A 98,084-nucleotide genomic window follows, 5' to 3' on the forward strand; every position below is an offset into this window, starting at 1 on the left:
TGAGCCGGGGTATCAACATATCTGGCGTTGACTTTTGGCACGCTGTTGAGTTCTCAAGGAACGGACGCTTCCTTTGTACTCACCCACAGAACATTTTCTGGGGCTTTCCTCCGGGCGCTTCCCTTCGGTATTTCGTGTTTCCAACCCTACCAGATCCGTTTTCCGTTCCGTTTCCGGTTCGGATTTCATTTCCGGTGGCCGTTGGAGGGCCTTTGCCTTTCGGCGTGTTCACTACTTTAGCGGATTCCCCCGGCGACTCATAATCGAGTCCGTGAGTTCCAAATTCGGCATGCGGACACGCCGAATAGGCCCTCGCTGAGAGGAAGTCGTAGGTAGTGGTTGGCCGCTTCCGGCTGTCGGCAGAAAGCCGTGACCGGTTCAAGCGGCTCGGACTACATTACGGAGGCCCCCAGGCCGCGTCAAGTTCGGCGGCGGCGTGGCGCGTGGGCGCGATACGGGCTGACCGTGGGGTCGTCGGTCGTCCAGAAGCGATAGGGGTGGACGGCTCCCTCCCCCCCTACGCCAGTCCGCGGACCCTCGCTGACCTGGATGGCTTCCACCGGAGTGCCGGTGAGGATCGAGAAGGGGCTGTCCGGGTCACCGCAGAGGTCCGCGCCGTCGAGGCTCCGGTCCACGTCGAGTGCCGTGGCCAGGCGGGCCGGGCCTTTGGCCAGTTCCTTGTCGTTTCGGGCCGAGAGTCGACGTTTGCGAGCCAGTTCCGCGCCCTCGGTGATCTCGCCGCCGCGCAGGAGGACGGCGCTCGCCATGCCTTCCGGGCCGCACACCAGGTTCATGCAGTGCCACATGCCGTACGTGAAGTAGACGTATACATGGCCGGGCGGGCCGAACATCACGCCGTTGCGTGCGGTCTTGCCGCGATACGCGTGGGAGCCGGGGTCGGCCTCTCCCGCGTACGCCTCGACCTCTGTCAGGCGGAGCTCGATCCGTCCGTGCTCCGAGTCGCGTACGAGGACGCGCCCCAGCAGGTCGGGGGCGACCTCCAGGACAGGGCGGTCGAAGAAGTCTCGGGTCAAGGGCGTACGGTCAGGCTCCGCGATCATGCCATCCGAGCGTAACGCACTCGGTGTGCGCACGCGGATGGCCTTCGGGCCGCTCGGTTGCCAGGGTGAGTGCGCGGAACCGCGCGCGGGTTCCCGGCGTATGTACCGATCAAGGATTCAAGTCGATACGAACCACAGGCGGCGGCCTGGGGGAGGAGAGTCATGGGGTTCAAGAAGCTGCTCGCGAGTATGGGAGCCGGCGGCGCCTCGGTCGAGACCGTGCTGACCGAGGCCAATGTGGTCCCGGGCGGTGTGGTCCAGGGTGAGGTGCGGATCCAGGGTGGTTCCGTCGACCAGCAGATCGAGGGGCTGTCCGTGGGGCTCCAGGCGCGGGTCGAGGTCGAGGGCCAGGACCAGGAGACGAAGCAGGACATCGAGTTCACCAAGGTGCGGCTCGGTGGCGCCTTCACGCTTCAGGCCGGCCAGGTGCACGCCGTGCCGTTCGGTCTGGAGATCCCCTGGGAGACGCCCGTCACGAGCATCGACGGCCAGGAACTGCGCGGCATGAACATCGGTGTCACCACCGAGCTGGAGATCGCGCGGGCCGTGGACTCCACGGATCTGGACCCGATCAGCGTGCACCCGCTGCCGGCGCAGCAGGCCATTCTCGACGCCTTCATCCAGCTCGGCTTCCGCTTCAAGAGCGCCGACATGGAGCGCGGCCACATCCGCGGTACGCGGCAGAAGCTGCCGTTCTACCAGGAGATCGAGTTCTTCCCGCCTCAGCAGTACCGCGGGCTGAACCAGGTGGAGCTGAGCTTCGTCGCCGACGACCGCGAGATGGACGTCGTCCTGGAGATGGACAAGAAGCCGGGTCTGTTCAGCGAGAGCAGCGACTCCTTCCGTTCCTTCAAGGTGGGTCTGAACGACTTCCAGGGCACCGACTGGAGCGCCTACCTGAACGAGTGGCTGTCGCAGGTCGGCTCCAAGCGCAACTGGTTCTAGGCTCGGGGGCACAGCAATCGACCAGGAGGTGCTCACGTGACCGAGCCGAAGAGGCCGCCGCTCCCCCATGACTTCCACCCGCCCGTGCCGTCGTTCACGGTCACGAGTGAGGACGTCCGGCCGGGGGCGGTCCTGAAGGACGCTCAGGTCCACGCGGCGGGGAACACCTCGCCGCACCTGCGGTGGGAGGGTTTTCCGCCGGAGACCAAGAGCTTCGCCGTGACGTGCTTCGACCCGGACGCCCCTACGGGCAGCGGGTTCTGGCACTGGACCGTCTTCGACATCCCGGCCTCGGTCACCGAGCTGCCGGCCGGTGCGGGCAGCGGCAAGTTCGAGGGGCTGCCCGAGGGTGCGGTGCAGGCACGCAACGACTACGGGTCGAAGGAGTTCGGGGGTGCGGCGCCGCCGCCCGGCGACCCGGCGCACCGCTATGTGTTCACCGTGTACGCGGTGGACGAGGAGAAGCTGGGCCCGGACGCGGACACGCCGCCCGCGGCGGTCGGCTTCAACCTGCGGTTCCACACCCTCGCGCGTGCGCAGCTCGTCGCCGAGTACGGGGCGCCCGCCGAGGGCTGAGCCGCCCGAAGTGAACTGAGCGTTCATCTCTTGTTCGCCCGTCTCCGGTCATGGAAGTGATCGGGGACGGGCATTTTTTATTGCGTTGTCCATCTCGGCGTGCCCGGCCAGAGTTGATCCAAGCCCGCCAGGGGGTGGGCCGGTGCATACGGGAGGTGGGCAGGTTGATGCGGGACACGCTGGTGCTGAACGCGAGCTTCGAGCCGCTCTCGACGGTGACGCTCAACCGTGCCGTCGTTCTGGTGCTCCAGGACAAGGCCGTGGTCGAACAGGCCCACCCCGGACTGCGCGTGCGTGCGGCGGCGGTCGACATACCGGTGCCACGGGTGATCAGGCTCTGCAGATACGTGCGGGTGCCGTTCCGGAGAAAGGCTCCGTGGTCGAGGCGGGGGGTCCTCGTCAGGGACCAGCACCGGTGCGCGTACTGCGGCAGGCGCGCGACGACGGTCGACCACGTGGTGCCGCGGTCGCAGGGCGGCGCGGACTCGTGGCTGAACACGGTGGCCTCGTGCGCGATGGACAATCACCGCAAGGCCAACAGGACGCCCGAGGAGGCCGGGATGCCCTTGCTGCGGATGCCGTTCGAGCCCACTCCCGCGGACGCGATGCTCCTGGCGCTCGGGCGGGACGAGCTGGCCTCGCTGCCCCACTGGCTGGCGCAGCCCGTCCCCGCGGCTTAGGCCCCTGCGGGGCGGTCAGTCGATCGGCGGCTGTTCGCGGCGCTCCGTGCCGGACCGGGAGTTCGAATCGCCGCCGCCCATCGCGTTGAAGTTGCCGAACGCGCCGCCGAGGCCCTTGAGTGCGTCGCCGATCTCGCTGGGGACGATCCAGAGCTTGTTCGCGTCGCCCTCGGCGATCTTCGGGAGCATCTGGAGGTACTGGTAGGCGAGGAGCTTCTGGTCCGCGTCACCGGCGTGGATGGACTCGAAGACCGTACGGATCGCCTGGGCCTCGCCCTCGGCGCGCAGGGCCGCGGCCTTGGCCTCACCTTCGGCGCGCAGGATCGCGGACTGCTTCTCGCCCTCGGCGCGCAGGATCTCCGACTGCCGGACACCTTCGGCCTGGAGGATCGCGGCGCGCTTGTCGCGGTCGGCGCGCATCTGCTTCTCCATCGAGTCCTGGATGGAGGTCGGCGGCTCGATCGCCTTCAGCTCGACGCGGTTGACGCGGATGCCCCACTTGCCGGTGGCCTCGTCGAGGACGCCGCGCAGGGCCGCGTTGATCTCCTCGCGGGAGGTGAGGGTCCGCTCCAGGTCCATGCCACCGATGATGTTGCGCAGGGTGGTGACGGTGAGCTGCTCGATCGCCTGGATGTAGCTGGCGACCTCGTAGGTCGCGGCCCGGGCGTCGGTCACCTGGTAGTAGATGACCGTGTCGATGTTGACCACCAGGTTGTCCTGGGTGATCACCGGCTGGGGCGGGAAGGGGACGACCTGTTCACGGAGGTCGATGCGGTTGCGGATCGAGTCGATGAACGGGACGACGATGTTGAGGCCGGCGTTCAGGGTGCGTGTGTAGCGGCCGAAGCGCTCGACGATGGCCGCGCTCGCCTGCGGGATGACCTGGATGGTCTTGATCAGGGCGATGAAGACCAGCACCACCAGAATGATCAGGACGATGATGATGGGTTGCATCGTGGCTCCCCGTACCCTTCATGCCTCGGCGTTCCGGAAAAAAGATCTTGTGGGACGAGTCTGTCAGACCTCCGCACGGCCCGTGCGGGATTCACATGACGATGGCCGTCGCCCCGTCGATCTCGACGACGTCCACCTCTTGGCCCGTCTCGTAGGCGAGGTCCGAGTCGAGCGAGCGGGCCGACCAGATCTCGCCGGCGAGCTTGATGCGGCCGCCGGTGGCGTCGACCCGTTCCAGCACGAGGGCCGATCTGCCCTTCAACGCCTCGACCCCGGTGGCCAGTTCGGGCCGCTGGGCCCGGTGCCGGGCCGCGACGGGGCGTACGACGGCGATGAGGGCGACCGAGACCGCGGCGAAGACCAGGACCTGGACGACCGTGTCGCCGCCGAGGCCCGCGGTCACGGCGGCCGCGACGGCGCCCACGGCGAGCATGCCGAGCTCCGGCATCGCGGTCAGTACGAGCGGGATTCCGAGCGCGGCGGCTCCGATCAGCCACCACACCCATGCGTCGATGTCCACGTGGTCATCGTAGGACCGCGGGTCCCTTCGCCGACAGGGCGCCGCCGGCCGGAGGCGCCGGGCGGCGCGCGCCTCAGCCGAGGGGCAGGCCGGTGGCGGTCCAGCGGTCGTTGCGCTGCTCGACGACGAGGGGGAGGCCGAAGCAGCGGGAGAGGTTGCGGGAGGTGAGCTCCAGCTCCAGCGGTCCTGCGGCGAGCACCTTGCCCTGGCGGATCATCAGGACGTGGGTGAAGCCGGGGGCGATCTCCTCGACGTGGTGCGTGACCATGATCATCGAGGGGGCGATCGGGTCGCGCGCGAGGCGGCCGAGGCGGCGTACGAGGTCTTCGCGGCCGCCGAGGTCGAGGCCGGCGGCGGGCTCGTCGAGGAGCAGCAGCTCGGGGTCGGTCATCAGGGCGCGGGCGATCAGGGTGCGCTTGCGCTCGCCCTCGGAGAGGGTGCCGAACTTGCGGTCGAGGTAGTCGCTCATGCCGAGGCGGTCGAGGAAGGCGCGGGCGCGCAGCTCGTCCATTTCCTCGTAGTCCTCGTGCCAGCCGGCGGTCATGCCGTAGGCCGCGGTGAGCACCGTCTGGAGGACGGTCTGGCGCTTGGGGAGCTTCTCGGCCATCGCGATGCCCGCGACGCCGATGCGCGGGCGCAGTTCGAAGACGTCGGTGCCCGGCTTGCCGAGGGTCTCGCCGAGGACGGTGGCGCTGCCGGTGCTCGGGAAGACGTAGCTCGACGCGACGTTGAGGAGGGTGGTCTTGCCCGCGCCGTTCGGCCCGAGGATGACCCAGCGCTCCCCCTCCTTGACCGACCAGGAGACCTGGTCCACCAGAGCCCGGCCCTCGCGGACCACAGATACGTCCTCAAGCTCCAGTACATCGCTCATGAGCGCGCTGTCTCCCATTGCAGTCTCGGTCTTCGCTCGCGCCGGTTAACGCGGCCCCCGGATAAAACCTACGCCACCGGCCGGGCGTTCCTGTCGTGAGGCCGGTCCTTAGGCTGTGCGCATGCTCTCGGAACCACGCTCAGGACGCCTGGCCGCTTGGGGAAACGCCCTTTTGGCCGGACTTGTTTCTCCGGATGACGCGGTGCTCGCCATGGTCGGCGAGGACGCGGTGCACCGGGTCGAAGGCCTGCCCGGTGAGCCGGGCCGGGTCGGCCTGTCGCTCGCCATGGGCCGTCTGCGCTCGCTCGGTGTGACGGGCCTGCGGGTGGCGCTGCCGGCCCCCGGCCATCCACTGGGCCTCAGTGGGCCGCCCGAGTTCAACGCGCGGGCGCTGGCCGCGGAGGAGGCCGTGGTCGGGTTCGGCGCTCCGTACGGTCTTGTGCCCGAGGTGTACGAGGCGGGGCCCGAGGGCGATGTGCACGTGGACGTCGTCTGGCACTGCCTGCCGGTGCGGGAGGCGCCGCCCGCCGACGTGCCGTCGCTCGGCGAGGCGGAGCGTGAGCTCGCGGAGGCGTTGCGGGAGGCCACGGAGGTGCTCTCGCGGCTGGATGTGGCGGGGTCGGGGCCGGTGGCCGAGGCGGCGCTCGACGCGTACCGGGCGCGGGCGGAGCGGGGCCGCGAGGTGCTGGCGCCGGGGTATCCGCCGCGTGCGGTACGGGTGCTCGAACTGGCGCAGCGGGTGGGACTGCTGGTGTCGCTCGCGCACGAGAACGGGCACGGCGGTGCCGTGAGCGCCTCGGAGATGGCCGCGCGGGGGCAGGCGCTGCGGCCGGTGGAACGGACGGCCCGGCGGGCCCAGGTGGCCGCGTACAACGCGTACGTCGAGGACCGGGAGCGGAAGCGGGACGGGGGCTGAGGTCCGGGGCGGGGCGGGCATGCCGCGGGCCCCGCGGTCCTGTGTGGTCCGCGGGGCCCGCATCGGGTGTCGCGTCAGTGGTTCACGGAGGCGTTGCCGAACGCCGGGTTGAGCACACCGATGACGTTGACGCTGTTGCCGGTGACGTTGACCGGCACGTGGACCGGGGCCTGGACCAGGTTGCCCGAGCCGACGCCCGGGGAGTTCGCGGCCACGCCGTCGGCGTCGGCGCCCGAGGTGGCGGAGGCGGCTCCGGCGGAGGCACCCGCGGCGAGTCCGGCGGCGACGACGGCCAGGGCGGCCTTCTTGGCGATGCTGTTCATGGGTGGTGCTCCTCCTGCTGGCATGGGGCGACCCCGGCTGCGGGGCCGAAGGGGTGACCGCGCGGGTGCGGTCAGACGTTGGCGCAGGCGTTTCCGAACGCGGGGTTCAGGCCGCCGATGACCGTGACGGTGTTGCCGCAGAGGTTCACCGGGACGTGGACCGGGACCTGGAGTACGTTGCCGCTGCCCACACCCGGGCTGTTCTTGGCCACGCCGTCGGCCTGGGCGTCGCCGTGCGCGGAGGCCATGCCGGCTCCGGCCGCGATGAGGCCGCCCGCCATCATCGTGACGACGGCGGCCTTCTTCAGGTTCTTCACTTCGGGGTCCTCCTGGACGAAGGCTGCGGCCGGCCGCCGCAGCACGCCCTGGAGAACGCCCGGACGGCGCTCGGGTTGCGCCATATGGGGGACATCCACACGACGGTATGAATCTCATCCCGGAGTGCAACTGTTCGGGATCGCCGGGCGTCGGCGGCGCTGGCCTGCGGGTTCAGCCGGCGACGCCGTGCCGCACGGCCCACAGGGCGGCCTGGGTCCGGTCGGCGAGGTCCAGTTTCATCAGGATGTTCGACACGTGCGTCTTGACGGTCTTCTCGGAGAGGACCAGGGCGCGCGCGATCTCGCGGTTGGAGCGGCCGTCGGCGATGAGGCCGAGGACCTCCCGCTCGCGTTCGGTCAGTGAGCCGCCTCTGCCCTGGCCGCCGTGCGCCTCCTCCTGGGAGAGCAGCGCGCCCGCCACCTCCGGCTGGAGCAGGACGTGTCCCGCGTGCACCGAGCGGATGGCGCCGGCGAGTGCGTCCGGGTCCACGTCCTTGTAGACGTACCCCGCGGCGCCCGCGCGCAGGGCAGGGACCACCGTGCGCTGCTCGGTGAAGCTGGTGACGATGAGCACGCGCGCGGGGTTGGCGAGCTCGCGGAGCTTGCGCAGCGCCTCGACGCCGTCCATGCCGGGCATCTTCACGTCCATCAGGACGACGTCCGGCTGGAGCTCCTCGGCGAGCGCGACTCCCTCGGCGCCGTCCGAGGCCTCCCCCACGACCTGGATGTCGTCCTGGACCTCCAGGAACGTCCGCAGGCCCCGGCGGACCACCTGGTGGTCGTCGACCAGGAGCACCCGGATCCCTGTCCTCGTATCGCGCACCGCGTCAGCCACCGGGGACCTCCATCTCGATCGTCGTGCCCTTGCCGGGCGCCGATTCCACGGTCAGCCGTCCGCCGACCCCGCTCGCGCGGTCGCGCATGGACACGAGGCCCAGGTGCCGTCCCGCGCGCCGTATGACCTGTGGGTCGAAGCCCGTGCCGTCGTCGGTGACGCGCAGGACGGCTCCGGAGCCCCGCTTGTCCAGGGTCACCGTGACGCTCTCCGCCTGCGAGTGGCGCAGGGCGTTGTGCAGGGCCTCCTGGGCGACCCGCAGCATGGCTTCCTCCTGCGCGGCCGGCAGGGCCCGTACGCCATTGCTGTCGAAGGTGACCCGCGCGGAGTGCGCGCGGTGCAGCACCTGGCTGTGCGTGCGCAAGGTGGCCACCAGGCCGTCCTCGTCGAGGGCGGCGGGGCGCAGCTCGACGACGGCGGCCCGCAGTTCGTCCGCGGCCTCGGCGGCGAGCGCCGCGACCTGCTGGAGCTCGCCCTTGGCGCGGGACGGGTCGCGGTCCACCAGGGCGGCCGCGGCCTGGGCCGTCAGGCGCAGCGAGAAGAGCTTCTGGCTGACGGCGTCGTGCAGCTCGTGGGCCAGGCGCGTGCGCTCCTCGGCGATGGTCAGCTCGCGGCTTCGCTCGTACAGGCGGGCGTTGGTCAGGGCGATCGCGGCGTGCTGCGCGAGGATGGTCAGCAGTTCCTCGTCGTCCGCGGTGAAGCCGCAGGTGCCCTCGATCCTGGGGCAGCGCTTGTTGGCGAGGAAGAGCGCGCCGAGCGTCTCGTCGTCGTAGCGGATCGGGAGGCCGAGGAAGTCGGACATGTCCGGGTGGGCGTCGGGCCAGCCCTCGAAGCGCGGGTCCTCGCGCACGTCGGCGAGGCGCTCGGGCTCGGCCTTCTGGAGCATGGCGGCGAGGATGCCGTGCTGCCGGGGCAGTGGGCCGATGGCCTTCCACTGCTCCTCGCTGACGCCGTCCACGACGAACTGGGCGAAGCCGCCGTGGTCGTCGGGGACTCCCAGCGCGGCGTACTCGGCGTCGAGCAGCTCGCGGGCGGAGGCGACGATCGTCTTGAGGACGTCGCGCACCTCCAGATGCCTGCTCATGGCGAGCAGCGCGGAACTCACCGCGTCCAGCCCCGATCGGGGTCCTTGACTCATGGTCACACCGTACCGGCGGGGTGTGACAGTCCGTATCGGCCCTGTGGACGCCGCCGACTAGGGCTCTCGGCCTAGGTCGCAGGTCCGGGACCAGGACGAAGGGCCCTGCCCGGTTGCGTCCCGCGCACGAGGTGCGGGTGCGGTCGGCGTTCCTACGGTGAGGGCATCTGCTGGGCGCCGGGGATGTGGGCGCGGACTGTGAGGGGACGGATGTCATGCCGGTAGCGATCATCACGGGGGCCTCGAAGGGGCTGGGGCACGCGCTGGGCGCGGCGCTCGCGGAGAGCGGCTGGGACCTCGTGCTCGACGCGAGAACCGCCTCCGTGCTCGGGGAGTCGGCCAGGGAGCTGCGCGAGTACGGCACGCGCGTGGAGGCGCTGCCGGGGGACGTCACCGACGCGGGGCACCGCGCGGAGCTGGTGGCGGCGGCGCGGCGGCTCGGCGGTCTCGATCTCCTGGTGAACAACGCCAGCGCCCTGGGCGCTGAGCCCCTCGTACGGCTCGACGGGCTCGCGCTCGACGGGCTGCGGGCGGCGTTCGAGACGAACGTGGTGGCGGCGCTCGGCCTGGTCCACGAGGCGCTGCCGCTGCTGCGGGAGTCGGCGGGCGCGGTGCTGAACGTCAGCTCGGACGCGGCCGTCGAGGCGTACGAGACGTGGGGCGGGTACGGGGCCTCCAAGGCCGCCCTGGACCAGCTCTCCGCGGTCCTCGCGGTGGAGGAGCCCGGTATCAGGGTGTGGGCCGTGGACCCCGGTGACATGCGCACGGACCTGTACCGGGCGGCGGTGCCCCTCGACGACGTCTCGGGCCGGCCGTCGCCGGGGAGCGTGGTGCCCGCGTTCCTGCGGCTGGTCACGGAGCGTCCCGCCAGTGGTCGCCATGCGGCGCACGCACTGCTCGTGGACGCCCGATGAGCGTGCTCGGGGCGTGGCCGCGCGTGCCGGAGGACCTGCACGCGCGGGTGCCCGCCGAGCAGCGGGGGCCCGGCCTCGGCAGGGACGACGTGCGGCTGCTCCTGTCGCGCGGTACGGAGGTCTCGCACCACGCGTTCAGGGAGCTGCCCGTACTGCTGCGGGCCGGGGATCTCCTCGTCGTCAACACCTCGCGGACGCTGGCCGCTGCCGTGGACGGGCGGCTCGGGCACGCACGCGTGGTGGTGCATTTCTCGACGCGGGGCGCGGACGGCCGGTGGGCGGTGGAGCTGCGGGACCCGGACGGGAGGGGCACCACACGCGCCCGCGTGGGTGGTCCGGCGGGTGTGACCGTGCGGCTCCCCGGCGACGTGCCCCTTGTCTGTGAGGAGCCGCTCGCGGCGGAGAGCCGGCGGCTGTGGTGGGCGCGGGTGGGGGCCGATGTGCCCGCGCTGCTGCGGCGGCACGGGCGGCCGATCCGTTACCCCTACACGGACAGGGACCAGCCGCTCGCCGCCCATCAGACCGTGTTCGCGCTGCCTTCGGCGGACGGGACGGGGAGCGCGGAGATGCCGAGCGCCGGGCGGCCGTTCACGGCGGCGATGGTGGCGGAGCTGGTGAGCAGGGGCGTGCAGTTCGCGCCCGTCACGCTGCACACCGGGGTGGCCTCGCAGGAGGCGCACGAGCCGCCGTACCCGGAGCCCTTCGAGGTGCCGGGGACGTCGGCGAGGCTGATCAACGCCGCGCGGGCGGGCGGCGGCCGGGTGATCGCGGTCGGCACGACGGCCGTGCGGGCCGTGGAGTCCGCCACGGGGGCCGACGGTGTCGTGCGGGCGGCGGGCGGGCGGACCGAGCTCGTGGTGACCCCGGAGCGTGGTGTGCGGGTGGTGGACGGCCTGCTGACCGGGCTGCACGAGCCGGAGGCCTCGCATCTGCTGATGCTGGAGGCGGTCGCGGGGCGGGCGGCGATCGAGCGCGGATATACGGAGGCGGTACGCCGTCTCTACCTCTGGCACGAGTTCGGCGACGTCCACCTCATACTGCGGGAGGAGAACGCTCACTGAGAGCATCGCAAGAGCAACTCACAGCGAGACCACCGTGGGGCCGGTGTGAGCCCGCGCATAGGGTGCACGTCACGTACGAACGTCCCTAGTTGTGAGTGAAGCGCACCAAATATCCGTTTATGTACGGCAACAAGCCCCTAATGCGTGGGGTTGCGGGCCCGTACGGAGGCGTCGACGGCCCCCCTGATCCACTACCTGGGGTCGTACGTCACACCTTTGCCACCCGATTTTGCGGCCGCTAACAATTGCTCACGTCGCTCGGCGCCGCGGTCATCACACCGCGGCGTTTGTGCCGGAGAAGCAATGTCCCCCCGCCGGACCAGAGCGACCTCCGCTATTCGAAGAGGTCCAACTCGCATGTCCCAGCATCACCTCCCCGGCCCCGGTCGTGGCGCCGTGACCAAGAACCAGAAGTTCTCGATCGCCGGTGTCGCCGCGCTCGGCGCCGCCGCCCTCGCGTTCTCCCTCGTGCCCGGCAACTCCGACGCCGCTGACACCCAGGCGGCCGGCGCCGCGCCCGCCTCCTTCGCCGTCTCCACCGACGCGCAGCAGGCGGTCCACGCCAACGTGGCCAAGCAGCTGTCGCACGCCGACAAGCAGGCCAAGGACGCCGCCGCGAAGGCCGCCGCCGACAAGAAGGCGGCCGACGAGGCCGCCGCGAAGAAGAAGGCCGAGGACGAGCGCAACGCCGCTGCCGCCGCCAGCCGCGCCGCCGCCCGCAAGCCCACCTACACCAACAACCTGGACGGCTGGATCCGCCAGTCCCTGGACATCATGAAGAGCAAGGGCATCCCCGGCTCCTACGAGGGTCTGCACCGCAACATCATCCGTGAGTCCGCGGGCAACCCGCAGGCCGTGAACGGCTGGGACATCAACGCCATCAACGGCACCCCGTCGATCGGCCTGCTCCAGGTCATCAAGCCGACGTTCGACGCTTACCACGTCGAGGGCACCTCCACGAACATCTACGACCCGGTCGCCAACATCACGGCCGCGGCCAACTACGCCGCCGACCGCTACGGCTCGATGGACAACGTGAACGGCGCCTACTGACCTTGATCGCCTGATCACTGGACCTCTTCAGCCGAAGATGAGGTTCGCAGACGCCGAAGGGCGGCACCCCGCACGGGGTGCCGCCCTTCTCGTACGTCATGGCGCACTTACTTGCGCATGACCTCCGGCTCGTGGCGGCGCAGCAGGCGCGCGACCGCGAAGCCGCAGATGACGCCGAGCGCCAGCAGGATGGTGAGGTTCATGCCCCACTGTCCGGCCGAGTGCTCCCACAGGGGGTCCAGGTCGGTGGGGTTCTTCTGGTCCCACGGCGGCATCAGGTGCGCCAGGTCCAGCGTGGCGCCCGCGCCCGCGATGGCCCAGCGGGACGGCATCAGCCAGGCGAACTGCTCCAGGCCCGGCGAGCCGTAGACCTGGAAGAGGACGCCGGTGAAGACGACCTGGACGATCGCGAACATCACCAGGAGCGGCATGGTCTTCTCGGAGGTCTTCACCAGCGAGGAGATGACCAGGCCGAACATCATCGACGTGAAGCCGAGCGCGATGATCGTCAAGCAGATCTCCGCGGCGGGGGGCATGATCAGGCCCTCCTCCGGCAGCTCGCGCGGGGCGAAGCCGATGCCGCAGATGATGACGCCCTGGATGGCCGTGATCACGCCGAGGACGATGACCTTGGACATCAGGTACGCGGAGCGGGAGAGACCGGTCGCCCGTTCCCGTTCGTAGATGACCCGTTCCTTGATCAGCTCACGTACGGAGTTGGCGGCACCCGAGAAGCACATGCCGACCGCGAGGATCAGCATGATCGTGCCCGCGTCGCCGTTGAACTTGGCCGGCGGCTTCGGCGGTCCGAGCCCGAAGTCGGCCGGGATGACGACGCTGACGATGCCGAGGACCGCGGGCAGGATCACCATCAGGCCCATGAAGCCCTTGTCGGAGGCGATCACCGACACATAGCGGCGGATCAGGGTCCACAGCTGCGAACCCCAGCCCTGCGGCTTCGGCGGCTTCACCGCCTGCGGCGACGGCATCGGTACGGACTGCGCGGCGACGGCGTCGATGTCCGCGGCGTACATCTGGTAGTGCTGCGAGCCCTTCCAGCGGCCCGCCCAGTCGTAGTCGCGGTACTCCTCGAAGGCGGAGAAGACGTCGGCCCAGGTCTTGTAGCCGAAGAAGTTGAGCGCTTCCTCCGGCGGGCCGAAGTACGCCACCGAGCCGCCCGGCGCCATGACGAGCAGCTTGTCGCAGATCGCCAGCTCGGCGACCGAGTGCGTGACGACGAGGACCGTACGGCCGTCGTCGGCGAGGCCGCGCAGGAGCTGCATGACGTCGCGGTCCATGCCCGGGTCGAGGCCGGAGGTCGGCTCGTCCAGGAAGATCAGCGAGGGCTTGGTGAGCAGCTCCAGGGCGACCGAGACGCGCTTGCGCTGGCCACCGGAGAGGGAGGTGACCCTCTTCTCCTTGTGGATGTCCAGCTTGAGCTCGCGCAGCACCTCGTCTATACGGGAATCGCGCTCGGCATCCGTCGTGTCCGCGGGGAAGCGCAGCTTGGCCGCGTACTTGAGGGCCTTCTTGACGGTCAGTTCCTTGTGCAGGATGTCGTCCTGCGGGACCAGACCGATGCGCTGGCGCAGCTCGGCGAACTGCTTGTAGAGGTTCCGGTTGTCGTAGAGGACGTCGCCCTGGTTGGCGGGCCGGTAGCCGGTGAGCGCCTTGAGCAGGGTGGACTTGCCGGAACCCGAGGGTCCGATGACCGCGATGAGCGACTTCTCCGGGACGCCGAAGGAGACGTCCTTGAGGATCTGCTTGCCGCCGTCGACCGTGACCGTGAGGTGGCGGGCCGAGAAGGAGACGTCACCGGTGTCGACGAACTCCTCTAGCTGCCCGCCGACGAGACGGAAGGTCGAGTGGCCGACGCCGACGATGTCGTTGGGGCCGATGAGGACCGTCGAGGACTTCGCGATCGGCTGGCCGTTGACGTACGTGCCGTTGTGCGACCCGAGGTCGTGGATCTCGAAGCGGCCGTCCGGCGTCGCCGTGAACTCGGCGTGGTGACGCGAGACCTGGAGGTCGGAGACGACCAGTTCGTTCTCCAGGGCACGGCCGATGCGCATCTTGTGGCCGAGCGCGAGCTGGTGGAACGTCGTCGGGCTGCGGTCGCCGTAGACCGGCGGGGCCCCCGCGGCGCCGCCGGAACCCGGGGTCTTCTGCGCGTACTGCTCGGCCGGACCGCCCTGCTGCTGCGGCACGTGCGGCTGCTGGTGCTGCTGCGGTGGCTGGTGCTGCTGAGGCGGCTGCTGGTGCTGAGGCGGCTGCTGCCAGCCGTGCTGCTGCGGTTGCTGCGGGGCCTGCTGCTGGTGCGGGGCCTGCTGCTGTGCGGCCCAGCCCGGAGCCTCCTGCTGCGCGTGCTGCTGCGGCGCCGCGTGCTGCTGGGGGTGCTGCTGCTGTGCGTTCTGTTGCTGGGCGTGCTGCTGCGGCGCGGACACCGCGGCGGCTGCGCCGCCACCGGCCAGATTCAGCCGCGGCCCGTCGTTCGCGTTCCCGAGGTTCACGGCCGAGCCCGGGCCGATTTCCATCTGGTGGATCCGCTGGCCCTGCACATAGGTGCCGTTGGTACTGCCGTGGTCCTCAATGACCCAACTGCGCCCGCTCCAGCTGATCGTGGCGTGGCGCCAGGACACCCTGGCGTCGTCGAGCGAGATGTCTCCCTGCGGATCACGTCCGAGCGAGTACGACCTGGACGGATCGAGCGTCCAGGTCCTTCCATTCAATTCCAGTACGAGTTCCGGCACTCCATGCCCCACTGAGTTGTCCCCCGAGCTAGCCCCCATGTGGGGAGTCTAGGGATGTCGAACATCGGGAGGAACTATTTCAGGCGGAGGGCTCTGACCGAAAGTCGGGCCTTGTGAAGACTGCGTAGGCGCCCTTCGGCACACCCCGTTGACGGGGAAGAAACCGCCCCGGAGAGTAGTAAGAACCCATCAACGCCCATCAGTCGCAATCAGCGCATAGGGATCATGCGCGGGGAATGTGTTCCACCCACGTCCTCAACGCGGCCGGCGGGCGACGCACTGCGGTTTTCGGGGGGTCCTGATGCAGGCCGGTGAAGACAGGGGCGTTGACCGGGGTGTGCGGTGGGGCGACGTACTGCTGTCCGCGATCGCCGCGGTGAGCTGGGCGCTGGTCGGCATGGCGGGTACCGCCGCGCTCGCGCTGCGTCTGCTCGGCGCCGACGAGGTGGGTTCCCTCGGCCCGATGACGGCGGCGACGGTGGCCCTGGGAGCGGGAGGTTCGGTCACGCCGTCCGGGGACGTGTCGGCGTTCGGCCTGGAGGGGGCGGAGGCGGCCACGGCGGTCGAGATCGCGCCACTCGGCGTCGGCCTCGCCGGGGCGCTGCTCCTCGCCCACTTCTTCCTGCGCTCGCTGCGTGGGGCCGGGGCGTTCGTCCGGCCCGCCGAACTCGCCGCCCGCGCGGGCGCGGTGATCGCCCTCTTCGTGGCGATGCTCGGCGGCCTCGCCTACGTCGGTCACGACATCGTCACGATCGACGGGAAGCAGCTCGGCATCGACGAGGGACTCGGCAAGGGCATGGAAAAGGGACTCGACGAGTTGCCGGGCGGCATCGGGGACAAGCTGCCCGACGGGGTCGGCGGGCTGCTGCCCGACCGGCTCGGGGACCTGGCGGAGGCGGAGGCGTCGGTCGGGTTCACCGTCGACACGGCGGCGACGCTGCTCGGCGGGGCGGGCTGGGTGGCCGTGGTCCTGCTCATCGCGCTGCTCGCCGCACGCCGCACGCCACTGCCGCGCGGCCTCGACGTGCTGCACCGGGTGGTGCGGCCGGCGGTGTCCGCGCTGGTCACGGTGGCTCTGACGGCGGTCCTCGCGGGGCTCGCCGCGGCGGCGTACGCCATGGCCGGCGACGACCACCCGAAGCGGATCGCCGGCGCCGCGCTGCTGGGGGCGCCGAACGGGGTGTGGCTCGGGGTTCCCGTGGGGCTCTTCGTACCGTTCGACGGCCACGCCACGGGTGCGCTCACCCAGTTCCTGCCGGATCCGGTGGACGACCTGCTCGGCGGTGACTCGGACAAGGCGCTCACGCTGGGGCGGCTCGCCGAACTCGACGGGCGGATCTGGCTGCTGGGTGCCGCCGCGGGGCTGATGATGCTGTTCGCGGGGGTGCTCACCGCTGCGCGGACTCCGTTACGTGGCCTGCGCGTCCTGGGGTTCGCGGGGCGCTGCGGGGCGCGGCTCGGGGCCGCCACGGCGGTGGGGCTTCCGCTGATGGTGTGGGTGACGGGGGTGTCCGCCGACGCGTCGCTCTCCGTGTTCGGCTTCGACGCGTTCGGGGCCGGGTTGGAGCTGCACGGTCGGCTCGGGATGGCCGCGTTGCTCGGGCTGGCCTGGGGTTTCGGGGCGGGGGTACTGGGGGCGATGCTGGCGTGTGCTACGGGGGCCGCGGGGGGCCGGAGCTCACCGTTGGCGTCTTCGGGCGAGGGCGCGTATACGACAACCGCTCCGGAGACTGGGGCGGAGGCTGTGGCTGGGACCCGGACCGGGACCGGGGCCGGGGCCGGGGCTGAGGCCGGGGCCGGGACCGCGGCTGAGGCCGGCCCTTACCGCCCCAGGGCCCCGCACCGCCCGCCGAACCCCGACACGAATCCCTACCTACGTCCGCGAGGGCAGCCGTCGCGACCGCCGAGCGGAGGGCCCCCGCCGGAGGACGTCTACGGCGCGCCCACGGTGGCGGGCCCGATCGTCCCCCCACCACGCCCCCGCCCCCGCTCAGGAGACTGGCCCCCACCTCCCCCACCCCCACCGCCACCCCCGTCAACCGGCCCCCCACCGCCGGGAAAACCACGGAACCCCCACTGACCGCCCCCTCCCTGGCCCCCGGGCCGCACGAACACCGCCGGGCCCCCAGGGGCGCGAGGAACCGCGCGACCGTCCCAAGCCGACCCGCACCCGCCGGCCCTCACCCCCGGCCACGCCCCGCCGAGCAGCACGAACACACCGCCGGGCCCCCCAGGGGCGCGGGGAACTGCGCGACCAGCCCAAGCAGACCCGCAGAGAACACGCAACGGAACCCACCCCCCCTCGGCGGCGCCCGTTCGGACGACATCGGCCGAGCGGAGCCGGTCACCGCACAGCGGCACGGACCCCGCCCGCCGAGGGGGGCGTTCACGTGTCCGAGGGTCGGACCGACGGGCGGAAGAAAGGAAGCGGCCGCTACCGTAAGCGGCACCATGAGTGGATCGCAGCCCCCCCAGCCCGCAGACGTCCCGACGCTCCTCGTCAAGATCTTCGGCAAGGACCGCCCCGGCCTCACCGCCGGCCTCTTCGACACCCTCGCCGCCTACTCCGTCGACGTGGTCGACATCGAGCAGGTCGTCACCCGTGGCCGCATAGTGCTGTGCGCGCTCGTGACCGAGCCGCCCTCCGGTCTGGAGGGAGACCTGCGCGCCACCGTCCACAGCTGGGCGGAGTCCATGAAGATGCAGGCCGAGATCATCTCGGGCATCGGCGACAACCTGCCGCGCGGCCTGGGGCGTTCGCACGTCACCGTCCTCGGGCACCCCCTGACCTCGGAGTCGACGGCGGCCATCGCCGCCAGCATCACGTCGACCGGCGGCAACATCGACCGTATCTTCCGGCTCGCCAAGTACCCGGTCACCGCCGTGGAGTTCGCGGTGTCCGGCACGGAGACCGAGCCCCTGCGCACCGCTCTGGCCATAGAGGCCGCGAAGCTCGGCGTGGACGTCGCGGTCGTGGCCGCGGGCCTGCACCGCCGTGCGCAGCGCCTGGTCGTGATGGACGTCGACTCGACGCTCATCCAGGACGAGGTCATCGAACTCTTCGCCGCCCACGCCGGGTGTGAGAACGAGGTCGCCGAGGTGACCGCGGCGGCGATGCGCGGCGAGCTGGACTTCGAGCAGTCCCTGCACGCGCGCGTGCGGCTGCTCGCGGGCCTCGACGCGTCGGTCGTCGACAAGGTCCGCTCCGAGGTCAGGCTCACCCCGGGCGCCCGCACCCTCATCCGCACCCTCAAGCGCCTCGGCTACCAAGTGGGAGTCGTCTCCGGCGGCTTCACCCAGGTCACCGACGACCTTCAGGAACGCCTCGGCCTCGACTTCGCCCAGGCCAACACCCTGGAGATCGTCGACGGCAAGCTCACCGGCAGGGTGACCGGGGAGATCGTGGACCGCGCGGGCAAGGCGCGGCTGCTGCGCCGCTTCGCCGCGGAGGCCGGGGTCCCGCTGGAGCAGACCGTCGCGATCGGGGACGGCGCGAACGACCTCGACATGCTGAACGCGGCCGGTCTCGGCGTCGCCTTCAACGCCAAGCCCCTGGTCCGCGAGGCCGCGCACACCGCGGTGAACGTGCCGTTCCTCGACACCGTCCTCTATCTCCTCGGCATCACCCGCGAAGAGGTCGAGGCGGCGGAGACCCACACGGACTGACTGACCCCGGCCGAGCCATGACCACGGGCCCCGCGCCACCGGCGCGGGGCCCTGCGCGTAAAAGACGTGGACGTACGGGCGTACGGATGCGCCGACGAGGCCGAGCGACCCGGGCGAATTACCCGGGCGAGTTACTCGGACGAGTTACTCGGACGGCGCCCAGTAGTCGACCAGGGTGGCCACGCCCGGCTCCAGTGCCTTCCAGGAACCGGAGTACGTCAGGACGGCGAAGGTCGCGGTCGGGAAGCCCCGGCGGTCGAGCCGCTGCCGCGCGTCGCCCTCGGCGTCTCCGGCGAGGACGTCGGCCAGCCCCTGTACTCCGGGGTTGTGCCCGATCAGGAGGACGTTCTGCACGTCGTCCGGGGTTTCGTTGAGCACGGCGATCAGCTCGCCGGGAGAGGCTTCGTACAGCCGCTCCTCGTAGACGGTCTTGGGGCGCTGCGGCAGCTCGTGGACGGCGAGCTTCCAGGTCTCGCGGGTCCGGAGCGCGGTCGAACAGAGGGCCAGATCGAAGGCGATGCCGCTGTCGGCCAGCTTGCGTCCGGCGACGGGGGCGTCCCTGCGGCCTCGATCAGCGAGCGGCCGCTCGTGGTCGGCCACCTCGGGCCAGTCGGCCTTCGCATGCCGGAAGAGGACAATCCTGCGGGGTTCTGCGACGCTCATGCATCCCAGCTTCGCATGAAACGAGCCATGGGGCGCGGGTAGTTGGCGCGGTGTCCCGAGGTGGTGGAACGGGGCCTGCCGGGCAGGGGTCACGGGGCCATGCGCTGCACCATCGCCTGGACGCGCTCCAGGAGGTTGGCGACGACGGGCTCGCTGCCCGCGGCGTGCGCGTCCACGGGGTTCAATATCAACAGGAGCAGGGCCGCGAAGGCCACGGCGGGCAGGGCGATCGCCCACCAGGGGAGCTGGATCTCGACGCCGGACGACCCCGCGGGGTCGCGCCGGGTGTGCGAACGGGCCGACATGCCGCCTCCGTGGTTCGAGTGTCCGTGCCGCGTCGTCGCGGGCACAACTCGAAACTAGGCGATCGGCGGCCGTCAACCCATCAGGTGACCCACCCACTTGACCCTGACACTGGCCCCCTAGGGGATGGGGGTGCCAGCCCCACCAGACCTCACCCCAAACCGGGCATCACGCCCGGTTCACGGTGAGGCTATCGAGGCGACGATGCCGATGATCACGGTGATGGCCAGCATCGCGCCGAGCACGACGAGCAGCTTCTTCTGGCCGTTCTGGGGGTTCGGGTCAAGGACGGGCATACGGCCAGTCTCGCACCCTTTGCCCCGGCGCCGCCGCCGGGGTCAGGCCTTGGCCGGGGCCAAGCCGCCGCTGAGGTCAGACCGCCGCCGGAGTCAGGCCTTCGCCGCCCTGGCGGCCACCTCGTCCTCGACCGTGCGGTCGCGGCCCGCGAGCGTACCGATGATGATCTGCGGCACCATCAGGCCCGCCATGAGCCCGATGGGCAGGCCCCAGCCGCCGCTGTGCTGGTAGAGGACGCCGACCAGGAGCGGGCCCGGGATCGAGATCAGATAGCCGGTGCTCTGCGCGAAGGCCGACAGCTTGCCCACGCCGACGCTGCTCTTGGCCCGCATGCCGACCATGGTGAGGGCGAGCGGGAAGGCGCAGTTGGAGATGCCGAGCAGTATCGCCCAGGCCCACGCGCCGCCCGCGGGGGCGAGGTACAGGCCCGCGTAGCCCGAGAGGCCGCAGGCGCCGAGGAAGATCACCACGGGGCCCTGGTTGGTCAGCCGGGTGGCCACGCGCGGGATGACGAACGCCAGCGGCACGCCCATGGCCATCGTGACGGCGAGCAGGACGCCCGCCTCGCCCGCGGGGACGCCCGCGTCACGGAAGATCTGCGGCATCCAGCCCATCGTGATGTACGCGGCCGTGGCCTGGAGGCCGAAGAAGACGGCGAGCGCCCAGGCGGTGCGGCTGTGGGTGATGCGCAGCCCGGCGTCCTCCTGGCGGACGCCGGCGCTGATGTGCTCGGGGGCGGCGGAGGCCGTGCCCCGGTCGCGGACGAGCGGTATCCACGGCACGACGGCGACGACGGCGAGCCCCGCCCAGACGGCGAGCCCGGTCTGCCAGCGCCCGCCGAGGGCGTCGGTCATGGGGACGGTGAGGGCCGCGGCGAGGGAGGTCCCGAGCGCCAGCGCCATCGAGTACAGGCCGGTCATCGAGCCGACCCGGTCGGGGAACCAGCGCTTGACGATCACCGGCATCAGGACGTTGCTGACCGCGATGCCCATGAGGGCGAGCGCGGTGGCGGCCAGGAAGCCGGCCGTACCGCCGATGAAGGGGCGTATGACCAGGCCGGCGGCGATGGCGACCATGCCCACGCAGACGACCGCGGCGGCCCCGAAGCGCCGGGCGAGCCGGGGCGCCATGACGCCGAAGACCGCGAAGCAGAGCGGCGGCACGGAGGTGAGCAGTCCGGCGAGGCTGCCGCTCATGCCGAGGCCGTCGCGCACCTCTTCGAGGAGTGCGCCGAGGCTGGTGATGGCCGGGCGGAGGTTGAGGGCGGCGAGAACAATGCCGACGGTGATCAGTCGCGTCGCCCACGCGCGCGTGGGGGTCCCTTTCGCCTGCTCCACGTCCGCCGTTTCGGTGCGCTCCACTGCCGCTGCGGGTGTCATCGTCCCGGTGTCCTCACTAGCCATGGGGCCATCATAGAATCATGGGATGATTGGCTGTCCAATCCGAACGCGTCACACTTCGATCCCGGCCCCGGCACCCCGCCCCGTACGAAGGACCGTCATGCCGCTGACCACCCCTCGCCGCTCGGCGCTCTCCGAACAGGTCATCTCCGAGCTGCGCAACCAGATCACCTCGGGCGAGTGGCCGGTCGGCTCCCGCATCCCCACCGAGCCCGAGCTGGTCGAGCAGCTCGGCGTGGCGCGCAACACGGTCAGGGAGGCGGTGCGCGCCCTCGCGCACAACGGCCTGCTCGACATCCGCCAGGGCTCCGGCACCTTCGTCGTGGCGACCAGCGAGCTGGCGGGCGTGATGCACCGCAGGTTCGCCGACGCGGACCCGCGGCACATCGCGGAGCTGCGGAGCACGCTGGAGTCGAGCGCCGCCGAGCTCGCCGCCCGGCGTCGCACCGAGCGCGACCTGAAGCAGCTGGACGCCCTCCTCGTACGGCGCGAGGAGGCCTGGGCCTCGGGGAACGCGGAGGAGTTCGTGACGGCCGACGCAACGTTCCACATGGCCGTGGTGGCCGCCTCGCACAACGACGTCATGACGGCCCTGTACGCGGACCTGGGCGAGGTTCTGCGGGACTGGCTGCGCGACGACATCGGCAAGGACCTCACCCCCGAGTCGCACATGGACCACGCCCGTCTGGTCGACGCGATCCGGGAGCAGGACACGCAGGCCGCGGGGAGCGAGGCGGGGAGCTATCCGTTCATGTGCCGCCCCGAGCGGTTCACCGAGGCGCGCGAGCCGCGCTGACCGCCGCCGGCGGCACCCTCACCTCTCGTGGCTGACCCAGGCCGAGCGGACCTCTTTCCAGCACCGCCCGGTCAGCCGCACGGTCTCGGCGGGTCCCGCTGCGGTCGGGGCGCTGTCGACGTCGATGTCCCACCACCGGTCGCACTCGACGTGGAGGCGGACGTGGTCGGTCTCTGGGTACGGGTTGTGGCAGTACGCGACGACGTTGGAGCCACTGATCCCGGTGCGGCACTCCGAGCCGAAGGGGCGTGGCCTCTCCTTCTCCCCACGGCCGTCCGCGGCCAGGGACGCTGCGCCGGGCACAGCGACCAGGAGGGCGAGAGCGGCGAGCACCGCACCGGGGAGACGCACACTCCACCATGCGCGGCACTCGCCCGCCGCCGCCCGGCCGGTGAGCCGAACGGGTGAGGCCCCGCCCCCCGCGCACTGCGGGGGACGGGGCCTCAGCCACGTACGAAGAGCCTGGTCAGGCACCCATCATGTGGACGCCGCCGTCGACGTGGATGATCTCGCCGGTGGTCTTCGGGAAGAAGTCCGAGAGCAGGGCGACGACGCCGCGGCCCGCGGGCTCCGGGTCGGCCATGTCCCAGCTCAGCGGGGAGCGGCTGTTCCAGACGTCCGCGAGCTCGCCGAAGCCCGGGATGGACTTGGCCGCCATGGAGCCGAGCGGCCCCGCGGAGATCAGGTTGCAGCGGACGTTCTCCTTGCCCAGGTCACGGGCGAGGTAGCGGCTGGTGGCCTCCAGGGCGGCCTTGGCCGGGCCCATCCAGTCGTACTTGGGCCAGGCGTACTGCGCGTCGAAGGTGAGGCCGACGACCGAGGCGCCGTCCTCGAAGAGCGGGCGGCACGCCATGGTGAGCGACTTCAGGGAGAACGCGGAGACGTGCATGGCCGTCGCGACGTCCTCGAAGGTGGCCTCGAGGAAGTTGAAGGCGCCCTGCGGCGCGAAGCCGATGGAGTGCACGATGCCGTCGAGGCCGCCCAGCTCGTCCTTCACGACGCCCGCGAGGCGGTCCAGGTGCTCCTGGTCGGTCACGTCGAGCTCGATGACCTTGGCGGGCTTGGGGAGCTTCTTGGCGATGCGCTCGGTGAGCGTGGGCCGCGGGAAGGCGGTCAGGATGACCTCGGCACCCTGCTCCTGGGCGACCTTGGCCGTGTGGAAGGCGATGGACGCCTCTGTCAGCACGCCGGTGACAAGGATGCGCTTGCCGTCGAGAATTCCGCTCATGTGATCAGTGACCCATGCCCAATCCGCCGTCAACGGGGATGACGGCTCCAGTGATGTACGAGGCGTCGTCGGACGCGAGGAACTTCACCGCGGCGGCGATCTCCTCGGGCTGCGCGTAACGGCCGAGCGGCACCTGGGCGACGATGCCCTTGCGCTGCTCCTCCGTGAGCACCTTGGTCATGTCGGTGTCGACAAAACCGGGCGCGACGACGTTGAAGGTGAGGTTGCGCGAGCCGAGCTCCCGGGCGAGCGAACGCGCGAAACCGACCAGACCGGCCTTGGAGGCGGCGTAGTTGGCCTGCCCGGGGCCGCCCATGAGGCCCACCACGGAGGAGATCAGGACGACACGGCCCTTCCTGGCCCGCAGCATGCCGCGGTTGGCGCGCTTGACCACGCGGAAGGTGCCGGTGAGGTTGGTGTCGAGGACGGACGTGAAGTCCTCCTCGGACATGCGCATCAGGAGCTGGTCCTTGGTGATGCCCGCGTTGGCGACCAGGACCTCGACGTTCCCGTGCTTGTCCTCGATCTCCTTGTAAGCCTGCTCCACCTGTTCGGCGTCGGTGATGTCACACCTGACGGCGAGGACGCCGGCGTCGGTGAGGGCCTCCGGCGGCTCACCCGAGCGGAAGGTGATCGCGACCTTGTCGCCGGCGTCGGCGAAAGCGCGGGCGATGGCGAGGCCGATGCCCCGGTTTCCTCCGGTGACGAGAACCGAGCGGCTCAACGGATCACCCTTTCGATAGCGGTCTGGTACCTCGAAAACCTATCGGTACCTTCCGCGATACGGAGAATCGGCGACCGACAGTGGCTCAGAGGACTCCCTGTCGGGTCCCTACAGAAAGGCCTGGCCGTGAGGCCGTCCCGCACGTCATCATCAGATCCGACCGGAGCCGACAGCAGGGAGACCTCCGTGCCTCATTCCATCGATGAAGCCTTCACGGCGCTGCCGCTGCGGGCTCTCGCCGACGCCGCGCTCGCCCGCGCGCGTGCGCTCGGCGCGGACCACGCGGACTTCCGCCTCGAACGGGTCCGCGACGCCTCGTGGCGGCTGCGCGACGCCAAGCCGTCCGGTACCTCGGACACCACCGACCTCGGGTACGCGGTACGGGTGGTGCACGGCGGGACCTGGGGGTTCGCCTCCGGCGTCGACCTGACGATGGACGCGGCGGCCAGAGTCGCCTCGCAGGCCGTGGCCATGGCCAAGCTCAGCGCCCAGGTGATCGCGGCCGCCGGTTCGGACGAGAGGGTGGAGCTCGCCGACGAGCCCGTGCACGCCGACAGGACGTGGGTGTCCTCGTACGAGATCGACCCCTTCTCCGTGCCGGACGAGGAGAAGGCGGCGCTGCTCGCCGACTGGAGCGCGCGGCTGCTCGCCGCCGACGGGGTCTCGCACGTCGACGCCTCGCTGCACACCGTGCACGAGAACAAGTTCTACGCGGACACGGCGGGCACGGTGACCACGCAGCAGCGGGTCAGGCTGCACCCGCAGCTCACCGCGGTCGCCGTCGACGGGACGAGCGGTGAGTTCGACTCCATGCGCACACTGGCGCCGCCGGCCGGGCGCGGCTGGGAGTACCTCACCGGGACCGGCTGGGACTGGCAGGGCGAGCTGGAGCGCATCCCCGAGCAATTGGCGGAAAAGATGCGCGCGCCCAGCGTCAGGGCGGGCACGTACGACCTGGTCGTCGACCCGTCGAACCTCTGGCTGACGATCCACGAGTCCATCGGCCACGCCACCGAGCTCGACCGCGCGCTCGGCTACGAGGCGGCGTACGCGGGCACCTCGTTCGCCACCTTCGACCAGCTCGGCAAGCTCGCCTACGGCTCGTCGCTGATGAACGTGACCGGCGACCGGACCGCCGAGCACGGGCTCGCGACCATCGGGTACGACGACGAGGGCGTGGCCGGACAGTCCTGGGACCTGGTCAAGGACGGCACCCTGGTCGGCTACCAGCTCGACCGGCGCATCGCGCGGCTCACCGGGTTCGAGCGGTCCAACGGCTGCGCGTACGCCGACTCCCCCGGCCACGTACCGGTGCAGCGGATGGCGAACGTGTCGCTCCAGCCGGACCCCGGCGGGCTCTCCACCGAGGATCTGATCGCGGGCGTCGACCGGGGCATCTACGTGGTCGGAGACCGCTCGTGGTCCATCGACATGCAGAGGTACAACTTCCAGTTCACCGGGCAGCGCTTCTACAGGATCGAGAACGGGCGGCTCGCCGGGCAGCTCCGTGACGTCGCCTACCAGGCGACGACCACCGACTTCTGGGGCTCCATGGCCGCGGTCGGCGGCCCGCGGACGTACGTCCTGGGTGGCGCCTTCAACTGCGGGAAGGCCCAGCCGGGGCAGGTCGCCGCGGTCTCGCACGGCTGCCCGTCCGCCCTGTTCCGGGGCGTCAACATCCTCAACACCACGCAGGAGGCCGGTCGATGAGCCGCAGCGCCACCAAGCCGCACGAGATCGTCGAGCGCGCCCTGGAGCTGTCCGACGCCGACGGCTGCGTCGTGATCGCCGACGAGGAGTCGACGGCGAACCTGCGCTGGGCGGGCAACGCCCTCACCACCAACGGCGTCACCCGCGGCCGCACCCTGACCGTCATCGCCACGGTCGACGGCAAGGAGGGCACCGCCTCCGGGGTCGTGTCGCGCTCGGCGGTCACCGCCCACGACCTGGAGCCGCTGGTACGCGCCGCCGAGGCGGCCGCCCGCGGGGCCGCTCCCGCCGAGGACGCGCAGCCGCTGGTGAGCGGCACCGCGCCCTCCGCCGGCTTCACGGACGCCCCCGCCGAGACCTCCTCCGCGGTCTTCGCCGACTTCGCCCCCGCGCTCGGCGAGGCCTTCGCGAGGGCGCGCGCGGGCGGCCGCGAGCTGTACGGCTTCGCGAACCACGAGTACGTGTCGAGCTACCTCGGCACATCGACGGGGCTGCGCCTGCGGCACGACCAGCCCAACGGCACCCTCGAAGTCAACGCCAAGTCGCCGGACCGCACGAAGTCGGCGTGGGCGGGACGGTCCACCCGTGACTTCACGGACGTCGATCCGGCGGCGCTCGACGCGGAGCTGGCGCAACGCCTGGCGTGGGCCCGGCGGCGCGTCGAGCTGCCCGCGGGGCGGTACGAGACGCTGCTGCCGCCGACCGCGGTGGCCGACCTGCTGATCTACCAGTTCTGGTCGTCGTCGGCGCGGGACGCCGCGGAGGGCCGCACGGTCTTCTCCAAGCCCGGGGGCGCCACGCGCCTGGGCGAGCGCGTCGCCGAGCTGCCGCTGACGCTGCGCAGCGACCCGCACGAGCCGGGCCTGGAGTCGGCGCCGTTCGTGCTCGCGCACTCCTCGGGCGGCGACTCCTCCGTGTTCGACAACGGGCTGCCGCTGGCCCCCACCGAGTGGGTCCGCGGCGGTGACCTCGCTCACCTGGTCACCAGCAGGCACAGCGCGGGCCTGACCGGCCTGCCGGTGACGCCCGCGGTCGACAACCTCATCCTGGACGGCGGCGGCGAGCGCTCCCTGGACGAGATGGTCGCGGCCACGGGGCGCGGACTCCTGCTCACCTGCCTCTGGTACATCCGCGAGGTCGACCCCGCGACGCTGCTCCTGACGGGGCTGACCCGGGACGGCGTCTACCTCGTCGAGAACGGCGAGGTCGTGGGCGAGGTGAACAACTTCCGCTTCAACGAGTCGCCGGTCGACCTCCTCGGCCGCGCCTCGGAGGCGGGCCGTACGGAGAGGACGCTGCCGCGCGAGTGGGGCGACTACTTCACGCGGGCCGCGATGCCCGCGCTCCGCGTCCCCGATTTCAACATGAGTTCGGTCAGCCAGGGCGTATAACCTCGGACCCTGCACGTCCGTGCAGCCCATCAGTACATGGACCAGTACATCCAAGGAGACGCGAGACCCGTGACGGACATCGTCGACGAGCTGAAGTGGCGGGGGCTTTTCTCCCTGTCCACCGATGAAGACGCACTGCGCAAGGCGCTCGCGGACGGTCCCGTCACGTTCTATTGCGGCTTCGACCCGACCGCGGCGAGCCTGCACGTCGGACACCTCGTGCAGGTCCTCACCGTCCGCAGGCTCCAGCAGGCGGGGCACCGCCCGCTGGCCCTGGTGGGCGGTGCCACGGGGCAGATCGGCGACCCGCGGCCGACCGCCGAGCGCACCCTGAACGACCCGGAGACGGTGGCGAACTGGGTGGCCCGGCTGCGTACGCAGATCGAGCCGTTCCTGTCCTTCGAGGGCGAGAACGCCGCGGTCATGGTCAACAACCTGGACTGGACCGCGGGCATGTCCGCGATCGAGTTCCTGCGGGACATCGGCAAGCACTTCCGCGTGAACAAGATGCTCACCAAGGACTCCGTCGCCAGGCGCCTGGAGTCGCAGGAGGGCATCTCGTACACCGAGTTCAGCTACCAGCTCCTTCAGGGCATGGACTTCCTGGAGCTCTACCGGCGCTACGGCTGCACCCTCCAGCAGGGCGGCAGCGACCAGTGGGGCAACCTCACGGCGGGCATCGACCTGATCCACCGCCTGGAGCCGGACGCCGCCGTGCACGCGATCGCCACGCCGCTGATGGTGAAGGCGGACGGCACCAAGTTCGGCAAGAGCGAGAGCGGCGCGATCTGGCTCGACCCGGCGATGACGACGCCGTACGCGTTCTACCAGTTCTGGCTGAACGTGGACGACCGGGACATCTCCACCTACATGCGGATTCTCTCCTTCAGGAGCCGCGAGGAGCTGGAGGAGATCGAGAAGCAGACCGAGGAGCGTCCGCAGGCGCGCGCCGCCCAGCGCGCGCTCGCCGAGGAGCTGACGACGCTGGTGCACGGCGCCGACCAGTGCGCCGCGGTCATCGCCGCGTCCAAGGCGCTCTTCGGCCAGGGCGAGCTCACCGGTCTCGACGAGGCGACGCTGGCCGCGGCCCTCTCCGAGCTGCCGCGCGCCGAGGTCGCCGAGCTCGGCCCGGTCGTGGACCTGCTCGCCGAGGTCGGCCTGGTGGCGAGCAAGTCCGCCGCCCGGCGCACGGTCAAGGAGGGCGGTGCCTACGTGAACAACGTCAAGGTCGCCGCCGAGGACGCCGTGCCGGCCGCCGATGACCTGCTCCACGGGCGCTGGCTCGTGCTGCGCCGCGGCAAGAAGAACCTGGCCGCGGTCGAGGTCACGGGGAACGCCGCGAGCTGAACCGTGCGCGTGCGAAGGCCCGGCCCCACGGATGAGTTCCGGGGGCCGGGCCTTCGCCGTGGGACCGTGGCCTTCGCCTTGGGACCGTGGGGCGCGTGGCTAAGCCGTACGTCTGTTGCCCCGGACCGCCTTGTAGATCGCGTCGCCGATGCCGACGACCACGAGCGCCGCGACCAGTTGCAGCGCGTGACGGCCCCAGTCGATGCCCTTGGTCGCGTTGATGCCGAACTGGGTCGCGAGCCAGTTGCCCAGGACGGCTCCGATGATGCCGAACACCGTGGTGAGCCAGATCGGACTGTGCTGCTTACCGGGCAGGATCGCCTTGGCAATCAGCCCCAGCACGAATCCCACGATGATCGCCCACAACCAGCCCATAGCTGCCTCCTTGTACGGCTCTACGTGAGCATTACGGCCAGTGTCGGCCCGTACCCCGTACGGCGCATGTCGGGCGGTTCCATACGTGGCACGGCGCAGCGTTCGCACCGAGGAGAGGCCGCCCCCGCTCTCGTGGGTTGCGCAGCCCAGGCGTAACGTGGAGCGTGCCGGACCGGGGCAGAGACCGGGGAGAGTCCGGCACATCGGACTGGGTGGTGGAACGTGATGCGGAAGCGGAGCGACGGCCAGGTCTTCCGGATCACGGGAGCCCGTCAGGGGCTCGCGGAGGACGTGCGGAGCCGGCAGCGCCGGTATGTGATCTCGATGTCGGTGCGGACACTGGCCGTCATCGCCGCGGCCGTGCTGTGGAACGTCGAGCGCCATGTGGCCATCGTCGCGCTGGTCCTCGGCGTGCTGCTGCCCTACGTCTCCGTGGTCATCGCCAACGCGGGGCGTGAGGGCAATCCCTCGCTTCCCTCGACGTTCGTACCCACCCCTTCTCGGCCAATGCTGGCTCCGCCCGATTCGGCCGGGGCCGCGGAATCCGTCCCGGAAGATTCCTCGGGGCCCGCGTACGACCAGCGGCGGGACGCCGAGCACGAAAAGGCCTGACCGTCGACGATGCGCCAAGCTCAGGAAAAGCTCAGATCAATCATGTAGTTCCGGTCCCAGCTACGGGATCCCGCGTGACATACTTCGTACGCGCTCCGCATCCCCCGTCGGAGCGACAGACCGACGCCGGGCAGCTCCCCCCGTGGCTGCTCGGCGTCGCCTTGTTCTGGATGCTTGGACGCGACTGTGAGTGACGAAAAGCCGATCTGTTCCGCCAAGGGCTGCCGCTCCGACGCGGTCTGGGTGCTCGCGTGGAACAACCCCAAGATCCACACCCCGGACCGGCGCAAGACGTGGCTCGCCTGCGACGAACACCGCGAGCACCTCTCCCAGTTCCTCGGCGTCCGCGGCATGCTCAAGGACGTCGTACTCCTGACGGAGTGGGAAGCCCGGCAGGCCTGACGTCCTAGCCGCCGATCGCCGACATCGGGCGGTCCGGCTGGAGGAACGAGGGGTCGTCCAGGCCCGAGCCCGCCTTCTTGCCCCACATCGCGAGCTTCCAGATGCGGGCGATCGCCTCGTCCGAGCCGTCCTCGCTGTCCTCGGGCGCTGCGCGCAGCGCCCCGCGCAGGTCGGTCTCCTCGGTGGCGAAGAGGCAGGTGCGCACCTGTCCGTCGGCCGTGAGGCGGGTGCGGTCGCAGGCCGAGCAGAAGGGGCGGGTCACCGAGGCGATGACGCCGACGCGGTGCGGGCCGCCGTCCACGATCCAGCGCTCGGCGGGCGCGGAGCCGCGCTCCCCCGAGCCCTCTTCCGTGAGCTCGAAGCGGGTGCGCAGGGACGTCAGGATGTCGCCCGCGGTGATCATGCCGTCGCGCTTCCAGCCGTGCTGGGCGTCGAGGGGCATCTGCTCGATGAAGCGGAGTTCGTAGTCGTTCTCCACGGCCCAGGCGAGGAGGTCGGGGGCCTCGTCGTCGTTCAGCCCCGGCATCAGGACGGTGTTGACCTTGACCGGGGTGAGGCCCGCGTCGCGCGCCGCCTGGAGTCCTTCGAGGACGTCCTTGTGGCGGTCACGGCGGGTGAGGGTCTTGAAGACGTCGGGGCGCAGCGTGTCGAGCGAGACGTTGACCCGGTCGAGGCCCGCGGCCTTGAGGGCCTCGGCGGTGCGCTTGAGGCCGATGCCGTTCGTCGTCAGGGACATCCGGGGGCGCGGCTCGAGGCGGGCGCAGCGCTCGACGATGCCGACGAGGCCGGGGCGCAGGAGCGGCTCACCGCCGGTGAAGCGGACCTCGGTGACGCCGAGCTCGGTGACGGCGATGCGCACGAGCCGGACGATCTCGTCGTCCGTGAGCAGGTCGGGCTTGGCCAGCCACTGCAGACCCTCTTCCGGCATGCAGTACGTGCAGCGCAGATTGCAGCGGTCTGTCAGCGATACACGCAGGTCAGTGGCTACACGGCCATAGGTGTCGATGAGCATTTCGGCCCCCTCCCCGACGGTTGGATGCTGTTGGTCCACTGGTTCCGACCTTACGCGACACCTCTGACAACGCCATGGGCCATTTGCCACGAGGAACGGTACGGCCGCGTCGTAGGACTCTACGACGCGGCCGCTACGCGCGTGTGAACACGGTCCGTTCAGTGGGCTCCGACGCCGGTGAGGGACTTGACCTCCAGCTCGGCGTACTTGCCCTTGTCCGGCTTCTCCTTGGAGAGGACCGAGCCGAGCCAGCCGAGCAGGAAGCCGAGCGGGATGGAGATCAGGCCCGGGTTCTCCAGCGGGAAGAAGTCGAAGTTTGCGTCGGGGAACATCGACGTCGGCTTGCCGGAGACGACCGGCGAGAACAGCACCAGGCCGACGGCGACGACCAGACCGCCGTAGATGGACCAGAGCGCCCCCTGGGTGGTGAACCGCTTCCAGAAGAGGCTGTACAGGATCGTCGGCAGGTTGGCGGAGGCCGCGACGGCGAAGGCGAGGGCGACCAGGCCCGCCACGTTCAGGTCGCGGGCCAGGGCGCCGAGGGCGATGGAGACGATGCCGATGAAGACGGTCGCCCAGCGGGCGGCCTTCATCTCCTCCTTCTCGGTGGCCTTGCCCCTGCGGATGACGTTCGCGTAGATGTCGTGCGCGAAGGACGAGGAGGAGGCCAGCGTCAGGCCGGCGACGACCGCGAGGATCGTGGCGAAGGCGACCGCGGAGATCACCGCGAGCAGGATCGCGCCGCCGGTGGAGTCGCCACCGCCGCCGATCTCCAGGGCGGCCAGGGGCGCCGCCGTGTTGCCCGCCTTGTTGGAGGCGATGATGTCGCCGGGCTTGAGCAGGGCCGCGGCGCCGAAGCCGAGCACGATGGTCATCAGGTAGAAGGCGCCGATGATGCCGATCGCCCAGTTCACGGACTTACGGGCGGCCTTGGCCGTGGGCACGGTGTAGAAGCGGATCAGGATGTGCGGGAGTCCCGCGGTGCCGAGGACCAGGGCGATGCCGAGCGAGATGAAGTCGAGCTTGGAGGTGGCGCTCACGCCGTACTTGAGGCCGGGCTCCAGGAACGCCGAGCCCTGGCCGCTGTTGGAGGCGGCGGTGCCGAGCAGGTCGGAGACGTTGAAGTTGAACTTCAGGAGGATCAGGAAGGTGATCAGGATCGTGCCCGCGATGAGCAGGACGGCCTTGACCATCTGCACCCAGGTGGTGCCCTTCATGCCGCCGATGGTGACGTAGACGATCATCAGGACGCCGACGAGGGCGACGATGAGGATCTTGCCCGCGTCGGACGTGATGCCGAGCAGCAGCGAGACCAGGACGCCGGCGCCCGCCATCTGCGCGAGCAGGTAGAAGATCGAGACGACGATGGTGGAGGTGCCCGCGGCCGTGCGGACCGGGCGCTGGCGCATGCGGTACGCGAGGACGTCGCCCATCGTGTAGCGGCCCGAGTTGCGCAGCGGCTCGGCGACCAGGAGCAGCGCGACCAGCCAGGCGACCAGGAAGCCGATGGAGTACAGGAAGCCGTCGTAGCCGAAGAGGGCGATGGCGCCCGCGATGCCGAGGAAGGACGCGGCGGACATGTAGTCGCCGGAGATCGCCAGGCCGTTCTGGAAGCCGGTGAACTGGCGGCCGCCGGCGTAGAAGTCGGCGGCGCTCTTGGTCTGCCGGCCCGCCCAGACGGTGATGATCAGGGTCGCGACGACGAAGACCGAGAAGAGGCTGATGATCAGCGTCCGGTGCTCGGAGGCGTCGGAAGCCGCCGCGAGTTCGATGGCGGCGTTGTGCGCGGGGCTCATGCGTCGCCCTCCGTGCGGGTGTCCATGCGGGTCTCCATGCGGGACTTGATCGCCTCGGCCTTGGGGTCGAGCTTCGCCGCGGCGTGCCGGGAGTAGAACCAGGCGATGAGGAAGGTGGTCAGGAACTGCCCGAGGCCGAGCACCAGGGCGACGTTGATGTTGCCGAAGAGCTTGGTGCCCATGAAGTCGCCCGCGTAGTTGGAGAGCAGGACGTACACGAGATACCAGGCGATGAAGGCGACGGTGAGCGGGAAGGCGAACGAGCGGTGCGAGCGGCGCAGTTCACCGAACTCCGCGCTCTCCTGCACCTGGGCGAACTCCTCCGTGGAGGGCGCGTGGGGAGCGGGATCGTTTCCTGCGCCACCCTTCGAAGGGGGCGGTGCGTCGGTGGCCACGGAGTCTCCTCGTGGTGCGGGTGCGGTGGGGACGGTCAGTTCTTCCATGAGTCGTGGTGTCTCACATTCCGGCGTGACGCGGATCACGTGAGCCACGGTTGGCGATGCTAAGGCCATAGGACGTGATCCGACAGGGGGTTGATGTTGCTTCTGTTGTCTGCTCAACGTCTTCACACCGTGCACGACGTGGTCGAACTCGTCGGTTTCTTCAACAGGTCATTGCTGGCCTGGAAGTTTCCGGGTTAGCTTCACCCTGAACGACCCGTCATGTACCTGCCCGAGCGCCGTCTGTGTTCGGGCAGTTTCCGTATGCGATTTCGCGTGCGGTTCCTCTCCGGATGATGTGGAGATCCCATGGCTCATCTGCGTTCCAGACGTCGGGCGGCGCTGATCGTGCCCCTCGGTGTCGCACTCGCCGCCTCGGTCGGTTTCGTGCCCGGCGCCGCGTCCGCGGTCCCGAACGACGCCCCCGCCGCCGTGTCGGCGAAGCCCGCGAAGGATGCCCCCGTCTTCGCGTACGTCGTCAACACGCGGACGGACCGCAAGACCATCGCCCAGGTGAAGCGGGCGATAGCCAAGGCCGGCGGCTCCGTCGTCGTCACGCACGAGAAGATAGGCGTCATCGTCGCCCACTCCTCGGACCCCGCCTTCGGCGAGCGAATACGCCAGGCGCGCGGCGTCCGGTCGGCGGGCGCCACGCACACCGCGCCGCTGCGGGCGGCGGGCACCACCGACGACGGCAAGGCCGAGCCGCTCTCCAAGGCCGACGCCAAGTCCCTGAAGCAGAGCGCCGCTCCGGGCGCCGAGCCGATGGAGGCCGACCAGTGGGACCTGCGGGCGATCGGCGCCGACAAGGCGGCGAAGATCAACCCGGGCAGCAAGAAGGTGACCGTCGCCGTGATCGACACCGGCGTCGACGACACCCACCCCGACCTGGCCCCGAACTTCTCGGCGTCGCAGTCCGCGAGCTGTGTCGGCGGCAAGGCGGACACCTCCGCCGGAGCCTGGCGCCCGGAGAACAAGGACCACTACCACGGCACCCACGTGGCCGGTGAGATCGGCGCCGCGCGCAACGGCGTCGGCGTGGCGGGCGTGGCACCCGGCGTGAAGATCGCCGGCATCAAGGTGGCCGACCCGGTCGACGAGCTGTTCTACCCCGAGAACGTGGTCTGCGCCTTCGTGTTCGCCGCCGAGCACGGCGTCGAGATCACCAACAACAGCTACTACGTGGACCCGTGGCTGTACAACTGCAAGGACGACCCGGACCAGAAGGCGATCCTCGACGCGGTCAACCGCGCCCAGCTCTACGCCCAGAGGAAGGGCACCCTCAACGTCGCCTCCGCGGGCAACTCCAACCACGACCTGGCCTCCGACGCGATCGTGGACGACTCCAGCCCGGACGACTCCACGCCGGTGACCCGCACGATCGACCCGAGCGAGTGCCTGGACGTACCCACCCAGCTCCCGGGTGTCGTCACCACCAGCGCGACGGGCGTGCGGAACCTCAAGTCGTCGTACTCCAGCTACGGCAAGGGCGTCGTCGACGTGACGGCTCCGGGCGGCGACAAGTACCAGCTGCCGACCGACACCCCGTCGAAGAACGGCAACATCCTCTCCACCCTGCCGGGCGGCGAGTACGGCTGGCTCCGCGGTACGTCGATGGCCGCGCCGCACGCCTCGGGCGTCGCCGCGCTGCTGAAGTCCACGCACCCCAAGGCGGGCCCCGCCGAGCTTCAGCGGCTCCTCAAGTCCCAGGCCGACCGCCTGGACTGCCCGGCCACGCCGTACGACCCGGACGGTGACGGCGACGCCGACGCGGTCTGCGAGAGCGGCGGCAAGGACAAGAACGGCTTCTACGGCAGCGGTCTGGTCGACGCGCTCGACGCCGTGAAGAAGAAGTGACGGGGGAAGAGAACGTGACGAAGTTCCACAACAGGACCGCCGCCCTGCCGCGCTCGCGCAAGGCGCTCGCCCTGCCCCTCGGCCTGGCGGTGGTCTCGGCCGTCGCCTTCCTGCCGGGTTCGGCGTCGGCGCGGCCCGCCACGCTGCCGGACGCCCCGGCCTCGGCGGCCTCGGCTTCCGCGGAGGCGGAGTCGCTGAGCTACGTGGTGAACGTCCGCCCGGGCAAGGCGTCCGCCAGGTTCGCCGAGCGCGCCATCACCAAGGCGGGCGGCAAGGTCGTCATCGCGTACGACAAGATCGGCGTCATCGTCGTCCACTCGGCGAACGCGGACTTCGCGAAGACGATCCGCAAGGCGCGCGGCGTCCAGTCGGCGGGCTCGACCCGCACCGCCCCGCTCCTCGCGCAGGCCGACAACGCCCTGGAGTCGGAGCGGCCGCTGACGGCCGCCGAGGCCGCGGCCGCCGCGGGCAAGGCGTCGGCGGGCCAGGACGAGCTGGAGCCGCTCCAGTGGGACCTGCCCGCCATGAAGGCGGACAAGGCGCACGAGATCTCGCTCGGCAGCCGCCGCGTCACGGTCGGCGTGCTCGACTCCGGGGTCGACGACACGCACCCCGACATCGCGCCCAACTTCGACCGCAGGGCGTCGGCGAGCTGCCTGGGCGGCGTGCCCGTCCAGAAGGGCGACGCCTGGCGTCCGGTGGCCGGGGAGAGCGACCACGGCATGCACGTGGCGGGCACGATCGCCGCCGCGAAGAACGGCACCGGCGTCACGGGCGTGGCGCCCGGCGTGAAGGTGGCGAGCCTGAAGGTGGCGGAGCCCGCGACCGGCATGTACTACACGGAGGCCGTCGTCTGCGGCTTCATGTGGGCGGCCGACCACGGCGTCGACGTCACCAACAGCAGCTACTACACCGACCCGTGGCTGTTCAACTGCACCACGGACGCCGACCAGAGGGCACTGGTCGACGCGGTGGGCAGGGCCACCAAGTACGCGGAGCGCAAGGGCGCGGTGAACGTCGCGGCCGCGGGCAACGCCAGGACCGACCTCGCCCAGGACGAGATACTCGACGACTCCAGCCCGGACGACACCACTCCGGTGCCGCGCACCATCAAGACCAAGGACTGCTTCGACCTGCCGTCGCAGCTTCCGGGCGTCGTGACGGTCTCGGCCACCGGTGCCAAGGGCATCAAGGCGTCGTACTCCAACTACGGCAAGGGCGTCATCGACGTCACGGCACCCGGCGGCGACTCCACGAAGTACCAGGCGCCGAACCCGCCGGCCGTGGACGGCAGGATCCTCTCGACGCTGCCGGGCGGGAAGTTCGGCTACAAGGGCGGTACGTCGATGGCGTCGCCGCACGCGGCGGGCGTCGTCGCCCTGCTGAAGTCGACGCACCCGTACGCCTCACCGGCCCGCATCAAGGCGCTGCTCGGCCGCCAGGCGGACGCGATCGCCTGCACCGACCCGTACGACATCGACGGTGACGGCAAGGTCGACGCGGTCTGCGAGGGCGGCAAGAACAAGAACGGCTTCTACGGCGTCGGGATGACCGACGCGCTGGACGCCGTGCGCAAGTAGTCCCGCGTGCGTGACGAGGGGCCGGGCGGTGCGACCGCCCGGCCCCTCCGCTGTCACCAGGCCCGCGAGCCGGTTCCGCTGGGCTGAGCGGGTGCGTCCGATCGGAACCGTATTGCACCGCTTGTCCCCCAGGACTTGCCCGCCGGTGGCCGCCTGGTGAAGATCTTGTGGTGAGCCCGACAGAACCGACCGCCGAGCCCGGGGGCGAAGCGACCGCCGGTATACCGGCCGCCCCCCTCTCGCACCGCGCACCGCGCCGCCGCCCGCCCGTGGGGCGCACCGTGGCCGTGCTCGTCCTGGTGGCCGTGGCCGCCCTGATCCCGCTGTTCGGCCCCTCGGCCGCGCTGCGCGGCACCGGCGAGGCGCAGGCGCCGGGTACCGGCGGGATCACGTTCCTGCGCGCGGTCCTCTTCGCCGCCCTGTGCGTGCAGGCGGGCGAGGTGTTCGCGGCGCGGCTCGCCCGGCGCGTCCCCGGGGCGCCGCTGGACAGGGTGCCGCGCGCGTGGGGCGCGTACGCGGCGTGGGCGGGGTGCGCCGCCGCGCTCGGGCTCGCCGCGATCGTGGCGAACGGCAATCTCGTACCGCAGGACCTCGCCGACCTGGACCTCGGGCGCCTCTACGACACCCGGGACGGCAGGCTCGCCCTGGTGGAGGTCAACGCCTTCATCGCGGCGGCCCTGTGCGCCCGCGCGCGGCGTCCGGGGACGGCCGCGCTCCCGCTGGCCGCGATCGTCGTCGCGGAGGCGCTGCGGGCCCACCCACCGGTGGAGGACTCCCCGTTGACCGGCAGCGGCCTCACGCTGGTGCACCTGACGTGCGGGGCACTGTGGGCGGGCGGACTGCTCGGTGTCCTGCGGATACTGCGGCGCTGGCGGGCGACCCATCCGGAGGCGGGCGTCGCCGTACTCGGCCGCTACGCGCGCGTGGCCGCCGTCCTGTTCGCCGCGATGACGGTGACCGGGACGTTCAGCACGCTGCGCAGGATGCCGCCGGGCACGGTCGCCGACCAGCTCACCGGGACGGCCTACGGCCGGGTGCTGCTCGCCAAGGTGCTCGTGGTGGCCGTCGTCACCGTGCTCGCGGTCCTCGCCCGCCGCCGGATGCGCCGCTCGGCGGGCCGTGCGTCGGCCTATGCGCCCGCGCGGGGCGAGGTGATCGCGCTCGGCGTCGTCGTGGCGCTGTCCGCGCTGCTCACCGCGGTGCCGGTGCCGATCCGCTGGTGAGCCGCGAGCACGCCCCTGGCCAGCAGGGACTGCGCCAGGATGTACGTGAGCATGATCGCGAAGTCCGGGCGCGGCAACTGCGGCCACTCGGCGACGCCGGTCGCGATGAGCGTGTCCGAGAGCAGGAACAGGGCTCCGCCGGCCGCCGCCGCGGGGCCCAGCACGGTGGCGCCGAGAGCCATGGCGGTGAGCAGCAGGCTGTAGCCCGCGACGGGGCCCCGCATGTCGGCGGGCAGGTCCGGCCAGAGCAGCGCCACGGTGCCGGCGAGCGCGAGGGCGTACGCGGCCACGAGCGCGGCACCGGCCGGGCCCCGGTGGCGTCCCCTGTCGCCGTACCTCTTGAAGAGCACGAGGTAGCAGACGTGCCCGGCCGCGAAGGAGCCCATGCCTGCGAGGAAGGCGAGGTCGGCGTCGAAGAGCAGCAGGGTGTCGCCGCCCCAGCCGAGGAGGAGGGCGGCGAGCAGGAGCCGGGGGCCGCGCCGCGCCAGCACGTACGCGGCGAGGAGCGGCATGAGCAGCGGCTTGAACACGGCGTGGGCGGCGTCGGAACCCGCGAGGAGCGCGCCGAGGTCGCCCAGCGCGGCGAGGCCGAAGGCGCCGAGGAGCAGCCGGGGCGACGGCCGTCGGCGTCCGCTCACGCCGCCCGCTCCGCCGCCGGCGCCTCGGCGGACGGCACGGCCGCGGCGGGGGCCCGCGACGCTTCCGTTGTCTCCGTTGCCTCTGGTGCATCTGGTGCCTCTGGTGCCTCTGGTGCCTTGGGCTGCCAGCCGGGGCCGCGGAAGATCCGCCCGGCCCGCTCGCGCCAGTCGGCGGCCGCTCTGAGGTCCTTGGCGATGGCGGCGTACTCGTGGGTGGCGACGCGCAGCGGGTTGTACGTCGCGATGTTCTTGGTCAGGCCGTAGACGGGCCGGTCGGTCTCGGCGACCCAGGAGCCGAACAGGCGGTCCCAGATGATCAGGATGCCGCCGAAGTTGCGGTCCAGGTAGCCGCCCTGGGACGCGTGGTGCACGCGGTGGTGCGAGGGCGTGTTGAAGACGTACTCGAAGGGGCGCGGCAGCTTGCCGATGCGCTCGGTGTGGATCCAGAACTGGTAGACCAGGTTGGCCGACGAGCAGAAGGCCAGTGCCGCCGGGTGGACGCCGCAGGCGATGACCGGCAGGTAGAACGGCCACACCGTGAGGCTGGTCCAGGGCTGGCGCAGCGCGGTGGTGAGGTTGAACTTCCGGCTGGAGTGGTGCACCACGTGACAGGCCCACAGGATGCGGATCACGTGGTGGCCCCGGTGCGACCAGTAGTAGAAGAAGTCCTGTGCGAGCAGCATCAGCGGGATCGTCCACCACAGGACGGGCACGCGCAGCGGCGTGAGCGCGTACACCCCGGAGTAGACGGCGACGATCGGGATCTTCCACAGGAAGTCGAAGGCGAGGCTGCCGAGGCCCATGGTGACGCTGGTGGCGGCGTCCTTGGCCTCGTACCCCGCGTCGTCCTCGTCGGGATGGACGCGGTGGCTCACGATCTCGACGACGGTGAGCAGCACGAAGGCCGGGATGGACCACAGCACGACATCGGGCAGGTTCGGGGACATGCGTGCACCGTAGAACGGCCGGTGGCCCGCGACTAGGGGTTGTTACCGACAAGTATTACCGCCGGTACGGGGGTGGATGTTGGTGGTCTCCGCCAACGGTCCGGCCTCAAACGCTCCTCCTCCGTCAGCAACGCCCGACCGGCATCACGGAGATGACCTTCGCGGCCGGTACCCGCAGCCGTCCTGCGGCCCTGTCCTCATTCTTGCTCCGCTCGATGGTCACCCCGCCGCCATCGCCCACCACGAGCCGCCCGCAGTGCGTGCCCTCCTGCGTGGTCACGAGCACCTGCGGCACGCCACGGGCGGGCTCGTCGGCCTTCTTGCCCTCCTCGGCCCCGACCGGCACGACCCAGCTCACGGCGAGCGCGGCGACGATCGCGCAGAGGCCCGTCACGGAGCGCCGCCGGGCCGACGCCAGTGCGTCCTGCGTACGTTCGACTTCGTCGAGGACCGCCGCGAAGAGCCGGTCGCCGCTCAGCCAGGTGTGCTCGCCGACTTGGCCGTGCGCGGCGCGGACGGCCTTCAGGGCGCCGGAGAGGAGCAGCAGGAAGGCGGCGGCCAGAAGAGCCGCCGTGGTCCACCGCCAGACGTCGGGCATACCCGCGACGCTCTCCCTGCCCTTCAGCACGAAAACGGCCCCGACCAGGCCGGTCAGGCCCGCGAGGCCGTTGCGCCAGCCCTCGGCCTGCCGTCGTACGGCGCCCAGCTGGTCGGCCTGGAGCTGCTGACCGAGCTGCGCGGCCCGCTTCTTGGCGAGGTCGGTCACGGGGCACCGCCCGGTGGCGTGGGCGGCGGCACGGGCACGTCCCAGAAGGCCCCGCACCCGGAGTCCGGCGACTCCGGCGGGCGCTCGGGGTGCGGATAGCCGCACTGGCAGTAGACCGGGATCGCCCCGGTGAGCGGCTCCGGCTCGGCGTTCCGTCTGCGCCAACGACCCTTGGTGGGGCCGAGCACGCCGTGGGCGACCCGGAAGACCGTACGGCCCCGGCAGGTGGGGCAGTCGCCGGTCACGGTGTACCAGCGGCCGTCGTCGGAGCGTTGCACGGTGAAGGGGGCGGTGGGATGGACTTCGGTTTCCTGGAACGTGGTCGGGTCGTGTGCGGGCATGGGCGCGCCGTTCTCCGTGAGGGGGTCAGTCGACTTCCGGGCGGTACGGGTGTGCGTGCGGCGTCGGGGCGGGCTCGGCCGGGCAATCGGGCGGGAGCGTCAGGCCGAACAGCGGGGCGTACAGGGCGTACCGGTCCCGCACCCAGCGGGTGGGCTTCTCCACCTCGCGTGCCGCGACGGCGATGCGGTCGGCCGTCACCTGCCCGGTGAGGGCGGGGGCGCGTCCGGTGTACCGCTCGGTGAGCAGGATGAGGTCCTGCCAGACGGGCACGGCGTCCGACTGCGGCCGATCCACGGTCACCTGCACCCCGAGGGGGCGGTACAGGGCGATGTGGTCCCAGGCCCGGTCCAGGGGCCGGCCGAAGCGTCCGGCGACGCGGAGGAGGCCGAGGGCGGTGACGGGACGACCGCCGAGCAGGTCGGGTTCGAACATCGCTTTGTCGTGGGCGGTAGGCCGGTGGTCGCGCCAGTTCGGGCCGCCGTCGGTGATCTCGGTCCACGGGGCGCCGAGTGGGGCGTATCGGGCCAGAGCGGCCAGGCATTCGCCCAGAGTGTTGGCCTCGTCGCGCGCGTGCTGGATGAGGACGGTGACCCCGGGCGAGGTACGCCAGACCGCGCCCTCCTTCCCCATCATGCAGCAGGCATACACGTCGGGCCGGGTGGGCCGCACGTCGGCGAGGTCTGCCGCGAGCGGCAGCGGCAACGACACCTCGTGTCCCGTCACGGGACCCAAGGCGGTGAGCCGCTCGAAGGCCGCCCCCAGCGATACCCCCGCCGAGGCCGCGGCGAGCAGACCGTACGGGGCGTCGAACCCGACCTGTGCACCGTAGTCCCGGAACCGGGTCCCATCGTCGGGGGCGAGCCTGCGCGGCAGCCCGAAGTCGTCGTCGGGCAGCAGGCTCAGGTCTATCAGGGACAGACCCCGCCAGTCGTCGACGAAGGCGGGAGCCGACTCCTGTACGAGCCCTCGGGCGGCCAGCCACTCAAGTGTCCGTTTCACCTGTTCCGTATCGGCCCGCACGGCCTGCACGGCGCGCGCGGTGGCGAGCAGTGGCGCCGGATCCGCGGCCGTCTCCCGCATGCTCGCCACATGGTCGGGGGTTCGCAGCAGCTCTCGTTCGAGCCGGCTGGAGACGTGATCCGCCAGCTCTCCGAGGGCAGGTACGCGCACGCGGCGCTCCTCGAGGACGGGGGCGAAGCGCTCCAGCACTTCGGCGAAGGTGAGGGACAGCTTCTCGGAAGCGACCGCGAGTTCCCCCAGCGGAAGTTCCGAGTCATAGTGCATCACGGAGTCGAAGGTGTTGTTGAACTCGTCCCTGAGCTCCTCGCTCACCGCCGGTCCGTCCTCCTTGCGGTCCGCTCCGGCCGGTTCGGGGACCGGTGGCAAGTGCGGCAGACCCAGCCAGGCGTAACGGCCGAGCACCGCCGCGTACGCGGTGTCGGAAGGACGCTCTCCCCATCCGGGCCACCGCCCCTCTCCACTCGCGAAGTGCGGGTGCCAGGACAGAGCCCGCAGGTCCTCAGCTCCGGCCACCAGATCCGCCGGAATCTCACAGACTGCCTCAGGCACCCGCAGACGCAGCCCACTGGCCACGAGCCTGCGCGCGCGGGCCAGTGCCTCGCGCACCGGGAGCCCGGTCTCCTGCGAGAAGGTACGCAGCACCACGAGCGGGCTGAGCCAGTCTTCCGTACCGGGCGTCCAGTAGGTGAGCAGGCCGCCATGGACGTCATCGCCGAGCAGCAGCCGACGGTCGAGGGTGTCGAGTTCCGTCGCGGCGGCCGTGTCCAGGTCGGGAACCTCGGGAACGCCGACGCCCGAGATGGCGTGGCGCCTGACCATCCTGAGGAGCTGCCCGACGGTACGGCTCTCCTCCTGGGCGGAGAGCGCGGCCCGCAGCAGGAAGTCCGTACTCCTCACCCGGAGCTCGACCCGGGCTTCCCACGCCTGCGGGACGGGGTAGCCCTCCGTCGTGTCCGGCAGAGGCATTTCCGTGCTACCGCTCTGAAGCCTGATCGAGACGGAGCGCAGGACGGCCGACCGCCAGGAGCTGAACGCCGCGTCCGCCCGGTAGCGGCCCATGCTCCAATCGCCTCGCTCCGTAACGAGTTCCGGGTCCCCCGGGAAGTACCCGACCTGACGGAAGGGGATGGCCGCGGTCCGCTCCCAGGTCAGCCCGCTCGTGAGCCGCGCATCCATCGCCAGCAGCCGTTCGGTCAGCAGGGCGGCTCCGTCCGGCAGCCACCTGCCGAAGTCCCAGAGCCACTCCAGAGTGAGCCACTCGGGCGGCTCGAAAGTGACGCAGGCGGTCACGATCTGCCGGGCCACCCAGGCCTGGTCGTAGGAGAACACCTTGGTCCTGCTGGTGCTGATCTCCGGAGCGTGGCTTCCCCGCAGGTCCATCACGCAGCCGTAGGGAAAGCCCTTCGGATAGTCGGCGAAGCGCTTCTCGGGGAGACCCGCCGTCCACGTCGGCAGCTGAGATCCCGCGTCCTCCCCTGCGGACCACGGCGACCTCTCCCGCCGCTCCGCCACCAGCACCCCGTCCGCCAGCAGCCGCCCCTGGCCCGGTACCCACCACAAGTCCCGTCCGGCCCGCACCGCCCGAGAGGCGTCCCCCTCGTAGTAGAGCGTGTCCTTCTTCCAGGACCGGACGGCCTTCCCGTCCCGCTCGACCCGCATCGAGAAGTCGGACCGCCACACCAGGGCGCCCAGCTCCTTCGCCACGTCGACCGAGTGGTCGTCCTGCAAGTAGAGCCGGACGCAGGTCCCGCCCGAGGGCTGTGCCTCGTCGCGGTCGCCGATGCGGAAGAGACTGCCGCTCGACGCGATATCGACCCGCAGGCCGCGGCCCGACTCCGCGCGGCCGTACTCGTCCGTCACGCGCGTGGAGATGCTGATCTCGTCGGCCAGCATGAAGTAGCTGAAGACGCCGACGCCGAAGCGGCTGTTCGGGAAGATCCGCAGATTCTCGTCGGCCCGCCGCCAGCGCGCCTGTTCCCTGCGGTACTCGCGGGACTGCTCGAACCGCCGCCCCGCGCGCGAGAACGTGCCTCGCAGCGTGTCGCGCCCCATGCCGACGCCGTTGTCCTCGCACTCCACGTACGGGCGGCCCTCGGCGTCTCTGCCCTGGCGGAAGACGATCTCCCCCCGCCAGCTGTACGCGATGCCCTTGGCCGCCTCGCCGTAGCGCAGGCGGGCCTCGCGGTAGCGGCAGGCGTCCAGGGCGTTCTGGTACAGCTCGCGCAGGGCGAGGTTCTTGTCGCCGTAGAGCTGGGTGCCCATCAGGAGTTCGCGCATCTCGTCCTCGGCGAGGCCGAAGCGCATGAGGGGCACTCCGTAGGTGTCGCCCTTGGTGCGGGGGTCGTACTGGGGGCGCAGTCTGCGGCACGTGACGCGCTCCGGCAGGTGGGCGAGGAGGCCGTCAGGTGCGGCGGGGCCCACGTGCTGCCTGATGCGCAGCACCGCGTCGTCGCTCCAGCCGGTGAGCGCTTCGAGGCCCGCGTGGACGGCGGGGTGCGGGCACTGGAGATCGAGGTCGACGGCCTTGGTGAAGCGGTCCCTGACCCAGCGCAGCTCGGCGACGCTCTCGACGGCCTGGCGGGGCCGGAGGCCGTCGGTGACACCGATGTTGTCGACGAGAACCCCCGGCAGGTCCCTGAGGTCACCGCCGAGCAGTCCGGAGACAGCGGTCAGCCAGGACAGCTCCCTCGGGCGCCAGTTCTCGGTGACCTCACCGGCTCCTGGCGGCCCCGGGCACACGAGTTCGCTGAGCCGGAAGGGGGCTTCGCGCTCTTCGTCGTAGGACCGGGCGGGGACCACGCCGGTCTGGCGGCAGACGCGGACCAGTTCGTCGGTGAGCTCGCCGACGCGCCTGGCGGGCGCCGCGTCCCCCATGAGGGCCGTGGCGAGTGGGGTGAGGAGCTGCGCGGCATACGCCTCGTCCCACAGCTCCTCCCTGCTCCGGACATGCCGGTGCATCAGCCAGGCGGCCACGGCCCGCGCCTCCTCGGTGCGTCCGCGACCCGCCAGTTCGCGTCCCTTGCGCCAGATGAGCGCGTGGGCGGCGAAGGTGTGCTCCAGGTCCACGCGGTCCGTCTGCGTCTCGACGTCGTCCACCGCGGGGTCGAGCCGGAAGGCGTCGGCGCCGATGGCTGCCTTGACGCCGAGGGCGTGCAGCGCCTCCCGTACGAACGGGGCTGCCGCGAGGACGGCGAACTCGCCCGCGTCGATGAGCGGCCCGCCCTGGGTCTGCGAGGGGGCGAGCAACGGCCTGAGCCCCCTGGTCAGGACCCGTACGGGGTAGTCGTCGTCCGCCCAGGGGTCCTGGACCCCGGCCAGCGCGGAGCCGTACCACCGCGCGCACTCCGCGGTGAGCGTGACCAGCGCCTCCTGGAGACGGGCCCTGCGGGCCGCGTCGCAGCGGACGGCGGCCCATAGCTCGGGGTCGCGGACCGCTGCCTTCCATGCCTCCTGGCGCGTGCGCCCCGAGCAGAGCGTTGCCGAGGCGATGGCGGCGGGGCCGCTCGGCGCGTAGTGCGGGGTGGGGGTCTGCCGGTGTCTTGCGGCGCGGGCCAGCTCCGTCGTGCGCGCCGTGGTGTACTCGATGACTTCGGCCACGGTCCGCGGCGAGGTGTCGGCGTCCAGGGCCTCGGCGAGCGCGCGCGTGAAGTGGCTGCCCGCCTCGTCGTCGGACCCGCAGGTCTGACCCGGGCCGCAGCCGAAGAGCACGGCCACGCGGTCGTGTCCCGCGGGGAAGCTCGTCGCCCGGCCGCCGTGCGAGCCGCCGTCCGGGCCGGCGGGGTCGCGGCAGGCGTCGACGGTGAGCAGCACCGTCCCGGCCCTGCACCCCTGGAGCAGCGACGCGAGGTCGAGGTCGATGAGGCTGTCGAGCGCGACCTCCGGCGGGTCGGTGGCCCAGCTCAACTGGGCGTCCGCCGGCACCAAGTGGTCGACGCCGCCGACCGAGAGGCCGTGTCCGGTGAAGTGGACGAGGACGGTGCCGTCCTCCGGAGCGGTGCAGCAGATCCGGCTGATCGCGCTGCGGATCCGGGAGCGCTGCGCGGGTCTGTCGGGCGCGTGCCCGAGGACCTCGACGCTGTACCCGGAGGAGCGCAGCGCGGCGCCGATGAGCTCCACGTCCCGGTCGACCGCGACCGTCAAGTCTGCGAACTCTTCCTCCAGTTCGTACCTCGGCACGGCGATGACCAGCGCCTGCTTGCTCTCCCCCATGGCCCGTGTCTCCCCTTCCGAGCGCGACACGGGCCAGGATCCCACAGGGCACCGACAGTGGTCCCGGCCACCGGGCGGCTACCGGTTCACCAGACCCGTACCGAACCCCCCGGCGCGAAGACCGGGCTCGTCGCGTCGGGCGGGGGTTCTTTGAGGGGCTCGTCCAGTTCCCGGACCGTGGGGCCCACGCGCGCGGCGAGGCGACCGAGCCGCTGGAGGTCGAAGCCGTAGACGCGGGCCGCGTTGCCGCCGACCATGGCCGCGACCTCGTCCCTCGGCAGGCCCGCGTAGCTGATGCGCAGGCCCTCGCGGGAGTACGGGTGGGTGCCCTCGTCGTGCGGGTAGTCGCTGCCCCACATGATCTTGTCGAGGCCGATGCGGTCGCGCAGGGCCGCCTCGTGCGGGCGCATGAAGCTGGCGCCCACGAAGCAGTTCTCGCGCCAGATCTCGGAGGGGCCCTTGCCCATCGCCTCGGCGAGGCCCGCGCCGAACTTCGACTCGGCCGTCCCTGCCGGGGGTCCCCCTGCCGCCGGTGAGCGCTTCGTCGCCGCCGCGACCAGCCGCGCGTGGTAGTAGTCCAGCATGTCGAGCACCCCCGGTATCCAGCCGGAGCCCTGTTCGGTGAGGACGAGCCGCAGTTCCGGGTGGCGGCGGAAGGCGCCGCCGAAGACGAGGTGCCACAGCGCCCGGTGCGAGAACCACGTCGTCTCGACCATGAACACCGCGCGCGCGGCGGGCTCGTCGCCGAGCGGCGGCGAGGCGGAGCCCGCGTGGTGGTTGACCGGGACGCCCAGCTCCGCACAGGTCGCCCAGATCGGGTCGTACGCCGACGAGTACAGCTCCGCCAGACCGGAACCCGGCGGGGTGCCCGGCAGCAGGACGCCGCCCGTGAGGCCCGCCCGCGCCGACCGGCGGATCTCCCCGACCGCCTCCTCCACGTCGTTGAGCAGGATCTGGAAGACGCCCGCCCTGCGGCCCGGCGCGGCGGCGCAGAAGTCGGCGAGCCAGCGGTTGTGGGCGCGCAGCCCCGCCCAGCGCTGCTCGAACTCCTCGCGGGTGGGGGCCGGCGCCATCAGTGAGGCGGAGGGGAAGAAGGGCGGGATGGTGTTGGGGAAGACGACCTCGGCGACGATGCCGTCCGCCTCCAGCTCGGCGATGCGGCGGTCGGAGTTCCAGTTGCGGTCGGCGGTGTCGGCGAGGAGGTCCTCGTAGGGGTTGACGTAGGTGGCAGCCCAGGCGTCGAAGGCGTCGTGGTACCGGGACTCCAGGTAGGGCCGGTAGTCGAGGAGATCGGCTCCGGCGTGGCAGTCCGCGGAGATGACGGTGTAGCGGTCCTCGGTCATGAGTCCCTCCCCAGCGCGGGAAAGTCGTGGTCGGTCAGCCAGTGGCGGCCCACCTCGCGCGAGCGCGCCCAGGACGCCTCGACGGCCGGCTGGTCGGGGTCCTGGCCGAGGTCGGCGGGCGTGGGGCCGATGCGGGCGGCCAGCGGCGCGAGCCTGTCGGTGTCGAAGCCGAAGACGTCGGCCGCGGCGAGGCCGAGCATGCGGCGGGTCTCCGCCACGGGAATGTCGTGGAAGGTCTTCCGCAGCCACGCGCGCGTGTCGGGCCAGGTGCCCTCGGGGTGCGGGAAGTCGCTGCCCCAGAGGATGTTGTCGACGCCGATCTCGTGGCGCTGGGCGAGCTCGCGGCGCTTGGTGTTGGTGGCGCAGACGAAGAGCTGGCGGTCCAGGTATTCGTGCGGGGGCCGCTTCAGCTCGGCGAACGGGGAGAGCTTCTTGCCGCCGTGCGCGCCCAGGTAGAGGCGGTCCATGAACCACAGCAGGTTCGGCAGCCACCAGCAGCCCGACTCGGCGACGCCGAACCTCAGCCCCGGGTGACGTTCGAAGACGCCCGACCAGAGCATGAACCACAGGGGCCGCGCGGGCCACCACGTCACCTCGGAGACATAGATCCCGAGGTGGTCGCCGTACTCGTGGCGGGGCGCCGCCCCGGAGTGTGTGACCACGGGCATCGCGCACTCGGCCGCCGCCGCCCACACCGGGTCGTAACGCCGGTCGTGGTAGGGCGCCTTGTCGACCCACATGGAGGGGATCATCAGCGCCCCGAGCCCCGACTCCTTGGCGCGGTGGACCTCGGCCACGACGCGGTCGACCTCGCCGGTGATGGGCAGCAGGGCGACACCGCAGTGCCGTTCGGGGTGCTCGGACACGAAGTCGGCGAGCCAGCGATTGTGCGCCCGGGCGCCCGCCATGCCGAGCTCGGGGTCCTGGTCGCCGGAGAGCCCGAGGCCCACGCCGAAGGGCGCGGCGGTCCGGCTGTCCACGGCGTCCGCGTCGGGGAAGACGACCTCGGCGGCCACGCCGTCGCCGTCCAGCTCCTTCAGGCGCGGCCCGCTCTCCCAGCCGCCGCGCAGCCCCTCCTCGTTGTCCCTGAACCACTTGTCGGCGAACGCGTCGTTGCGGATGCCGAGCCGGGTCGCCTCCTCGCGGCGGGCGCCACGCTCCCCTAGGAAGTCGTCGAAGGCGCGGTGGAAACGGCTGTCGAGGTAGGGCCGGTACTCCTCGGTGGGCAGTCCGGCGTGGCAGTCGGAGGAGATGATCAGGTACGGGTCCTGGTGGTCCTGGTGTCCCTTGCCGTCGTCGCTCATGGGTGGCGCTCCCTTCAGTCCAGGATGAAGCTCTCCAGGTACGCCGGGTCGGCGCGGTCGAGCATCGACCGCGCCCTCGCCCTGATCTGCCGGTCGCTGTGCTCGCTCGCCGGGAGCAGCCAGAAGCGCCCGGCCGCGATGCCCTCGGCCACGAAGTCCGCGACCTCCTCGACGGGCGTGAACTCCACCTCCTTGCCCGCGTCCCGCATCGCGGCCTCCCACTGGCCGAGGCTGCGGTAAGGGGCCTTGCGGGGGCGGGACTTGGCGTACCGCTCGGGCCGGTTGCGGTGCGACTCCCACAGGCCGGTGCGCAGCATGTGGGGGCCGGGGAAGAGCACGGAGGCGCCCACGCGCGCGTGCTCCGCCTTCAGATGGGCGTACAGCGACTCGGTCATCGTCACCACGGCCGCCTTGGTGACCGCGTACACGGAGGCGGTGGGCAACGGCGCGATGCCGCCGTCCCCTGAGGAGGTGTTGACGACGTGCCCCGGCTCCCCGCCCGCGATCATGCGTGGCACGAAGGCCTGGACGCCGTGGAAGACGCCCCAGACGTTGACCTCGAACGCCCACTTCCAGTCGTTCGGTTCGTGCTCCCACATGCGGCCCTCGGCGCCCGAGCCGACCCCCGCGTTGTTGCAGAGCACGTGGACGGCGCCGAACGTGTCGTACGCCTCGTCGGCCAGGGCGAGGACCTCTTCGCGCCGCCCGACGTCGACCACGCGCGCGTGCACGGTGGCGCCGTCCTCGCGCAGGCTCGCGGCGGCCTTCTCCAGGGCGCGCTCCTCGACGTCGGCCAGGACCACCCTGAGGCCGTCCGCCGCGAACCGGCGGGCCATGGCGAGGCCGATGCCGCTCGCCGCGCCCGTCACGACGGCGACCTGCCCTTCGCGCAGCTTCATGTCAGGCGCTCCCCTCGGGCGGGCCGTCGAGGATCTGGGCGGGGTCGTCGTAGCGCTGGTGGATGTAGGGCAGCAGGGACTGCGCGTCGACGCGCTCGACGACGCGGCCCCGCTGGTCGGTGGTCTTCTCGCCGATGGTGATCCCGACGACCGCGCGGACCGGCAGATCGGCCACGGGGTCGTACATCGACTCGCGCAGGACGACGTCCCCGGTGATGCCCTCCAGCTTGCGGACCTTCTCGTTGCGTACGCAGTGCACGAGCACCGGGTCGATGTCGAAGCCCGAACCGTCCGCCCCCGAACCGTCCACCGCGGGCAGGAACTTGAAGTAGAAGTCCGTCCTGGCCGTCGGCGCGGGGAGCGGCAGGGCACCGCTGACCGCGCCGCGCACCTCCACGAACGCGATGCCGTGCCGGGCCAGCGAGGCGCGCACGACAAGGCCGTCGCGCTCGACCTCCACCTCGCCGAGCTTCTTCGGCTCCCCGAAGACCTCGCGCCCGCCAATCAGGGCGCGCTCGTGGGTCATCGGCATCACCAGCGGATACCAGCCCCGCACTCCCCCGTGCTCGGCGGCGACGGCCACGGAACCCGCGCCGAGCGGGTAGCCGGGCAGGTCCACCTTGCTGATGTTGGCCCGCACCAGGGGCTGCCCCGTGGGCTTCAGGGGCGGCGGCAGCACGGCCGCGACCGCGTCGGGATCGCTCTCCCAGACGGCCGCTACGCCCGTGGACCAGATGTCGGGGAGTCTGGAGCTCGCGGTGCGCGAGGCGGCGATCTCCGCCTCGCCGCGCGCTCCGTACCGTACGCGTGCCATGTCGTACCACCCTTCGGCTTGCGGGTCGGCAAAGGCTTGCGACGTGCCTGTAACACAGTTACAACAGGAGCCGTGAAGGGTAAAGAGACGCGCACGCTGAACCGGGAGGACGTACTCGCCGCCGCCGAGGTTCTCGTGAAACGGCACGGTCCTCGGGCCCTGACGATGCGCGGTCTCGCCGCCGAGCTCGGCACCGCCGTCACCTCGATCTACTGGCACGTCGGCAACCGCGAGTCGCTCCTGGACGCCCTGGTCGAGCGCACGCTCGCCGACCTCGGCGAGATCCGCCCCACCGGCCGCACGCCCGCCCGGCGGATCGTCTCCGTGGCCCGCGAGCTGCGCCGGCTGCTTCGCGGCCATCCGCACCTGGTGGCGATGGTCCACGAACGCGGGCTCACCGAACGGATGTTCCTGCCCGCCCAGCGGGCCCTGGTGCACGAGGCGCACGAGGCAGGGCTGCGCGGCGCCCGCGCCGCCGACGCCGTGCGCGCCGTCCAGGTGCATGTCGTCGGCCACGTCCTGGTCGAACGCAACCGTGAACGCGCCCCCGTCCAGCGCCCCGGCGAGGAGGAGCTGTGGACGGCGGAGACGGCGGAGCGGGACGGCGCGCTCGCCCGCGCGCTCGCCGCGCCGCTCGATCCGGAGGCGCTCTTCACCACGTCCGTCACGGCTCTGGTGGCCGGGCTTCTCGGACCGGGGAGCTGACTGTCAGTCGCGGCCCGTATCCTCATGGACCATGCTCGAAGACCGCACGACCGCAGCGTCCGCCGCCCCCTGGCCGGCCGCGTATCCAACGGGGTACGCGGTCGTCGACGTCGAGACCACCGGCCTGGCCCGCGACGACCGCATAGTGTCGGCCGCGGTCTACCGGGTGGGCGCCCGGGGCGAGATCGAGGACCACTGGTACACCCTGGTCAACCCCCAGCGTGACCCGGGGCCCGTCTGGATCCACGGACTCACCACCGCGATGCTCGCGGACGCGCCGCTGTTCAAGGACATCGCCGAGGAGTTCGCGAGCCGCCTCGACGGCCGCGTCCTGGTCGCGCACAACGCGGTCTTCGACTGGTCGATGATCGCCAGGGAGTACGCACGCGCGGAGCGCACCGCCCCCGTCCGGCAGCGGCTGTGCACCATCGCGCTCTCCAAGGAGCTCGCGCTCCCGCTGCCCAACCACAAGCTGGAGTCGCTGGCCGCGCACTTCGGCGTAGAGCAGCGCCACGCGCACAACGCGCTCGACGACGCGCGCGTGCTCGCCGAGGCGTTCCGCCCCAGTCTGCTCGCGGCCGCGGGCGGCAATGTCCGGCTGCCGCTGCTCGAATGCCGTCCGCTCACCGAGTGGTCCGACGGCCCGCCCCGCGTCGTACGCCAGTCGACGGGGCCCGCGCCCTCCGCCGCGTACCGGCCCACCAGTTGGCGCCCCTCGCGCAAGCGCCCGCCGTGCCCGTACCCGAACCCGGGGCGTTACGAACCGGGCAAACCGCTCAAGCAGGGCATGCGGATCGCGTTCTCCGGCGACACTTCCGTCGAGCGTGACCTGCTTGAGGACCGGGCGGTCGAGGCGGGCCTGCACATCGCCACGAGCGTGTCGCGCCTCACCAGCCTGCTCGTCACGAACGACCCGGACTCCGGCACCTCCAAGACCGTCAAGGCGCGCTCCTTCGGCACGCCGGTGATCGACGAGGCCGCCTTCGGCCAGCTCCTCCCTGACGTGGCGCCCGCCTCGGAGCAGTGACGCCGGGCGCGGCCAGGGTGCCGGGCGGGTGACGGCGGGTCGGCGGAGCGGCGACCCTCGGACGGGTGATTGCCGGGCGACTCGCCCGCCGACCGCTCGCCCCGCACCGCCGCTCCGTCCCACCCTGTGGCGCATGGCACGTTGCGAGGTCTGCGGAAACGACTACGGCATGTCCTTCGAGGTGCACGCGCAGGGCGCGGTGCACGTCTTCGACTGCTTCTCCTGCGCCATCCACCGCATGGCGCCCATCTGCGAGCACTGCCGGTGCCGGATCATCGGCCAGGGCGTCGAGGTCGACGGCCACTGGTACTGCGGCGCCCACTGCTCACGCGCGGAGGGCCGGGTGGGCATCATCGACAAGGTCTGACCCGCTCTCCCCCGCCCCTCGCCCGGGGCCGGCCCACCGCACCCCGACCCCACCGCCGGACACCCCATGACCGAGTTGTACGGTCGTGGGGTGTACCGCTTCCTGTTGTCCCGGCAGTGGGTGATCCTCACCCTCATCGCCCTCGTTCTCATCCCCGTGATGGTCGAGCTGGGCTTCTGGCAGTTCCACCGGCACGAGCACCGCGTCGCGCAGAACGAGCGGATCTCCGAGGCGCTGGCCGCCGACCCGGTCCCGGCCGAGGAGATCACCTCCCCCGGGCACGAGGTGCCCAAGGAGGATCTGTACCGCAGGGTGAGCGCCGAGGGCAGGTTCGACACGGAGCACGAGGTCGTCGTGCGGCGCCGCACGAACTCCGACGACAAGGTCGGTTTCCACGTCCTGACGCCCTTCGTCATGGACGACGGCAAGGTCCTGCTCGTCAACCGCGGCTGGATCCCGGCCGACGGGCCGCAGACCGCCTTCCCCAAGATCCCCGCGCCGCCCAGGGGCCGGACCGTCGTGACCGGCCGCCTGATGGCCGACGAGACGTCCGCGGAGAGCGGCATCAAGGACCTCCGCGGCCTGCCGGACCGTCAGATCATGCTGATCAGCAGCGGCCAGCAGGCCCAGAGCCTCGGCAAGGAGGTCCTCGGCGGATACGTCGACCAGACCTCGCCGGAGCCCGCGGGCGACACCCCCGAGCTGATCGGCGAGCCCGACCACAGCAGCATCGGCTCGCACATGGCGTACGCGGTCCAGTGGTGGCTGTTCGCCGCGGGCGTCCCTGTGGGCTGGGTCGTCCTGGTCCGCAGGGAGCGCCAGGACCGCGTGGAGGCCGCGGCGGCCACCGCGCCCGAGTCGACGCCCGCGACCGTCTGACGGCGCCGGAATCCCACCCTCCTGCCGCGGAAATCCGCAGTTCGGCACCGATTGTCTCCGCTCACCGATTGGCGGAGCCGACTCGCGGGAACGCGTTCTGCGTGTCCCGCCCCATCGAAGACCTCGCGCTCATCGGCGACCATCAGACCGCCGCCCTCATCGGCAGTGACGGCTCGCTGGACTGGCTGTGCCTGCCCCGCTTCGACTCCGCCGCCTGCTTCGCCGCCCTGCTGGGCGACGAGGAGAACGGCCACTGGCGCATCGCCCCAAAGGACGCGGGCGCCTGCACCCGCCGCGCCTACCGGCCGGACTCCCTCGTCCTCGACTCGGAGTGGGACACGGCGGACGGCTCCGTGCGCGTCACCGACTTCATGCCGCAGCGTGACCGCGCCCCCGACGTCGTACGCATCGTCGAAGGCCTCAGGGGCAGCGTCACCGTCCGCAGCACGCTGCGGCTCCGCTTCGACTACGGCTCGGTCGTGCCATGGATGCGCCAGGTGGACGGCCACCGCGTCGCCATCGCGGGCCCCGACTCGGTCTGGCTGCGCAGCGAGCCCCAGGTGCACACCTGGGGCCACGCCTACGGCACCCACTCCGAGTTCACCGTCGCAGAGGGCGAGAAGGTGGCGTTCGTCCTCACCTGGCACCCCTCGCACGAGCCGCGCCCGCCCCTGATCGACCCCTACGAAGCGCTGCGCGACAGCCTGTCCGACTGGCACGTCTGGGCCGCCCGCTGCAACTACGAAGGACCGCACCGCGACACCGTCGTCCGCTCCCTCATCACCCTCAAGGCCCTCACCTACGCCCCGACCGGCGGCATCGTGGCCGCCCCCACGACGTCCCTGCCCGAGGAGATCGGCGGCGTACGGAACTGGGACTACCGCTACTGCTGGCTGCGCGACTCCACCCTCACGCTGAACGCCCTGCTCGCGGTCGGCTATCTGGAGGAGGCCGAGGCCTGGCGCGACTGGCTGCTCCGCGCGGTCGCCGGCAACGCCGACGACCTCCAGATCGTGTACGGCCTCGCCGGTGAGCGGCGCCTGCCGGAGTACGAGATCCCGTGGCTGGCCGGCTACGAGGGCTCCCGCCCGGTGCACATCGGCAACGAGGCCGTGAACCAGCTCCAGCTCGACGTGTACGGCGAGGTCGCCGACTCCCTGTACCTCGCGCGCGCGGCGGGCCTGCACCGCCGCCCGCACGCCTGGAACCTCCAGCTCAGCCTCCTTCAGTTCCTGCGCGGGAAGTGGCGTGAGCCGGACAGGGGCCTGTGGGAGATGCGTGGCCCCGACCGCCACTTCGTGCACTCCAAGGTGATGGCATGGGTCGCCGCGGACCGGGCGGTACGCACCCTGGAGGAGCACCCGGACCTCCGCGGCGACGTCGAGTGCTGGCGTGAGCTGCGGGACGAGATCCACCGCGAGGTCTGCGAGCGCGGCTACGACGCCGAGCGCAACACCTTCACCCAGTACTACGGCTCCACCGAACTGGACGCCGCGCTGCTGCTCATCCCCCGTACGGGTTTCCTGCCCCCCGACGACCCTCGCGTCATCGGCACGGTCGACGCGGTCCGCGCCGAGCTTGACCACCACGGCCTGATGCTGCGCTACACCTCGGCGGGGAACACCGTCGACGGCCTGCCCGGCGAGGAGGGCACCTTCCTCGTCTGCTCCTTCTGGCTGGCGGACGCCCTGCACATGACGGGGCGCACGAAGGAGGCGCGCGAGCTGTTCGAGCGCCTGGTGGGGCTCTGCAACGACGTGGGCCTGCTCGCGGAGGAGTACGACCCGGTGAGCGGCCGCCAGCTCGGCAACTTCCCGCAGGCGTTCAGCCACATCGGCCTGGTGAACACCGCCCTCGCGCTCTACGGGGCGGACGCGGGAGGATAGGCGCATGGATCTTGGACTGGAAAACCGTGTCTACGTAGTCACCGGCGCCACCCGCGGCCTCGGCAACGCCACCGCGCGTCAGCTCGTCGCGGACGGCGCGAAGGTCGTCGTCACCGGGCGCGACGAGAAGACCGTCGCGGAGGCCGCCGCCGAGCTCGGCGAGAACGCGGTGGGCGTCGCCGCCGACAACGCGGACCCGGCCGTCGCGGGCCGTCTGATCGCGGCGGCGCGCGAGAACTTCGGCGGCTTCGACGGCGTACTGATCAGCGTCGGGGGGCCCGCGCCCGGCTTCGTCGCCGACAACACCGACGAGCAGTGGCAGGCGGCCTTCGACTCGGTCTTCCTCGGTGCCGTGCGGCTCGCCCGTTCCGCCGCCGCGGAGCTGGGTGAGGGCGGCGTCATCGGGTTCGTGCTCTCCGGTTCGGTGTACGAGCCGATCGCGGGCCTCACCATCTCCAACGGCCTGCGGCCCGGCCTCGCCGGGTTCGCCAAGTCGCTGGCCGACGAGCTCGGCCCGCGCGGCATCCGCGTCGTGGGCGTGCTCCCCGGCCGCATCGGCACCGACCGCATGCGTCAGCTCGACGGCCTTTCCCCGGACCCGGAGGCCACCCGCGCCGCCAACGAGGCGAGCATCCCCCTGCGCCGCTACGGCACCCCGGAGGAGTTCGGCCGCACGGCCGCGTTCCTGCTCTCGCCCGCGGCCTCGTACCTGACGGGAATCATGGTGCCGGTGGACGGCGGGGCCCGCAGCGGCTTCTGACGCCCCCGCCCCTCACAGAGCGGAAAGCTCAGTCAGCTCACGCGCCGGGCCCGGTGCTTGACGCCGCGCAGCCGGACCCTGGCGGGCAGGCTCGCGAGGCCCGCCGAGTCACGGGCGCGGGCGAGGGTTCCGGCACAGAAGTGGTGCAGTGCGTCGGCGGGCGCGGCGTGGGGTTCCAGGGCGAGCTCCGCGCGCACCCGCGGCGCACCGCGCCGCCCGGTCAGGACGGCCCGGGCGCGCTCGACGCCGTCCTGCGCCTCGGCCTCGCCGGCCAGGACGTTCTCCAGGGCGCGGCCGCGCAGCAGGGCGCCCTCGCCGTCGCCGGTATCCACCAGGACCTCCGCGAGACGGCGCCTGCGGAGCTGCGCCGAGAGCCACCAGAGCGTGAGCAGCACGAGCAGCGCGAGTGCGCCGATGACCACCGGCCAGAACCATCCGGCGTCCCGCCAACGGGTCCGGTCGGCGTCGCTGAGCAGCACGTCGTGCCGGCCGTCGTGGATCCACCAGGAGGGCGGCGGCGCGCCGAGCCCCACGGCGAGCACGGAGCCGCCGAGGACGAGAAGGACGAGCCCGGCCAGGGCCAGGAGCACGCGGTTGACCGTGCGCGGCACGGCGCTCACCCCTTCCTGCCTGGCCGGGCGACGTGGACCGAGAGGCCGGGCTCCCGGGTGAGCCCGAGGTCGTGGATGCCGTCGGCCATCGTCGTGTCCAGGTCGTCGCGTACGTCGTCGAGTTCGCGGAAGTGCGAGACGGCACGCACCTTCACCTTGGAGCGCTTCATGCGGACCCGCACGGACTGCACGCCGGGCACGTCCATCGCGCGGTCGCGCAGCATCGTGGCGGCGGCGGTCCGTTCGATCCCCGCGCGCACGTCGGGGTGGGTGCGCCGCATCGGCAGGAGCCCGCGCTCCCCCGGCGTCGCGGCGAGCACGAGCAGCCAGAGGCCGAGCGCCGCGGCGACGCCCGCCCCGACGAGCACCGCCGTGTCATCGAGGGGGCGCTCCGCGAGACCCCGGGCGAGCTCGCGCCGCCAGCGCATCGCGGGGTGATCGGTCCGTACGGCGACGATGTCGTACAGGAGCAGTCCCGTACCGGCGAGGAGCAGCACGGCGAGCAGCGCTGCGGGCACCCGGCGGCGGGACCAGAACCGTCCGGAACCGGCGCCGTCCTCGGCGAACGTGGGCGGCGACCGGTGGCCGGCGGTGTCCTCTTCGACGACCGGCGGCTGCTGGGTGGCGCCGCCCCCCTCGGCCTCCCTCATCGTGTCCTCCCCTGTGCCGCGGCGCGGACCCGCGCCGAGTACAGCCGCTCCACCTGGACCGCCACTTCGGGCACGTCCATGCCCGCCAACGCCTTCACCCGCTCGGCGACATGGCGGCGCACGGTGCCGCAGCGGCCGCCGATGTCGCAGGGATAGTCCAGTTCGAGGCTGACGCGGACGCGGGCGGTGCCCTGGTTCACGGCGACCGTGGCGTGCGGCGGCGAGCCGTCGGCCGGTACCTCGTCCACGGCCTCACGCGCCGCCTGTGCGGCGATCTTCGCGACGACCCGGTCGGCGATCCGGGTGGCGCCGCGCTCCCCGGGCGCGACCTGTGCCGCCACCGCTCACCGCCGCCGGTCGCCGCGGGTACGGAAGAACTCGCCGGGTTCCAGGTCCCCGTCGAGGAACCGGCCCGCCACGAAGCCGACGGCGCCCAGGGCGGCCACCAGAAGGAACGCACCGAATCCGCCGAAGTATCCGGCGAAGCCGAGCGCCATCCCTGCCACCATGCCGATCACGGCCATACTCATCGTGCGCTCCTCATCGTGCACTGCTCGTCGTGCGCTGCTTCTCGGGCGCTGCTTCTCGGGACGTGGCTGCGCCGCGGGGCCTACTGGAGGCGGCCCTCGGGTTCCTCGTCGTCCTCGTCGGGCAGCTTCACGTCGCTCACGGCGATGTTGACCTCGACGACCTCAAGCCCGGTCATGCGCTCCACGGCGGCGACCACGTTCTCCCGTACGTCACGGGCGACGTCCGCGATCGCGACGCCGTACTCGACGACGATCTCCAGGTCGAGCGCGGTCTGTACCTCGCCGACCTCCGCCTTCACGCCGCGCGAGACGGATTTCGAACCGCCGGGCACCCGGTCGCGCACGGCCCCGAAGGTCCGCGCGAATCCGCCGCCCATCGCGTGCACGCCCTCGACGTCACGCGCGGCGAGCCCGGCGATCTTCTCGACGACGCCGTCCGCGATGGTGGTCCGGCCGCGGCCCGCCGGGGCACCGCCGCTGGTGCCGCGCCCGGCCGGGCCTCTCGCCGACGCCTCCGTCGGGGAGTCCTGCCGCAGCGTCTGAGACGTCTTCCGCTGTCCGATGTCGGTCATCGCCGTCCCGTCCGTTCCGAAAGGGGGATGTGCTTTCCCTCGCCACATTAAGTCCGGTTGCGCGGCAGCGCTCCGGGGATGCGGCAGGCTGGAGACCATGACGGGTGACGGTTGGACCCAGGCGGTACGGCGGCAGCTCGGGCTCGGCAGGGTGCTGCCGCTCGGCGACGCCGAAGACGGCACATGGGTGACGGAGGCGGCGGCGGACAGCGCGTTGCGCCGGGCGACGCGCGAGGTCACCGGCGTACGACTGGGCACGCTCCGCATCGCCCCTGCCGGTCCGGAGGGGGCGCGGGCCGCGGCCGTGCCGCCGCCGCCGAGCGCGCTGCCGCCGGGGCCGCTGCGGATCACGGCGGACTTCGCGGCCGTGGCGAGCGAGCCCCTGCCCATGGCGGCCGACCGGCTGCGCGCGGCGCTCCTGGCGGCGGCGCACCGGCTCGGCCTGGTGGCTCCCGAGGTGGACCTGCGGGTGACGGCACTGCTCGACGAGGCGCATGCCGCCGAACAGGTGACGCCCAAGGCCGCGGACGGCGTACGGCAGGAGCCGGACGTGGGCGCGGCGGCGGCCGATGGCCGAAGCGACGCGTCGCGCGCCGGACGGGCCGCGCTGGCCGTGCCGGGGGCGACCCGGCTGAGCCGCGCGCTGGGCCCGGCCGTGCACATCGAGGAGCGCCCCGCGGCCAACGCGCTGCCGCGCCGCCACGCGCGCGTGGAGCTCGCGACCGGCGGCGGGCACCGCCCCCTCGACGTGGCGCTCGCGGTCCGCGCGGCGGTGGCGAAGGCCCTGCCGGACCATCCCTCGGTGGCGGTACTGATCACCGCGGTGGAGTGAGGAGGGCCGTGGCGTCAGTCGCCGAGGCCCGCGAGGTCGCGGAGCCTGCGGCCCTGCGCGGCCCGCTCGGCGACGCGCTGCTCCTCGTACGTACGGCCCGTGGCGCCCTGGAGCAGCGCCTTGGTCTCGATGACGGCGTCGCGCGGCGCGGCGACGAGCGCGGCGGCCAGGTCCTCGGCGGCGGAGCCGAGCTGGTCCGCGGGCACGACGAGATTGGCGAGGCCCACCCGCTCGGCCTCGTCCGCGTGGACGAAACGTCCGGTGGCGCAGATCTCCAGGGCGCGGGCATAGCCGACGAGCCCCACCAGCGGATGCGTGCCGGTGAGGTCGGGGACCAGGCCCAGGCTGGTCTCGCGCATGGCGAACTGCACGTCGTCCGCCGCGATCCGCAGATCGCAGGCGAGCGCGAGCTGGAAACCGGCGCCGATGGCATGCCCCTGGACGGCGGCGACGGACACGATGTCGCTCCGCCGCCACCAGGTGAACGCCTCCTGGTACTCGGCGATCGTGGCGTCGAGGACGCCGTCACCGCCGCGTGCCAGATCGATGAAGGACGGCTCGCCGTCGAAGCCCTCGGGCGTGAACGCCTGCCGGTCGAGGCCCGCGGAGAAGGACTTGCCCTCTCCGCGCAGCACCACGACACGGACGCTGCCCGGCAGCAGCTGACCCGCCTCGGCCAACGCCCTCCACAGCGCGGGAGATTGGGCGTTACGTTTGGCCGGGTTGGTCAGCGTCACCGTGGCGACAGCCTCGTCGATGGTGAGGCGTACGCCGTCCTTGTCGAGAACCGGTGCGAGCTCGCTGTCGGTCGAAGCCATGGATGCCTCCGGTGGGGTGCGGTCGGGCCGGACGCGTGAAAGCGCCCGTAAGTGACTGCACAGTAACCACCCGGCCGATCACGTGATCGACCGGGTGGCCACCATCGGACCATGGAACAGCGCGCCGCCCCGATCAGCCGGCGGCGGCCTTCTTGCCTCGCGTCGCCCCGCCGCGTCCCCGCAGCGTGACGCCGGACTCGCTCAACATCCGGTGCACAAAACCGTACGAACGGCCGGTCTCTTCGGCCAACGCCCGGATGCTCGCACCGCCGTCGTATTTCTTCTTCAGGTCTGCCGCGAGCTTGTCGCGCGCGGCGCCGGTTACCCGGCTGCCCTTCTTCAGAGTCTCGGCCACCCGTGCCTCCTCATGGGAAGTGCGCTCTGGACTTCTCATGATCACCCCTCATGGGCTTCCTGGCCACCCATTCGGCAAGGTCCGTACGACGATGTTCGTCGTTCCGGAAGCGTCCACCACGAGTGGAATTAACGATTCCGCACGATGGATTTTCCTTACACGCACTGGCGCCACGGAGAACAAGCAGGTCAGGGGCGTCCGAGGCAGGCGCCTTCCACATCCCACAGCGCGGCCACGAAATCCGTGTAGGACACACCTCGGTACGAGGACAGCTCACACAGATGAGGGATCACGGATCGGCCGAATGATCCATACGCAGTGGATCAATGGTTCGATCACGCTGAGTGGACGCCGCCGCGCCGCACGGTGCGCGGGGAGCGCGACGCGCGGCTCAGGCGAGGGCGACCAGGTCCGCGTAGTCCTGGCCCCACAGGTCCTCCACGCCGTCCGGCAGCAGAATGATCCGCTCCGGCTGGAGCGCGTCCACCGCGCCCTCGTCGTGGGTGACGAGGACGACCGCGCCCTTGTAGGTCCGCAGGGCGCCGAGGATCTCCTCGCGGCTCGCCGGGTCGAGGTTGTTGGTGGGCTCGTCGAGCAGCAGGACGTTGGCCGACGAGACGACCAGCGTCGCGAGCGCGAGCCGGGTCTTCTCGCCGCCGGAGAGCACCCCGGCGGGCTTGTCGACGTCGTCCCCGGAGAAGAGGAACGAGCCGAGCGTCTTGCGCACCTCGACGAGGTCGAGGTCGGGCGCGGCCGAGCGCATGTTCTCCAGGACCGTGCGCTCGGGGTCCAGGGTCTCGTGCTCCTGCGCGTAATAGCCGAGCTTGAGGCCGTGGCCCTCGATGATCCGGCCGGTGTCGGGCGTCTCGGCGCCGCCGAGCAGCCGCAGCAGGGTGGTCTTGCCCGCGCCGTTGAGGCCGAGGATGACCACGCGCGAACCCTTGTCGATCGCGAGGTCGACGTCGGTGAAGATCTCCAGCGAGCCGTACGACTTCGACAGTCCCTCGGCCATGAGCGGCGTCTTGCCGCACGGCGAGGGCTCGGGGAAGCGGAGCTTGGCGACCTTGTCGCTCTGGCGCACCGCCTCCAGGCCCGCGAGGAGCTTGTCCGCGCGCCGCGCCATGTTCTGGGCCGCGACGGTCTTGGTCGCCTTGGCGCGCATCTTGTCGGCCTGCGAGTGGAGCGTCGCGGCCTTCTTCTCGGCGTTCTGACGCTCGCGCTTGCGGCGCTTCTCGTCGGACTCGCGCTGCTGCTGGTAGAGCTTCCAGCCCATGTTGTAGACGTCGATCTGGGCGCGGTTGGCGTCCAGGTAGAAGACCTTGTTGACGACCGTCTCGACCAGGTCGACGTCGTGGGAGATCACGACGAAGCCGCCGCGGTAGGTCTTCAGGTAGTCCCGCAGCCAGACGATGGAGTCGGCGTCGAGGTGGTTGGTCGGCTCGTCCAGGAGGAGTGTGTCGGCGTCCGAGAAGAGGATGCGGGCCAGCTCGATGCGGCGGCGCTGACCACCGGAGAGCGTGTGCAGGGGCTGGCCGAGCACACGGTCGGGGAGGTTCAGCGCGGCGGCGATGGTGGCGGCCTCGGCCTCGGCGGAGTACCCGCCCTTGGTGAGGAACTCGGTCTCCTGGCGCTCGTACTGCTTGAGGGCCTTCTCCCGGGTGGCACCCGCGCCGTTCGCGATGCGCTGTTCGTTCTCGCGCATCTTGCGGATCAGTGTGTCGAGGCCGCGCGCCGAGAGGATGCGGTCGCGGGCGAGCACGTCGAGGTCACCGGTGCGGGGGTCCTGCGGGAGGTAGCCGACCTCCCCGGAGCGCGCGATGGTGCCGCCCGCGGGGGTGCCCTCGCCCGCCAGGCACTTGGTGAGGGTGGTCTTGCCCGCCCCATTGCGGCCCACGAGGCCGATACGGTCGCCCTTCGCGATGCGGAAGGTGGCGCTCTCGATGAGGATGCGGGCGCCGGCGCGCAGCTCGATGCCGGAAGCGGTGATCACGGGGGTACTCCTGAACAGGGTGGACGGCGAGAGGGACGACAGAGGTGCTCGGGGCCGGTGTCTACGCCGTCCAACTGAGGAGAGGAGCTGCCATGACAGCCATTCTAACGGCCCAGCGCAATTAAATTTCTGGCCGCCCGCCACCGTCGCCGCGCGCGCCCCCGCCCGCCAGGTCTCCGTTGCCGAGAGGGGTGCGGCCCGGAACGATTCTTCCGTAGCCGTCCACCGCGATGACCTGGGACGTCCAGGAGGCCGCCGACCCCGTGCAGGGCTGGGCGACCATGAGGGCGCCGCCGCGCCGGACCGAGCGGGCGGGCTCGAAGGCGCAGCCGCGGCGGGCGGGCAGCACCCAGCGCAGGTCCCCGTCGGCGGCGCGGTAGGCGGCGATGCGGTGCGGGGTGACCACGGCCAGCATGCGGGCGCCGGGAGCCAGGGGCCGCAGGACCCCGGCGCCGCCGCGCGCCTCGGGGGTGCGCAGCCAGGCGGCGCTCGCGGGGATGGCACGGTGCCAGCGCACGGAGCCGCCGCGTGCGGTGCGGGTGCCGGTGCCGGTTTCCGTGACCGTGTCCGTGACAAGGCCGTCGCTCCAGAGCGCGAAGGCGTGCCCCGGGGCGGCGAGCAGCGTGACGGGCGTGCGGCCCTTCCTCGTGTACGTCCAGCGGGCCTCGCCGCTCCCGCGGTCGTACGCCTCGACCGCGCCGCCCCTGGTCCGCAGCCCCGGGGGCGCTGCCGGCCCGGCACCGGCCACGCGCGCGTGGACGGTGAGGCGGTCTCCGTAGGGGGCGGGCCGCGAGTGGTGGGCGGCGGTGATCAGCGGCACGGCCAGGAGCGCGAGGGCCACGGGGAGGGCGATACGGGTGCCTCTGCGGGCCGGGGCGGTGCCTCGGCGGGCCGGGGCGAGGCCAAGGGCCGGTCGCCGCTTCCGGGGCCCGGCCGTCCCGCGCGGCAGGCCGTCCGCGTCGAGCGGCGCAGCGGACATGAGGCCCCCTTCGATGCCGGTGCCACGGACCAGGCGCAGAGCGTAGCGGCGGGGATTCCCCGCAGCCGCGGGGTGCGGTGGCGACACGGCGGGGGCGGTCGCCGCCGTCCCCCGTTCGGACCTCCGTGCGGCGTCCCGCGCGGCCCGCTCACTCCCCGCCGGTGTGCACCTGGAAGGCGGCGCGGCGCACGGCCTTGGCGAGCGCCGGGTCGGGGTGCGCCGCGGCGAGCGCGACCAGGACCTGGACCGTACGGGGGTGCCCCGCGCGACGCACCTCGTCGAGCAGGGCGGGCACGGTCGGCTGGACCGCCGACTCCAGGTGCCGCACGAGGAGTTGGGCCTCTCCGTGGTCCGCGACGGCCGCCGCGGTGTCGATCCAGAGCCAGGTGGACTCCTCGCGGCTCAGCACGAGGTGGACGTCCTCGGGGTCGGCGCCCTCCTGCTCGGCGAGCCAGAGCAGGGCGTAGGGGCGCAGCGAGGCCTCCTCGACGACGGCCCTGACGTCCGCCTCGGCCGGGGCGCCGACCACGCGCAGGGCCTCGAAGGCGAGGCCGCGCAGCAGGGCGTCCTCGCCCCTGGCGGCGGTGAGCAGGTCGGTGACGGCGCTGCCGACGGGGCGGGCGGCGAGCCAGGCGCGGTATTCGGCGCGGGCGGCGTTGGGCCGCAGGCGGGCGCAGCCCCGGAGCATGTCCTCGGCGGACTGCTCGATGTGCCCGGCGGGGCTCTGCGCGGCGACGCAGATCTGCTCCAGCTTGACCCAGACCGCCCAGCTGCCGAGCGGGGTGAGCGTGGCCTGGCCCTCGGCGTAGGTCAGCGCGCCGACGGAGGCGAGGCCGTGCAGGGCCCAGTCGAGGAGGGCGGGCAGCGGGACCGCCTCCGCGCTCTGGTCGGCCGCGGGGCCCGGCTGGTCGTAGGGGATCTCGCAGCGCTCGGTGCGCAGCTCCTCGACACGCTGCTCCAGGAGGTCGAGGAGCTGCGGCACGGGGACGGGTCCCGCCGAGAGCTGGAGGAGAGAGAGCACCTGCGGCATGGCCTCGACGGCCTCGGCGACCCCGGCGGGGGGCAGGCCTGCGGGCGCGGGGTGGGCCAGCGACCAGGCGTCGAAAAGTGCGACCCAGCCGCGCAGCACGGCGGTGTCGTCGCGGTTCCAGGCGCGCAGCCGCCAGCCGGGGCGGGCGCTGTCGCCGTGCACCTCGATGAGGCCCGCGAGGCGTGCGGTGTCCCAGTCGGCCCGCACCTGATCAGGGGTCAGCCCCAGTTCGGCGGCGGCCCGTTCGGCGGTCGCGTCGGAGAGGGTGCCCTTGCCGTCGGGTGCCGCCCCGCCGGGTCCCGGGCGCAGCGCCGCGTCGGCCCAGCGGGCGATCCGCACGGCGTCGGCGAGGCCCGCGCGTGCCCCGCGGGCCAGCTCCGAGGCCGGTGGCGTGCCCTCCGGTGGCCGTGGCGCGGGGCGGCGCGTGCGTCGGTGGCTCACCGCGCCGGGGGCGGCGGAGAGGGGTCGCGCTGGGTCGCGCTGGGCATCTCCTCGCCGGTCGGCCCTCGGGTAGGGGGCGCGGACGAGTCGGAGCCTGGAGTCGCGCGGGGTACGGGACGTCACGAGAGCAGTCTTCCTGTTGACGGTCCGAAAACCCAAACGGAGTGGCGACGACGGCTCTTGAGGCCTGCCGCGGCGGGGTCGACGGTGAGCGCGGGCGGCGGTGACCGAGGGGTCACAGGGGGTGGCCGGGGGTCACATCAGGGGGACGAGGAAGCGGCGCAGCGCCTCTTCGTAGCCCTCGGGGTCGGCGTTCCACATGGCACCGTGGGGCGCGCCCTCGACGGTGCGCATCGTGACGAGGTCCGGGCGGCGCTCCGCCAGCCGGCGCGAGAGGCCCCAGGGCGCGACGACGTCGTCGGGGCCGTGCACCAGGAGCGTCGGCACCCGGAGCACGCCGGGGTCGACGGCGGCCAGGGTGCGGTCGCCGCGCAGCCCGGTGCGCCCCTGGGCGGCGCGCACGGCGAGCGGAAGGAGCGGCCCGGGGGTGCGCCGGGCCGAGGCGAGGGCGCGCAGGGTGGTCTCCCAGTCGAGCACCGGGGAGTCGAGGACGAGGCCGCTGACGTGCTCGCGCAGGGCCGAGTGCGCGGCGGCGTGCAGGCACATGGTGGCGCCGGTGGACCAGCCGTGCAGGACGACGTGGCGGGCGCCGCCGCGCACGGCGTAGCGGATGGCGGCGTCCACGTCGCGCCACTCGCTCTCGCCGAGGTGGCCGAGGCCGTCGGTGGAGCGGGGCGCGTCCGGGTCGCCGCGGTAGGCGATGTCGAGGACCGGGAGCCGCAGCCGCCGCAGGAAGTCCATGACGATCATGGGATGTTCCCGGGTGGTGCCCAGGCCGTGCACGGTGATGACCCAGGTGTCGCGGGTGCCCGGCAGGAGCCAGGCGGGCAGGCCGCCGAGTTCGCCGGGGACGGTGACGTCCTCGTGGTCGAGGCCGAGCGCGGTGCGCGGGTCGCCGACGTGGACCTGCGGGGTGAGCCGGACCTTCGCCCCGGCGTGCAGGGTGCCGCGGGTGACGGCCTCCAGGCGGCGTACGACGGTGTCGGCTTTGTGCGGCACCGACTCCAGGACGGGTCCGACGACGGCGTGGGTGCCGTCGCCGACCAGGCCGTAGGTGCCGGGGCGGCGGCTCGCCAGGGCGCGGGTCAGCGTGACCCGGTCCGGGGTCGTGGCGTGCACGGTGAGTCTGGGCTCCGTCGGCAGGGGGCGACCCGCCGGGGCTCTGAGGGCGGCGTCGCTCGCGAACCGGCCCGCAGCGATCGCGGCTGCGGCCGTCCCCAGGGCGGCTGTGACTGCGATGACGGCCGCTGCCGTCGCTTTGGCTGGGCGCACCGCTCCAGTGTCCGGGCACGGGCGCCCCGGGGCCAGTGGGCGGCGCCCGCGGGGTGAGCGCGGACTCCCCGCGGGGCTCTCGGTCAGCCCCGCGGCTGCCCGTATCCGCGCAGCCGTTCCTGGGCCTCCTTGAGCTGGCCGTCGGTCAGGAGCGTGGGCGAGAGGCCGGGGACGGAGCTGGCCGTGAGCCACAGGCGGCACATCCATTCGAGCTGGGCGGTGCGGTCGTAGGCCTGGGCCAGGGAGTCCCCGTAGGTGACCGTCCCGTGGTTGCGCAGGAGGCATCCGGTGCGTCCCCGCAGGGCGTCCAGCATGGTGCGGGCCAGTTCCTCGGTCCCGTAGAGCGCGTAGGGGGCGACGCGGACCGGGCCGCCGAGCAGGCCCGTCACGTAGTGGACCGGCGGGAGCTCGGGGACCAGGAGCGAGACGGCGGTGGCGTGCACGGCGTGGGTGTGGACGACGGCCCGCGCGTCGGTGGAGCGGTAGACCGCCAGGTGCATGGGCAGCTCGCTGGTCGGCTCCAGGGCGCCGATGACCCGCCGGCCCGCGAGGTCGACGCCGACCACGTCCGCCGGGCGCAGCCGGTCGTAGGGGACTCCGGTCGGGGTGATCAGGACCGTGTCGCCGACGCGCACGGAGACGTTGCCCGAGGTGCCGACGACGAGGCCGTCCCGCACGGTCCTGCGGGCGGTCTCCACCAGCTCGTCCCACGCGGCCCGGACCAGCGCGTCCGACGCGACCCCGACGGGCCCGCCCGACGCCGCCCCGACGGGCTCACCCGACGCCGCGCCCACGGGCCCATCCGACGCCACCCCGCCGGGCTCGCCCGACGCCACCCCGACCGGCCCGTCCGACGGCACCCCAACGGGCCCATCCGCCGCCACCCCGCCGGGCCCATCCGCCGCCACCCCCACAGGCTCGCCCGACGCCGCCCCCACCGGCTCGCCCGACGTCCCCACAGGCTCGCCCGACGCCGCCCCCACAGGCTCGCCCGACGCCGCCCCCACAGGCTCGCCCGACGCGGCCCCCGCAGGCCCGTCCGTCGCCCTCGAAGGGGCGTTCCGCTCCGTGTCGCGTCCGGGGTCCTGCCGGTGTTCAGTCATGCGGCGATCCTGCCAGCCGCGCTCGGCGCACTGAAGGGCGTCCGCGCGCCGGGTCGCCCCCCGGTCCGCCCCCACGCGCGCGGGCAACGCGCCGGGTTTTCCGCCGCTGTCCGCACACGGGGTGACCAGGATCTCCTCGCGGTTCCCCGAGGCCTCCCGAGCCGGCTGCGCGGGGGTGGGACCCGGGTGGCGGAAGGCGACACTCCGGCCGATTTGCGGGACCCCCACGGTCTTTCCGTACGCTCGCGACCGGAGGCCCGATCGATGCGGAGTGAAGACACTCCACTTTGGGTCACTACAACGCCCGGCCCAGTTCATCTTCCGTTCACCCGGGTTGCCTAACTTCCAATTGCCACTGACGTCCAACAGAAGCCTGGGTAAATGGAACACATCACGCTTCTCCTCGGGATCGTGATCGTTACCGCTCTCGTGTTCGATTTCACGAACGGTTTCCACGACACTGCCAACGCGATGGCGACGACCATCTCGACCGGCGCTCTCAAGCCCAAGACGGCGGTGGCCATGTCCGCCGTGCTCAACCTCGTCGGCGCCTTCCTCTCCGTCGAGGTCGCCAAGACGATCTCCGGCGGCATCGTCAACGAGGACGGCCTCAAGACAGAGGTCATATTCGCCGCGCTCGTCGGCGCGATCCTCTGGAACCTGCTGACCTGGCTGGTCGGCCTGCCCTCCAGTTCCTCCCACGCCCTCTTCGGCGGCCTCATCGGCGCCGCGGTCATGTCGATGGGCTGGTCGTCGATCGACGGCGGCACCGTCGTCACCAAGATCCTGATCCCCGCGATCGCCGCGCCCCTCGTGGCCGGTATCGCCGCGACGCTGGCCACGCGCCTGACGTACCGCATCGGGCGCAACACCGACGCCAAGGCGACCTCCAAGGGCTACCGCACCGGTCAGATCGCCTCCGCCGGCCTCGTCTCGCTGGCGCACGGCACGAACGACGCGCAGAAGACCATGGGCATCATCACGCTCGCCCTGATCACCGGCGGCGTGCTGAACCCGGGCGCCAACCCCCCGATGTGGGTCATCGTCTCGGCCGGTGTGGCCATCGCGCTCGGCACCTACCTCGGCGGCTGGCGCATCATCCGCACCATGGGCAAGGGCCTGACCGACCTGGCGCCGCAGCAGGGCTTCGCCGCCCAGACCAGTGCCGCGACGGCGATCCTCGCCTCCTCGCACATCGGCTTCTCGCTCTCCACCACCCAGGTCTGCTCGGGCGCCGTCATGGGCGCGGGCCTCGGCCGCAAGGGCGGCGTGGTGCGCTGGTCCACGGCCACCCGCATGTTCGTCGCGTGGGGCCTGACCCTGCCGGCCGCGGGCCTCGTCGGCGCGGGCGCCGAGTTCCTCACCAAGCAGGGCCCCTGGGGCATCGCGGCCACCGCGACGCTCCTGGTCGCAGGATCGGCCGTCATCTGGGTGCTCTCCCGGCGCAACGCCGTCGACCACACCAATGTCACCGACGACGAGATCCGCCGCGACGACGGCCACGCGACCGCCGAGCCCGCGGGTGTCGTGACCACCGCGATGGCCGCCGTCACCCCGCCCCCGGCGGGCCCGGTGACCGCCGCCGCCACCTCGGACGAACCGGTCAAGGCCACCATCGCGGGCCCGACCGCCACCACGACCGGCGCCATGGCGGACCCCGCCAGGCCCGCGACGGTATAAGGACGGATCAGCATGGACATCGACTGGGCAGCCCTCGGCTCCGTCTTCGGAGTCAGCCTCGTGGTCACGGTGGCCCTGGTGGGCCTCTTCACCCTCGGCATCGTCGGCCTCTCCAAGCAGGAGACGGCGTCCGCTTCGGGCGGCGGCTCCGCGACCCTGGCCCGCACCGGCGCGTACGCCTGCTTCGCGCTCTGCGCGGCGGCGGTGTCGTACGGGATCTTCCTGATCGTCGTCTGACGACCGGAGCCCACAGGTGGGGCGCGTGGCGTACTGACGCCGCGCGCCCCACCTCTGCGTACGGGCTGTGCGTACGGGCGCGGGTGTGGGCCCCAACACACTCTCCCGCCGCAGGTCAACAGCGAGTTGACGGGCGTTCGCGGCGCGTGGTGGACTGCCCGGGCCAACTACGGCGGCAGCAGAGGAAGCCGGTGCGAATCCGGCGCGGTCCCGCCACTGTCAGCGGGGGAACTCCCCCGCGAGCCAGGAACTCTCACCGCCGATCACGTCGTACCAGGGCGCGGACACCCTGAGTGAGGACCTTTGCCATGCGCGGCCGCCCGTTGCCGGACCCCTTTCCGAGCGTGAGCTCCTCTTACGGCACCACGACGGGCTGAGCCCATGAGTGCCGATCGCGACTTCGCGTACGGCGCCGCCGCCGGCTTCCTCGGTGACCTGCTGCTCGGCGATCCCCGCCGAGGCCATCCGGTCGCCGCGTTCGGACGTGCCGCGGGTGCCGTGGAGCGGGTGCTGTGGCGTGACCACCGCGGGTGGGGCGCGCTGCACACCGTGGTGTGCGCCGGAGGTGCCGCGGGCGCCGCCGCCCTCGCCTCTTCCCTCGTACGCCGTTCACGTGCCGGTTCGGTCGCGCTGACCGCCGCCGCGACCTGGGCCGTGGTCGGCGGGACCTCGCTCGGCAGGGAGGCGCGCGCCATCGACGGCGCCCTGCGGTCCCACGACATCGAGGTGGCCCGCGAGCGGCTGCCGCACCTGTGCGGGCGCGACCCGCAGGCCCTCGACGCCGACGGCATCGCGCGGGCCGTGGTGGAGTCCGTCGCCGAGAACACCTCCGACGCGGTGGTGGGCGCGCTCGTCTGGGGCGCGGTCGGCGGTGTGCCGGGGCTCGTCGCCTTCCGCGCCGTGAACACCCTGGACGCCATGGTCGGCCACAAGTCACCCCGGTACCGCCGCTACGGATGGGCCTCCGCCCGCCTCGACGATGCCTTCGGCTGGCCCGGCGCCCGGCTCACCGCCGCGCTGGCCGTCCTGGCGGGCGACTCGCCGCGCGGGGCGGTACGGGCGTGGCGCGCGGACGCCGCGAAGCATCCGAGCCCGAACGCCGGCCCGGTCGAGGCCGCCTTCGCCGGGGCGCTCGGTGTGCGGCTCGGCGGGACCCTCTCGTACGCGGGACGGGTCGAGGACCGGCCGGTCCTGAACACCCACGGCCGCCCCGTCCGGGGCGGCGACATCGAACGGGCCGTGCGGCTCTCCCGCCGGGTCGGCCTGCTGGCCCTCGGCGTGTCGGTCGCCGCACGGGCGGGACTGCGCGCCGTCGGCCGCGAACGGAAGGGCCGCACCTCATGAGCGGTGGACTGCTCGTCGCAGGGACCACGTCGGACGCCGGGAAGAGCGTCGTCACCGCGGGCATCTGCCGGTGGCTGGCCCGCAAGGGCGTGTCCGTCGCGCCCTTCAAGGCGCAGAACATGTCCCTCAACTCCTTCGTCACCCGCGAGGGCGCCGAGATCGGCCGGGCGCAGGCCATGCAGGCGCAGGCCGCCCGCGTCGAGCCGACCGCGCTGATGAACCCGGTGCTGCTCAAGCCGGGCGGCGACCGCTCAAGCCAGGTCGTGCTCATGGGCAAGCCCGTCGGCGAGATGAGCGCGCGCGGCTACCACGGGGGACGCCAGGCCGCCCTGCTCGACACCGTCGTGGGATGCCTTGAGGAGTTGCGGGGCACGTATGACGCCGTGATCTGTGAGGGCGCGGGCAGTCCCGCCGAGATCAACCTGCGGCGCACCGACATCGTGAACATGGGCATCGCGCGGGCGGCCCGTTTCCCCGTCCTGGTGGTCGGGGACATCGACCGGGGCGGGGTGTTCGCGTCGTTCTTCGGGACGACGGCGCTGCTGAGCGCGGCCGACCAGGAGCTGGTCGCCGGGTACCTCGTCAACAAGTTCCGGGGCGACGTCTCGCTCCTCGAACCGGGGCTCGACATGCTGCTCGGCCTCACCGGCCGGCGTACGTACGGCGTGCTGCCGTTCCAGCACGGGCTCGGCATCGACGAGGAGGACGGCCTGCGGGTCTCGCTGCGCGGCGCCGTCCGCGAGTCCGCTCTCGCCCCGCCGGTCGGCGAGGACGTGCTGCGGGTCGCCGTGTGCGCGGTGCCGCTGATGTCCAACTTCACGGACGTGGACGCGCTGGCCGCCGAGCCGGGTGTCGTCGTGCGGTTCGTGGACCGGGCCGAGGAGCTCGTCGACGCCGACCTCGTGGTCGTGCCGGGCACCCGCGGGACCGTGCGCGCCCTGCGGTGGCTGCGGGAGCGCGGCCTCGCCGACGCCCTCGCGCGGCGGGCCGCCGAGGGGCGCCCCGTGCTCGGTATCTGCGGCGGCTTCCAGGTCCTCGGCGAGCACATCGAGGACGACGTCGAGTCGCGGGAAGGCTCCGTCGAGGGGCTCGGACTGCTGCCGGTGCGGGTGCGGTTCGCCCGCGAGAAGACGCTCGCCCGTCCGGTGGGCGAGGCCCTCGGTGAACCCGTCGAGGGGTACGAGATCCACCACGGCGTGGCCGACGTCGCGGGCGGCGAGGCGTTCCTGGACGGCTGCCGGGTCGGGGAGGTGTGGGGCACGCACTGGCACGGGTCGCTGGAGAGCGACGGTTTCCGGCGCCGCTTCCTCGCGGAGGTGGCGCGCGCGGCCGGGCGCCGCTTCGTGCCCGCGCCCGACACCAGCTTCGCCGCGCTGCGGGAGGAACAGCTCGACCTGCTCGGCGACCTGATCGAAGAACACACGGACACGGACGCGCTCCTTGCCCTGATCGAGGACGGGGCGCCGACGGGGCTGCCGTTCATACCGCCGGGGGCACCGTCGTGAGCGCCGCACCGAGCACCGTGGTGAGCGCCGCCGTGAGCATCCCCGAAGTCACCGCCGTCAAGGAGGCCCCGTGAGTACCCCGTATCCCTTCACCGCCCTGGTCGGGCAGGACGATCTGCGGCTCGCGCTGCTGCTGAACGCCGTCTCGCCCGCCGTCGGCGGCGTGCTCGTACGGGGTGAGAAGGGCACCGCCAAGTCCACCGCCGTGCGCGCCCTTTCGGCGCTGCTGCCCGAGGTGCCGGTCGTCGCCGGGTGCCGGTTCTCGTGCGATCCGGCCGCTCCCGACGCGAACTGCCCCGACGGCCCGCACGAGTCGGGCGGCGCGTCCGCGCGGCCCGCGCGCATGGTGGAGCTGCCGGTCGGCGCCTCCGAGGACCGGCTCGTCGGCTCCCTCGACATCGAGCGGGCGCTCGCGGAGGGCGTCAAGGCCTTCGAGCCGGGGCTCCTCGCCGACGCGCACCGCGGCATCCTCTACGTGGACGAGGTCAACCTCCTCCACGACCACCTGGTCGACCTGCTCCTCGACGCCGCCGCGATGGGCGCCTCGTACGTCGAGCGCGAAGGCGTCTCCGTGCGGCACGCCGCGCGGTTCCTGCTGGTCGGCACCATGAACCCCGAGGAGGGCGAGCTGCGCCCGCAGCTCCTCGACCGGTTCGGGCTCACCGTCGAGGTGGCCGCCTCCCGCGAGACCGGCCAGCGCATGGAGGTCGTACGGCGGCGCCTCGCCCACGACGACGACCCCGAGGCCTTCGCGGGCCGCTGGGCCGACGACGAGGCCGCGCTGCGTGAGCGCGTCGTCGCGGCGCGGGCGCTGCTCCCACAGGTCACCCTGGGCGACGGCGCGCTGCGGCAGATCGCGGCGACCTGCGCGGCGTTCGAGGTCGACGGCATGCGCGCCGACATCGTGATGGCACGCACGGCGACCGCGCTGGCCGCCTGGGCGGGGCGTACGGACGTACAGAGCGAGGACGTGCGGCAGGCCGCGCTGCTCGCGCTGCCGCACCGGCGGCGCCGCAACCCGTTCGACGCCCCGGGCCTCGACGAGGACAAGCTCGACGAGACGCTGGACGAGGCGCGCGAGGACGACGAGACGCCTCCGGAGCCGCCCCGGTCCCCCGAGTCCCCGGACGGCGACGACGACCCCGACGGCGGTCCCGGCGGGGGCGGCGGGCAGCCCCCGGCCGACAGCGGCCCCGACTCCCCCGAGCCGCCGTCCCGGGAGCAGGACGGGAGCCAGGACGGAAGCCAGGGCGAAGGCGCGGGCCAGGAGGACGACGCACAGGCCCCGCGGGTCCCCGCTCCCGGCGGCCCCGGCGAGCAGCAGGCCGTGCCCGCCGCCGAGCCCTTCCGCACCAGGACGCTGAGCGTCCCCGGCATCGGCGAGGGCGCGGCGGGGCGGCGCTCGCGGGCCCGTACCGAACACGGGCGTACGACGGGTTCGCGGCGGCCGCAGGGTTCGCTGACCAAGCTGCACCTTGCCGCGACCGTGCAGGCCGCCGCCCCGCACCAGCGGGCGCGCGGCCGCTCGGGCACCGGCCTCGTCATACGGCGGGACGACCTGCGCCAGGCCACGCGCGAGGGGCGCGAGGGCAACCTGGTCCTCTTCGTGGTGGACGCCTCGGGTTCGATGGCGGCCCGGCAGCGGATGAGTGCCGTCAAGGGCGCGGTGCTCTCCCTGCTCCTCGACGCCTACCAGCGGCGCGACAAGGTGGGCCTCGTGACGTTCCGCGGCTCGGCCGCCGAGGTGGCGCTGCCGCCCACGTCGTCGGTGGACGCCGCCGCCGCACGGCTCCAGACGCTGCCGACCGGTGGGCGCACCCCGCTGGCCGCCGGCCTGCTCAAGGCGCACGACGTGCTGCGCGTCGAGCGGCTGCGGGACGCGGTCCGGCGCCCGCTGCTGGTCGTGGTGACCGACGGGCGGGCCACGGGCGGTGTGGAACCGGTGGCGCAGGCGGGCCGCGCGGCCCGGCTCTTCGCCGCGGACGGCGTGGCCTCGGTGGTCGTCGACTGCGAGTCGGGCTACGTACGGCTCGGTCTCGCGGGGCAGTTGGCGGGCGAGCTCGGCGCGACCGCCGTGACGCTCGACGAGCTGCGGGCGGACTCGATCGCCGGGCTCGTCAAGGACGTACAGGGACATGGGACTCACTCCAGGAAGGCCGCGTAATGCCGCAGGGACAGCCGAGTGTCGTACCGGACGACGGACTCACCACGCGGCAGCGCCGCAACCGCCCGCTCGTCTTCGTCCACACGGGCATCGGCAAGGGCAAGTCGACCGCCGCGTTCGGGCTCGCGCTGCGGGCCTGGAATCAGGGGTGGCCCGTCGGCGTCTTCCAGTTCGTGAAGTCGGCGAAATGGAAGGTCGGCGAGGAGAACGCGCTGAAGGTCCTCGGCGCCTCCGGCGAGGGCGGCACGGTCGACTGGCACAAGATGGGCGAGGGCTGGTCGTGGATCCAGCGCGCCCCGGCCGAGGGTGAGCCCACCAACGAGGACAAGGCCCGCGAGGGCTGGGAGCAGGTCAAGCGGGACCTCGCGGCCGAGACGTACAAGCTGTACGTGCTCGACGAGTTCGCCTACCCCATGCACTGGGGCTGGATCGACGTCGACGAGGTCGTGGAGGTCCTCCGCGCGCGCCCCGGCACCCAGCACGTGGTGATCACCGGCCGCAACGCGCCGCAGCAGCTGATCGACTTCGCCGACCTGGTCACCGACATGTCGAAGGTCAAGCACCCGATGGACGCGGGCCAGAAGGGCCAGAGGGGCATCGAGTGGTAGCTCGCCTCGTCATCGCGGCGCCGTCGTCCGGCAGCGGCAAGACGACCGTCGCGACGGGCCTGATGGCCGCCTTCACGGCGGCCGGGCTCGCCGTCTCCCCGCACAAGGTCGGGCCCGACTACATCGATCCCGGCTACCACGCGCTCGCGACCGGCCGCCCCGGCCGCAACCTCGACGCGTACCTGTGCGGGCCCGGCCTGATCGCGCCGCTGTTCGCACACGGCGCGGCCGGCTGCGACCTGGCCGTCGTCGAGGGCGTGATGGGGATGTACGACGGGGCCGCCGGGCAGGGTGAGCTGGCCTCCACGGCCCATGTCGCCAAGCTGCTGCGGGCGCCGGTCGTCCTGGTCGTCGACGCGTCGTCGCAGTCGCGCTCGGTGGCCGCGCTGGTCCACGGCTTCGCGTCCTGGGACCCCGAGGTGCGGATCGCGGGCGTCATCCTCAACAAGGTCGGCTCCGACCGGCACGAGGCGCTGCTGCGGGAGGCGCTGGACGAGTCCGGCGTGCCGGTGCTCGGCGTGCTGCGCCGGGCGGCGCAGGTGCACGCTCCCTCGCGGCACCTGGGGCTCGTCCCGGTGGCCGAACGGCAGGGCGAGGCGGTGGAGTCCGTCGCCGCGCTGGCCTCGCGGGTGCGGGCGGGGTGCGACCTGGATGCACTGCTGGCGCTGGCGCGGACGGCGCCGTCCCTGCCGGGGGCTGCGTGGGACCCCGGATCCGCGCTCGGTCAATCACCGGCTTCGCCGAGTTCGTCCTCAAACGCCGGACGGGCCGGAACCATTCCGGCCGGGTCTGCGCAGCAGCGCCCCGTCGTCGCCGTCGCGGGCGGGGCCGCCTTCACCTTCTCCTACGCCGAGCACGCGGAGCTGCTCACCGCCGCCGGGGCGGAGGTCGTGACGTTCGACCCGCTCCATGACGAGCAACTGCCCGACGGCACCGCCGGGCTGGTCATCGGGGGCGGGTTCCCCGAGGTGTACGCGCCCGAGCTGTCCGCCAACGAACGGCTGCGCAAGGCCGTGGCGGAGCTTGCGCTCTCCGGCGCGCCCGTGGCCGCCGAGTGCGCGGGGCTGCTGTACCTGACCCGCGAGCTGGACGGGAAGCCGATGTGCGGGGTGCTCGACGCGACGGCACGGATGTCGGAGCGTCTGACGCTCGGCTACCGGGAGGCCGTGGCCGTGTCGGACAGCGTCCTCGCGGTCGCGGGCACGCGGATGCGGGGCCATGAGTTCCACCGCACCGCGGTCGAGCCCGGGGCGGGCGCGTCGCCCGCGTGGGGCCTGCACGCGCCCCGGCGCCGCGTCGAAGGCTTCGTACAGGGCAACGTGCACGCCAGTTATGTGCACACGCACTGGGCGTCGGAGCCCGGCGTCGCGCGTCGCTTCGTCGAGAGCTGCGCGCCGTGACCTCGCGGCGGCGCGGCTCAGCCCGCGACACCCACCACGAGCCAGATGAACGCCGCGCCCGCCACCGTGCACAGCAGCGTCGAGCGCGCCGGGTGGTCGTGGTGCGCCTCGGGCAGGATCTCGGCGGCGGCGAGGTAGAGCAGCGCCCCGCCGAAGAAGCCGAGGTAGCCGCCGAGCAGCCGCTCCGGGATGGTGAGGAGCAGCGTCGACGCGGCGCCGACCACCGGGGCGACCGCGTCCGCGAAGAGCATCGCGAGCGCCTTGCGGCGGGCGTTCCCGTACAGGCTGGTGATCGTGTACGTGTTGAAGCCGTCCGCGAAGTCATGGGCGATCACGGCCAGCGCCACGGCCACGCCCATGCCGCCGCCGACCTGGAAGGCCGCGCCGATCGCGACGCCGTCCATCACGCTGTGCCCGACCATCGCGGCGGCCGCCGTGAGCCCCACCTGGGGGACCCTGCCGCCCGCGTGCTCGTCGGCGCCGTGCGCGGCCTGGCGGCCCGCGAGGAGCCGTTCCACCAGATGGGCGACGAGGAAACCGGCCACGAACAGAAGCAGGGCCGCCGGTACGCCGAAGACGGGCCCGCCCGAGGCCTCCAGCGCCTCCGGCAGCAGGTCGAGGCCGACGACGCCGAGCATCAGGCCACCGGCGAGCCCCAGGACGAGGTGGCGCCGGTCGGTGACCCGCTGGGCCGTCCAGCCGCCCACCAGGGTCATGAGGAAGGCGCCGAGCGCCACGAACACCGCCATGCGCCCTTGCTAGCGGATTGACCCGCGCGGCGCACATCTGCCACCCCGTTTCCCACCACCTCGTACGAAAGGACCCCTCCATGGATGACGCCCAGGTTCTCGTCGTGGGTGTCGGCGCCTGTGAGGCCGCCCCGGAGGAGGAGGTGCTCGGGCTGATCCTGGACACCGTCCGCGCCGCCGGGCTCTCCGAGCGGGCGATCGCCGAGCTGGCGACGGTGGACGTCAAGGCCGCCGAGCCGGGGATCGTCGGAGCGGCGGCGCGGCTCGGGGTGCCGGTGGTGGCGTACGCGGCGCGGGAGCTCGCGGAGGTGCCCGTACCGAATCCGTCCCCGATGTCCCGCGCCGCCGTGGGCACGCCGTCCGTGGCGGAGGCGGCGGCGCTGCGGGGCGGCGGCGAACTCCTCGTCGCCAAACGGAAGTCGGCGCCCGTCGGCCGCCCGCCGATGGCGACCTGTGCGATCGCTCGCCGGGCGGGGGCCCTCGGCGGGGACGGGCCGCGCGAGGAACCGGCGGCGGCTCCGGGGCCTGATCTGCGGCATCACGGGGACGCGGAGGTGCGGGACGACGGGGCGGGCCTCACCGACCTCGCGGTCAACGTACGGGCCGACACTCCTCCCGCCTGGCTGAAGGAGAGGATCGCCGCCTCGCTGTCCGATCTGGCGGCCTATCCGGACGGGCGGGCGGCGCGGGAGGCGGTGGCCGCGCGGCACGGTCTGAGCCCGGACCGCGTCCTGCTCACCGCGGGTGCGGCGGAGGCCTTCGTCCTCCTCGCGCGCGCCCTGAAGGTGCGGCATCCGGTGGTCGTGCACCCGCAGTTCACCGAGCCCGAGGCGGCGCTGCGGGACGCGGGGCACGAGGTGGGGCGGGTGCTGTTGCGGGAGGCGGACGGCTTCCGCCTGGACGCGGCGGCGGTGGACCGGGTCCCGGAGTCGGCCGACCTGGTGATCATCGGCAACCCCACCAACCCGACGTCCGTGCTCCACCCGGCGGCCTCAGTCACCGCGCTGGCCCGCCCGGGGCGGATCCTCGTGGTGGACGAGGCGTTCATGGACGCGGTGCCGGGTGAGCGGGAGGCCCTCGCGGGCCGTAGGGACGTCCCCGGGCTCGTGGTGCTGCGCAGCCTCACGAAGACCTGGGGTCTCGCGGGGCTGCGGATCGGCTACGTCCTCGCCTCCCCCGACGTGATCGCCACGCTGGAGCGGGCGCAGCCCCTGTGGCCGGTGTCCACGCCGGCGCTGGTGGCGGCCGGGGCCTGCGTGGCGCCGCGGGCGCTGGCGGAGGCCGGCCACGCGGCGCACCGCGTCGCCGCGGACCGCGCCCACCTGCTGGCGGGCCTGGCCTCGCTGGCGCCCCGCGGGGTGCGGGTGGTGGGCCCCGCGGAGGCCCCCTTCGTCCTCGTACGCATACCAGGGGCGGAGGCGGTACGCGCGCGCCTGCGCTCCGCGGGCTTCGCGGTACGGCGCGGCGACACGTTTCCCGGCCTCGGGCCCAACTGGATCCGCCTGGCAGTCCGCGACCGAACCACCACATCCCGCTTCCTCCCGGCTTTGACCGAGGCACTGCGCTCCTGACGGCAGCGGGGTACACCATGAGGAGCCGTATGACCGCAAGGAACGATCACTGGTCCACCCAGTACGGGTACGGCGTTCGCTGCGAGTGGGGCCTTGAGGGCGCGCGTCGGCTGATCACGGCCGGAGACGTCGCGTGCCTGGTCGTGGTGGATGTGCTGTCGTTCACGACGGCGGTCTCGGTGGCGGTGGACGCCGGCACGCGAGTCTTCCCGTACCGCTGGCGCGACGAGAGCGCGGCGGCGTTCGCGACCGCGCGTGACGCGGGGCTCGCGGTGGGCCGGGGAGCGACCACTCCGGCGACGCCCTGGTCCCTGTCCCCCGCCGCGCTCCGCGAGGCACGGCTGCCCGCCCGTCTGGTCCTGCCCTCCCCCAACGGTTCGACGATCGCCGCGGCGGCCGCGGACGCCGGTTGCCCCGTGGTGGCGGGATGCCTCAGGAACGCGCGGGCGGTGGGGAGTTGGGCGGCCCGCCGTGGTTACGGCTCAGCGGACAAGCCCCTGGCCGTGGTCCCGGCGGGTGAGCGGTGGCCGGACGGCGGTCTGCGGCCCGCCCTGGAGGATCTGCTCGGCGCGGGCGCGGTGATCTCGGCGCTCGGCGCCGCCGGCGGTCTTTCGCCCGAGGCGCGGACGGCCGCGGCGGCGTTCACGTCGACGCCGGACCTCGGCGCCGCCCTGGCCGAGTGCGCGTCGGGGCGGGAACTCGCCGCCCGCTCCTACGGCGAGGACGTGAGCGTGGCCGCCGGGCTCGACGCGTCGAACGTGGTTCCGCTCCTGACGGACGGTGCCTTCCACCGACCACCGCACACCTGAGACCCGGCCGCTAGGCCACGACCCTCCCGTTCAGGATCACCCTTCGTGGTGTCGCGAGCACGTTCACGTCCTCTCGGGGGTCCGTCCCGTAGACGACCAGGTCGGCGGGGGCGCCCTCGGTCAGGCCCGGGCGGCCGAGCCAGGTGCGGGCGCCCCAGGTCGTCGCCGAGAGGGCCGCCACCGGGGGGATGCCGGCGCGGGTCAGTTCGGCGACCTCCGCGGCCACCAGGCCGTGGGCCAGGGAGCCGCCCGCGTCGGTGCCCGCGAAGACCGGGACGCCGGCGTCGTAGGCCGCGCGGACCGTGTCGTAGCGGCGGTCGTGGAGCCGGCGCATATGGGCCGACCAGCGCGGGAACTTCTTCTCGCCGCCCGCGGCCAGGTCCGGGAAGGTCGCGATGTTCACCAAAGTGGGGACGATCGCGACGCCCCGCTCCGCGAAGAGCGGGATCGTGTCCTCCGTGAGGCCCGTCGCGTGCTCGATGCAGTCGATGCCCGCCTCCACCAGGTCCCGCAGCGAGTCCTCCGCGAAGCAGTGGGCCGTCACGCGGGCGCCGAGCCTGTGCGCCTCCGCGATGGCCGCCTCGACCGCGTCGCGCGGCCAGCAGGCCGTCAGGTCGCCCGCATCGCGGTCGATCCAGTCGCCGACGAGCTTGACCCAGCCGTCGCCGCGCCGCGCCTCCCGGGCGACGTACGCGACGAGGTCCTCGGGCTCGATCTCATGGGCGTAGTTGCGGATGTAGCGGCGCGTGCGCGCGATGTGCCGGCCCGCGCGGATGATCTTCGGCAGGTCCTCGCGGTCGTCGATCCAGCGGGTGTCGGACGGGGAACCCGCGTCACGCAGGAGGAGCGCGCCGATCTCGCGGTCGGTCAGCGCCTGCTTCTCCGCGGTGTCGGCGTCCACGGGGCCGTGCGCGTCCAGGCCCACGTGGCAGTGCGCGTCGACCAGGCCGGGCAGGGCCCACCCCTCGACGGTGGTCATCTCCGTCGCCGGGGTGACCGGACGGTCGTACGTCACCCTGCCGCCGACCACCCACAGCTCGTCCCGTACGTCTTCGGGCCCGACCAGCACCCGCCCCTTCACGTGCAGCACCGCGCGATCACTCATGGACAGCAGCTTAGGAGGCGCTGATGAGGGGCGGTACGGGGCCTTGGCAGGAGGCCTTGGCACGCGGCGTTACGGAGCCTTACAAGTCTTACGGGGGCGCTGCGGGCGCTCCGTACGCGGCGGTCGGTAGGCTCGGCAGCGCAGCCGGACGAACTCGTGAGCGAAGTGAGCAGTGACGTGAGCAGTACTGTGACGCACCCCTTTCTGGACCTGGCGCCGCTGAGCGCCCAGCACTTCGCCGCCATCGAGGATCGGGTGGCCCGGCTGCTCGACACCGAGCAGGACGTCGTGATCATGCAGGGCGAGGCGCTGCTGCCGCTGGAGGGCTGCATCCGGGGTGCGGCGCGGCCCGGCACGACCGCGCTGAACGTGATCACGGGGCCGTACGGGCAGACCTTCGGGAACTGGCTGCGGGACTGCGGCGCGGACGTCGTCGACCTCGCCGTGCCGTTCCACACCGCCGTCACCGCCGAGCAGGTGCGCCGCGCCCTCGCCGAGCACCCGGAGATCGACTTCGTCTCGCTGGTGCACGCGGAGGCCGCCACCGGCAACACCAACCCCGTCGCGGAGATCGGCGCGGTCGTGCGTGAGCACGGTGCCCTCTTCATGCTGGACGCGGTCGCCTCGGTGGCCGCCGAGCCGCTGCTGCCCGACGCGTGGGGCGTGGACCTGTGCGTGATCGGCGCCCAGAAGGCGATGGGCGGTCCGGCCGGTGTCTCGGCGGTGTCGGTGAGCGAGCGGGCCTGGCAGCGGATCGCCGCCAACCCGCGGGCGCCCCGCCGCTCCTACCTCTCCCTCCTGGACTGGAAGGAGCGTTGGATCGACGCCGGGCGCAAGGCTCTGCTGCACGCGCCGGCGCAGCTGGAGATGCTGGCGCTCGAGGCGTGCGTGGAGCGCATCGAGACGGAGGGCCTCGACGCCCTGACGGCGCGGCACGCCACGGCCGCCGCCGCGACCCGCGCGGGCGCGCTCGCGCTGGGCGGCGGTCTGCGGCCGTACGTGCACGACGCCGCCGACGCGGCTCCGGTCGCCACCACGCTGCGCGCGCCGGAGGGCGTCGACGCCTCGGAGCTCGTCGCCGCGGCGCTCGCGGCGGACCCGGTGCTTCCGCTGGTCGCCGGGGGCGGCGCCCTCGCCAAGGAGATGATCCGGGTCAACCACTACGGCCCCGACGCCACCCGCGGCGCAGTCCACGCATCCCTGGCCGCCCTGGGCGCGGCGATGAGCGAAACCGGCCTCACCGTAGACCTGGAAGCAACCCGCCGCGCGGTAACGGACGCCTGGAGCTGACCGTCGAGCGGTAAAGGCCGCCCGAAACCGACCGCCGCACGGCGACCGCCCCCCGGGCGGGCCGGCCGCCGTCCCGTTTCGTCCAGGAGGAGACCCCAAGGCCCCCTTCCCCCGCAGCGCCCCCGCATGGCAGCGTGCCTGGGCATGACCACGTTGCCGGATGGGCGTCGTATTCCTTCGCTGACCGCCGACGAGCCGGCCATGCTGGCCAGTTGGCTCGATCTGCACCGCGCCACGCTGGCGGTCAAGTGCGCGGGGCTCGACGACGAGCAGACGCTGCGTACTCCGGTGGAGCCGTCCACCCTCTCGCTGTTCGGGCTGGTGCAACACCTCGCCGAGGTCGAACGGAACTGGATCCAGCGGGTGTTCGCCGGGCGCGACGTCCCGCTGCTGTACGGACTGCCGCCCGGCGGCTTCACCGTGGACCGGTCGCGGACGTTCGCCGAGGTGCTCGCGGTGTGGGAGCGCGAGGTCGCCGTGAACCGGGAGATCTGCGCGGGGCGTTCGCTCGACGACACGGGACGGCTCGGCCCCGAGGAGGCGGCCGTCACCGGCGGCGACGCCGTGGTCAGCCTGCGCTGGATCCTGGTCCACCTCATCGAGGAGTACGCGCGCCACAACGGCCACGCCGACCTGCTCAGGGAGCGCCTCGACGGCGTGACGGGGACATGAGCCCATCCGCGGGCTTCAGCCAGCCCCGAGACAGCGGCGTGCCCGCCGAGCCCGTGGTGGACGAGAACCGGAAGCGGAATCAGGCGCACTATTGCCGCGCTCTCCGCGCCCCCTCCGCCAATTTGCTCGCGCATTCTCATGAATTCTTTATCAGCACAGCTTCCCGTATTCTTCTGCCCGCTTTCTCGGGACCTAAACACTAAGATTTCGACAGGATCAATCACCGCAATCCGGACGCGTTAAGTAGAGGCCACGACTCTGTGACGTACTCCACACTGCGTTCGTTTTGCCCGCTATGACCCGGTCAAATCAAGACAAAAGCTTCGGTCTTCATGCGGGCGCGCACCCCCGCGTGATAACACACGAGGCGTGCTTGTGTAACCCCTTTCCCCGATGCAATTCAAGAAATTGCTCGGTAAATTCAATCCGCATGACCGCTGCACAAGCCGATCTACCGACCGACCTGCAAGCGAAATTCCTGGAAATGCCGGAGGGGCTGCGCCTCGACGGCCCCGCCGTCGCCGACGGCGCCGCCATCTGGCGGATCGCCCGCGACTCCAAGGTGCTCGACCTCAACTCCTCGTACAGCTACCTGCTGTGGTGCCGCGACTTCGCGGACACCTCCGTGGTGGCCCGGGGCGCCGACGGGGAGCCGGTCGGTTTCATCACCGGCTACTTCCGGCCCGAGCGCCCGGACACCCTGCTGGTCTGGCAGGTTGCCGTCGATCACGCACAGCGCGGCCGCGGTCTGGCCGGCGCCATGCTCGACGGGCTGACCGCGAAGGTCGCCGCCGGACACGCGCTGACCGCCGTCGAGACGACCATCACGCCGGGGAACACGGCTTCCGAGCGGCTGTTCCTCTCGTACGCGCGGCGCCACGACGCGTCGGTCGAGCGGAAGATCCTCTTCGACGCGGGTCTTTTCCCTGATGACGGGCACGAGCCAGAGGTGCTCTACCGCATCGGGCCGATCGGCCACTGACCGGTTTCGCTCCCCCCGCATGTCCGCGACCCCTCACTCCCACGCCTTTCCATCTCCCAGGAGATCTGCTGTGACCATCACCCAGCCCGACCTGAGCGTCTTCGAGACCCTGGAGTCGGAGGTGCGCAGCTACTGCCGCGGTTGGCCTACGGTCTTCGACCGCGCGCAGGGCAGCCGCATGTTCGACGAGGACGGCCACGAATACCTCGACTTCTTCGCGGGGGCCGGTTCACTCAACTACGGCCACAACAACCCGGTCCTGAAACGCGCTCTCATCGACTACCTGGAGCGCGACGGCATCGTGCACGGGCTCGACATGTCGACGACCGCCAAGCGCGCCTTCCTGGAGTCGTTCCAGAACATCATCCTGCGCCCGCGCGACCTTCCGTACAAGGTCATGTTCCCGGGCCCGACGGGCACCAACGCCGTGGAGTCGGCGCTGAAGCTGGCCCGCAAGGTCAAGGGCCGCGAGTCGATCGTGTCGTTCACGAACGCCTTCCACGGCATGTCGCTCGGTTCGCTCGCGGTGACCGGCAACGCCTTCAAGCGGGCGGGCGCCGGTATCCCGCTGGTGCACGGCACGCCGATGCCGTTCGACAACTACCTCGACGGGCAGACCCCGGACTTCATCTGGTTCGAGCGGCTCCTGGAGGACCAGGGCTCCGGCCTCAACCAGCCCGCGGCCGTGATCGTGGAGACGGTGCAGGGCGAGGGCGGCATCAACGTCGCCCGTACCGAGTGGCTGCGCAAGCTCGCCGACGTGTGCGAGCGCTGGGACATGCTCCTGATCGTCGACGACATCCAGATGGGCTGCGGCCGCACCGGCGCGTTCTTCTCCTTCGAGGAGGCGGGCATCACGCCGGACATCGTGACGGTGTCGAAGTCCATCAGCGGCTACGGCATGCCCATGTCGCTCTGCCTGTTCAAGCCGGAGCTCGACGTGTGGGAGCCGGGCGAGCACAACGGCACGTTCCGCGGCAACAACCCGGCGTTCGTCACGGCCGCCGCCGCCCTTGAGGCCTACTGGGCCGACGGCTCCGCGATGGAGAAGCAGACCCGCGCCCGCGGCGAGCAGGTCGAGCAGGTGCTGGCCGCGATCGTCGAGGAGAACCGCGCGGAGATCAAGGAGTTCCGCGGCCGCGGTCTGGTCTGGGGCATCGAGTTCCTGGACAAGGACCGCGCGAGCGCCGTGGCGAAGCGGGCCTTCGAGCTGGGCCTGCTCATCGAGACCTCCGGCCCCGAGGGCGAGGTCGTCAAGCTCCTTCCGGCGCTGACGATCACCCCCGACGAGCTGGACGAGGGGCTGCGCACGCTGGCCCGCGCGGTTCGCGAGACCGCCTGAGCCCGCGGCTGACCGAGTCCCTCGCACCGTAAGAGAAAAGGAACCAAAACACCGTGATCGTCCGTTCGTTCAAGGACATTGAAGGCACCGACCGGCACGTGAAGTCCGCGTCGGGCACCTGGGAGAGCAAGCGCATCGTCCTGGCCAAGGAGCGAGTGGGCTTCTCGGTGCACGAGACCATCCTGTACGCGGGGACCGAGACGTCGATGTGGTACGCCAACCACATCGAGGCCGTCGTCTGCACCAAGGGCGAGGCCGAGCTGACCGACGACACGACCGGCGAGAAGTACACGATCACGCCGGGGACCATGTACCTGCTGGACGGGCACGAGAAGCACACGATGCGGATCAAGGAGGACTTCCACTGCATCTGTGTCTTCAACCCGCCCGTCACGGGTCGTGAGGACCACGACGAGAACGGCGTGTACCCGCTGCTCACGGAGGACGACGAGGCCTGAGGGCCGCGCGCCGGTCGGCTGAGGTCGGCTGATATCCCGCACAGGGCCGTACGAGAGGAGAGGCAGGCAACACCATGACCACCGCACCCGAACGCACCACAGACCTGTACCCGACCCGAGGCGCCGAAGAGGTGCTCATCGAACGCAAGGACCCCGTCGTGTGGTCCGAGCCGGGTACCGAAGGGCCGATCTCGGCCGGGGATCTGACGGGGTTCGAGCGGGACGGTTTCCTGGCCATCGACCAGCTGATCACCCCGGACGAAGTGGGCGTGTACCACGCCGAGCTGGAGCGGCTCGTCAACGATCCGACGATGCGCGCCGACGAGCGTTCCATCGTCGAGCCGCGGTCGCAGGAGATCCGCTCCCTCTTCGAGGTGCACAAGATCAGCGAGCTCTTCGGCAAGCTGGCCGCCGACCCGCGCGTGGTGGGCCGGGCCCGGCAGATCCTCGGGTCCGACGTGTACGTGCACCAGTCCAGGATCAACGTGAAGCCGGGCTTCGGGGCCACGGGGTTCTACTGGCACTCCGACTTCGAGACCTGGCACGCGGAGGACGGCCTGCCGAACATGCGGACCGTCTCGGTGTCGATCGCGCTGACGAAGAACTACGCCACCAACGGCGGCCTCATGATCATGCCGGGGTCGCACAAGACGTTCCTCGGCTGTGCGGGCGCCACGCCGAAGGACAACTACAAGCGGTCGCTCCAGATGCAGGACGCGGGCATCCCGTCGGACGAGACGCTGACCCACCTCGCGTCCGACCACGGCATCCGCCTCTTCACGGGTGAGGCCGGTTCGGCCACGTGGTTCGACTGCAACGCCATGCACGGTTCCGGGGACAACATCACCCCGTACCCGCGGTCCAATGTCTTCATCGTCTTCAACAGCGTGGAGAACACCGCGGTGGAGCCGTTCGCGGCGCCGGTGCGCAGGCCCGACTTCATCGGCGCGCGGGACTTCACACCGGTGAAGTGACACACGGGATTCGGCCCGGCGCCCCCAAGGGGTGCCGGGCCGAATCCCGTCGTCCGCTCCCGCTACAGCGCGGGATAGTCCGTGTAGCCCTTCTCGGTGCCGCCGTAGAAGGTCGCCTGGTCAGGCGTGTTGTACGGGCCTCCGGCCTTCAGGCGGGCCGGCAGGTCGGGGTTGGCCAGGAACAGCGCGCCGAACGCGATGACGTCCGCGGTGCCGTCCTCGACGAGGGCGAGCGCGTCGGCGCCGGTCGGGCCCTCCGTCGCCGGGTTCAGGATGAACGTGCCGCCGAACTCCCCGCGCAGCTTCGCGGTCAGCTCGCGGATGTCGCCCACCTCCAGGACGTGCAGATACGCGAGGTCGAGCGCGGCCAGCTCCTTGACCAGGGCGGTGTACGCCGGCTCCGGGTCGGGCTCGGAGATGTCGTTGAACGGGTTGCCGGGCGAGAGGCGGATGCCCGTGCGGCCGGCGCCGATCTCGGCGGTCACGGCCTTGGCCACCTCGACGGCGAACCGGATGCGGTTCTCTACCGTGCCGCCCCATTCGTCGGTGCGCTGGTTGGAGCCGGGCGCCAGGAACTGGTGGATCAGATAGCCGTTGGCGCCGTGCAGCTCGACGCCGTCGAAGCCCGCGTCCACGGCGTTGCGCGCGGCGGTGGCGAAGTCGCCGATGGTGGCGCGGATCTCGGCCGCGGTGAGCTCGCGCGGGGTGAGGAACTCCTTGGGGCCATCGGCGGTGAACACCTGCCCCTTGGGGGTGATCGCCGAGGGGGCGAGGTTGACCATGCCCTCGGGGAGCAGCACCGGGTGGCCGATGCGGCCGACGTGCATGATCTGGGCGAAGATCCTGCCGCCCGCCGCGTGCACGGCGTCGGTGACCTTCCGCCAGCCCGCGATCTGCTCCGCGCTGTGCAGCCCCGGAGTGTCCGGATATCCCTGGCCGACCACAGAAGGCTGGATGCCCTCGGTGACGATCAGCCCCGCGGAGGCGCGCTGGGCGTAGTACTCCACGGTCAGCTCTGTGGGCACACCGTCCTGACCAGCGCGACTGCGGGTCATGGGGGCCATGGCGATGCGGTTGGCGAGGGGCGTTCCGGACAGGTCGATCGGATCGAACGCGGTGGTCATGGGGACTCCCGGGCAGCTTTTATGTGGTCGGCCAATCAATTGACCTGAGGCCACTGTAACCCATTCCTTGGCCGACCAAGGTAATCTTCTGGAAGACGTCCCGTTTCCAGCCGCAGGAGCACCAGATGAAGGCCGACCCCGCACAAGACGACACGGCCGACTCCCCCGTCTGCCGGCCCGGCCTTTCCCGGGTCGCCGCGGCAGGGCCCGTCAGTCACGCGCTCAGCCGGGTGGCGCGGCTGCACCGCATCGCCGCGGGCAAGGTCCTGCGGGGGGTGGGCCTCTACCCCGGCCAGGAGTTCGTGATGATGCACCTCTGGGAAGCGGGCGCGGTGCGGCAGTCCGAGCTGATCAAGGCGGTCGACCTCGACCCCTCCACGGTCACGAAGATGCTCCAGCGCCTGGAGCAGGCCGGGCACGTGCGGCGGCGCCCCGACCCGGCGGACCGCAGGGCGGTGCTCGTCGAGGCCAGTGACGCGAGCTGCGGCCTGCTGAGTCAGGTGACGGGCGCCTGGGGCCAGTTGGAGGGCCACACCCTCGCCGGCCTGGACGGGACCGAGCGCGCGGAGCTGACCCGGCTGCTCGCCAAGGTGGAGGCGAACCTCTGCACGGAGACGGCGGACTGCCCGGAGCGCGCGGGGCGGGGCTGAGTCATGGCCGGCGCTTCAGCCGGCCAGTACGTCCAGGAGCCGGTCCACGTCGGACTCGGTGTTGTAGAGGTGGAACGTGGCCCGCAGATGTCCCGCCCGCGCCGAGGTGACGACGCCCGCGCGGGCCAGCTCCGGCTCACGGCCGGCGAGCCCGGGGACCGAGACGATGGGCGAGGCGCCGGGCACCGGGGTGTGGCCGAGGGCGGCGAGACCGGCGCGGTAGCGGTCGGCCAGGGCCAGGTCGTGGCGGTGGATCGCGTCGACGCCGATCTCCTCGATGAGCGAGAGCGCCGCCGCGGCCCCGTGGTAGGCGAGGAAGGCGGGCGGCTCGTCGTAGCGGCGGGCGTCGGGGACGACCTCGCCGATCGGGCCGTAGGTCGAGTTCCAGGAGTCGGCCGCGGCCAGCCAGCCGCCGTGCAGCGGCGTCAGTGCCTCCTGCGCCGCCTCGCCCACCGTCAGGAAGGACGTGCCGCGCGGGCAGAGCAGCCACTTGAAGGCGCCGGTCACGCAGTAGTCGTACGCGCCCGCGTCGAACGGCAGCCAGCCCGCCGACTGCGTGGCGTCGGCCAGGGTGCGCGCGCCATGTGCGGCGGCGGCCTCGCGGATCGCCGCGCAGTCCGCCGTACGCCCGTCGGCGGACTGCACGGTGGAGAAGGCCACGAGCGCGGTCTCCGGCCGCACCGCTCCGGCGAGCTCGTCCAGCGGCGCGAACCGCGGCTTCAGGTCGCCGCGCAGCACGAAGGGGTTGATCAGGGACGAGAAGTCCCCTTCGGGGAAGAGCACTTCGGCGCCCGCGGGCAGGGACGCCGCGATGAGACCGACGTGCACGGCGACCGAGCCGCCCGTCGCCACGCGCGAGGGGGCCACGCCGACGAGGCGCGCGAAGGAGACGCGGGCCTCGTCGACCTTGCCGAAGTCGCCGGAGCCGCTCCGCTCACCGGAGACGAGCTCCGCCGTCAGGGCCTGTACGGCCTCGACGGCGCGGCGCGGCAGCAGCCCGCGGACCGCGGTGTTGAGGAAGACCGTCTCCGGTGCGAACTCGTCGAGGCGGCCGATGCCGTGGGCGGTGCGGTGATCGATCCCCGTGGAAGTCATGGGAATCAACCTATGCGGCCGCTCAGGCCCGCGGAACCGCGCATCCGTCGGGGCCGCACGCCTCGCCGTCCCCGGCGTCCGCGAGGGTGGTCAGCGGCGAACGGCTGCCCCACGCCTGCTCAAGGGCCTGGGTGAACACCTCGGCGGGCTGGGCGCCGGAGATGCCGTACGCGCGGTCGAGCACGAAGAACGGCACGCCGTTCGCCCCCAGCTCGGCGGCCTCGCGCTCGTCGGCGCGGACATCCTCGGCGTACCGGCCGGGGTCGGCGAGGACGCCACGCACCTCGCCCTCGTCGAGACCCGCCTCGACGGCGAGCTCGACGAGCCGCTCGTCGCCGTCGAAGACGGACCGCTCCTCGGCGAAGTTCGCGCGGTAGAGGAGGCCGATCAGCTCGTCCTGCCGCGCGCGCTCCTTGGCGAGGTGCAGGACGCGGTGCATGTCGAAGGTGCTGCCGTGGTCGCGGCCCTCGGTGCGGTAGTCGAGCCCCTCGGCGGCGGCGTTCTCACCGAGCCGCCGCTCGCCCTCACGGGCCTGCTCCTCGGTCATGCCGTACTTGTTCATGAGCATCGGAAGGACCTGCCCGGTGTCGCCCTTGGCGCGCCCGGGGTCCAGCTCGAAGGACCGGTGCACGACCTCCACGCCGTCGCGGTGCGGGAAGGCGGCGAGCGCCTTCTCGAAGCGGGCCTTGCCCACGTAACACCAGGGGCAGGCGATGTCGCTCCAGATCTCGACGCGCATGTGTGGCTCTTTCCAGGTCGTGCGGTACGCGAGTGCGTGACGGTCGGCGCGGAGGGTGCCTCCGCCACCGGCGTCAACGCACGGGCGAAGCGGCTCATTCCCCTACGAGCCGTCCCGCAGGGCGTCCGGCCAGTTCGGGCGGAACCCGATGTGGTCGTACGTGACCACGCACCCCTCCCCCACCGGGGACTGCGCCATGAAGCCGACGAGGGCGGCGCCCGCGGACTCCTCGTCCCCGAGCGAGAAGATCCGCACGAACGTCCACCGCTCGCCGTCCGCCGACGCGTGGAAGGCGAACGCCTGGCCCGTGCGGCTGACGCGCAGCCAGGCGCTCGTGCCGTCCACGACGAAGGCGTTGGCGTCGTCGGAACGGCCGCGCGTCACGACCGTGCAGATCGTCGGCTCGTCAGGGGAGCGCTCCAGGCAGAGCTTGGCCCACTCCCGCTCGCCCACGTGCAGATAGAGCACGCCCGCGTCGAAGGGCGCCGCGAAGCCGACCGTGACGCGGGCGATCAGCTGGAAGTCGCCCTCCGGCGCACCGAGCAGGCGGGGCGCGTCGGCGGCCGGGTCGAGCGCCTCGCCGGTCGGCGGCACGAAGCGGTCCTGCCGGGCGCCCGCCCAGCCGGTGAGCACCCCGTCCTCGTACGACCAGTGGCCGTCGGGGCCGTAGGTGCGCAGGGGGAAGGGGAGCTGGGGGAGGTTGACGTCCATGGCGTCAGTGTTCCAGGAGTCCGGCGGCCGGGGCCCGGATCTCTCAGGACTCCTGCCGCCCGTTCTCCTGCCGTCCGTTCTCCTGCCGTCCGTCCACCCGCCGCGGCAGCCCCAGCGGGTTCGCGTCGCGCAGCTCCGGCGGAAGGAGGGGCTCCGGGGTGCTCTGGTAGGCGACCGGGCGGAGCCAGCGTTCGACGGCCGTGCCGCCCACCGAGGTCGACGTGGACGTGGTGGCCGGGTAGGGACCGCCGTGGTGCTGGGCGGGGGCGACGGCGACGCCCGTGGGCCAGCCGTCGACGAGGACACGGCCTGCCAGCGGCGTGACCTCGGCGAGGAGTTCGGCGCCGCGGGGACTCACGCCCGCCGCCTCGTCGGAGGAGAGCTGCACGGTGGCGGTGAGGTTGCCGGGCAGCCGGGAGAGGACGGCGGTGATCTCCGCGTCGTCCTTGTAGCGCGCGACGACGGTGACGGGACCGAAGCACTCCTCGATGAGCAGGTCGTGCTCGCCCTCGGTGGCCAGCCGTGCCGCGGGAACGGTGAAGAAGCCCGCGCTCACGGTGTGCTCGCCGCCCGCGCCGGGCGTGACGGGGGCGACGACGTCCGCGAGACCGGCGCGCTCGCGCACCCCGGCGAGGAAGTTGTCCCGCATGCGGTGGTCGAGGAGCACTCCGGACTCGGTGTCGCTGACCGCCTCGGTCAGGGACTTCACGAGCCGGTCGCCGCCCGCGCCCTCGGGGGCGAGGACCAGGCCGGGCTTGACGCAGAACTGGCCGACGCCGAGCGTCATCGAGCCCGCGAGGCCGCCGCCGATCTCCTCGCCGCGCTCGGCGGCCGCGGCCTCCGTGACGACGACGGGGTTGAGGGAGCCCAGCTCGCCGTGGAAGGGGATCGGCACGGGCCGGGCCGCCGCCGCGTCGAAGAGGGCACGGCCGCCGCGGATCGAGCCGGTGAACCCGGCCCCGGCGACCAGCGGGTGCTTGACCAGCTCGACGCCCGCCTCGAAGCCGTGCACCAGGCCGACGACGCCCTCGGGGATGTCGTGCCGCGCCGCGGCCCTGCGCAGCACGGAGGCGACCAGCTCGGAGGTGCCTGGGTGGTCGGGGTGGGCCTTGACGACGACGGGGCAGCCCGCGGCGAGCGCGCTCGCGGTGTCGCCGCCGGGCACGGAGAAGGCGAAGGGGAAGTTGGACGCGGAGTAGACGGCGACGACGCCGAGCGGGATCTTGTAGCGGCGCAGGTCCGGGATGGGCGGGGTCGCGGAGCCGTCGGGGTGGTCGATGACGACGCCGAGGAAGGCGCCCTCGTCGACGATGTCCGCGAAGGCGCGCAACTGGAAGCAGGTGCGGACGAGTTCTCCGTTGAGCCGGACGGGGCCGAGCGCGGTCTCCGCGTCCGCGGCCTCCACGAGGTGGTCCTTCGCCTCCTGGAGGAGATCGGCCGCGGTGCGCAGGAAGGCGGCGCGCACCGCGCGGTCGGCCAGCGCGGGGGCGGCGTCGCGGGCGGCGAGGACGGCCCGGCCGACCTCCTCGGCCGTGGCTTCCACCGCGACCTGCTCACGCTGCTTCCCGGTTCGGGGGTCGACACTCCAGACTGGTGCTGCTGCCACCGCGGATTCCCTTTCCAGAGGTACTGCCAGAGGTACTGCAAGAGGTACTGCTGTAGGTCTGCTTACGTACTGCGTAGGTATGCCGCTCACCGGGGTCGTTCGATATGCTGAACAGCGTCTCTGCTGATGAATGAGCGGGGACTTCGGAGACTATTTCTCGGCGAACTAAGGGGTCAAGGGCGATGTCGGCTGGCGAGACCGGAGGCGGCGCGCAGGTCAAGTCCGCCGTGCGCACGGTGGAATTGCTCGAATACTTCGCGGGCAGCCCCGGAATGCACTCCCTGGCAGCCGTCCAGGAGGCCGTGGGCTATCCGAAGTCGAGCCTCTACATGCTGCTCCGCACCCTGGTCGAGCTGGGCTGGGTGGAGACGGACGCCACCGGCACGCGGTACGGCATCGGCGTGCGCGCGCTGCTCGTCGGCACGTCCTACATCGACGGCGACGAGGTGGTGGCCGCGGCCAGGCCGACCCTGGACCGGCTCTCCGACGACACCACGGAGACCATCCACCTGGCGCGGCTCGACGGCACGAACGTCGTCTACCTCGCCACCCGCCAGTCGCAGCACTACCTGCGGCCCTTCACGCGCGTGGGCCGCAGGCTGCCCGCGCACTCCACCTCGCTCGGCAAGGCGCTGCTCGCCACCCACACCGACGAGCAGGTCCGCAAGATGCTCCCGGAGACACTGCCGGCGCTCACCGAGCACACCATCACCGACCGCGAGAAGCTCATCGAGGAGCTGCACACGGTGCGCGAGCAGGGCTTCGCGGTGGACCGCGAGGAGAACACGCTGGGGCTGCGCTGCTTCGGCGTCGCCATTCCGTACCGCACCCCCGCGCGGGACGCGATCAGCTGCTCGGTGCCGGTGGCGCGGCTCACCCCGGCCCATGAACAGATGGTCAAGGACGCCCTGTTCGACGCGCGCGACCGGCTGACACTGGCGACTCGTAGGCTCTGAGGCATGGATGTGTGCCTGCGCGAAGTCCACGACAGCGATCTGCCCGTCTTCTTCCGGCAGATGAGCGATCCCGAGTCGAGTCACATGGCGGCGTTCACGCCCGAGGATCCCCTGGACAGGGACCGCTTCGACGCCCACTGGACCAAGATGCGCGGCTCCGCCGGCGTCGATGTGCGCACGGTCCTCGCGGACGGCGACGTGGTGGGCAACGCGGCGGTGTACGGCGAGCCGGGCGAGCGCGAGGTCACGTACTGGATCGACCGCGCGTACTGGGGCCGGGGCCTGGCCACGGCCGCCCTGCGCGAGCTGCTCGCACTGATCCCGGAGCGCCCGCTCTACGCCCGCGCGGCGGCGGACAACGTGGCCTCGCGGCGCGTCCTCGAGAAGTGCGGCTTCCGGGAGAGCACACAAGAACGAGGCTTCGCGGCGGCCCGCGGCACGGAAATCGACGAGGTGGTCCTCGTCCTGAACACGGATTGACGGCTCCGCCGGGCCAGGCGGCTCGGGAGGGCCCCCGGCCGGGCCGGGCGGCGTCTGCCTCGCCGCTGACCGGGGCGCTCTCCTCTTGGACGGCTCCTGCGCCTCCGCCGTGCGGCGGAGGCGGATCATCAGGAGGCAGGAGGTGTCAGGGCTGCCTCGGGCGTGAGCCTTGTGCCATGACGCAGATACGGCCCGTCGGCCCGCACAGCAGCGCCACCGCCCCGGGACGCGCCGCCGCCGTCCCGCGAGGTCCCGCCCCGTTCGTTCTCGGGCGGGGCCGTCGTGTTCTGCGGCTCTGCGCTCTCGTCGCCTGTGTCCCGTATCTGTCGCTCAAGCTGGCCTGGATCTTCGGGAGCCACCTCGGCATTCCCGAGGGCAGCACACTGCTCGACCACCGGGTCGTGATGATCTTCGGCAACGGTCTGACCGTCCTGATGGACGGCGCCGTCATCGTCCTCGTACTGCTGCTCACCCGGCCCTGGGGCCTGCGGGCACCCGCCCGGCTTCTCGTGCCGCCGATGTGGGCGGCCACCGGCCTGCTCGTGCCGATCATGGCGGGGTTCCCCCTGACCCAGCTGGTCAGGGTCATCGGCAGCGACGGTGACAGCGACAGCGGCGGATCGGCCGCGCCCTTCCTCGACGAGTGGGTCTTCGGCGTCGTCTACACCGGCTTCATCGTGCAGGGCATCGCCCTCGGCTCCCTCTTCGTCCTGTACTCCAGGGACCGCTGGGGACACCTGTGGCGCGGCCGCCTCCGTGACGTGCCGGAGGGCCACGGCCGGGCCCGCCGCGTCACCGCCCTCGCCGCCGCCCTGCTCGCGCTCTGGCCCGCCGCCGTGCACCTGCTGTGGGCCGCGGGCGCCACCACCGGCCTGAGCGAGGCACGGATCGAGGAGAACGGTTCCGACTTCCGGGTCCTGGAGTCGCTGAACGCGCTCTACCTCGCCGCGGCCGTGGCGGGCGGCCTGCTCCTGGCCTTCCGCCGGCGGCCCGCGCTCCCGGTCAAGGTGCCGCTCGCGCTGGCCTGGCTGGGCTCGGGCGCGGTGGGCTGCTGGGGCGGCTGGCTGCTGTTCGGCTCGCTGACGACCCTGGGCGACGCCGCCGGACGGCCCACCGTCACGATGCTCCTGACCTACGCTGTGCACGTGATCGTCGGGACGCTGGTGGCCGTCATCGGGGCGAGGTTCCTCGGCGAGCGGGCGCGGGCGGCAAGCGGAACCACAGACTCCGGGGGCGGGGCGTGAGAGCCGCAGGCACCGCCCTCTTCGGGCGTCGGGCGCGCCGCCGGTGGGTCCACCTGATCCTCGGCGGCGCGCTCGCCATGCCGTACGTCTTCGTCGGCTCCGTGATCGTCGGGCCTGTGGCCGGCGACGGGCAGATCTTCGGATCGCTCGCCGCCCAGCTCAGCGCGTTCACGGTGGGGCTGCCGCTCGCCGCGATCACCGCGCTGTTCCCGCTGACCCGGCCCATGTCCGTGGCGGCCGTGCGGGCGCTGTGCGGGGTGCCGGACGACTCCCTCGCCGACGGCCCCGCGCGCTCACGTGCGGCGCGGGGGCGCACCTCCGCCTGGTTCACGCTGCATCTGGGGCTCGGCGGGATCATCAGCGGCATGTCGCTGGCGCTGCCGCCGTTCGCGGCCGTGCTGATCACGCTGCCGCTCTTCTCCGCCCTGCGGGACAGCCGCCTCGGCATGCCCGAGGCCTTCGACGAGCCCTGGCTGCTCGCGCTCTCCCCGGTCATCGGCGTCGCCTCGCTCGTGGCGCTGGCGGCGTGCGTGGCGGCGGCCGGCGGGCTCCTCGCACGCTGGGCGCCCGAACTGCTCGGCCCGACGCCCGCCGACCGGCTCGCCACGGCCGAGCGGCGCGCCGCCGACCTGGCGGTGCGCAACCGCCTGGCGCGCGAGCTGCACGACTCGGTGGGCCACGCCCTGAGCGCCGTCACGCTCCAGGCGTCCGCGGCCCGCCGCGTCCTCGACCACGACCCGGAGTTCGTACGGGAAGCGCTGGCCGCCATCGAGGACACCACGCGGCGCACGGTCGGTGAGCTGGACGCGGTCCTCGGGGTGCTGCGGGAGGCCGACGACGCCCGCTCCATGGCGCCCGCGCCGACCCTCGCCGCCGATCTGGACGGCCTGCTGCGCCGCACCAGGGCGGGCGGCCTGCGCGTGGACGCCACCGTCGACATGGACCCCGCGGCCCTGCCCCCGCTGGTCTCCCGCGAGGCCTACCGCATCGTCCAGGAGGGCTTGAGCAACGCCCTGCGCCACGGCGGCGACGGCACCTCGGTGACCCTGCGCATCGCCCTGGAGGACTCCGACCTCGCCGTCACGGCCGAGAACCCCCTGCCGCCGTCCCGCGCCCAAGGCTCCCGCCCCGGCGGCGGCCACGGCCTTCGGGGCGTCGCCGACCGGGCTCGGCTCCTCGGCGGCACCGCAGAGGCGGGCCCCGCGGCCGGCCCCGCCCCCGGGGTGTGGCGGCTCACCGTACGACTTCCGCTGAAGGGACACGCATGACGACCACACCCGAGGACGAGGGCTCCGGCCGCCCGGCCATCCGCGTCGTCCTCGCCGACGACGAGCGCATGGTGCGCACCGCCCTGCGCGCGATCCTCTCCGCCGAGCCCGGCATGGAGATCGTCGGCGAGGCGTCGACGGGCGCCGAGGCGGTCTCCGTGGTCCGGGAGCTGCGGCCCGACGTGGTCCTGATGGACGTCCGCATGCCGGAGGTCGACGGCATCCGCGCCACCGAGCAGATACTGCGCACGATGCCGGAGCCGCCGCGCATCGTCGTCGTGACGACCTTCGAGAACGACTCCTACGTATACGAGGCGCTGCGCGCGGGGGCCGCCGGTTTCCTCCTCAAGCGGGCGGACGCGGACTCCCTGGTCCAGGCCGTGCGCATCGTCGCGCACAGCGACTCCCTGCTCTTCCCCGCGGCCGTGCGCGCCCTGGCCTCGGAGCACGGCCGCGCCCATCCCGAGCCGCCCGCCTGGCTGGCGCGGCTCACCGCGCGGGAGAGCGAGGTGCTGCGGTGGATGGCGGCGGGCCTGACCAACGCGGAGATCGCCGGGCGGATGGGCGTGGGCGCGGCCACGGTGAAGACCCACGTGGCGTCGGTGCTCGCCAAGACGGGCGCGCGGGACCGTACGCAGGCGGTGATCGCGGCGTACGAGTCGGGCTTCATGAGCGCGGGATGACCGGCGCGGGCGCGGGCGCCGAGCAGCCGGGGACTCTGAGAACTGTCTGAGAAAACGACCTCAAGCCCATCAGAAGGGAACGAACCGCCCCTCGTGGCTCGTCCTTCCCCGGGATGAACAAGACGATCAGGCACGCCTCGGTCTTCGCTCTGCTGCTCGTGCTCGCCCTGCTCCTGCGGGCGACGTGGGTGCAGTTCCACGACTCGAAGGCGCTCGCGGACGACAAGCACAACCGGCGGAACACGATCGAGCAGTACGCGAACCCGCCGGGCGACATCATCGTGGGCGGTGAGGCCGTCACCGGCTCCACGCGGACGACAGGAGGCGATCTCGCCTACAAGCGCACATACAAGGACGGCGAGCTCTACTCCCCCGTCACGGGGTACAGCTCGCAGGTGTACGGCGCCACGCAGCTGGAGGGCATCTACAAGGACCTCCTGGACGGCACCGACAACCGTCTGAAGAACCCGCTCGACACGCTCACGAACAAGCGCGCCGACCCCGGCGACGTCGTGACGACCATCGACCCGGCGGTGCAGAAGGCGGCGTACGAGGCGCTGGGCGAAAAGAAGGGCGCGGCGGTCGCCCTCGACCCGAAGACCGGACAGATCCTCGGCATGGTCTCGACGCCGTCCTACGACCCGTCGCGGATCAGCGGCTCCACGGACTCCGAGGCGTGGCAGGAGCTGACGACGGACGAGGAGAAGCCGATGGTGAACCGCGCGCTGCGCCAGCCGCTGCCGCCCGGTTCGACGTTCAAGCTGGTCGTCGCGGCGGCGGCCCTGGAGGACGGTCTCTACGGCTCGGTGGACACGCGGACGGACAGCCCGAACCCCTACACCCTGCCGGGCACGGCGACGGTGCTGCGCAACGAGAACGCGTCGGCGCCCTGCGAGGACGCGGACATCCGCACGGCCCTCCAGTACTCGTGCAACAACGTCTTCGCGAAGATGGCCGTGGACCTCGGCCAGGACAAGGTGAAGGCGATGGCGGAGAAGCTGGGCTTCAACGCGGACAAGCTGGACGTGCCCGTGCGCGCGGGCAAGAGCGTGTACCCCTCGGACATGGACAAGGCGCAGACGGGCCTGTCCGGCATCGGCCAGTTCGACGTGACGGCGACGCCGCTTCAGATGTCGATGGTCTCGGCGGCCATCGCCAACGGCGGCCGGCTGGCGAAGCCGCACATGGTCTCGCAGATCACCGACTCGGGCGGCGACGTCCTGGAGAAGTACGGCGACGGCGACGCCCAGCGCGTGATGGACGAGGACACCGCCGACGGCCTGCGGTCCGCGATGGAGACGGTCGTCGAGAAGGGCACCGGGTCGAACGCGCAGATCGCGGGCGCGACGGTCGGCGGCAAGACGGGCACGGCCCAGCACGGCGAAAGGAACAGCAAGACGCCGTACGCCTGGTTCACGTCGTACGCCAAAAAAGACGGCGACGGCGGGGACGGCGGCGGGAAAGAGGTCGCGGTCGCCGTGATGATCGAATCGTCCAGCGCGGCCCGCGACGAGGTCAGCGGCAACGGCCTGGCGGCCCCGATCGCCAAGGCGATGATGCAGGCCGCACTGGACCGATAAGCGGACTGCGGAAAAGTCCCGGGGGGAAGACGAACGGGAAAGAGGGTTTGAAGGGCGTTTTTTTCTCGTCTCCCCCCCCAACCCCCCCCCCAGAGAAAAGCGGGGGGACCAGA

95 protein-coding genes and 1 riboswitch are annotated in these 98,084 nt (G+C 72.2%); of the genes, 47 read left to right on the forward strand and 48 right to left on the reverse strand.

The window, feature by feature from the left end:
* Positions 1-419: 419 nt before the first annotated feature.
* Positions 420-1,061 (reverse strand): DNA-3-methyladenine glycosylase, encoded by a 642-nt coding sequence (locus ACZ6JY_RS22370; RefSeq protein WP_469198046.1) that lies wholly within the window; start codon positions 1,059-1,061, stop codon positions 420-422.
* 162 nt (positions 1,062-1,223) lie between these two features.
* Between ACZ6JY_RS22370 and ACZ6JY_RS22375 the strand changes: the two genes are divergently transcribed.
* The 3 genes from ACZ6JY_RS22375 (at position 1,224) to ACZ6JY_RS22385 (ending at position 3,262) form a co-directional block, all read left to right on the forward strand.
* Entirely contained in the window at positions 1,224-2,006 is a 783-nt protein-coding gene (locus ACZ6JY_RS22375) for a sporulation protein (protein ID WP_469198049.1), read from the forward strand.
* Positions 2,007-2,042: 36 nt separating this feature from the next.
* Complete coding sequence (locus ACZ6JY_RS22380; protein WP_469198050.1) at positions 2,043-2,582, forward strand: YbhB/YbcL family Raf kinase inhibitor-like protein; 540 nt, start codon at positions 2,043-2,045, stop codon at positions 2,580-2,582.
* Between the two features lie 167 nt (positions 2,583-2,749).
* Positions 2,750-3,262, forward strand: coding sequence for an HNH endonuclease (locus tag ACZ6JY_RS22385; protein WP_469198052.1), 513 nt, complete (start codon positions 2,750-2,752; stop codon positions 3,260-3,262).
* 15 nt (positions 3,263-3,277) lie between these two features.
* Here ACZ6JY_RS22385 and ACZ6JY_RS22390 read toward each other — a convergent pair whose 3' ends face one another.
* From ACZ6JY_RS22390 to ACZ6JY_RS22400, 3 genes are all read right to left on the reverse strand, one after another.
* Positions 3,278-4,216, reverse strand: a complete 939-nt coding sequence (locus ACZ6JY_RS22390; RefSeq protein ID WP_469198053.1) for an SPFH domain-containing protein — start codon at positions 4,214-4,216, stop codon at positions 3,278-3,280.
* A gap of 91 nt (positions 4,217-4,307) precedes the next feature.
* Positions 4,308-4,736 (reverse strand): NfeD family protein, encoded by a 429-nt coding sequence (locus ACZ6JY_RS22395; protein ID WP_469198055.1) that lies wholly within the window; start codon positions 4,734-4,736, stop codon positions 4,308-4,310.
* Between the two features lie 73 nt (positions 4,737-4,809).
* Positions 4,810-5,607: an ABC transporter ATP-binding protein gene (locus ACZ6JY_RS22400; protein ID WP_469198057.1), complete on the reverse strand. Its 798-nt coding sequence runs from the start codon at positions 5,605-5,607 to the stop codon at positions 4,810-4,812.
* Positions 5,608-5,728: 121 nt separating this feature from the next.
* Between ACZ6JY_RS22400 and ACZ6JY_RS22405 the strand changes: the two genes are divergently transcribed.
* Positions 5,729-6,523, forward strand: a complete 795-nt coding sequence (locus tag ACZ6JY_RS22405; RefSeq protein WP_469198059.1) for a hypothetical protein — start codon at positions 5,729-5,731, stop codon at positions 6,521-6,523.
* A gap of 74 nt (positions 6,524-6,597) precedes the next feature.
* On the opposite strand, the gene ACZ6JY_RS22410 is transcribed toward ACZ6JY_RS22405, so the two are convergent.
* The 4 genes from ACZ6JY_RS22410 to ACZ6JY_RS22425 all read right to left on the reverse strand — a co-directional run bounded on the left by ACZ6JY_RS22410 (position 6,598) and on the right by ACZ6JY_RS22425 (position 9,136).
* Positions 6,598-6,846 carry a chaplin gene (locus ACZ6JY_RS22410; protein WP_469198061.1) on the reverse strand — a complete coding sequence of 83 codons (249 nt, stop codon included), beginning with the start codon at positions 6,844-6,846 and terminating at the stop codon, positions 6,598-6,600.
* Between the two features lie 71 nt (positions 6,847-6,917).
* Positions 6,918-7,163: a chaplin gene (locus tag ACZ6JY_RS22415; protein WP_469198759.1), complete on the reverse strand. Its 246-nt coding sequence runs from the start codon at positions 7,161-7,163 to the stop codon at positions 6,918-6,920.
* A 172-nt stretch (positions 7,164-7,335) separates the two neighbouring features.
* Entirely contained in the window at positions 7,336-7,998 is a 663-nt protein-coding gene (locus ACZ6JY_RS22420) for a response regulator (protein WP_469198062.1), read from the reverse strand.
* Complete coding sequence (locus ACZ6JY_RS22425; RefSeq protein ID WP_469198065.1) at positions 7,991-9,136, reverse strand: GAF domain-containing sensor histidine kinase; 1,146 nt, start codon at positions 9,134-9,136, stop codon at positions 7,991-7,993. The genes ACZ6JY_RS22420 and ACZ6JY_RS22425 overlap by 8 nt, the downstream gene beginning before the upstream one ends.
* A gap of 215 nt (positions 9,137-9,351) precedes the next feature.
* Here ACZ6JY_RS22425 and ACZ6JY_RS22430 point away from each other — a divergent pair, with 215 nt between their 5' ends.
* The 3 genes from ACZ6JY_RS22430 (at position 9,352) to ACZ6JY_RS22440 (ending at position 12,164) form a co-directional block, all read left to right on the forward strand.
* The gene (locus ACZ6JY_RS22430; RefSeq protein ID WP_469198067.1) at positions 9,352-10,050 is read left to right on the forward strand and encodes an SDR family NAD(P)-dependent oxidoreductase; all 699 of its coding nucleotides are present in this window, start codon (positions 9,352-9,354) and stop codon (positions 10,048-10,050) included.
* Entirely contained in the window at positions 10,047-11,111 is a 1,065-nt protein-coding gene (locus tag ACZ6JY_RS22435; protein WP_469198069.1) for an S-adenosylmethionine:tRNA ribosyltransferase-isomerase, read from the forward strand. Before ACZ6JY_RS22430 ends, ACZ6JY_RS22435 begins: the two co-directional genes overlap by 4 nt.
* 357 nt (positions 11,112-11,468) lie before the next feature.
* Positions 11,469-12,164 (forward strand): transglycosylase SLT domain-containing protein, encoded by a 696-nt coding sequence (locus ACZ6JY_RS22440; RefSeq protein WP_469198071.1) that lies wholly within the window; start codon positions 11,469-11,471, stop codon positions 12,162-12,164.
* 107 nt (positions 12,165-12,271) lie between these two features.
* Here ACZ6JY_RS22440 and ACZ6JY_RS22445 read toward each other — a convergent pair whose 3' ends face one another.
* Complete coding sequence (locus tag ACZ6JY_RS22445) at positions 12,272-14,953, reverse strand: ABC transporter ATP-binding protein/permease (protein WP_469198073.1); 2,682 nt, start codon at positions 14,951-14,953, stop codon at positions 12,272-12,274.
* A 262-nt stretch (positions 14,954-15,215) separates the two neighbouring features.
* Between ACZ6JY_RS22445 and ACZ6JY_RS22450 the strand changes: the two genes are divergently transcribed.
* Together ACZ6JY_RS22450 and serB are read left to right on the forward strand one after the other, a co-directional pair.
* Entirely contained in the window at positions 15,216-16,994 is a 1,779-nt protein-coding gene (locus tag ACZ6JY_RS22450) for a streptophobe family protein (protein ID WP_469198075.1), read from the forward strand.
* A 371-nt stretch (positions 16,995-17,365) separates the two neighbouring features.
* Positions 17,366-18,580, forward strand: coding sequence for a phosphoserine phosphatase SerB (gene serB, locus ACZ6JY_RS22455; RefSeq protein ID WP_469198077.1), 1,215 nt, complete (start codon positions 17,366-17,368; stop codon positions 18,578-18,580).
* Positions 18,581-18,724: 144 nt separating this feature from the next.
* Here serB and ACZ6JY_RS22460 read toward each other — a convergent pair whose 3' ends face one another.
* From ACZ6JY_RS22460 to ACZ6JY_RS22475, 4 genes are all read right to left on the reverse strand, one after another.
* Positions 18,725-19,243 (reverse strand): SixA phosphatase family protein, encoded by a 519-nt coding sequence (locus ACZ6JY_RS22460; protein ID WP_469198079.1) that lies wholly within the window; start codon positions 19,241-19,243, stop codon positions 18,725-18,727.
* An 89-nt stretch (positions 19,244-19,332) separates the two neighbouring features.
* Positions 19,333-19,548, reverse strand: a complete 216-nt coding sequence (locus ACZ6JY_RS22465; protein WP_469198081.1) for a hypothetical protein — start codon at positions 19,546-19,548, stop codon at positions 19,333-19,335.
* Between the two features lie 177 nt (positions 19,549-19,725).
* Complete coding sequence (locus tag ACZ6JY_RS22470; protein ID WP_103557516.1) at positions 19,726-19,842, reverse strand: SGM_5486 family transporter-associated protein; 117 nt, start codon at positions 19,840-19,842, stop codon at positions 19,726-19,728.
* Between the two features lie 93 nt (positions 19,843-19,935).
* Positions 19,936-21,246, reverse strand: a complete 1,311-nt coding sequence (locus tag ACZ6JY_RS22475) for a CynX/NimT family MFS transporter (protein ID WP_469198083.1) — start codon at positions 21,244-21,246, stop codon at positions 19,936-19,938.
* Between the two features lie 97 nt (positions 21,247-21,343).
* On the opposite strand from ACZ6JY_RS22475, the gene ACZ6JY_RS22480 reads away from it, so the two are divergent.
* A complete protein-coding gene (locus ACZ6JY_RS22480; RefSeq protein WP_469198085.1) occupies positions 21,344-22,039 on the forward strand; it encodes a FadR/GntR family transcriptional regulator in 696 nt (231 codons plus the stop codon).
* 18 nt (positions 22,040-22,057) lie between these two features.
* On the opposite strand, the gene ACZ6JY_RS22485 is transcribed toward ACZ6JY_RS22480, so the two are convergent.
* From ACZ6JY_RS22485 to fabG, 3 genes are all read right to left on the reverse strand, one after another.
* Positions 22,058-22,390, reverse strand: coding sequence for a hypothetical protein (locus ACZ6JY_RS22485; protein WP_469198087.1), 333 nt, complete (start codon positions 22,388-22,390; stop codon positions 22,058-22,060).
* Between the two features lie 115 nt (positions 22,391-22,505).
* Positions 22,506-23,267 carry an enoyl-ACP reductase FabI gene (gene fabI / locus ACZ6JY_RS22490; protein ID WP_469198089.1) on the reverse strand — a complete coding sequence of 254 codons (762 nt, stop codon included), beginning with the start codon at positions 23,265-23,267 and terminating at the stop codon, positions 22,506-22,508.
* Positions 23,268-23,271: 4 nt separating this feature from the next.
* Positions 23,272-23,991 carry a 3-oxoacyl-[acyl-carrier-protein] reductase gene (gene fabG, locus ACZ6JY_RS22495; protein WP_469198091.1) on the reverse strand — a complete coding sequence of 240 codons (720 nt, stop codon included), beginning with the start codon at positions 23,989-23,991 and terminating at the stop codon, positions 23,272-23,274.
* A gap of 186 nt (positions 23,992-24,177) precedes the next feature.
* Here fabG and ACZ6JY_RS22500 point away from each other — a divergent pair, with 186 nt between their 5' ends.
* The 3 genes from ACZ6JY_RS22500 (at position 24,178) to tyrS (ending at position 28,439) form a co-directional block, all read left to right on the forward strand.
* On the forward strand, positions 24,178-25,701 hold the full coding sequence (locus ACZ6JY_RS22500) for a TldD/PmbA family protein (protein WP_469198093.1): 1,524 nt from the start codon (positions 24,178-24,180) through the stop codon (positions 25,699-25,701).
* Positions 25,698-27,092: a metallopeptidase TldD-related protein gene (locus ACZ6JY_RS22505; protein WP_469198095.1), complete on the forward strand. Its 1,395-nt coding sequence runs from the start codon at positions 25,698-25,700 to the stop codon at positions 27,090-27,092. The genes ACZ6JY_RS22500 and ACZ6JY_RS22505 overlap by 4 nt, the downstream gene beginning before the upstream one ends.
* Positions 27,093-27,161: 69 nt before the next feature.
* Entirely contained in the window at positions 27,162-28,439 is a 1,278-nt protein-coding gene (gene tyrS / locus ACZ6JY_RS22510) for a tyrosine--tRNA ligase (protein ID WP_469198096.1), read from the forward strand.
* 99 nt (positions 28,440-28,538) lie between these two features.
* Here the strand turns inward: tyrS and ACZ6JY_RS22515 are convergent, their stop codons facing one another.
* Entirely contained in the window at positions 28,539-28,814 is a 276-nt protein-coding gene (locus tag ACZ6JY_RS22515; protein WP_469198098.1) for a GlsB/YeaQ/YmgE family stress response membrane protein, read from the reverse strand.
* A 225-nt stretch (positions 28,815-29,039) separates the two neighbouring features.
* Between ACZ6JY_RS22515 and ACZ6JY_RS22520 the strand changes: the two genes are divergently transcribed.
* Both ACZ6JY_RS22520 and ACZ6JY_RS22525 read left to right on the forward strand, forming a co-directional pair.
* Positions 29,040-29,426, forward strand: a complete 387-nt coding sequence (locus ACZ6JY_RS22520) for a DUF3099 domain-containing protein (protein WP_469198100.1) — start codon at positions 29,040-29,042, stop codon at positions 29,424-29,426.
* A 186-nt stretch (positions 29,427-29,612) separates the two neighbouring features.
* Positions 29,613-29,828 carry a hypothetical protein gene (locus ACZ6JY_RS22525; RefSeq protein ID WP_469198102.1) on the forward strand — a complete coding sequence of 72 codons (216 nt, stop codon included), beginning with the start codon at positions 29,613-29,615 and terminating at the stop codon, positions 29,826-29,828.
* Between the two features lie 4 nt (positions 29,829-29,832).
* On the opposite strand, the gene moaA is transcribed toward ACZ6JY_RS22525, so the two are convergent.
* From moaA to ACZ6JY_RS22540, 3 genes are all read right to left on the reverse strand, one after another.
* Entirely contained in the window at positions 29,833-30,840 is a 1,008-nt protein-coding gene (gene moaA / locus ACZ6JY_RS22530; protein ID WP_469198104.1) for a GTP 3',8-cyclase MoaA, read from the reverse strand.
* A 158-nt stretch (positions 30,841-30,998) separates the two neighbouring features.
* The gene (locus tag ACZ6JY_RS22535; RefSeq protein WP_469198106.1) at positions 30,999-32,636 is read right to left on the reverse strand and encodes a solute symporter family protein; all 1,638 of its coding nucleotides are present in this window, start codon (positions 32,634-32,636) and stop codon (positions 30,999-31,001) included.
* Positions 32,633-33,031 (reverse strand): DUF485 domain-containing protein, encoded by a 399-nt coding sequence (locus tag ACZ6JY_RS22540; protein ID WP_469198108.1) that lies wholly within the window; start codon positions 33,029-33,031, stop codon positions 32,633-32,635. Before ACZ6JY_RS22540 ends, ACZ6JY_RS22535 begins: the two co-directional genes overlap by 4 nt.
* 354 nt (positions 33,032-33,385) lie before the next feature.
* Between ACZ6JY_RS22540 and ACZ6JY_RS22545 the strand changes: the two genes are divergently transcribed.
* The 3 genes from ACZ6JY_RS22545 to ACZ6JY_RS22555 all read left to right on the forward strand — a co-directional run bounded on the left by ACZ6JY_RS22545 (position 33,386) and on the right by ACZ6JY_RS22555 (position 37,736).
* Entirely contained in the window at positions 33,386-34,933 is a 1,548-nt protein-coding gene (locus ACZ6JY_RS22545) for a S8 family peptidase (protein ID WP_469198110.1), read from the forward strand.
* A 14-nt stretch (positions 34,934-34,947) separates the two neighbouring features.
* Positions 34,948-36,513, forward strand: coding sequence for a S8 family peptidase (locus tag ACZ6JY_RS22550; protein WP_469198112.1), 1,566 nt, complete (start codon positions 34,948-34,950; stop codon positions 36,511-36,513).
* Positions 36,514-36,734: 221 nt separating this feature from the next.
* Positions 36,735-37,736 (forward strand): CopD family protein, encoded by a 1,002-nt coding sequence (locus ACZ6JY_RS22555; protein ID WP_469198761.1) that lies wholly within the window; start codon positions 36,735-36,737, stop codon positions 37,734-37,736.
* Here the strand turns inward: ACZ6JY_RS22555 and ACZ6JY_RS22560 are convergent.
* From ACZ6JY_RS22560 to ACZ6JY_RS22600, 9 genes are all read right to left on the reverse strand, one after another.
* Positions 37,643-38,374: a lysoplasmalogenase gene (locus ACZ6JY_RS22560; protein ID WP_469198114.1), complete on the reverse strand. Its 732-nt coding sequence runs from the start codon at positions 38,372-38,374 to the stop codon at positions 37,643-37,645. The genes ACZ6JY_RS22555 and ACZ6JY_RS22560 overlap by 94 nt on opposite strands.
* Positions 38,371-39,321 (reverse strand): sterol desaturase family protein, encoded by a 951-nt coding sequence (locus tag ACZ6JY_RS22565; protein ID WP_469198116.1) that lies wholly within the window; start codon positions 39,319-39,321, stop codon positions 38,371-38,373. The genes ACZ6JY_RS22560 and ACZ6JY_RS22565 overlap by 4 nt, the downstream gene beginning before the upstream one ends.
* 124 nt (positions 39,322-39,445) lie before the next feature.
* A complete protein-coding gene (locus ACZ6JY_RS22570) occupies positions 39,446-40,087 on the reverse strand; it encodes a hypothetical protein (protein WP_469198118.1) in 642 nt (213 codons plus the stop codon).
* Positions 40,084-40,428, reverse strand: coding sequence for a hypothetical protein (locus ACZ6JY_RS22575; RefSeq protein ID WP_469198119.1), 345 nt, complete (start codon positions 40,426-40,428; stop codon positions 40,084-40,086). Before ACZ6JY_RS22575 ends, ACZ6JY_RS22570 begins: the two co-directional genes overlap by 4 nt.
* A 25-nt stretch (positions 40,429-40,453) precedes the next feature.
* A complete protein-coding gene (locus tag ACZ6JY_RS22580; protein ID WP_469198121.1) occupies positions 40,454-45,658 on the reverse strand; it encodes an HD domain-containing protein in 5,205 nt (1,734 codons plus the stop codon).
* A gap of 86 nt (positions 45,659-45,744) precedes the next feature.
* A complete protein-coding gene (locus ACZ6JY_RS22585; protein WP_469198123.1) occupies positions 45,745-47,001 on the reverse strand; it encodes an amidohydrolase family protein in 1,257 nt (418 codons plus the stop codon).
* Positions 46,998-48,305, reverse strand: coding sequence for an amidohydrolase family protein (locus tag ACZ6JY_RS22590; RefSeq protein ID WP_469198125.1), 1,308 nt, complete (start codon positions 48,303-48,305; stop codon positions 46,998-47,000). The genes ACZ6JY_RS22585 and ACZ6JY_RS22590 overlap by 4 nt, the downstream gene beginning before the upstream one ends.
* A 14-nt stretch (positions 48,306-48,319) precedes the next feature.
* Complete coding sequence (locus ACZ6JY_RS22595; protein WP_469198127.1) at positions 48,320-49,204, reverse strand: SDR family NAD(P)-dependent oxidoreductase; 885 nt, start codon at positions 49,202-49,204, stop codon at positions 48,320-48,322.
* 1 nt (position 49,205) lies between these two features.
* Complete coding sequence (locus ACZ6JY_RS22600; protein WP_469198129.1) at positions 49,206-50,018, reverse strand: acetoacetate decarboxylase family protein; 813 nt, start codon at positions 50,016-50,018, stop codon at positions 49,206-49,208.
* Positions 50,019-50,090: 72 nt separating this feature from the next.
* Between ACZ6JY_RS22600 and ACZ6JY_RS22605 the strand changes: the two genes are divergently transcribed.
* The 6 genes from ACZ6JY_RS22605 to ACZ6JY_RS22630 all read left to right on the forward strand — a co-directional run bounded on the left by ACZ6JY_RS22605 (position 50,091) and on the right by ACZ6JY_RS22630 (position 55,642).
* Positions 50,091-50,723, forward strand: a complete 633-nt coding sequence (locus ACZ6JY_RS22605) for a TetR/AcrR family transcriptional regulator (protein WP_469198131.1) — start codon at positions 50,091-50,093, stop codon at positions 50,721-50,723.
* A gap of 31 nt (positions 50,724-50,754) precedes the next feature.
* The gene (locus ACZ6JY_RS22610) at positions 50,755-51,750 is read left to right on the forward strand and encodes a DEDDh family exonuclease (protein ID WP_469198133.1); all 996 of its coding nucleotides are present in this window, start codon (positions 50,755-50,757) and stop codon (positions 51,748-51,750) included.
* A 133-nt stretch (positions 51,751-51,883) separates the two neighbouring features.
* Positions 51,884-52,117, forward strand: a complete 234-nt coding sequence (locus tag ACZ6JY_RS22615; RefSeq protein ID WP_076686896.1) for a hypothetical protein — start codon at positions 51,884-51,886, stop codon at positions 52,115-52,117.
* A gap of 90 nt (positions 52,118-52,207) precedes the next feature.
* Complete coding sequence (locus tag ACZ6JY_RS22620; protein WP_469198763.1) at positions 52,208-52,996, forward strand: SURF1 family cytochrome oxidase biogenesis protein; 789 nt, start codon at positions 52,208-52,210, stop codon at positions 52,994-52,996.
* Between the two features lie 101 nt (positions 52,997-53,097).
* Positions 53,098-54,882, forward strand: a complete 1,785-nt coding sequence (locus ACZ6JY_RS22625) for a glycoside hydrolase family 15 protein (RefSeq protein WP_469198136.1) — start codon at positions 53,098-53,100, stop codon at positions 54,880-54,882.
* 4 nt (positions 54,883-54,886) lie between these two features.
* The gene (locus ACZ6JY_RS22630; protein ID WP_469198138.1) at positions 54,887-55,642 is read left to right on the forward strand and encodes an SDR family oxidoreductase; all 756 of its coding nucleotides are present in this window, start codon (positions 54,887-54,889) and stop codon (positions 55,640-55,642) included.
* 32 nt (positions 55,643-55,674) lie between these two features.
* Here the strand turns inward: ACZ6JY_RS22630 and amaP are convergent, their stop codons facing one another.
* From amaP to ACZ6JY_RS22655, 5 genes are all read right to left on the reverse strand, one after another.
* Positions 55,675-56,262 carry an alkaline shock response membrane anchor protein AmaP gene (gene amaP, locus ACZ6JY_RS22635; RefSeq protein ID WP_469198140.1) on the reverse strand — a complete coding sequence of 196 codons (588 nt, stop codon included), beginning with the start codon at positions 56,260-56,262 and terminating at the stop codon, positions 55,675-55,677.
* Positions 56,259-56,903, reverse strand: a complete 645-nt coding sequence (locus ACZ6JY_RS22640) for a DUF6286 domain-containing protein (protein WP_469198142.1) — start codon at positions 56,901-56,903, stop codon at positions 56,259-56,261. The genes amaP and ACZ6JY_RS22640 overlap by 4 nt, the downstream gene beginning before the upstream one ends.
* Positions 56,900-57,244 carry an Asp23/Gls24 family envelope stress response protein gene (locus tag ACZ6JY_RS22645; protein ID WP_469198144.1) on the reverse strand — a complete coding sequence of 115 codons (345 nt, stop codon included), beginning with the start codon at positions 57,242-57,244 and terminating at the stop codon, positions 56,900-56,902. Before ACZ6JY_RS22645 ends, ACZ6JY_RS22640 begins: the two co-directional genes overlap by 4 nt.
* A 3-nt stretch (positions 57,245-57,247) precedes the next feature.
* Positions 57,248-57,433 (reverse strand): hypothetical protein, encoded by a 186-nt coding sequence (locus ACZ6JY_RS22650; protein ID WP_469198146.1) that lies wholly within the window; start codon positions 57,431-57,433, stop codon positions 57,248-57,250.
* Positions 57,434-57,513: 80 nt separating this feature from the next.
* Positions 57,514-58,005, reverse strand: a complete 492-nt coding sequence (locus tag ACZ6JY_RS22655; RefSeq protein WP_469198148.1) for an Asp23/Gls24 family envelope stress response protein — start codon at positions 58,003-58,005, stop codon at positions 57,514-57,516.
* 97 nt (positions 58,006-58,102) lie between these two features.
* Here ACZ6JY_RS22655 and ACZ6JY_RS22660 point away from each other — a divergent pair, with 97 nt between their 5' ends.
* The gene (locus ACZ6JY_RS22660) at positions 58,103-58,837 is read left to right on the forward strand and encodes a nucleopolyhedrovirus P10 family protein (RefSeq protein WP_469198150.1); all 735 of its coding nucleotides are present in this window, start codon (positions 58,103-58,105) and stop codon (positions 58,835-58,837) included.
* A 14-nt stretch (positions 58,838-58,851) separates the two neighbouring features.
* Here the strand turns inward: ACZ6JY_RS22660 and ACZ6JY_RS22665 are convergent, their stop codons facing one another.
* The 7 genes from ACZ6JY_RS22665 to ACZ6JY_RS22695 all read right to left on the reverse strand — a co-directional run bounded on the left by ACZ6JY_RS22665 (position 58,852) and on the right by ACZ6JY_RS22695 (position 66,567).
* Positions 58,852-59,655, reverse strand: coding sequence for an enoyl-CoA hydratase/isomerase family protein (locus ACZ6JY_RS22665; protein ID WP_469198152.1), 804 nt, complete (start codon positions 59,653-59,655; stop codon positions 58,852-58,854).
* Between the two features lie 133 nt (positions 59,656-59,788).
* Positions 59,789-60,010, reverse strand: coding sequence for a helix-turn-helix domain-containing protein (locus tag ACZ6JY_RS22670; RefSeq protein WP_055550175.1), 222 nt, complete (start codon positions 60,008-60,010; stop codon positions 59,789-59,791).
* 391 nt (positions 60,011-60,401) lie between these two features.
* Positions 60,402-62,000, reverse strand: a complete 1,599-nt coding sequence (locus ACZ6JY_RS22675; RefSeq protein ID WP_469198155.1) for an ABC-F family ATP-binding cassette domain-containing protein — start codon at positions 61,998-62,000, stop codon at positions 60,402-60,404.
* Positions 62,001-62,121: 121 nt separating this feature from the next.
* Positions 62,122-62,979 carry a PQQ-binding-like beta-propeller repeat protein gene (locus ACZ6JY_RS22680; protein WP_469198157.1) on the reverse strand — a complete coding sequence of 286 codons (858 nt, stop codon included), beginning with the start codon at positions 62,977-62,979 and terminating at the stop codon, positions 62,122-62,124.
* Positions 62,980-63,127: 148 nt separating this feature from the next.
* Positions 63,128-64,573 carry a hypothetical protein gene (locus ACZ6JY_RS22685; RefSeq protein WP_469198159.1) on the reverse strand — a complete coding sequence of 482 codons (1,446 nt, stop codon included), beginning with the start codon at positions 64,571-64,573 and terminating at the stop codon, positions 63,128-63,130.
* Positions 64,574-64,705: 132 nt separating this feature from the next.
* Positions 64,706-65,842: an alpha/beta hydrolase gene (locus ACZ6JY_RS22690; RefSeq protein WP_469198161.1), complete on the reverse strand. Its 1,137-nt coding sequence runs from the start codon at positions 65,840-65,842 to the stop codon at positions 64,706-64,708.
* An 83-nt stretch (positions 65,843-65,925) separates the two neighbouring features.
* Complete coding sequence (locus tag ACZ6JY_RS22695) at positions 65,926-66,567, reverse strand: class II aldolase/adducin family protein (protein WP_469198765.1); 642 nt, start codon at positions 66,565-66,567, stop codon at positions 65,926-65,928.
* 759 nt (positions 66,568-67,326) lie between these two features.
* Between ACZ6JY_RS22695 and ACZ6JY_RS22700 the strand changes: the two genes are divergently transcribed.
* The 7 genes from ACZ6JY_RS22700 to ACZ6JY_RS22730 all read left to right on the forward strand — a co-directional run bounded on the left by ACZ6JY_RS22700 (position 67,327) and on the right by ACZ6JY_RS22730 (position 75,883).
* Positions 67,327-68,625 (forward strand): inorganic phosphate transporter, encoded by a 1,299-nt coding sequence (locus ACZ6JY_RS22700; RefSeq protein ID WP_469198163.1) that lies wholly within the window; start codon positions 67,327-67,329, stop codon positions 68,623-68,625.
* A gap of 12 nt (positions 68,626-68,637) precedes the next feature.
* The gene (locus ACZ6JY_RS22705) at positions 68,638-68,862 is read left to right on the forward strand and encodes a hypothetical protein (protein ID WP_469198165.1); all 225 of its coding nucleotides are present in this window, start codon (positions 68,638-68,640) and stop codon (positions 68,860-68,862) included.
* A gap of 181 nt (positions 68,863-69,043) precedes the next feature.
* A riboswitch (cobalamin riboswitch) is annotated at positions 69,044-69,115 on the forward strand.
* A 128-nt stretch (positions 69,116-69,243) separates the two neighbouring features.
* Entirely contained in the window at positions 69,244-70,206 is a 963-nt protein-coding gene (locus ACZ6JY_RS22710) for a cobalamin biosynthesis protein (RefSeq protein WP_469198167.1), read from the forward strand.
* On the forward strand, positions 70,203-71,711 hold the full coding sequence (locus ACZ6JY_RS22715) for a cobyric acid synthase (protein ID WP_469198169.1): 1,509 nt from the start codon (positions 70,203-70,205) through the stop codon (positions 71,709-71,711). Before ACZ6JY_RS22710 ends, ACZ6JY_RS22715 begins: the two co-directional genes overlap by 4 nt.
* 70 nt (positions 71,712-71,781) lie before the next feature.
* Entirely contained in the window at positions 71,782-73,875 is a 2,094-nt protein-coding gene (locus ACZ6JY_RS22720; RefSeq protein WP_469198170.1) for a putative cobaltochelatase, read from the forward strand.
* Complete coding sequence (gene cobO, locus ACZ6JY_RS22725) at positions 73,875-74,483, forward strand: cob(I)yrinic acid a,c-diamide adenosyltransferase (protein WP_469198171.1); 609 nt, start codon at positions 73,875-73,877, stop codon at positions 74,481-74,483. Before ACZ6JY_RS22720 ends, cobO begins: the two co-directional genes overlap by 1 nt.
* Positions 74,477-75,883 (forward strand): cobyrinate a,c-diamide synthase, encoded by a 1,407-nt coding sequence (locus ACZ6JY_RS22730; RefSeq protein WP_469198172.1) that lies wholly within the window; start codon positions 74,477-74,479, stop codon positions 75,881-75,883. Before cobO ends, ACZ6JY_RS22730 begins: the two co-directional genes overlap by 7 nt.
* A 17-nt stretch (positions 75,884-75,900) precedes the next feature.
* Here ACZ6JY_RS22730 and ACZ6JY_RS22735 read toward each other — a convergent pair whose 3' ends face one another.
* On the reverse strand, positions 75,901-76,632 hold the full coding sequence (locus ACZ6JY_RS22735) for a ZIP family metal transporter (RefSeq protein WP_469198173.1): 732 nt from the start codon (positions 76,630-76,632) through the stop codon (positions 75,901-75,903).
* Between the two features lie 80 nt (positions 76,633-76,712).
* Here ACZ6JY_RS22735 and cobC point away from each other — a divergent pair, with 80 nt between their 5' ends.
* Complete coding sequence (gene cobC / locus ACZ6JY_RS22740) at positions 76,713-78,203, forward strand: Rv2231c family pyridoxal phosphate-dependent protein CobC (RefSeq protein WP_469198175.1); 1,491 nt, start codon at positions 76,713-76,715, stop codon at positions 78,201-78,203.
* Between the two features lie 29 nt (positions 78,204-78,232).
* A complete protein-coding gene (locus tag ACZ6JY_RS22745) occupies positions 78,233-79,012 on the forward strand; it encodes a 2-phosphosulfolactate phosphatase (protein WP_469198177.1) in 780 nt (259 codons plus the stop codon).
* A 10-nt stretch (positions 79,013-79,022) separates the two neighbouring features.
* Here ACZ6JY_RS22745 and ACZ6JY_RS22750 read toward each other — a convergent pair whose 3' ends face one another.
* On the reverse strand, positions 79,023-80,117 hold the full coding sequence (locus ACZ6JY_RS22750; RefSeq protein WP_469198179.1) for an amidohydrolase family protein: 1,095 nt from the start codon (positions 80,115-80,117) through the stop codon (positions 79,023-79,025).
* A 189-nt stretch (positions 80,118-80,306) separates the two neighbouring features.
* On the opposite strand from ACZ6JY_RS22750, the gene ACZ6JY_RS22755 reads away from it, so the two are divergent.
* The 6 genes from ACZ6JY_RS22755 to thpD all read left to right on the forward strand — a co-directional run bounded on the left by ACZ6JY_RS22755 (position 80,307) and on the right by thpD (position 85,835).
* Positions 80,307-81,407, forward strand: coding sequence for a pyridoxal-phosphate-dependent aminotransferase family protein (locus tag ACZ6JY_RS22755; protein ID WP_469198767.1), 1,101 nt, complete (start codon positions 80,307-80,309; stop codon positions 81,405-81,407).
* A gap of 144 nt (positions 81,408-81,551) precedes the next feature.
* Positions 81,552-82,079 carry a DinB family protein gene (locus ACZ6JY_RS22760; protein WP_469198181.1) on the forward strand — a complete coding sequence of 176 codons (528 nt, stop codon included), beginning with the start codon at positions 81,552-81,554 and terminating at the stop codon, positions 82,077-82,079.
* 430 nt (positions 82,080-82,509) lie between these two features.
* Positions 82,510-83,061, forward strand: coding sequence for a diaminobutyrate acetyltransferase (gene ectA / locus ACZ6JY_RS22765; protein ID WP_469198183.1), 552 nt, complete (start codon positions 82,510-82,512; stop codon positions 83,059-83,061).
* A gap of 70 nt (positions 83,062-83,131) precedes the next feature.
* Complete coding sequence (ectB, locus tag ACZ6JY_RS22770; protein WP_447036630.1) at positions 83,132-84,403, forward strand: diaminobutyrate--2-oxoglutarate transaminase; 1,272 nt, start codon at positions 83,132-83,134, stop codon at positions 84,401-84,403.
* A gap of 53 nt (positions 84,404-84,456) precedes the next feature.
* Positions 84,457-84,861, forward strand: coding sequence for an ectoine synthase (locus ACZ6JY_RS22775; RefSeq protein ID WP_447036631.1), 405 nt, complete (start codon positions 84,457-84,459; stop codon positions 84,859-84,861).
* 74 nt (positions 84,862-84,935) lie between these two features.
* Positions 84,936-85,835, forward strand: a complete 900-nt coding sequence (gene thpD, locus ACZ6JY_RS22780) for an ectoine hydroxylase (RefSeq protein WP_469198186.1) — start codon at positions 84,936-84,938, stop codon at positions 85,833-85,835.
* Positions 85,836-85,897: 62 nt separating this feature from the next.
* On the opposite strand, the gene ACZ6JY_RS22785 is transcribed toward thpD, so the two are convergent.
* Positions 85,898-86,959 (reverse strand): alkene reductase, encoded by a 1,062-nt coding sequence (locus tag ACZ6JY_RS22785; protein WP_469198188.1) that lies wholly within the window; start codon positions 86,957-86,959, stop codon positions 85,898-85,900.
* Positions 86,960-87,084: 125 nt separating this feature from the next.
* On the opposite strand from ACZ6JY_RS22785, the gene ACZ6JY_RS22790 reads away from it, so the two are divergent.
* Positions 87,085-87,609 (forward strand): MarR family winged helix-turn-helix transcriptional regulator, encoded by a 525-nt coding sequence (locus ACZ6JY_RS22790; RefSeq protein WP_469198190.1) that lies wholly within the window; start codon positions 87,085-87,087, stop codon positions 87,607-87,609.
* Positions 87,610-87,624: 15 nt separating this feature from the next.
* Here the strand turns inward: ACZ6JY_RS22790 and ACZ6JY_RS22795 are convergent, their stop codons facing one another.
* The 4 genes from ACZ6JY_RS22795 to ACZ6JY_RS22810 form a co-directional block, all read right to left on the reverse strand.
* Positions 87,625-88,704, reverse strand: coding sequence for an aminotransferase class V-fold PLP-dependent enzyme (locus ACZ6JY_RS22795; protein WP_469198192.1), 1,080 nt, complete (start codon positions 88,702-88,704; stop codon positions 87,625-87,627).
* A 22-nt stretch (positions 88,705-88,726) separates the two neighbouring features.
* Positions 88,727-89,443: a DsbA family oxidoreductase gene (locus tag ACZ6JY_RS22800; RefSeq protein ID WP_469198194.1), complete on the reverse strand. Its 717-nt coding sequence runs from the start codon at positions 89,441-89,443 to the stop codon at positions 88,727-88,729.
* Positions 89,444-89,545: 102 nt separating this feature from the next.
* Positions 89,546-90,154 carry a DUF1349 domain-containing protein gene (locus ACZ6JY_RS22805; protein ID WP_469198196.1) on the reverse strand — a complete coding sequence of 203 codons (609 nt, stop codon included), beginning with the start codon at positions 90,152-90,154 and terminating at the stop codon, positions 89,546-89,548.
* Positions 90,155-90,197: 43 nt separating this feature from the next.
* A complete protein-coding gene (locus tag ACZ6JY_RS22810; protein WP_469198198.1) occupies positions 90,198-91,760 on the reverse strand; it encodes an aldehyde dehydrogenase (NADP(+)) in 1,563 nt (520 codons plus the stop codon).
* A 182-nt stretch (positions 91,761-91,942) separates the two neighbouring features.
* Between ACZ6JY_RS22810 and ACZ6JY_RS22815 the strand changes: the two genes are divergently transcribed.
* The 6 genes from ACZ6JY_RS22815 to ACZ6JY_RS22840 all read left to right on the forward strand — a co-directional run bounded on the left by ACZ6JY_RS22815 (position 91,943) and on the right by ACZ6JY_RS22840 (position 97,971).
* Positions 91,943-92,716, forward strand: a complete 774-nt coding sequence (locus tag ACZ6JY_RS22815) for an IclR family transcriptional regulator (protein WP_469198200.1) — start codon at positions 91,943-91,945, stop codon at positions 92,714-92,716.
* A gap of 3 nt (positions 92,717-92,719) precedes the next feature.
* Positions 92,720-93,196 (forward strand): GNAT family N-acetyltransferase, encoded by a 477-nt coding sequence (locus ACZ6JY_RS22820; protein WP_469198202.1) that lies wholly within the window; start codon positions 92,720-92,722, stop codon positions 93,194-93,196.
* 176 nt (positions 93,197-93,372) lie between these two features.
* Positions 93,373-94,440 carry a hypothetical protein gene (locus tag ACZ6JY_RS22825; RefSeq protein ID WP_469198204.1) on the forward strand — a complete coding sequence of 356 codons (1,068 nt, stop codon included), beginning with the start codon at positions 93,373-93,375 and terminating at the stop codon, positions 94,438-94,440.
* On the forward strand, positions 94,437-95,708 hold the full coding sequence (locus ACZ6JY_RS22830) for a sensor histidine kinase (protein WP_469198206.1): 1,272 nt from the start codon (positions 94,437-94,439) through the stop codon (positions 95,706-95,708). Before ACZ6JY_RS22825 ends, ACZ6JY_RS22830 begins: the two co-directional genes overlap by 4 nt.
* Positions 95,705-96,391, forward strand: coding sequence for a response regulator transcription factor (locus ACZ6JY_RS22835; protein ID WP_469198208.1), 687 nt, complete (start codon positions 95,705-95,707; stop codon positions 96,389-96,391). The genes ACZ6JY_RS22830 and ACZ6JY_RS22835 overlap by 4 nt, the downstream gene beginning before the upstream one ends.
* Positions 96,392-96,504: 113 nt before the next feature.
* The gene (locus ACZ6JY_RS22840) at positions 96,505-97,971 is read left to right on the forward strand and encodes a peptidoglycan D,D-transpeptidase FtsI family protein (protein WP_469198210.1); all 1,467 of its coding nucleotides are present in this window, start codon (positions 96,505-96,507) and stop codon (positions 97,969-97,971) included.
* Positions 97,972-98,084: the final 113 nt, after the last annotated feature.

The sequence above is a fragment of the Streptomyces sp. NPDC046335 genome (assembly GCF_055587985.1).

Coding starts and splice junctions, on each gene's coding strand:
- ACZ6JY_RS22370 (WP_469198046.1), bottom strand. CDS start 1,061: ATGATCGCGGAGCCTGACCGTACGCCCTTGACCCGAGACTTCTTCGAC.
- ACZ6JY_RS22375 (WP_469198049.1), top strand. CDS start 1,224: ATGGGGTTCAAGAAGCTGCTCGCGAGTATGGGAGCCGGCGGCGCCTCG.
- ACZ6JY_RS22385 (WP_469198052.1), top strand. CDS start 2,750: ATGCGGGACACGCTGGTGCTGAACGCGAGCTTCGAGCCGCTCTCGACG.
- ACZ6JY_RS22390 (WP_469198053.1), bottom strand. CDS start 4,216: ATGCAACCCATCATCATCGTCCTGATCATTCTGGTGGTGCTGGTCTTC.
- ACZ6JY_RS22400 (WP_469198057.1), bottom strand. CDS start 5,607: ATGAGCGATGTACTGGAGCTTGAGGACGTATCTGTGGTCCGCGAGGGC.
- ACZ6JY_RS22405 (WP_469198059.1), top strand. CDS start 5,729: ATGCTCTCGGAACCACGCTCAGGACGCCTGGCCGCTTGGGGAAACGCC.
- ACZ6JY_RS22410 (WP_469198061.1), bottom strand. CDS start 6,846: ATGAACAGCATCGCCAAGAAGGCCGCCCTGGCCGTCGTCGCCGCCGGA.
- ACZ6JY_RS22425 (WP_469198065.1), bottom strand. CDS start 9,136: ATGAGTCAAGGACCCCGATCGGGGCTGGACGCGGTGAGTTCCGCGCTG.
- ACZ6JY_RS22430 (WP_469198067.1), top strand. CDS start 9,352: ATGCCGGTAGCGATCATCACGGGGGCCTCGAAGGGGCTGGGGCACGCG.
- ACZ6JY_RS22435 (WP_469198069.1), top strand. CDS start 10,047: ATGAGCGTGCTCGGGGCGTGGCCGCGCGTGCCGGAGGACCTGCACGCG.
- ACZ6JY_RS22440 (WP_469198071.1), top strand. CDS start 11,469: ATGTCCCAGCATCACCTCCCCGGCCCCGGTCGTGGCGCCGTGACCAAG.
- ACZ6JY_RS22445 (WP_469198073.1), bottom strand. CDS start 14,953: ATGGGGGCTAGCTCGGGGGACAACTCAGTGGGGCATGGAGTGCCGGAA.
- ACZ6JY_RS22450 (WP_469198075.1), top strand. CDS start 15,216: ATGCAGGCCGGTGAAGACAGGGGCGTTGACCGGGGTGTGCGGTGGGGC.
- serB (WP_469198077.1), top strand. CDS start 17,366: ATGAGTGGATCGCAGCCCCCCCAGCCCGCAGACGTCCCGACGCTCCTC.
- ACZ6JY_RS22460 (WP_469198079.1), bottom strand. CDS start 19,243: ATGAGCGTCGCAGAACCCCGCAGGATTGTCCTCTTCCGGCATGCGAAG.
- ACZ6JY_RS22465 (WP_469198081.1), bottom strand. CDS start 19,548: ATGTCGGCCCGTTCGCACACCCGGCGCGACCCCGCGGGGTCGTCCGGC.
- ACZ6JY_RS22470 (WP_103557516.1), bottom strand. CDS start 19,842: ATGCCCGTCCTTGACCCGAACCCCCAGAACGGCCAGAAGAAGCTGCTC.
- ACZ6JY_RS22475 (WP_469198083.1), bottom strand. CDS start 21,246: ATGGCTAGTGAGGACACCGGGACGATGACACCCGCAGCGGCAGTGGAG.
- ACZ6JY_RS22480 (WP_469198085.1), top strand. CDS start 21,344: ATGCCGCTGACCACCCCTCGCCGCTCGGCGCTCTCCGAACAGGTCATC.
- fabI (WP_469198089.1), bottom strand. CDS start 23,267: ATGAGCGGAATTCTCGACGGCAAGCGCATCCTTGTCACCGGCGTGCTG.
- ACZ6JY_RS22505 (WP_469198095.1), top strand. CDS start 25,698: ATGAGCCGCAGCGCCACCAAGCCGCACGAGATCGTCGAGCGCGCCCTG.
- ACZ6JY_RS22515 (WP_469198098.1), bottom strand. CDS start 28,814: ATGGGCTGGTTGTGGGCGATCATCGTGGGATTCGTGCTGGGGCTGATT.
- ACZ6JY_RS22520 (WP_469198100.1), top strand. CDS start 29,040: ATGCGGAAGCGGAGCGACGGCCAGGTCTTCCGGATCACGGGAGCCCGT.
- moaA (WP_469198104.1), bottom strand. CDS start 30,840: ATGCTCATCGACACCTATGGCCGTGTAGCCACTGACCTGCGTGTATCG.
- ACZ6JY_RS22535 (WP_469198106.1), bottom strand. CDS start 32,636: ATGAGCCCCGCGCACAACGCCGCCATCGAACTCGCGGCGGCTTCCGAC.
- ACZ6JY_RS22545 (WP_469198110.1), top strand. CDS start 33,386: ATGGCTCATCTGCGTTCCAGACGTCGGGCGGCGCTGATCGTGCCCCTC.
- ACZ6JY_RS22565 (WP_469198116.1), bottom strand. CDS start 39,321: ATGTCCCCGAACCTGCCCGATGTCGTGCTGTGGTCCATCCCGGCCTTC.
- ACZ6JY_RS22575 (WP_469198119.1), bottom strand. CDS start 40,428: ATGCCCGCACACGACCCGACCACGTTCCAGGAAACCGAAGTCCATCCC.
- ACZ6JY_RS22580 (WP_469198121.1), bottom strand. CDS start 45,658: ATGGGGGAGAGCAAGCAGGCGCTGGTCATCGCCGTGCCGAGGTACGAA.
- ACZ6JY_RS22585 (WP_469198123.1), bottom strand. CDS start 47,001: ATGACCGAGGACCGCTACACCGTCATCTCCGCGGACTGCCACGCCGGA.
- ACZ6JY_RS22590 (WP_469198125.1), bottom strand. CDS start 48,305: ATGAGCGACGACGGCAAGGGACACCAGGACCACCAGGACCCGTACCTG.
- ACZ6JY_RS22595 (WP_469198127.1), bottom strand. CDS start 49,204: ATGAAGCTGCGCGAAGGGCAGGTCGCCGTCGTGACGGGCGCGGCGAGC.
- ACZ6JY_RS22600 (WP_469198129.1), bottom strand. CDS start 50,018: ATGGCACGCGTACGGTACGGAGCGCGCGGCGAGGCGGAGATCGCCGCC.
- ACZ6JY_RS22610 (WP_469198133.1), top strand. CDS start 50,755: ATGCTCGAAGACCGCACGACCGCAGCGTCCGCCGCCCCCTGGCCGGCC.
- ACZ6JY_RS22615 (WP_076686896.1), top strand. CDS start 51,884: ATGGCACGTTGCGAGGTCTGCGGAAACGACTACGGCATGTCCTTCGAG.
- ACZ6JY_RS22630 (WP_469198138.1), top strand. CDS start 54,887: ATGGATCTTGGACTGGAAAACCGTGTCTACGTAGTCACCGGCGCCACC.
- ACZ6JY_RS22640 (WP_469198142.1), bottom strand. CDS start 56,903: ATGAGGGAGGCCGAGGGGGGCGGCGCCACCCAGCAGCCGCCGGTCGTC.
- ACZ6JY_RS22650 (WP_469198146.1), bottom strand. CDS start 57,433: ATGAGTATGGCCGTGATCGGCATGGTGGCAGGGATGGCGCTCGGCTTC.
- ACZ6JY_RS22655 (WP_469198148.1), bottom strand. CDS start 58,005: ATGACCGACATCGGACAGCGGAAGACGTCTCAGACGCTGCGGCAGGAC.
- ACZ6JY_RS22660 (WP_469198150.1), top strand. CDS start 58,103: ATGACGGGTGACGGTTGGACCCAGGCGGTACGGCGGCAGCTCGGGCTC.
- ACZ6JY_RS22665 (WP_469198152.1), bottom strand. CDS start 59,655: ATGGCTTCGACCGACAGCGAGCTCGCACCGGTTCTCGACAAGGACGGC.
- ACZ6JY_RS22680 (WP_469198157.1), bottom strand. CDS start 62,979: ATGTCCGCTGCGCCGCTCGACGCGGACGGCCTGCCGCGCGGGACGGCC.
- ACZ6JY_RS22700 (WP_469198163.1), top strand. CDS start 67,327: ATGGAACACATCACGCTTCTCCTCGGGATCGTGATCGTTACCGCTCTC.
- ACZ6JY_RS22705 (WP_469198165.1), top strand. CDS start 68,638: ATGGACATCGACTGGGCAGCCCTCGGCTCCGTCTTCGGAGTCAGCCTC.
- ACZ6JY_RS22710 (WP_469198167.1), top strand. CDS start 69,244: ATGAGTGCCGATCGCGACTTCGCGTACGGCGCCGCCGCCGGCTTCCTC.
- ACZ6JY_RS22715 (WP_469198169.1), top strand. CDS start 70,203: ATGAGCGGTGGACTGCTCGTCGCAGGGACCACGTCGGACGCCGGGAAG.
- cobO (WP_469198171.1), top strand. CDS start 73,875: ATGCCGCAGGGACAGCCGAGTGTCGTACCGGACGACGGACTCACCACG.
- ACZ6JY_RS22735 (WP_469198173.1), bottom strand. CDS start 76,632: ATGGCGGTGTTCGTGGCGCTCGGCGCCTTCCTCATGACCCTGGTGGGC.
- cobC (WP_469198175.1), top strand. CDS start 76,713: ATGGATGACGCCCAGGTTCTCGTCGTGGGTGTCGGCGCCTGTGAGGCC.
- ACZ6JY_RS22745 (WP_469198177.1), top strand. CDS start 78,233: ATGACCGCAAGGAACGATCACTGGTCCACCCAGTACGGGTACGGCGTT.
- ACZ6JY_RS22750 (WP_469198179.1), bottom strand. CDS start 80,117: ATGAGTGATCGCGCGGTGCTGCACGTGAAGGGGCGGGTGCTGGTCGGG.
- ACZ6JY_RS22760 (WP_469198181.1), top strand. CDS start 81,552: ATGACCACGTTGCCGGATGGGCGTCGTATTCCTTCGCTGACCGCCGAC.
- ectA (WP_469198183.1), top strand. CDS start 82,510: ATGACCGCTGCACAAGCCGATCTACCGACCGACCTGCAAGCGAAATTC.
- thpD (WP_469198186.1), top strand. CDS start 84,936: ATGACCACCGCACCCGAACGCACCACAGACCTGTACCCGACCCGAGGC.
- ACZ6JY_RS22785 (WP_469198188.1), bottom strand. CDS start 86,959: ATGACCACCGCGTTCGATCCGATCGACCTGTCCGGAACGCCCCTCGCC.
- ACZ6JY_RS22790 (WP_469198190.1), top strand. CDS start 87,085: ATGAAGGCCGACCCCGCACAAGACGACACGGCCGACTCCCCCGTCTGC.
- ACZ6JY_RS22795 (WP_469198192.1), bottom strand. CDS start 88,704: ATGACTTCCACGGGGATCGATCACCGCACCGCCCACGGCATCGGCCGC.
- ACZ6JY_RS22800 (WP_469198194.1), bottom strand. CDS start 89,443: ATGCGCGTCGAGATCTGGAGCGACATCGCCTGCCCCTGGTGTTACGTG.
- ACZ6JY_RS22805 (WP_469198196.1), bottom strand. CDS start 90,154: ATGGACGTCAACCTCCCCCAGCTCCCCTTCCCCCTGCGCACCTACGGC.
- ACZ6JY_RS22815 (WP_469198200.1), top strand. CDS start 91,943: ATGTCGGCTGGCGAGACCGGAGGCGGCGCGCAGGTCAAGTCCGCCGTG.
- ACZ6JY_RS22820 (WP_469198202.1), top strand. CDS start 92,720: ATGGATGTGTGCCTGCGCGAAGTCCACGACAGCGATCTGCCCGTCTTC.
- ACZ6JY_RS22825 (WP_469198204.1), top strand. CDS start 93,373: ATGACGCAGATACGGCCCGTCGGCCCGCACAGCAGCGCCACCGCCCCG.
- ACZ6JY_RS22835 (WP_469198208.1), top strand. CDS start 95,705: ATGACGACCACACCCGAGGACGAGGGCTCCGGCCGCCCGGCCATCCGC.
- ACZ6JY_RS22840 (WP_469198210.1), top strand. CDS start 96,505: ATGAACAAGACGATCAGGCACGCCTCGGTCTTCGCTCTGCTGCTCGTG.